Origin of the sequence: Denitromonas iodatirespirans (genome assembly GCF_018524365.1) — a bacterium.
GTDB classification, from domain to species: domain Bacteria; phylum Pseudomonadota; class Gammaproteobacteria; order Burkholderiales; family Rhodocyclaceae; genus Nitrogeniibacter; species Nitrogeniibacter iodatirespirans.
Window position 1 is genome coordinate 1 of sequence record NZ_JAEKFT010000003.1, and the last position, 113,380, is coordinate 113,380.

Sequence of the window (113,380 nt, forward strand, 5' to 3'; positions counted from 1 at the left end):
CTACTTCGACCGGCTCGGCGTACCTCGGCTCTCATGACCTCAACTGCTCGAACCGCCCGGTGCGGACCCGCATGCCGGGTGGTGTGGGAGGGGATCGGTCAGAATACCTGACCGCCCCTATCCCGATTCGCCCCTCCGACATCCTCCCGCATCCGGTTGCGAACGCCCCCCATGGCACCGATGCTGCGCCCGGTGGCTTCGTCCTGCGGCGCGTTCGACGTTCACCACGCCCTGCGACCTTCTTCACGGTCGTGTTGCACGCACAGCGGAAAATCCCCGTCGAAACTTGAGGCCTGCCGGACGATGGTCTATTCGTTCAATAACGCTTCGTTCGATCGACAAAAAAGGGGGCTCACAATGCTGTTGCCGAATAGTTCAGCCACAAGTAGAGTTCGCGCCTCAAGCAGGATCGTATCGTTTGCACTTGAAGGTGAGCCTATGTTGCGCAGCGCAGATACCGCGCCTCTATTCTCGTTGCCGGATGCCGACATGGAAAACTTCGACATGGCGTCCGTCCGCGGAAACCGCCATGTCGTTCTGTTTTTCTATCCCCGGGACAACACCCCCAGTTGTACGCTTCAGGCCGCGGATTTCAGCGACCATGAAGATGCCTTCAACCGCCTGGACTGCATCGTCATCGGGGTCAGCCCCGACGATTGCCTGACCCATGCCGAGTTTCGTGACGAGCATGGCTTGTCGATTCGCCTGTTGGCCGATACCGAGGCCGAAGTCTGCAAACTGTACGGTGTGTGGCGCGAAAAGATCGTCGATGGCGTGAAACGGATGGGTGTGTTACGTTCGACTTTCATTATCGACAAGGATGGCCAGATTCGGCACGCCTTGTATGACGTCACGCCGCGTGGACACGTGGCCGAAGTGCTCTCCCTTGTCAGGGAACTTGAACCGGAAAAAGCCAATGCAAATCGCAAAAAACACCGTCGTAACGCTTAAATACACCGTCCACGATCCGGACGGTAATGTGGTCGATGACGGGCAGCATCCGCTGGTGTACCTGCACGGGGGTTACGACGGCATCTTCTCGCCGATCGAAGAAGCCCTGCAGGGCAAGGGCATTGGCGACAATCTGAAAATGAAGCTGCAGCCCGACGATGCTTTCGGTGAGTACGATGAAAGCATGGTGATGGTCGAAGACCGCACTCTGTTTCCCGACAACATCGAAGTGGGCATGAGCTTCGAGCGGGTCACCGAAGACGGCGAGGACGAGGTGCTGTACCGCATCACCGATATTGCCGAAGGCAAGGTGGTGGTCGATGGCAACCACCCGCTGGCCGGCGTTGCGCTGTTGTTCGACATTACGATTGCCGACGTGCGCGCTGCCACCCAGGAAGAAGTCTCGCACGGGCATGTCCATGGCGACGGTGGTCACCACCACTGATCTGCGCCAGGATCCCATCGAACGGGCCGCCAGTTTGCGGCCCGTTTTGATTTCCGCGCCATTCGCAGTAGATTCCGAATTCCCGGCCGCTCGGCCGCATGCGATTCCTGATGACTTTTCTGGCCATCTATGACCTCTGCCGAACGTACTGAACTGCTGACCGTCGACACGCTGACGGTGGAGATCGACGCGGAGCGGGCGGTGCGCCCCGTGGACGCCGTGAACCTGTCGATCTCGCCGGGAAAGACGCTCGCGCTCCTGGGGGAATCCGGCTGCGGGAAATCGATGACCGCGCTGGCGCTGATGCGTTTGCTGCCGACGGCCGGTCGCATCGCCGACGGTCGCGTCCGCTATCACGGCGCCGATCTGCTGGCGCTGCCCGAAGCGGATATGCGCCGGGTGCGCGGTGGTGGCATGGCGATGATCTTCCAGGAACCGGCGACCAGCCTGAACCCGGTGATGACGGTCTTCCACCAGATCGAAGAGGTGCTGGTGCGTCATCGCGGGCTGACGGGCGCCAAGGCGCGGACGGAGGCGACGCGACTGCTCGCGGCGGTGGGGATTCCGGATGCCGAGCGCCGTCTCGACGAATATCCGTTCCAGTTTTCCGGGGGCATGAAGCAGCGGGCGATGATCGCCATGGCACTGGCCGGCGATCCGGATCTGCTGATCGCCGACGAGCCGACCACGGCGCTCGACGTCACCTTGCAGGCGCAGGTGCTGGATCTGCTCGCATCGCTTCAGGCCTCGCGGCAGATGGGCATGTTGCTGATCACGCACGATCTGGGCGTGGTCGCGCGCATGGCCCATTCGGTGGCTGTGATGTATGCCGGGGAGTTGATCGAAACCGGTGCGCGCGAAGCGTTCTTTGCCGCACCACTGCATCCGTATTCGCGCAAATTGTTTGCCGCCTTGCCCACCCCGGCCGGCCGTCGGCAGCCGCTGGAGACGCTGGCCGGCATGGTGCCCCGGCTTGATCAACGCTTTGCCGGTTGCCGCTTTGCGCCGCGCTGTCCGTCCGAGATGCCGCACTGCGCGACGCGGATTCCGCCGTGGTTCGAGGTCGAGGGGCGCCAGGTGCGCTGCCATTTGTACGATCCAGCTCTGGCAAAGGCAACGGCTGCGCCGCCGGTGGCGACGCCGAAGGCCGCCGACGAGGCTCGCCCGGAAGCGGCCGAGCCCTTGCTCGAAGTGGCCGATCTGCGGGTGTATTTTCCGGTGCGAAAAGGTGTGCTGAAGCGTGTCAGCGGATACGTCAAGGCGGTCGACGGCATCCGGCTGTCGCTCACGCCGGGGCGCACGCTGGCGCTGGTCGGTGAGTCCGGCTGTGGCAAGACCACTGCCGGCAAGGCGCTGATGCAGCTGGTCCGGCCGACCGGCGGGTCGGTACGCCTGGCGGGGGTGGAGCAGGTGGGCCGGCACGGACGGGCTTTGCGCGAGTTGCGACGCCAGGTGCAGATGGTGTTTCAGGATCCGTTCGCTTCGCTCAATCCTAGGATGCGCGTTGGCGAGATCCTCGACGAAGGCATGGCGGCGCTCAAAATTGGCGGAGACCTGCGCGCGCGGTCCGAGCGCATCGACGCTTTGCTGAATCGTGTCGGCCTCGATCCGGCGATGCGCGATCGCTACCCGCATGCCTTCTCCGGCGGGCAGCGCCAGCGGGTGGCTTTGGCGCGGGCGTTGGCGGTGTCGCCGAAGGTGATCGTCTGTGACGAGCCGACCAGCGCGCTTGATGTGTCGGTCCAGGCGCAAATCCTGAACCTGATGCGCGATGTCCAACGCAGCGAGGGGATCGCCTACCTGTTCATCACCCACAACATTGCGGTGGTCGACTATCTGGCCGACGAGGTGGCAGTGATGTATCTCGGGCGGATCGTCGAGCAGGGCGCTCGCGAACAGGTCTTGAGCCGGCCGCGCCATCCCTATACCGCGGCCTTGCTCGAGGCCGTGCTGACGATCGATCCGGAGGCGTCGAAGGCGACGCCGCCGTCCGTGCGGGCAGCTGGTGCCGATCATGAGCCGCAGGCGGAGATTCCGCTGCCGTCGCCGCTCAATCCCCCCTCGGGCTGTCACTTTCACCCGCGTTGCCCCCGCGCCGATGCGCGGTGCCGGGAACAGTATCCGGATGAGACGACCCACGCCGATGGAAGCTTCGTGCGCTGCTTCCACCCGTTGAGCCACGGCGTTCGGTGAGGCCGGTCAGCGCCGCCGCTTCTTCTTGCTGCGCGTGGTCTTTTTGCGCGGCGGCTGCATGCGGATTTCCTTGGCCGAGGGCAGGTCGGGGATCAGGTTGGTCAGCGGCATCACCGATTGCACGTCGGCACCGGCCGGCACCAGCAGCACGGTGCCGGGCTTGAGGTTGTAGGGCGAGGTCAGCCCGTTGACCTGGAGCAGCTCGGTGACGGTCAGGCCGAATTTGCCGGCAATGCTTTCCAGTTTCTCCGAGGCGGCCGGGCGGTAGGTTTGCCAGCGCGGGCTGGCGCCGGCCAGCTTGGCTTCGAAGGCGGCGACGCGGTCGGCGGGCAGGTTCAGGCGCTGCCGGCCTTCCGGAATGACCGGTCGGCGAAAGGCCGGGTTGAGGGCGATCAGCTCGGCCAGCGGCATCTGGGCGAAGGAGGCGGCCATCGCTAGATCGATCCCCGGCGGGCTTTCCACGCTCTCGAAGTAGAGCCGGTTGGGCACGTGCGGCAATTCGATGTTGAACAGCTCCGGCCGCGCGATGATGTTCTTCAGTGCCTGCAGCTTCGGCACGTAGCGCCGGGTTTCGTCGGGCAACTTGAGGTAGGCAAACTCGGTCGGCAGCCCAGCCGCTTCGTTCTTTTTGCGGGCCCTCGCCACCGCGCCTTCGCCCCAGTTGTAGGAGGCCAGCGCCAGATGCCAGTCGCCATGCATGTCGTAGATGCGTTCGAGGTAGTCCAGCGCGGCTTCGGTGGAGGCGACAATGTCGCGCCGCTCGTCGACCCATTCGTTCTGCTGCAGGTTGAAGTAGCGCCCGGTGGAGGGGATGAACTGCCACAGGCCGGCGGCCTGCGAGCGCGACAGGGCCATCGGATCGAAGCCGCTTTCGACCATCGGCAGCAAGGCCAGCTCGGTGGGCAGCCCGCGCCGTTCCAAGGCGTCGACGATGTGATAGAGGTAGCGATAGCTGCGTTCGAACAGGTTGCGCAGGGCGGCCGGGTGGCTGAGATAGCGGATCTGCTGGGCGGCGACTTCATCGGTGTCCAGGTCGGGCATGGCGAAGCCGCGCCGGATGCGATCCCACAGGTCGGCCGCTTTGTGGGTCAGGTCGACAGTGATGATCGGCTCATCGTCGGCGGTCAGGTCGATGGCCTGCGGGCGGGTGACGGTCAGCCCCTGCCCGGAGGACGTCGCTGGCGCCAGCGACTGGGCCCATAGCGGCGGGCACAGCAGAGCCATGACAAGGGCAAGACGGGGGAGGCCGGTCATCGGGTTCCGGGGGGCGAAGAGGCCCCGCATTCTAGTGATCGTGGTGCAAGTGCGTCAAACGACGAGAAACCGGCGTTTTTTGCGTGATATTGCCACTTTGGTTGTAGGAATCGATGCAATAATACCCGCATCTCCGGCCCGGTCTTTTCCATGAAAGTTCTTCTCATCGAAGACACTGTCACCAGTGCCACCATCGTGTCCGCGCAGCTTGCCAAGCTCGGACTGCAGACGGTCCATGCGCGCAGCGGTGAGGCGGGGCTTGAGATGTTCAAGCAGTCCCGTCCGGATCTGATCTTGCTCGATGTCATCATGCCCGGCCTTGACGGATTCGAGGTTGCGCGACGGATTCGCCAACTGGAAAAGGATGGTGACTGGACACCCATCATCTTTCTGACGGCGCGCACCAGCGACAAGGATCTGGAATACGGGATCGAAGTCGGCGGCGACGACTACCTGGTCAAGCCGGTGTCGGAAATCGTCCTGGCCGCCAAGGTGCGGGCCATGCAGCGTCTGGCGCAGATGCGGCTTTCGCTGCTGGTGCTGACGCGGCGCCTGGATGATGCCAACCGCGAACTGCGGCGCCTGACCTCGGTCGATGGCCTGACCGGCATTGCCAATCGCCGCTGCTTCGACGAGTCGATCGCCCGCGAGTGGCAGCGCGCCCGCCGCAACCGGCTGCCGTTGTCGGTGCTGATGCTCGATGTCGACTTCTTCAAGCAGTACAACGATCGTTATGGTCACCAGGCCGGCGACGAATGCCTCAAGGCCGTGGCCAAGTGCCTGGAAAGCGAGCTGAAACGCCCGGCCGACCTGGTCGCCCGCTTTGGCGGCGAAGAGTTCGTGGTGATGCTGCCGGAGACCAACTCGGTGGGCGCGCGGCGCGTTGCCGAGGCGATGCGTCATGCGCTCGCCTCGCTCGAACTGCCGCACGAATCGTCGCAGGTCGCCGACTACGTCACCTTGAGTGCCGGTGTGGCGACGGTCTATCCGGCGCCCGAAGACACCGGCTCGGTGGCCAGCATGATGGAAGCGGCCGACCGCGCGCTCTACCAGGCCAAGAAGTCGGGGCGCAATCGGGTGGCGCTGGCGGACCAGCCCGAAGGTGCCGCCATCGAGTGAGTCGAGTCGCGGCCGCGGCGCGTGTCAGAAGTTGTTTTTCCAGGCGCGCAACGCGGTGAACGCGGCCAGTGCGTCGGCCGGTGGCTGGTCGAGGCGCTCGGCGAGCGTGGCGCTGACCGATGCGCTTTGGGGGCGCAGGAACGGATTGACCGCCTTTTCTCGGCCGATGGTGCTCGGCAAGGTCGGCTGACCGCGCCGGCGACGCTCCGCGCATTCGTCGCGCCACCGATCGCGCGCCGGGTTGTCCGGCTCCGCCGCCTGCGCAAAGGCGAGATTGGCCAAGGTGTACTCATGGGTGCAGTACACTTGCGTGTCGTCGGGCAGGGCGGCCAGGGTGTTGAGCGAGCGGAAGAGCTCTTCGGGCGTGCCGTCGAAAATGCGGCCACAGCCGGCGCTGAACAAGGTGTCGCCGCAGAACAGGATGCCCGGCGCCAGGTAGGCGATGTGTTCGCGGGTATGCCCCGGCACATCCAGCACCCGGAATGTGATGCCGAGTTCGTCGATGCGGATCTGGTCGGGTTCGCGCACCGGGTGGGTGACGCCGGCGACCGTGTCGCGGGCGGGCCCATAGACCGGGCAACTCGGCGCCAGTGCGCGCAGGCCGCCGATATGGTCGGCATGATGATGGGTGATCAGCACGGCGGCCAGCGTCAGACCGTGTTGCGCGATAAAATCTGTCACCGGCGCCGCGTCGCCGGGGTCGACCACCAGCGCGTGGCGACCATCGTGCATGACCCAGATGTAGTTATCCTTGAACGCCGGTAGCGGAACAATCTGTCTCATGATGTCTCCTGATATGTCGTCGCCGGATCACTCCGATCTTGCCCATTGGCTGTCCACGCCGATGGGACGCTACGTGATGGACTGGGAGGCCAGCCGGTTCGATGCCATGGTAGCGGATCTGTTCGGCTACCACGCGGTGCAGGTCGGGCTGACGCAGTTCGATTTTTTGCGTAACAACCGGATTCCGGCCCGGATCCTGTGCGACTTCACCGGCGAGGGCCGTGACGCCGATGTGCTGGCCGAACCCGAAGCCCTGCCGTTCGAGACCGGCAGCGTCGATCTGGTGCTGCTGCCCCATGCGCTGGAGTTCGCTGAACACCCCCACCAGGTGCTGCGTGAAGTCGAGCGCATTCTGGTGCCCGAAGGGCAGCTGATCATTGCCGGCTTCAACCCGTTCAGCCTGTGGGGCGCGCGGCGATTGCTGCAGCGCCGGGCGGGCGATTTTCCGTGGCAGGGCCAGTATCTGTCGGTACGGCGGATCAAGGACTGGCTGCAGCTCTTGAGCTTCGAGACCCGCGCCGGCGGCTTCGGTTGCTACGCGCCGCCCATGCGGCAGCAACGCTGGCTCGAGCGCTTTCATTTTTTGGACGCGGCGGGCGAGCGCTGGTGGCCGGTGTGTGGCGGGGTGTATCTGCTGCAGGCGGTCAAACGGGTGCACGGCATGCGTCTGATCCAACCCAACTGGCGCACCCGCGCTGCCCGCCGCAAGACGCTCGCCCCCGTGGCGTCGCCGGGCCAGCGCGTGGCGCGCCATCACAGGAAGCAGCATGACAACTGATGTCGAGATCTTTACCGACGGTGCCTGCAGCGGCAACCCCGGCCCCGGCGGCTGGGGCGCGATCCTGCGCTGGGGCGACCAGGAAAAGACCTTGTTCGGCGGCGAGCCGAACACCACCAACAACCGCATGGAGTTGTTGGCCGTGATCCGTGCACTCGAAGCGCTCAAGCGGCCGGTGAAGGCGCGGGTGCATACCGACAGCCAGTATGTGCAGAAGGGCATCTCGGAGTGGATCCACGGCTGGAAGGCGCGCGGCTGGAAGACCGCTGCCAAGGCGCCGGTCAAGAACGAAGACCTGTGGCGCGCGCTCGATGCGGTGCAGGACCGCCATCAGGTCGAGTGGGTATGGGTCAAGGGCCATGCCGGCCATGTCGAGAATGAACGCGCGGACGCGCTGGCGCGCCAAGGCGTCGAGTCGATCCGCCGCGCGCGATAAGGAAAAACACGATGCGACAGATTGTGCTGGATACGGAAACCACCGGCCTGGAGTGGCGCAATGGCGACCGGGTGATCGAAATCGGTTGCGTGGAGATGGTCAACCGCAAGCTGACCGGCCGTCACTACCATGTGTATCTCAACCCCGGCCGGGAGATCGATCCGGGGGCGATCGAGGTGCACGGCATCACCAACGAATTCCTGGCCGACAAGCCGAAGTTCAAGGATGTCGTGGCCGAGTTCGAGGACTTCGTGCGCGGTGGCGAGTTGGTCATCCACAACGCCACCTTCGACGTGGGCTTTCTCGACAACGAGCTGTCATTGCTCGATCGCCCGCGCCTGGCCGGGATCTGCGCCGGGGTGATCGATACCCTGAAGATGGCCAAGGAGCTCAACCCCGGCAAGCGCGCCACGCTCGATGCGCTATGCGAGCGCTTCGACATCGACAACGCCCGCCGCACCCTGCACGGCGCCTTGCTCGATGCGGAGCTGCTGGCCGACGTCTACCTGGCCATGACGCGCGGGCAGGAGAGCCTGATCATCGGGCTCGACGAGACGCCGACCGCGATCACGACCGAAGAGCATGCCGCCTCGCTGGCCGACCGGCCGCCGCTCAAGGTGCTGCGCGCCAGCGACGAGGAACTGGCGGCGCATGCAAGCGTGCTGTCGGACATCGCCAAGGCCACCAAGGGGGCCTGCCTGTGGTTGCCGCCCGAGCCGGCGGCCGCGGAATAGGGCGGCGGCCTACAGTCTGAGCCGGTCGCCCGCGTCAGCCTTGGCACCGAGCAGCCGGTTGACGGTGGGGCGCAGGTCCAGCCCCGTGGCCGCTTGCACGGCGGCCGCGCGCTCGCGCAACTCGGCGCCATCGTGATCGATGGCATCGCCGACCGCGCCGAAGGCGATCATGTTGCCGTGGTCGGCCGAGGCGAAGGCCAGCAAACGCTGGTCGAAGGCGTATTCCAGCCGCGCCACCGTACCCTCGTAGCGCCGCCCGCGGTTGAACAGGTTGGCCGACAGCAGTCCGTCGTCGGTCAGGTGCTCGCGCAGGCAGCGGTAGAACTCGATCGAGTTCAGCGGGCCGGGGCGCACGTCATGGTCATAGGCGTCGAGCAGGATCAGATCCCAGCGCTCATCGGTTTGCGCCATGAAATCCAGCCCGTCGGCCAGATGCACCTGCAGGCGCGCGTCGTCGGCCGGAAAGCGGAAGTACTGCCGGGCGATGGCCAGCACGCGCGGTTCGATCTCCACGACGGTATGTACCGCCTCGGGTAACTGGCGGTGGATGAACTTGGCCAGCGAGCCGGCGCCCAGCCCGATCGACAGCACTCGGCGCGGCCAGGGCGCATCGCGCATCAGCAGGCCGGCCATCATCTCGCGGGTGTAGGGCAACTCCAGGGCGTGTGGCGTGCGCAGGCGCATCGCGCCTTGCACCCAGTCGGTGCCGAAGTGCAGAAAGCGCACGCCCGCTTCTTCGCGGATGTCGATGGGGTTTTCCATGGGGTCAGAATCCGGTCCGGAGAATGCGCGGCGCGTCGATGGCGTCACGCGGGGATGGCAGGTGTTGATGGCGCGCCCGACTCATGGCGCTGGCGACGAAGGGGCCCAGGGATGGGCGCTGATCTGAGCCGCGCCGGTGTCGTCGGCAAGGCGCACCTCGACCCAGCCCATGAAGGGCGCGCCATAGGTTTCGATGCGGGTGAAGCGGTCGATGACGCGGCCCTGCGCGTCCTTGAGCGGGTGGTCGATCTTGTGATTGTGGCTGTCGCCGTGGATCAGGATCACCGGCCGGTCGGTGGCCAGGACATGCGCGCGCAGGCGGTCGAGAAAGTCGGCGAAACCGGGCGTCGGCTTGCCGGCGGCGTAAACCTTGAAGTGCGGGTCGCCCTGCATGGCGAGCACGATCAGGCGGGCGCCGCTGGCCTTGGTGCGGGCAAACGCATCCGCCATCCAGGCCAGATTGGCGGCATGGCGCTGCCGGTACTCGTGGCTCGGCGCGTCGGCCTTGCCAAAATTGTTGTTGCTGCCGGTCACGTTGAGCGTGGCGAACACCACACCGTCGCGTGCCCAGCGCAGGTTCTCGGGGTAGGGCGCGGCGGGGGTGGCATCGCTCTGCCGTTCGACCGCCATGCTCGGCGTGCCGAGCGAGCGCGGCTGCGCGAAGAACACATGGCGCAGGAAGTCGAGGCGCTCGACCGGCGCGTAGCCGCCGTTGCTGGTGCGGTGGCAGTCGGTCCACTCGTTGTCGCCGGGGGTGTAGATCAGCGGTGCCGCGACGGCGTCGAAGAGCGCGCGGCGGTCGTGGTACATCGCATCGTCGCAGCGCTGGCCGCCGCTCTTGATGTCGCCGGCGTGAATGATGAAGGCCGGCTGACGCTGGGCGATTTGCGCCAGCATGGCGGGCAGCAGCTTGCGCTCGGCGTCGGTGTAGGGCGTGTCGCCGATGATCGAAAAATGCCAGTCGGCCGCCGTGGCGACCGACATGCTGGCGGCAAGCAGCAAGGCAAACAAGCCGCGACGCATGCTCAACTCACCAGGCGTTTGAGCGCGTAGAGCTGTTCGAGGGCTTCGCGCGGGCTGAGCGCATCCGGGTCGAGGCTGGCCAGCGCGCCGATGGCCGGATGCGATGGCGCCTCGGGCTCGTCGGCGGGCAGGGCGGCGAACAGGTCGGGCTGCTCGCTGCTGCCGACCGACTGGTTCTCCAGCACGCGCAGTCGGCGCCGGGCATCGCGCACCACGGCGGGCGGAATGCCGGCCAGCGCGGCCACTTCGATCCCGTAGCTCTGGCTCGCGGGGCCGTCTTCGACCGCATGCATGAAGACGATGCGGTGGCCATGCTCGACCGCGTCCAGATGCACGTTGGCACATTCGGGGTAATCGCCGTTGAGGCGGGTGAGTTCGAAGTAGTGCGTGGCGAAGAGCGTCAGGCTGCGGTTCTTTTCGAGCAGCTGGCGAGCGATGGCAAAGGCCAGCGCGAGGCCGTCGAAGGTCGAGGTGCCGCGGCCGATCTCGTCCATCAGCACCAGGCTGTGCTCGGTGGCGCCATGCAGGATGGCGGCCGCTTCGGTCATCTCGACCATGAAGGTCGAACGGCCCGAGGCGAGGTCGTCGGAGGCGCCGATGCGGGTGAAGATGGCGTCGATCGGGCCAATGCGGGCGTGCTGCGCCGGTACGAAGCTGCCGATATGCGCCATCAGCGTGATCAGCGCCACTTGGCGCATGAAGGTCGATTTGCCGCCCATGTTGGGGCCGGTGATCAGCAGCATGCGACGTGTCGGCGACAGCGTGCAGCGGTTGGCGATGAAGGCTTCCACCTGGCGCTCGACCACCGGATGGCGGCTGTCGGTCAGCTCCAGGCCGGGCTGGTCGGAGAGCACCGGGCAGCAGTAGTCGTAACGGCGCGCCGATTCGGCCAGCGCGGCCAACGCGTCGAGCGTGGCGATGGCGCGGGCAACCTGCTGCAGGGCCGGGATGTGCGCGGCCAGCGCGTCGAGCACGGCCTCGTACAGCGCCTTCTCGCGCGACAGGGCGCGGTCCTGCGCGGACAAGGCTTTGTCTTCGAAGGCCTTGAGTTCGGGGGTGATGTAGCGTTCGGCGTTCTTCAGCGTCTGGCGGCGGCGGTAGTCGTCCGGCACCTTGTCGCCGTGCACCCGGCCGACTTCGATGTAGAAGCCATGCACCCGGTTGTATTCGACCTTGAGCGTGGCGATGCCGGTGCGCTCGCGCTCGCGCACTTCCAGGTCCATCAGGAACTGCCCGCAGTTGGTCTGGATGCCGCGCAGCTCGTCGAGATCGGCATCGTAGCCGTCGGCGATCACGCCGCCGTCGCGCAGCGCGGTGGACGGCTCGGGCGCGATGGCGCGGAGCAGCAGCTCGGTGGCCTCGGCCGGTGGCGTCAGTTGCCCGGCCAGCGCGGCCAGCATCGGCGCTTCGATGTCGGTGAGCGCGGTGCATAGCGCCGGCAGGCGGGCGAGGGTGTCGCGCAACGAGGACAGGTCGCGCGGGCGGGCCGAGCGCAGGGCGATGCGCGCGGTGATGCGCTCGACGTCGGCCATACCCTTGAGCGCACTGCGTACGTCGGCGCCGGGGCCGCTGCCGGCATCGCCGAGCAGTTCGGCCACCGCGGCATGGCGCGCGGTGACGGCGGCGCGGTCGCGCAGCGGATGATGGATGGCGTGGCGCAGCCAGCGCGAGCCCATGCTGGTGACGCAGGTGTCGAGGCAGGACAGCAGCGTGGGCGAAGCCTCGCCGCGCAGGGTCTCGGTCAGCTCGAGGTTGCGCCGGGTGGCGGCGTCGAGGCGGATGTATTCGGACTCATGCTCGACGCGGATGCCGGTGACATGGCGCAGGCTTTGCTGCTGGGTGCCGCTGGCGTATTCATACAGCGCCGCTGCCGCGGCCAGCGCGACCGACAGGTCGTCGGCGCCATAGCCGGAGAGGTCGCGGGTGCCCAGATGGGCGGTGAGCAGGCGCACGCCGTTGGCGCCGTCGAACTGCCAGTCCGGCATTTTCTGCAGCGCCGGGGCGAGCGATTCGATCAGCGGCAGGCGCAGGGCGTCGGAGACCAGCACTTCGGCCGGGCGCAGGCGCTCGAACTGGGTTTGCAGTTGTTCGGGGGCGCATTCGAGCAGGCGCAGATCACCGTTGGCGAGATTCAGCCAGGCCAGGCCGAGCGTGCCGCGATGCACATGCGCGCACAGCAACAGGGCGTCGCGCCGGTCGTCCATCAAGGCCGCGTCGGTGACCGTGCCGGGGGTGACGATGCGCGCCACCGCACGCTCGACCGGCCCCTTGCTGGTGGCCGGGTCGCCCACCTGCTCGGCAATGACGACCGATTCGCCCATCTTCACCAGCCGCGCCAGGTACTGCTCGACGGCATGGAAGGGCACGCCGGCCATCTTGATCGGCTCGCCGGCCGACTTGCCGCGCGTGGTGAGCGTGATGTCGAGCAGGCGGGCGGCTTTTTCGGCGTCTTCGAAGAACAGCTCGTAGAAGTCGCCCATGCGGTAGAACAGCAGCAGTGCCGGGTACTGCGCTTTTAGCGCAAGGTACTGCTGCATCATGGGGGTGTGCCCCTCCGCCGAGCGGAGCGCGGTCTGACTCATGGGCGCTAACACCCTCAGGCGGGCATGCCGGCGGGGCGATGGGCCTGGATGATGGGCAGCAGCTGGACGAAGACCTTGGGCGTGGCCGCCACCACGTTGCCGGTGCTGAGGTAGTCCGATTCGCCCGACAGGTCGCTGATCAGGCCGCCGGCCTCTTGCACCATCAGGGCGCCCGCGGCGATGTCCCAGATCGACAAGCCCATTTCCCAGAAGCCGTCGGCGCGGCCGGCAGCGACATAGGCCAGATCGAGCGAAGCGGCGCCAGGGCGGCGGATGCCGGCGGTTTTCTGGCACAGCTCGCGGAACATGGCGAGATAAGCGTCAACATTGTCGAACTGGCGGAAGGGGAAGCCGGTGGCGATCAGCGAGTCGGCCAGCTTGGTGCGGCGCGAGACGCGGATGCGGCGCTCGTTGAGGTAGGCACCGCGGCCCTTGGAGGCGGTGAATAGTTCGTTGCGCACCGGGTCGTAGATCACGCCTTGCTCGACGACGCCCTCGCGCGCCAGCGCGATGGAGATGGCGTACTGTGGAAAGCCGTGGATGAAGTTGGTGGTGCCATCGAGCGGGTCGATGATCCACTGGTATTCGCTGTCCGGATTGCCGGCGGTCTGGCCGGATTCTTCTGCTAAGATCCCATGCCCCGGGTAGGCGTCGAGCAGCACTTCGATGATGGCCGCTTCGGCCGCGCGATCGACCTCGGTCACGAAATCGTTGGCGGCTTTGGTCTCGATACGAATGCGATCGATGTCGCTGGCAGCGCGGTTGATGGTCGTGCCTGCGCGGCGAGCGGCCTTGACGGCGATGGTGAGGGTGGGATGCATTGCGGTCCGTTGAACAGGCAGTTGCCCGTTCGCAAAAATTGAAAAACCACAAATTCTAATATGAATGAAGCCAGTCTGCTTGACCGTGTGCGCGTGGTGCTCACCCGCACCAGCCATCCCGGCAATATCGGTGGTGCGGCACGAGCCATGAAGACCATGGGCCTGTCGCGGCTGGTGTTGGTCAATCCTCAGGTGTTTCCCAGCGACGTTGCTACGGCACGCGCCTCGGGGGCGACCGATGTGCTCGATCATGCCCAGGTGGTCGGGTCGCTCGAAGCGGCGCTTTCCGGCACGGTGTTCAGTGCAGCGATGACCGCACGGCGCCGCGAGCTGTCCTTGCCCATGCAATGGTCGCGCGAAGCGGCGGTTACGGTGTCCGGCTATGCGGCGCAGGGCGATGTGGCGCTGGTGTTCGGCAATGAAACCAGCGGCATGACCAACGAAGAGTTGGCGCTGTGCCATCTGCCGGTGATGATCCCGACCAACGCCGAGTACAGCTCGCTCAACCTGGCGGCGGCGGTGCAGATTCTCAGCTACGAAATGCGCATGGCCTGCAGTGAATTGCCCGTGGCGCCGGATGGTGCCGGGGCGCCTGCCGGCTTCGACGAGATCGAAGGTTTCTACGGCCACCTTGAGCAGGCCATGATCGACAGCGGCTTTCACGACCCGGCCAATCCGCGCAAGTTGATGCCGAGGTTGCGCCGCCTGTTCGGGCGGGTGCGCCTGGAGAAGGAGGAGGTCGGCATTCTGCGCGGTATCCTCAGTGCGTTGCAGCGTAAAGTCGATTAAAATAGTCGGGCTTTCATTTCCAATGAAAGCATCCACATCACCCAGCCTTGGAGGAGCGCATGTTCAGTCGCTTGCGGGAAGATATCAATAGTGTCAGGAGTCGGGACCCTGCGTCGCGCTCGGCGCTGGAGGTGTTGACCTGTTATCCCGGCGTCCATGCGCTGATGTTTCATCGCTTGGCGCATGCGGCCTGGCGGCGGCAGTTCTACTGGCTGGGGCGGTTCATCAGCCATGTCAGCCGCTGGCTGACCGGTATCGAGATCCATCCGGGCGCGGTGATCGGCCGGCGTGTGTTCATCGATCACGGCATGGGGGTGGTCATCGGCGAGACCGCCGAGTTGGGCGATGACTGCACCATCTACCAGGGCGTCACGCTGGGCGGCACCTCCTTGTATCGGGGCACCAAGCGTCACCCGACCCTGGGCAAAGGCGTGGTGGTCGGTGCTGGCGCCAAGGTGCTGGGCGGTTTTACCGTCGGCGATGGGGCCAAGGTCGGGTCGAACGCGGTGGTGGTCAAGCCGGTGCCCGAGGGGGCGACCGCGGTCGGCAACCCGGCACGGATCCTCGATCGCGAGCGCGACGACGCGCGCGAACAGAAAGCCGAGGCGATGGGCTTTTCGGCCTATGGCGTGACGCGCGACATGGACGACCCGCTGACCAAGGCCATCCACGGTCTGCTCGACCATGCCGTCGAGACCGACCGCCGTCTGGCGATCATGGTCAAGCGTCTTGAAGCGGCCGGGTTGCCGGTCAATGGCGACAGCGAGCCGAGCGATGATTTCGATGCCGAACGCCTGAGCAAAATGGTCGATTGAGCGGCGGATCAATAGTTGATCGAAGTAGTCGGGTAATGTATTGTCGACCGAATACATCGGGTATTCGCGCAGCGAGGACAGACAATGAGACTGACGACCAAAGGCCGGTTCGCCGTGACCGCAATGATCGACCTGGCGCTACGCCAGGACGGCGGGCCGGTGACCCTGGCGGGGATCGCCGAGCGGCAGAGCATCTCCTTGTCGTATCTTGAGCAACTGTTCGGCAAGCTGCGTCGCCACAAGCTGGTGTCGAGCGTGCGCGGGCCCGGCGGGGGCTACTGTCTGGCCAAGCCGATGAAGGATGTCACGGTGGCCAATATCATCGTGGCGGTCGATGAGCCGCTCGACGCGACCCAGTGCGGCGGCAAGCAGAATTGCCATGACGAACACCGCTGCATGACCCACGATCTGTGGACGAATCTGAATCGCCGCATGTTCGAGTATCTCGATTCGGTCACGCTGCACTGTCTGGTCACTGCGCAGCAGGCACGTGAAGCGGCGGCGCAGGAAGACGGCAAGGTGGTGGTGGTGAACAAGCGGGCGCGGGTCGCCGATGGCGAGTCGGTTCCGATTTGAGCGTGACACCCATGTTTGCCCCGGTCTATTTCGATCACAACGCGACGACACCGCTCGATCCGCAGGTGCGCGAGGCGATGCTGCCGTATCTCGGCGCGCGCTTCGGCAATGCGTCGAGCCGGCACGAATACGGGCGCCAGGCCCGCGCCGCGATCGATGCGGCCCGGGCACAGGTGGCGGCGGCTGTCGGCGCGCATCCGACCGAGGTGATCTTCACCAGCGGCGGCTCCGAAGCCAACAACCTGTTTCTCAAGGGCGCGGCAGCGACGATGAAGCCGGGCCGCGTGGCTGTCAGCGCCATCGAGCATCCTTGCGTGCGCGAGGCGGCCAAACGGCTGGTGAAGCAGGGCTGGCAGTTCGACGAGATCGGCGTCGATGCGCAGGGCGTGGTCGACGAGGCGGCGTTTGCCAAGGTCATGGATGGGCGGCCGCGGCTGGTGTCGGTCATGTTGGCCAACAACGAGAGCGGCGTGCTGCAGTCGATTGCACCATTGGCCACGGCGGCACGGGCACAGGGGGCGTTCTTTCACACCGATGCGGTGCAGGCGCTCGGCAAGGTGCCGGTGGATTTTCGCGCGCTGGGGGTCAATGCGCTGACGGTGTCGGGCCACAAGATCTACGGCCCGATCGGTGTCGGGGCGCTGGTGATCGACAAGCGGGTCGAAGTGGCGCCGCTGATCGATGGCGGCGGCCAGGAACGCGGTTTGCGCTCCGGGACGGAAAACCTTGCTGCAATCGTGGGTTTTGGTCTGGCGTGCGAACTGGCAGAATCACGCCGCGCGAGTGATGCCGCATGTCTGACTCAGCTCAAGGCGAAGCTGGAGTCCGGGCTCGGCGGCTTGGGTGCGAGGGTGTTTTCGGCGGGCGCAGCGCGTCTGGCCGGGACCAGTTTCTTTGCCTTTGACGGCATCGACGGCGAAACCCTGGTCGGCAAGCTCGATCGGGCCGGATTTGCCTGCGCCAGCGGCTCGGCGTGTTCCAGTGCCAATCCGGAACCGTCGAAAACCCTGCTGGCGATGGGCGTGGCGCCTGAGATGGCGCGCGGGGCGATCCGCATCAGCCTCGGCCGGGCGACGACCGATGACGAGGTCGGGCGCTTCATCGGCGTATTGACGGAAGAATTGAAGCGCTTGCGTGGCCTGAGCGCCATGGCAAGCTGAAGCGACAAGAACTGAGTGGGCGGCAGACGCCCTGACGGAGAGAGTGCATGTTGAAGTTCCCGATCTACCTCGACTATTCGGCAACGACGCCGATCGATCCGCGCGTGGTCGACGCCATGATTCCCTACCTGAGCGAGCACTTCGGCAACCCGGCGAGCCGCTCGCACGCCTATGGCTGGGAAGCCGAAAAGGCGGTGGAACTGGCGCGCGCCGACGTGGCGGCGCTGGTCAATGCCGACCCGAAGGAGATCGTGTGGACCTCCGGCGCGACCGAGTCGGACAACCTGGCGATCAAGGGCGCGGCCCAGTTCTACCAGAGCAAGGGCAAGCACATCATCACGCTCAAGACCGAGCACAAGGCCGTGCTCGATACCTGTCGCGAACTCGAGCGCCAGGGCTTCGAGGTGACCTATCTCGACGTGCAGGAAGACGGCTTGCTGAACCTGGATGCTTTCCGCGCCGCGCTGCGCGACGACACCACCGTGGTGTCGGTGATGATGGTGAACAACGAAGTCGGCGTGATCCAGCCGATCGAAGAGATCGGTGAGATCTGCCGCGAGCGCGGCATCATCTTCCATGTCGACGCCGCCCAGGCGACCGGCAAGGTCGACATCGATCTGCAGAAGCTGAAGGTCGACCTGATGTCCTTCTCGGCACACAAAACTTACGGCCCGAAGGGCATCGGTGCGTTGTATGTGCGTCGCAAGCCGCGGGTGCGCCTGATCGCGCAGATGCACGGTGGCGGCCATGAGCGCGGCATGCGCTCCGGCACGCTGGCGACGCATCAGATCGTCGGCATGGGCGTGGCCTTCCGCCTGGCGCGCGAAGAAATGGCGACCGAGAACGTGCGCATCGGGCTGCTGCGCGACCGGCTGATGAACGGGTTGACCGACATCGAGGCCACCTATGTGAATGGCGACATCGCCAAGCGGGTGCCGCACAACCTCAACATCTCGTTCGCCTACGTGGAAGGCGAGTCCTTGATCATGGCGATCAAGGATGTGGCGGTGTCGAGCGGCTCGGCCTGTACCTCGGCCAGTCTGGAGCCCTCGTACGTGCTGCGCGCCCTGGGGCGCAATGACGAGCTGGCGCACAGCTCGATCCGGTTTTCGATCGGACGTTTCACCACCGAAGAAGAAGTGGATTACACCATTGACCTGTTGCATCGGAAGATCAACAAGCTGCGCGAACTGTCGCCCCTGTGGGAGATGGTGCAGGAAGGGGTGGATCTGAATACCGTGCAGTGGGCGGCCCACTGAGCTGACAGGAGAAATTGAAATGGCTTATAGCGACAAGGTGTTGGACCACTACGAGAACCCGCGCAACGTGGGCGCCTTCGGCAAGGACGAGTCCGGCGTGGGTACCGGCATGGTCGGCGCGCCGGCCTGTGGCGACGTGATGAAGCTGCAGATCAAGGTCAATGGACAAGGCGTGATCGAAGACGCCAAGTTCAAGACCTACGGCTGCGGGTCGGCGATCGCTTCCAGCTCGCTGGTGACCGAATGGGTCAAGGGCAAGTCCCTCGACGAGGCGCTGGAAATCAAGAACACGGCGATTGCCGAAGAGCTGGCCCTGCCGCCGGTGAAGATCCACTGCTCGATCCTGGCCGAAGATGCGATCAAGGCCGCCGTGGCGGACTATCGCAAGCACCAGGAAACGAAAGGCGAATAAGGAGTCGATCGATGGCAATCACTCTGTCACAACGTGCGGCGGACCATGTCGCCCGTTTCATCGAAAAGCGCGGCAAGGGCGTGGGCATTCGCCTTGGCGTCAAGACCTCCGGCTGCTCCGGCATGGCCTACAAGCTGGAGTTCGCCGATGAGGCGGCGCCCGAAGACATCATTTTCGAGAGCCACGGGGTGAAGGTGCTGATCGACCCGAAGAGCCTGCCCTACATGGACGGCACGGAGCTGGACTTCGTGCGCGAAGGCCTGAACGAGGGGTTCAAATTCAACAACCCCAATGTCAAAGACGAGTGCGGGTGCGGCGAAAGCTTTAACGTCTGAACCTGGCTGAGGACACAGTGATGGATCTTCAGCAGGACTACTTTGCCCTGTTCGGTCTGCCGCAGACCTTCGATATCGATCGGGAGCAGCTCGAACAGGCGTATCGCGACTGCCAGGCCCAGGTGCATCCCGACCGTCACGCCCACCGCAACGACGCGGAAAAACGCGTGTCGATGCAGTGGGCGACGCATGTCAACGAAGCCTACCGCACGCTGCGCAAGCCGCTCCTGCGCGCCCGCTACCTGTTGTCGCTGCGCGGCGTCGATGCCGGCATCGAGACCAACACCGCGATGGCCCCGGCATTCCTGATGGAACAGATGGAGTGGCGCGAGGGCGTGGAGGAGGCGCGCGAGGGCGGCGACGTGAGCGATCTGGAACACATGCGCCAGCGCCTCGATCTGCATGAGCGCGAGCTTCGCCAGGCCCTGTCCGGCCAATTGGGAGACACCGCTGCCGACGGCGAAGCCGCGGCCGACACGGTGCGCCGGCTGATGTTCATCGAAAAACTGCAGATTGAAATCGACGACGCGCTCGAAGCGCTGGAAGACTGATGGCTTTGCTACAACTCCAAGAACCCGGCATGTCGACCGCGCCGCACGAGCACCGGCTCGCGGTCGGCATCGATCTGGGCACCACCAACTCGCTGGTCGCCTCGGTGCGCAACGGCATTGCCGTGTGCCTGAACGATGCCGAGGGGCGCGCGATGCTGCCCTCCGTCGTGCACTATCCGCGTGGTGGCGCAGCGCTGGTGGGGCGTGCCGCGCAGGCGCATCAGGTGGACGACCCGCGCAACACGCTGGTGTCGGTCAAGCGCTTCATGGGGCGCGGCATTCACGACGTGACGCACATCGAATCGATGCCCTATGACTTCCTCGACACCGAGGGCATGTTGCGTTTTCGCACGGTCAATGGGGTGAAGAGCCCGGTCGAGGTGTCGGCCGAGATCCTCAAGGCGCTGCGCGAGCGCGCCGAGGCGAGCCTGGGCGGTCCGCTGGTCGGTGCCGTGATTACCGTGCCCGCCTATTTCGACGACGCCCAGCGCCAGGCCACCAAGGATGCCGCCCGGCTGGCCGGCCTCAACGTGTTGCGCCTGCTCAACGAGCCGACCGCGGCGGCCGTGGCCTACGGATTGGAGAATGCGTCGGAAGGCGTGTACGCCATCTACGATCTGGGCGGCGGCACCTTCGATATTTCCATCCTCAAGCTGTCGCGCGGCGTGTTCGAGGTGATGTCCACCAATGGCGACGCCTCGCTGGGCGGTGACGATTTCGATCACCGGGTGTTCTGCTGGATCCTCGACCAGTCCGGCGTGGCTCCGGTGTCGGACAGCGATGCCAGACGCCTGGAGGGGCTGGCGCGGCGTGCCAAGGAGTTGTTGAGCATCGAGGAAGAAGCGCCGATTCGCGGCACGCTCAGCACCGGCGACGAAATCGACCTGACGCTGACCCGCGAGACTTTCGTGGACATCACCCGCACGCTGGTCAACAAGACGCTGGCACCGGTACGCAAGGCCTTGCGCGATGCCGATCTGTCGGTCGACGAGGTCAAGGGCGTGGTGATGGTGGGCGGTGCGACCCGCATGTTGCATCTGCAGCAGGCCGTGGGCGAGTTCTTCGGCCAGTCACCGCTGACCAATCTCGACCCCGACAAGGTGGTGGCGCTGGGCGCCGCCATGCAGGCCAATGTGCTGGCTGGCAACCGCACGGCAGACGAAGACTGGCTGCTGCTCGATGTGATCCCGCTGTCGCTCGGGCTGGAGACCATGGGCGGCCTGGTCGAGAAGATCGTGCCGCGCAATTCGACCATCCCGATCGCCAAGGCGCAGGAATTCACCACCTTCAAGGACGGGCAAACCGCGATGGCCATCCATGTGGTGCAAGGCGAACGCGAGCTGGTGTCGGCTTGCCGCTCGCTGGCGCGTTTCGAACTGCGCGGGATTCCGCCGATGACGGCCGGCGCGGCGCGCATCCGCGTCAGCTTCCAGGTCGATGCCGACGGCCTGCTGGCGGTGACGGCGCGCGAGATGTCGGCCGGTGTCGAGGCGCAGGTGGTGGTCAAGCCCTCGTATGGTCTGGCCGACGACGAAATCGCCGAGATGCTCAAATCGGGTTTCGAACATGCCAGCGACGATGCCAAGGCACGTGCCGTGCGCGAACTGCAGGTCGAAGGCGAGCGCATGCTCGAAGCCGTGCAGCAGGCACTCAAGGCCGACGGGGCCTTGCTCGACGACGAAGAGCGGGCCCGTATCGACGCGGCCATGGCCGCTTTGCGCACCGCGGTCGCCGGCGACGATGCCAAGGCCTTGCGCCAGGCGCTGGATGGGCTGGGGCGGGAAACCGATGGATTTGCCGCGCGGCGGATGGACAAGAGCATCCGGTCGGCCCTGGCCGGCCACAAGATCAATGAACTGAAGGTTTGAAATGACGCAGATCGTAGTGTTGCCGCATGTCGAGTTATGTCCGGACGGGGCGGTGCTGGAGGCCGCGCCGGGGATGACGATTTGCGACAGCTTGCTGGCCAACGGCATCGAGATCGAGCACGCCTGCGAGAAGAGCTGTGCGTGCACCACCTGCCATGTCATCGTGCGCGAGGGCTACAACTCGCTCGAGGCCGCGGAGGAGCTCGAAGACGATCTGCTCGATCGGGCCTGGGGGCTTGAGCCGACATCGCGCCTGTCCTGTCAGGCGGTGGTGCGCGAAACGCCGCTGACGGTCGAGATCCCGAAATATACGATCAACATGGTCAGCGAGGGCAAGCACGGATGAAATGGACTGACGTCGAAGAGATCGCCATCCAGCTGTCGGAGGCGCATCCGGATACCGATCCGACCCAACTGAATTTTGTCGACCTGATGAACTGGGTGCTGGCCTTGCCGGAGTTCGACGACGATCCGCAGCGCTGCGGCGAGCGGATTCTCGAAGGGATCCAGCAGGCCTGGATCGACGAAGTGGCCTGAACCCTGCGCTAAGGATCAGGCGCCGGGCGTTGGCTCCGAGGATTCGTTGAGCGACAGCCAATACACGCCAAGCTGCCCGACGGCCTGGATGAAGCGCTCGAAATCCACCGGCTTGCGGATATAGCTGTTGGCACCGAGCCGGTAGGCCTCGGTGATGTCCTGTTGTTCCTTCGAGGTGGTGAGCACCACCACCGGCAACAGCGCGGTTTGCTCATGCGCCCGGATCCGGCGCAGGACTTCCAGTCCGTCGATGCGCGGAAGTTTCAAGTCGAGCAGGATGACCGCCGGCATCGGATTGCTCTTCCGGTTTTCCTGGCTGCCGCTGCCGAACAGGTAGTCGAGCGCTTCGACTCCGTCGCGGGCGACCACGACCGGATTGGCGATCTTGTTCTTGCTGAAGGCGCGCAAGGTCAACGCCTCGTCATCGGGGTTGTCCTCGACTAGCAGAATGGGGCGCTCTGTGGCCATGCGTGCTCCTGGGGGCGGCGGGGAAATTATCCGAGGGTAAAGAAAAAGCTTGCGCCTCGATCGACCTGCGCGTCGGCCCAAACGCGGCCGCCGTGACGGTGAACGATCCGACTCACGGTGGCCAGCCCGATGCCGGTGCCGGGGTAGTCGGTGTCGCGATGCAGACGCTGGAAGGCGCAGAAGAGCTTGCCGGCATAACGCATGTCGAACCCGGCGCCGTTGTCCTGCACAAAATACACCGTCTCGCCGTCTTGCTGCAAGCAACCGATTGTCACGGCGGGCGAGGGATTGCGGGTGCTGAACTTCCATGCGTTACGCATGAGATTGCTCATCATGATGCGCAGCAGGTTCCGATCACCCCGGACCGGCAACGTGTCGGGCACGGTAAGCGAAACCGGGTGCTCGAGGTACTCGTCACGCAGTTCGGTTTCGATGTCCCGGACGAGGTCAGTCAGATTGAAACTGGCACGCCGCATCTGGTCGCGCGTGACTTTGGACAGCTTGAGCAGATCGTCGATGAGCTGCTGCATGCGCTGTGTTGCGCTGCGAATGCGCTGCAGATAGTCGAGCGCGTTCTGGTCGAGTTGGGGCCGGTAATCTTCCTCGAGCATGCGCGAGAAGCCGTCGATGCCGCGTAGCGGGGCGCTGAGGTCGTGCGATACCGAATAGCTGAACGATTCGAGCTCGTCGTTGGCCGCGCTCAGCTCGGCCGTGCGTTCGCGCACACGGGTTTCGAGCGCGGTGTTGAGGGCGCGGATTTCGCGTTCCGCTGCCTGGCGTTCGCTGATGTCGACACCGACGCCGACCAGGTGGCTGACGCCATGCAGGTCGACCTTGATGATCGTGAACACATGGGGGGCCGCCTTGCCTTCGGCGGTGCTCAGGCGGGCTTCGACGGTGGCCTGGGTGTTGCGCAACGCCTGGGTCAGCGCGCCCTGGAAGTTCAGCCGGTCGTCCGGATGACACAGACTGCGGATGATCAGGTCTTCCATCCGCTCGGGCGGCGTGGCGGTGACGGTTTCGAGGTTGCGGTTCCAGCGCACGATGCGCCCGCTGGCCTCGAGCAGGAAGAACACGCCGGGCAGGCTCTTGATGACGGCATCCGACAGATCATGGGCGTCGCGCAGCGCCGCGCTGGTGGTTTTGAGCGCCGTGGTGTCGGCGAAGATCCACAAGGCGCCGGCGTCGGGTGCCTCGGGTTTGATGGGGCGGCTGGTGACATAGAACCAGCGTTGCTCACCGTCCTGGCGCTTCAATTGCAGTTCGCGTGCGCGTTGGGGGGGCGCCTCTTCATGCACACCGAAAGACGCCAGCGACGCGCCTACGATCGGTCGCTCGGGCGTCGCGAACCACTCGCTGAAACGCTGGTTGGCGTTGGCGATGCGTTGGTGGTCGACGAACACGATGCCGACCGGCACGTTGTCGAGAATCGCCTGCTTTTCGGCCAACAGCGCCCGAATGCTCTCCTGCGCCTGGCGCTGTTCGGTGATGTCGCTGCTGGCGCCGGCAAAGCGCACCACCTCGCCGGCCTCGTTCCATACCGCTTCGCCGCGGCTGCGGAACCACCGGTATTCGCCGTCCTTGTGGCGCAGTCGGCAGGTCACGTCGTAGGTTTGACGTGTGGCGAAATGCTCGGCGACCGCCGTTTCGACACGCTCGAGATCCTGCGGGTGGATCAAGGCCAGGAACTGGCTGCGATGGTTGGACAACTCGTCGTCGCGGTAGCCGAGCAGCTGCTTGTAGCGCGGCGACATGTAGTAGCGGTCCAGGCGCAGGTTCCAGTCCCAGATGCCGTCGGAGGAGCCGCGAATGGCGTAATAGAGCCGCTCTTCGCTTTCGCGCCGGGCCGCTTCCGACTGCTTCTGCGCTTCGATGTCGGTAATCGAGCCGGCATAGCGGTCGGCCTTGCCGTCCTTGTTCCAGCGCGCCTGGCCGCGCCCGCGGAACCAGCGATAGTTGCCGTCGCGGCAGCGCAGGCGGTAGGCCTCGTCGAAGGGGGTGCGGTGCTCCAGGTGGGCATACTGGGCGGACAGCACGCGGTCGCGGTCGTCGGGGTGCAGCGCGGTGGAGAAGAAGAAGCCGCGGCGGAATTCCGCCTCGTCGGCATAGCCGAGCAGCTTGCGGAAGCGCGGCGAAAAATACACTTCGTTGGCCAGCAGATCCCAGTCCCAGATGCCGTCGGAGGTGCCTTCGATGACCAGCGACAGGCGGGCGTCCTTGGCGCGCAGGCGCTTGAACTGCTGGGCGAGCTGCTCGGCCATGCGGTCGAAACTGCGCCCCAACTCACCCAGCTCGTCCTGGCGTTCGTCCTGGATGCGGGTGCTCAGATGCCCCTTGGCGAAACGCTGGCCGGCGTCGCGCAGACGTTGCAGGCGACGTGACAGGCCGCGGGTCAGTACGGCGATGAGCAGGGCGGAGAGCAGCAGTGCGAGCCCGGCGATCATGGCGAGTCGCTGGATGTGATGCTCGCGGTCGACGGTCGGCAGATCGCGCGCCAGCCAGTAGCTGGCGGTGCCGGCGGGACGCCCGCCGAGGTCCAGCGCAACGCGGCCGTCCGGCGCCGACGCGATCGCCGCGGGTGTGCTGCGCTCGGCGCGGGCCAGCACCCGCCCGGCGGTGTCCGTGATCTCGAGGCGTTGAAGATGAAACTCGGCAACGCAGCGCTCGGCACCGGCGCTCAGGGCCGGCGACGGCTGCGTCGGCCCGAGCGCGCTCAGCAGGCGCGCCAGCGATGTGGGCAATTCCGGCGGAGCACTCTGTGGCGTGACTGGGCCGAGGAGCTGCCAGGCGGCGAACAGCATGCCGAGCATCGCCAGTGCCTGCACGGCAACGACCAGTGCGATCAAGCTGGCCCGCAGGCCGACCGGTGTTTGCCAGGGGCGGGTCATGTGCTCACGCTGCCGTCGAGTGCGCGCCGCGACAACTGGCCGGGGGCACAGCCATCTCAGCGCTGTCCGAACGGGGCGGGGCCGCCGGCCACGGTCACGGCAACTCCTCCTCGCGCAGCAGGAAGACCATGTCTTCGGCCTGCGCGTCGGCCAGCCAGGTGAAGGGCAGGTCGGGGAAGGCCTCTTCGACCAGATGCCGGTTGTGGCCGACTTCGACCATCAGCAGGCCGCCCGGGTTGAGGTGGGCGCGGGCGTGGGCGATCAGCGAGCGCACCACGTCGAGGCCGTCCTCGCCGGCGGCCAGGGCCATCTCAGGCTCGTGGCGGTATTCGGCGGGCAGAGTGGCCATGGCCTCGGCGGTGACATAGGGCGGGTTGCTGAGGATCAGGTCGTAGCGCTGGCCGGCCAGCGGGGCGAGGGCGTCGCCGTGGTGCAGATGCACCTGGTCTTCGAGGCCGTAGTCGGCGACGTTGTCGGCCGCGACCGCCAGGGCATCGGCCGACAGGTCGACCGCGTCGACCTCGGCGTTGGGGAAGGTGTGCGCCATCATGATGGCCAGGCAGCCCGAGCCGGTGCAGACATCGGCCACGCGGGTGACCGATTCGGGGTCATCGATCCACGGGGCCAGCCCCTCGGCGAGCAGCGCGGCAAAGTAGGAGCGCGGCACGATGACACGCGGATCGACCTTGAACCGGTAGCCGGCCAGCCAGGCTTCGCCGGTCAGGTAGGCAGCCGGCTGGCGGGACTCGACTCGGCGCTCGATGATGTCGAGCAGGGTTTCGCGCTCGTCGAGCGGAATGCAGGCGTCGAGGAAGGGGTCGAGCCGGTCGAGCGGCAGGGCCAGCGTGTGCAGCAGCAGGTAGACCGCTTCGTCCCAGGCGTTGTCGGTGCCGTGGCCGAAGAAAAGCTGGGCGCGGTTGAAGCGGGTGACGGCGTAACGCAGCCAGTCGCGCAGGGTCACCAACTCGACCAGCGGGCCGCTGTGGTCGTGGTCGTCGTGCTCGTGTTCGTCGGGGGAGTGGCTCATGGTTTCGGGGGCAGCAACAGGTTTTCGAGGCAGCGGGCATAGACCGCCGACAGCGGATCGATGGCATCGAGGGCGATGCATTCGTCGATCTTGTGGATGGTGGCATTGACCGGGCCGAATTCGACGACCTGATCGCAGATGCGCGCGATGAAGCGCCCGTCCGAGGTGCCGCCGGTGGTCGAGATCTCGGCCGCGACGCCGCATTCGGTCTGGATGGCGCGGGTGACGGCATCGACCAGTGTGCCGCGCGGCGTGAGATAGGTCTGGCCGGAGAGGCTCCAGTCCAGCGTGTACTCGAGGCCGTGGCGGTCGAGGATTTCGTGCACACGCTGCTTCAGGCCGGCGTCGGTCGAGGCCGACGAGAAGCGGAAATTGAAACGCACCTCGACGCTGCCAGGGATCACGTTGCTGGCTCCGGTGCCACCGGCGATGTTCGATATCTGCCAGCTGGTGGGCGGGAAGTATTCGTTGCCGGCATCCCATTCGGTGGCGGCCAGTTCGGTCAGCGCCGGCACCGCCTGGTGGATCGGGTTGCGGGCCAGGTGCGGGTAGGCGATGTGGCCCTGGATGCCCTTGACCACCAGCTTGCCCGACAGGCTGCCGCGCCGGCCGTTCTTGACCATGTCGCCGAGGCGCTCGACCGAGGTCGGCTCGCCGACGATGCAGTAGTCGAGCCGCTCGCCGCGTGCCTGCAGGGCTTCGACCACGGCGATGGTGCCGTCGGTGGCATCGCCTTCTTCATCGGAGGTGAGCAGCAGCGCGATGCGGCCGGGGTGGTCGGGATGGGCGCCGACGAAGCGCTCGATGGCGGTGACGAAGGCGGCCAGCGAGGTCTTCATGTCGGCAGCGCCGCGGCCGTACAGGGTGCCGTCGCGTTCGGTCGGCACGAAGGGCTCGGAGGCCCAGCGCTCGACCGGCCCGGTGGGCACCACATCGGTGTGGCCGGCGAAACACAGCGTGGGGCCGGCGCTGCCGCGGTGTGCCCACAGGTTGCACACGCCGTTGCGGTCGATGCGCTCGAGCGTGAAGCCCAGCGGTGCCAGGCGGTCGGCGATGAGTTCGAGGCAGCCGGCATCCTCGGGCGTGACGGAACGGCGTGCGATCAGCTCGCGGGTGAGCGCGAGCGTCGGAGAATCGGGTCGGGTCATGGAGAGTCGGTGGGTATCGGTCAGCGGTCTTCCAGGTTCAGGGTGAATTCGCTGAACGAGGCGCCGTCCGGTTGGGTGGTTTCGAAATCGATGACGCTGCTGGCAGGGCGTTTCGGCTTGTTGTCACTGGCGTTGGGGCTGACTTGCGAATTGTTGATGAGCCAGGACAGGTTGGTCGGCGAATCGGCATGCGCCAGGGCTTCGTCGAGGGTGATGGTCTTCTCGCGGTAGAGGCGGAACAGGTCCTGCTCGAAGGTCTGCGACCCCGGCGCCAGGGTTTGCTCCATGGCTTCCTTGATGCCGGAGATCTCGCCGCGCTCGATCAGCTCCGACACATGACGGGTGTTGAGCAACAGCTCGACCGAGGGCAGGCGGGTGCCGTCGGGGGTGCGCACCAGGCGCTGCGAGATGATGCACTTGAGCGCCACGGCCAGATCGAGATAGAGCAGCGGCCGGTTCTCGAGCGGGAAGAAGTTAACGATGCGGTTGAGCGCGTGATAGGCGTTGTTGGCATGCAGCGTGGCCAGGCACAGGTGGCCGGTCTGGGCATAGGCCAGTGCCGCCTGCATGGTTTCCTTGTCGCGGATCTCGCCGATCAGGATGCAGTCGGGCGCCTGGCGCATGGCGTTCTTCAGCGCTTCGTGCCAGTCGCGCGTGTCGATGCCGATCTCGCGCTGGTTGATGATCGATTTGCGATGCTTGAACAGGTATTCGATCGGATCCTCGATGGTGAGGATATGACCGGTTCGGTTGCGGTTGCGATGGTCGATCATCGACGCCATGGTGGTCGACTTGCCCGAACCGGTGGCGCCGACCACCAGCACCAGACCGCGCTTTTCCATGATCACGTCGCCCAGCGTCTCGGGCAGCTTGAGCGAGGCCAGCGTCGGGATGTCGCCGCGGATGAAGCGCACCACGATGGCCACGCTGTTGCGCTGCCAGAACAGATTGATCCGGAAGTTGCCCACGTCGCGCCGGCCGAAAGAGAGGTTCATCTCCCGGTCCTGCTCGAAACGGGCGGTCTGTTCGGCCGACATCATCTCTTCGGCCATGCGCCGGATCATGCCCGGCTCCATCAACTGCTGGTTGATCGGGAGGGTTTCCCCTTCGATCTTGATATGGATGGGAGTGCCGGCGGTGATGAAGATGTCCGAGGCATTTTTCTCGGCCATCAGGGTGAACAGCTTGTCGAGGATCATCGCAGCGCTTCCTGGCGGTTGGGGCGATCGAGCGGAGCGGGTGTCAGCCCGCTCCGATGGGCGTATCAGGCGCCGCGCAGCAACTCGTTGATGCCGGTCTTGGCACGCGTTTGCGCATCGACCCGCTTGACGATCACGGCGCAGTACAGGCTGTACTTCCCGTCGGCGGAGGGCAGGCTGCCCGGCACCACCACGGCGCCGGACGGCACGCGGCCGTACGTGACCGTGCCGGTTTCCCGGTCATAGATCTTGGTGCTCTGGCCCAGGTACACGCCCATCGAGAGAACAGCATTCTCTTCGATAACGACACCTTCGACGACTTCTGAACGGGCGCCGACGAAGACATTGTCCTCGATGATCACCGGGCCGGCCTGCACCGGTTCGAGCACGCCGCCGATGCCGACGCCGCCCGACAGGTGCACGTTCTTGCCGATCTGCGCGCAGGAGCCGACGGTGGCCCAGGTGTCGACCATGGTGCCTTCATCGACATAGGCGCCGATGTTCACGTAGGAGGGCATCAGCACCACGTTCTTGCCGATGAAGCTGCCCTTGCGCGCCGTGGCCGGCGGCACCACGCGGAAGCCACCCTGCTGGAACTGCTCGGGCGTGTAGTCGCCGAATTTGGTGGCGACTTTGTCGAAGTAGTTGGTCGAGCCGCCCGACATGATCGCGTTGTCGCGCAGGCGGAAGGAGATCAGCACGGCCTTCTTGATCCACTGGTTGACCACCCACTGGCCGTCCACCTTCTGGGCCACGCGCAGGCTGCCGTTGTCGAGGCCGGCGATGACTTCTTCGACCGCCTCGCGGATCTCGGCCGGTGCGCTGGTGGGCGACAGACTGGCGCGGTTGTCGAAGGCGGTATCGATGATCTGTTGGAGTTGTTGCATGGGGGGTATCCCTTTGTCGATGATTTGAAAGTGTTAGAGCTTATTGGCGGCCACGGCAGAAGGCGACGATGCGTTCGGCCGCTTCGAGGCACTCTTCGGGCGAGGCCACCAGCGCGATGCGCACGTAGCCGGCGCCGGGGTTGATGCCGCCGGCCTCGCGCGCCAGATAGCTGCCCGGCAGAACCGTCACATTATATTCAGCCTGCAGGGCGCGGGCGAAGTCGGTGTCCGAGCCCGGCGTGCGTGCCCACAGGTAGAACCCGGCATCGGGCCGCTCGACGCCCAGCCAGGGCGACAGCATCGGCACGATCTGGTCGAACTTCTCGCGGTACAGGCGACGGTTTTCGATGACATGGAACTCGTCGTTCCAGGCGGCGATCGAGGCCTCCTGCACCGAGGGGCTCATGGCGCAGCCGTGATAGGTGCGGTAGCGCAGGAACTGCTTGAGCACGGCCGCGTCGCCGGCGACGAAACCCGATCGCAGGCCCGGCACGTTGGAGCGCTTGGACAGGCTGGAGAACACCACCAGCTTGCGGTAGTCGGTGCGGCCCAGGCGCCAGGCCGCTTCCATGGCGCCCAGCGGCGGCGCGGCCTCGTCGAAATAGATTTCGGAGTAGCACTCGTCGGCGGCGATGACGAAGCCGTGTTCGTCCGCCAGCGCGAACAGCGTGCGCCATTCGTCCAGCGACATCACATGGCCGGTCGGGTTACCCGGCGAGCACACATAGACCAGTTGCACGCTGCGCCAGGTGTCGGCATCGACGGCGCCGATGTCGAAGCTGAAGTCCGACGCCGCCACGGTGTTGACGAACAAGGGCTCGGCGCCGGCCAGCAAGGCGGCGCCTTCGTAGATCTGGTAGAACGGGTTGGGGCACATGACCTTGGCGCCGGGGTGGCTGCGGTCGACCACGCACTGGGCAAAGGCGAACAAGGCCTCGCGCGAGCCATTGACCGGCAACACCTGGGTCTCGGCCGAGATGGTGCCCAGGCCGTAGCGGCGCATCAGCCAGTTGGCGATGGTCTGGCGCAGGGCGGCCGTGCCGGTGGTCAGCGGATAGGTGGCCAGCCCGCTCAGATGGGTGACCAGCGCGTCGGTGATGAGCGTCGGCGTGGCATGGCGCGGCTCGCCGATCGACAGGCGGATGGCGCTGTGCGGCGAGTCGGTGGGCAGGTCTTCGAACAGCTGGCGCAGCTTTTCGAACGGGTAGGGCTGAAGTCGGTCGAGGTCGGGGTTCACAGCAGACTCGGTCAGGTCGCGGGGCGCGCAAATGGCATCGATGGCGTGCGTGCCGGGCGGTTGAAGGCGGCGAAGATGCTATCATAGCGCGCTTATCTTTCGCGCCGCGCACTCGCGCTCAACCGGCCGCGCACTGACTGCCAGATCGATACTTCGTGAGACTGTCCCGCCTCAAACTCGCCGGCTTCAAGACCTTCGTCGACCCCACCACGGTGCTGTCCCCGGGGCAGCTCGTCGGCGTGGTCGGCCCCAACGGCTGCGGCAAGTCCAACATCATCGACGCCGTGCGCTGGGTGCTCGGCGAGCAACGCGCTTCGGCCCTGCGCGGCGCCTCGATGCAGGACGTGATCTTCAACGGCTCGACGACCCGCAAACCGGTCTCGCGCGCCAGCGTCGAGCTGGTTTTCGACAACGCCGACGGCAAGGCCGCCGGCCAGTGGTCGCAGTATGCCGAGATCGCGGTCAAGCGCGTGCTCGACCGCAGCGGCGATTCGTCCTACTACATCAACAACCTGCTGGTGCGCCGCAAGGACGTGGTCGACCTCTTCCTCGGCACCGGCCTGGGCCCGCGCGCCTACGCCATCATCGAGCAGGGCATGATCTCGCGCATCATCGAGGCGCGCCCGGAAGAGGTGCGCGGCTTTCTCGAAGAGGCCGCCGGCGTCACCAAGTACCGCGAGCGCCGACGCGAGACCGAAGGCCGGCTGTCCGACGCCGGCGAAAATCTGCTGCGCCTCGACGACATCTGCCTGGAGCTGGGCGAGCGCATTACCCGGCTCGAAGCCCAGGCCGAGGTGGCCGAGCGCTATCGCCGCCTGCATCACGAGCATGCGCAGAAACAGCAGCTGCTGTGGCTGCTCAAGCGCAACGAGGCGCGTGCCGAATGCGATCGGGTGGCGCAGGCGCTGGGCGAAGCCAGCCGGCAGATGGAAGCCGACAGCACGCGGCTGGGCGAACTGACCGCCGCCATCGACACCGCCCGTGACGCGCATCAATCCGCCAACGAAGCGGTGCAGGGCGCGCAGAACGATTTCTTCAATGCCTCGGCTGAAGTCAGCCGCCTCGAGGCCGAGCGCCAGCACTTGGCCGACAACCGCCGCCGCCTGGCCGCCCGGCTCGAACAGCTCGCCGCCGAGCACACTCATTGGTCGACCCGCCAGGCTGAGTTGCACGAAGAGCAGTCGCGCTGGCAGGCACTGCTCGAAGCGGCCGAGCTGCGCCTGGCGCAGGCCGAAGCCCGCCATGAGGCGGCCGGCGAGCAGGTGCCCGAGGCAGAGGCGCATTTCCGCACAGCCGACGCCACCGCTGCCGCCGCGCGGCGCGAGCTGGCCCAGACCGAGCAACAGGCGCGGGTCGAAGAGACGCGCAGCGCCAGCGCCCGCCGCGCGCTCGAGGCCTTGCAGGGCCGGCAGGCGCGCCTGACCGCCGAAGAGGGCCAGATCGCCTTGCCGCCGGACGCCGAGGTGGAGCGCTGTGAGATGCAACTGGCCGCCTGCGAGTCGGCGCTCGAGGCGCTGGTTGAAGAAGGCGAAGCGCTGCAGGCCGTGTTGCCCGAGCAGCAAGCGGCGCTCAAGCAGGCGGTCGAGCAGGAGCGCGATCTGCAGCGTCGCCTCACCGCGGCGCAGGCCCGCCGTGATGCGCTGGTGCAGTTGCAACGCAAGGTGCAGCAGCAGGGCGCGCTAGGCGACTGGCTGCGCCGCCACGGTCTGGAGACAGTCTCGGCGCTGTGGCAACAACTGGATGTGACGGCCGGCTGGGAAGGCGCCGTCGAGGCGGTGCTGCGCGAACGCCTCGCCGCCTTGCCGGAATCGGCGCTGGCCGACCTGGCCGCCTGGCGCAGCGAGCCGCCACCGACCACGCTGGCGGTGATGCGGCCGACATCGGCCGACCCGACGCCGGCGCCGGCATTGCCCGGTGCCACGGCGCTGATCGACCTGATCCGCTGCGACGCACCGCTGCGGGCGACGCTGGGCCACTGGCTGGCCGGCGTGTATGCGGTGGACGACCTGTCGGTCTGGATCGATCGGCGCGACGCATTGGCGCCGGGGCAATGGCTGGTGTCGCCCGAGGGGCAGTGCCTGTCGCAGGACTGCTTCATCCACTATGTGGCCGACTCGCGTACCCACGGCGTCATCGAGCGCGAGCGCGAAATCCATGAACTCGAGGGCCAACTCGACACCCTCAACACCGCTCATGCCGATACGCAGTCCGCATTGGCCGCCGCCGAGGCGGCATTGACCCAGACACAAGCGCGGGCGACCGAACTGCGTCGCCAGCAGCAGGACCGGCAGGGCGCGGTGCACCAGGCCCAGGTGGCGCTGCTCAAGCAGACCCAGGCGCGCCAGCGGGCCGAAGAGCATCAGGCGCGGATCGCCGGCGATCTGGCCGAGATCCAGCGCGCGCTGAGCGTCGAGCAGGAGCATCTTGCGGTCTCCGGCAGCGAGCTGGCGCGTTGCGAGGCGTTGATGGAAGTGCTGCGCGAGCGCGTCGAGCATGCCAATTCGGTGCGCGCGGACCGCGAGGCCGCCTATCGCGAAGCACAGTCGCAACTGCAGGCGCTGGCGCGCGATGTGCAGGAGGCGGGCTTCTCGCAGCGCGAATGCCGCGGCAAGCTCGACGACATCGCCCGCAACCATGCGCTCGCCGCCGAGCAGCTGGCGCGCATCGAACAGGAACGGGTGGCGCGCGCGGCCGAGCATGACGCCACCGACCCGGCGGCCGGCGATGCCGCCTTGCAGGGCGCGCTGGCGCAGCGGGCATCGCGCGAGCAGGCGCTGGCCGAGCGGCGCGATCAACTGGCCGATGCCAGTGCCGCGCTCAAGACGCTCGAAGAAGACCGCCTGCGGGTCGAGCAGGCCGCCGCGCCGCTACGTGACCGGGTCGCCGAACTGCGTCTGGCACGGCAGGCGGCCGAGATGGCGCAGGCCCAGCACCAGAGCCGGCTGGACGAGGTCGAGGCCGACGAAGCGGAACTCACACCACTGCTGGCCGAGGTGCGCGAAACCGCCTTGCAGCGCGACGTGGCCAGCCTGGCGCGGCAGATCGAGGCGCTCGGCGCGGTCAACCTGGCGGCACTCGACGAGCTCAATGCGGCCAGCGAACGTAAGGGCTATCTCGACGCCCAGCATGCGGATCTGACCCAGGCCATCGCCACGCTCGAAGACGCGATCCGCCGCATCGACCGCGAGACCCGCGAGCAGTTGCAGGCCACTTATGACACTGTCAGCGCCCAGTTCTCGACCCTGTTCCCGCAGTTGTTCGGCGGCGGGCAGGCGCGGCTGGTGCTGACGGGCGAAGAGATTCTCGATGCCGGCATCCAGATCGTGGCCCAGCCGCCCGGCAAGAAGAATGCGTCGATCCACCTGCTGTCGGGCGGCGAGAAGGCGCTGACGGCGATTGCGCTGGTGTTTTCGCTGTTCCAGCTCAATCCCGCGCCGTTCTGCATGCTTGACGAGGTGGACGCGCCATTGGACGATACGAACACCGGACGATTCTGCGAGATGGTCAAGCGAATGGCATCGCAGACGCAGTTCCTGTTCATCAGCCACAACAAGATCACCATGGAGATTGCCCACCAGCTGGTGGGGGTGACGATGCAGGAACAAGGGGTCTCGCGTATCGTCGAGGTCGACATGGAAGAAGCACTGCGGATGGCGGACGCCCCCGCGTGAGCATAGAGCAAGGACAACATGGCAATCAGTGAGTTGCAACTGGGTTTGATCGGCGCCGGCGTGGTCGCGGTGGTCGGCGTTCTGGCCTACAACAAGTGGCAGGAGCGCAAGGCGCAAAAACATGCCGAGAAGGCCTTCCGCTCGGAGCATCGGGACGTGCTGTTCGAGCCCAGCCTGTCGGCCGAGACGCCGGTGTCGGAACCTGACGACGGCATGCTGATCGAGCCGGTCGCGCCCGCCGAGCCCAACGCCCGCAGCGTGCCGCCGGCCGAGGTCGGTCGCAAGGCGCCCGAGGTGCCGCCGGAGGTCAACGAACAGGTCGACTGCGTGGTGCGCATCGAATCGATCGAGCCGATCGAGGCCGGGCGCGTATGGCAGGCCCAGCAGGAAGCACTGGACGGCGTCTCCAAGCCGGTCGGCTGGTTTGCCTTCGACGAGGGCAGCAACCGCTGGATCAGCCTGGCGCGCAACAGTGCCGTGGCGCATCACTGGTTCTGTGCCGCCATGCAGATGGTCGACCGCCGCGGTCCGATCAACGATGCCGATTTCACCCGCTTCACCGAAGGCGTGCAGCGCCTGGCCGACCAGTTCATGGCCATCCCCGCCGCGCCGCTGGCCCGCGCCGAAGCGCTGGGCCGCGCCGCTGAGCTCGATCGCTTCTGCGCCAGCGTCGATGTGCAGATCGGTGTGAACCTGGTCAGCCGCGGCGCGCCGTTCGCCGGCACCAAACTGCGCGGGCTGGTCGAGGCTCAGGGCATGACCCTGCGTGGCGACGGACTGTTCCATGCCGAAGACGACAACGGCAACAGCCTGTTCGTGCTCGGCAATCTCGAACCGACACTGCTCAGCGCCGAAGGCATGCGCGACTTGCAGACCCATGGTCTGACCCTGATCGTGGACGTGCCGCGTGTCGCCGAAGGCGCCCAGGTGTTCGACCGCATGATGCTGGTGGCACGGCAGCTGGCCGATGCGCTGGGCGCCGATCTGGTCGACGACAACCGCAGCCCCTTCGGGCCGGAGGCGGCCAAGCTCATCCGTGGCCAGATCCAGCAGTTCCAGGCGCAGATGCGCGAGTACGGCCTGCCTGCCGGCAGTGCGCTGGCCATGCGCCTGTTCGCGGCCTGAGTGTCATGACGGTTCCGGAGTCGACGGCGCAGCGCGCCGAAACGCTGCGTGAGGCATTGTCTCGCCATAGCCATGCCTACTACGTGCTCGACGCACCGACGGTGCCCGACGCGGAGTACGACCGCCTGTTCGAAGAGCTGCAGGCGATCGAGGCCGAATACCCCGAATTACGCACCCCGGATTCGCCGACCCAGCGTGTCGGCGGAGCGCCGTTGCCCGAGCTGGTGCCGGTGGCCCATGCGGTGCCGATGCTGTCGATCTACACCGAGACCGACAAGAGCGCCCAGGGCGCGTTGGCCTTCGATGCCCGCGTGCGGCGCGGCCTCGGGCTGGACGACAGCGATCCGCCGGTGCGCTATGCGGCCGAGCTGAAGTTCGACGGTCTGGCCTGCAACCTGCGCTACGAGGCGGGCCTGCTGGTACGCGCCGCGACCCGCGGCGATGGGCAGACCGGCGAGGATGTCACCCATACCGTGCGCACCATCGGCCAGATCCCGCTGCGCCTGAGCGGCGACGCGCCGGAGGTGCTCGAGGTGCGTGGCGAGATCTACATGCGGCGCGATGACTTCGAACGCCTCAACGCCGGCCAGCGCGAGCGGGGCGAGAAGACCTTCGTCAATCCGCGCAACACCGCCGCCGGCGCGGTGCGCCAGCTCGACCCGGCGGTCACCCGGCGCCGCCCGCTGTCCTTCTTCGCCTACGGGCTGGGCGAGACGCGCGGCTGGCGCGAGCCGGCCACGCACAGCGGGGTGCTCGACGCGCTGGATCGCTTCGGCTTTCCGGTTTGCCGGCACCGTTGCACCTGCGACGGCCCGGAAGGCCTGATCGCCTTCCATGCGCGGATCGAAGGCATGCGCGACGACTTGCCGTACGACATCGACGGGGTGGTCTACAAGGTGGACGATCGCAGCCTGCAGCGCGAGCTGGGCTTCGTCAGCCGCGAGCCGCGCTGGGCGGTGGCGCACAAGTATCCGGCGCAGGAAGAGATGACCCGTTTGCTGGATATCGAGATCCAGGTGGGCCGCACAGGGGCACTCACGCCGGTGGCGCGGCTGGCGCCGGTCTTCGTCGGCGGCGTGACGGTCACCAACGCGACCTTGCACAACGAAGACGAGATCCGCCGCAAGGATGTGCGCATCGGCGACCAGGTCATCGTGCGCCGTGCCGGCGACGTGATTCCCGAGATCGTCGGCCCGGTGGTGGCGATGCGCGATGGTTCTGAGCGCGAGTTCGTCATGCCCACCGTCTGCCCGGTCTGCGGATCGCATGCCGTGCGCGGTGAGGACGAAGCCGTGGCGCGTTGTTCCGGTGGCCTGTTCTGCGCCGCGCAGCGCACCCAGGCGATCATCCATTTCGCCAGCCGCAAGGCGCTGGATATCGAAGGGCTGGGCGACAAGCTGATCGAACAGCTGGTCGAGCAGGGGCTGGTGAAAACACCGGCCGACCTCTTTTCGCTGTCGGTTGATACACTGGCGGCCCTCGAGCGGATGGCGCAGAAGTCGGCCGCCAACGTGGCCGCAGCCATCGACGCCAGCCGGCAGACGACATTGCAGCGCTTCATCTACGCGCTGGGCATCCGCAATGTCGGCGAGTCGACCGCGCGCGATCTGGCGCGCCATTTCGGTGGGCTCGATGCGCTGCTGGCGGCCGATGCCGCTGCGCTCGAGGCGGTGCCGGACGTGGGGCCGATCGTCGCGCAGTGCATTCTCGATTTCATCGCCGAACCGCACAACCGCGAGGTCATCGCCCAGCTGCGCGCGGCGGGCATCCACTGGGAAGAGCATGAACCCGCCCAGGCCGCCAGCGGGCCGCTGGCCGGTAAAACGCTGGTCATCACCGGCACCTTACCCTCGCTGTCGCGTGATGAGGCGAGGGCGCTGATCGAGGCCGCCGGTGGCAAGGTGGCCGGTTCGGTGTCGAAGAAAACCGATTATCTCGTCGCCGGCGAAGCGGCCGGCAGCAAGCTCGCCAAGGCCGAGTCGCTCGGTGTGACCGTGCTCGACGAAGCCGCGTTGCATGCCCTGCTCGGCGGCGATCCGACGAATCAGACTAAGGAGTCATCAACATGAAGATTGTTACCAAGGCCGTGTTCCCGGTCGCAGGCATGGGCACGCGCTTTTTGCCGGCGACCAAGGCCAGCCCCAAGGAAATGCTGCCGATCGTCGACAAGCCCCTGATTCAGTACGCGGTCGAGGAGGCGGTGGCGGCCGGCGTGACCGACCTGATCTTCATCACCGGTCGTACCAAGCGTGCCATCGAGGATCACTTCGACAAGGCCTACGAGCTGGAGACCGAACTCGAGGCCCGCGGCAAGAAGGACATGCTGGAGCTGGTGCGCAATACCGTGCCGTCGCATGTCAACTGCATCTACATCCGCCAGCCCGAAGCACTCGGCCTTGGCCATGCGGTGCTGTGCGCCGCACCGGTGATCGGCGACGAGCCGTTCGCCGTGATCCTCGCCGACGACCTGCTCGACAACCCGAGTGGCGAGCCGGTGCTCAAGCAGATGGCGTCGGTCTATAACTACCATCGCTGCTCGGTGCTCGGCACCATGAACGTGCCGCGCGAGGCGACGCGCCAGTACGGCATCGTCAGCACCGAGCGCCAGGACGGTCCGGTGCAGCGCATGACCGGCATCATCGAGAAGCCGAATCCGGCCGACGCGCCGACCACGCAGGCCGTGGTGGGGCGCTACATTCTCACGCCGCGCATCTTCGACCATCTGCGCAACGTCACCCCCGGTGCCGGTGGCGAGTTGCAGCTGACCGATGCGATCGCCTCGCTCCTCAAGGAAGAGGCTGTGCTGGCGCACCAGTACGACGGCGTGCGCTATGACTGCGGCTCGAAGCTCGGCTACCTCAAGGCGACGGTCGAGTTCGGCCTGCGTCATGCCGAGGTCGGTGCGGGGTTTGCCGAGTTCCTCACCTCGCGCGCCGAACCGGTCGACGTGAAGTAAGCGCAAACTGCAAAAAACAAACGGCGCCCGCGGGCGCCGTTTGTTTTTTTGGGGAGGCTTACTCGCCCGACTTGCCGGCGCGCTTGCGCTCGTGTTCCTTGAGGTAGCGCTTGCGCAGGCGGATCGACTTGGGCGTGATCTCGACCAGTTCGTCGTCGGTGATGAATTCGATCGCCGACTCCAGGGTCAGCTTGATCGGCGGCACCAGGCGCACGGCTTCGTCGGTGCCCGAGGCGCGCACGTTGGTTAGCTGCTTGCCCTTGATCGGGTTGACCACCAGATCGTTGTCGCGGGTGTGGATGCCGATGACCATGCCTTCGTACAGCGCATCGCCCGGATTCACGAACATGCGGCCGCGATCCTGCAGGTTCCACAGGGCGTAGGCAACGGCGGCGCCGTCGTTCTGCGAGATCAGCACGCCGTTGCGACGGTCGGCCATCGTGCCGGCCATGGGGCCGTAGTCGTCGAACACATGGCTGGCCAGGCCGGTGCCGCGGGTCATGGTGAGGAACTCGCCCTGGAAGCCGATCAGGCCGCGCGCGGGGATGCGGTACTCGAGGCGCACGCGCCCCTTGCCGTCGGGCTGCATGTCCTGCAACTCGCCGCGACGGCGGCCGAGTTCTTCCATGACGCTGCCCTGGTGGTCTTCTTCCACATCCACCGTCAGCATTTCGTAGGGTTCGCTCTTGACGCCGTCGATGTCCTTGAACACCACGCGCGGCCGGCCGACGGCCATTTCGTAGCCTTCGCGGCGCATGTTTTCGAGCAGGATGGTCAGGTGCAGTTCGCCGCGACCGGAGACTTCGAAGACTTCGGAGTCTTCGGTGAAGTTGACCCGCAGGGCGACGTTCTTGAGCAGTTCCTTTTCCAGGCGCTCGCGAATCTGGCGGCTGGTGACGAACTTGCCTTCGCGGCCGGCGAGCGGCGAGGTGTTGACCAGGAAGTTCATGGTCAGCGTCGGCTCGTCGACCGCGATGGGCGGCAGCGGGGCAGGGGCGTCGGGAGCGCACAGAGTGACGCCGATGTTCACCTGCTCGATGCCCGACACCAGGATGATGTCGCCGGCCTCGGCCGATTCGGCCGAGCTGCGATCGAGGCCCTTGAAGGTCAGCACTTGGCCGACCTTGGCCTTGCCGCGGTTCTCGTCGCCGTACATGACCACCACTTCCTGGTTGGGCTGGATGCGGCCGCGGCGCACGCGGCCGATGCCGAGCTGGCCGATGTAGGTGGAGTAGTCGAGCGAGCAGATCTGGATCTGCAGCGGCGCGTCGGCGTCGACGTCGGGCTGTTGCACATGCTCGAGGATGGCTTCGAACAGCGGCTTCATGTCGGTGCCCGGCTTGTCGGCGTCGAGCATGGCGTAGCCGTTGAGCGCGGAGGCGTACACCACCGGGAAGTCGAGTTGCTCTTCGGTGGCGCCGAGCTTGTCGAACAGGTCGAAGGTGTGGTCGATCACCCAGTTGGGGCGCGAACCCGGACGGTCGATCTTGTTGATCACGACGATCGGCTTGAGGCCCATGGCCAGCGCCTTGCGGGTCACGAAGCGGGTCTGCGGCATCGGGCCTTCGACCGCATCGACCAGCAGCAGCACGCCGTCGACCATCGACAGCACGCGCTCGACCTCGCCGCCGAAGTCGGCATGCCCCGGGGTGTCGACGATGTTGATGTGGGTGTCGCCGTACTGGATGGCGCAGTTCTTCGACAGGATGGTGATGCCACGCTCTTTTTCGAGATCGTTGCTGTCCATCACGCGTTCGGACACGGCCTGGTGGGCCGCGAAGGTGCCCGACTGGCGCAGGAGTTGGTCGACCAGGGTGGTTTTGCCGTGGTCAACGTGAGCGATGATGGCAATGTTGCGAATGGAGCGGGACATGAAAGCGCCGGAAGTGTTTGAAAAGGGGCGGATTCTATCATGCTCCGTCGCATTGCAGCAGGCTTCCGCCGGAAGGTGAACGCGAGATGTCGGGTGCCTGCGTGCTAAAATCCACGCCTTTTTTCGAAGCAGCAGGAGTGCTCTGGATGCTGGCCATCATCGGCGGAAGCGGTCTGACGCAATTGGCGTCTCTTGAAATCACCCGTCGCGAAGTGGTGCGCACGCCCTATGGCGAGCCGTCCGGCGCGTTGACCTTCGGCGAAGTGTGCGGCCAGCCGGTCGTCTTTCTGGCACGGCACGGCTATGGGCACACCATCCCGCCGCACATGGTCAACTACCGCGCCAATCTGTGGGCGCTCAAGCATGTGGGCGCGCTGGGCGTGATTTCGGTGGCCTCGGTGGGCGGTATCCGTGCCGATTTCGGGCCGGGGGTACTGATCGTGCCCGACCAGATCCTCGACTACACCTGGGGCCGCAAGAGCACCTACTTCGATGCGCTCGACCAGCCGGTGCACCATGTCGACTTCACCCATCCCTACGATGCATCGCTGCGCCAGCGCCTGCTGGCAGCGGCGGCCAAGGCGGGCCAGCCGATCTACGACGGCGGCGTGTATGCGACATCTCAAGGGCCACGCCTGGAGACGGCGGCCGAGATCAACCGCTTCGAGCGCGACGGCGCCGATGTGGTGGGCATGACCGGCATGCCCGAAGCGGTGCTGGCGCGCGAGCTGGAGCTGCCTTACGCGGCGATCAACGTGGTGGCCAACTTTGCTGCCGGTCGGGCGTCGAGCGAGCAGGGCATCAGCTTCGACAGTATCGAGGTGGTGCTGCACGAGGCAATGCTGCGGGTGCGCTGCATCCTCGACAGCCTGTGCGGCGAAGCGGCCTGAGAGCCGCGTTTCGTGCGTCTCAGATCGTCAGTTTCTCGGCCAGATCCCGCTCGACCTTGAGGGCGTGGGCGTCACTCGATAGCCCGCGCCCGGTCACCAGGAAGGTGTCTTCGACCCGCTCGCCGAGGGTCGAAATCTTGGCGGCCAGCACCGACACCTCGTGATAGGCCAGGGTGTCGGCGATATCGAAGAGCAGGCCGGGCCGGTCGGCCGCGGTCAGTGTCAGGATGTAGTGCTTGCCGCTGTCGTCGGCCCGTAGCCGCACCGCCGGCGTCACCGGGAAGTGGCGCACCTTGCGCGACAGCCGGGTGTCGGTGGGGCGGTCGATCGGCGCATCGGTGCTCAGCCGGGTGATCAGTTCATGCTCGATCAGCGCGATGTGTTCGCGGTAGTGGGCATCGCCGCCCGGATCCTGCAGCACGAAGCTGTCGAGCGCGAAGTTGTGGCGGGTGGTGTGCACCTTGGCGTCGAGAATGGTGTAGCCGAGCTTGCCGAAGAAACCGCACAGGCGCTTGAACAGATCGCGCTGATCATGGGTGAACACCATCACCTGCAGCCCCTCGCCACCTTCGCTCAGGCGCGCCTTGACCACCGGTTCCGGGCTGTCGGGGCGGTGGTAGAGGTGGCGGGTGTGCCAGGCGATTTCGTCCGCCGAGTGGCGCATGAAATACACCGAATCGAGCTTGGCCCATAGCGCGTTCTCGGTACCCGGGCGCAAGCCGAAATAGCGCAGGATGCGCGCGGCGTCCTGTTGGCGATCATCGAGGCCGAGGGCCTCGGCGGCCGAGGCACCGCGCAGCAGGCGCTGAGTGGCATGGAAGAGGTCTTCGAGCAGGCGCGCCTTCCAGCCGTTCCAGACTTTCGGGCTGGTGCCGCGGATGTCGGCATGGGTGAGCAGGTAGAGCGCGATCAGCCGCTCCTCGTTGCCCACCCGCTCGGCGAAGCGCTCGACCACGGCCGGATCGGTGATGTCTTCCTTTTGCGCCACATGCGACATGACGAGGTGGTTCTCGACCAGCCATTCGACCAGCGCCGTGTCGGCCGGATCCATGTCGTGCTGTTCGCAGAAATTGCGTGCGTCGACCATGCCCAGCTTGGAGTGGTCGCCGCCGCGCCCCTTGGCGATGTCATGGAACAGCGAGGCGACATAGAGCAGCCAGTGATCCTGGTAGGCCAGCATCAGGCGCGTCATCAGCGGGTATTCGTGGGCATGCTCGCCCATGGTGAAGCGGCGCAGATTGCGCAACACCATCATGGTGTGCTGGTCGACGGTGTAGACGTGGAACAGGTCGTGCTGCATCTGGCACGAAATCTTGCGCCAGGGCGGCAGGTAGTTGCTGAGAATGCCGTACTGGTTCATGCGCCGGAAGTTGTGCACGATGCCGCGCTTGGCCTGGAGCAACGACAGGAAACGTGCGCGGTTGGCCGGATCGGCGCGGAAGCGGGCATTGATGCGGCGTCGGTTGATCCACAGCGCGCGCAGAGTACGGGCCGTCATGCCGGTCAGTTCGGAGCGCTGCTGCAGCAATTCGAAGGCTTCGAGCATGGCGCCGGGCGTCTGCTCGAACAGATCGTCGCGGCGGATGTCGAGCAGGTCACGCACGCTTTGGAAGCGTTCGTTGATGAACAGCGGCGCAGCACGTTCCTTTTCGAAGAACACGTCGCGGTAGTTCAGCAGCAGCAAGGTGTTGAGCTGCATCACCTTCTTGGCGGTGAGGTAGTAGCGCTGCATCAGGACCTCGGCCGCGCGCTTGCCGGCGGTGGGCTTGATGCCGAAGGCCTTGGCGAGGTTTTCCTGGTGGTCGAACAGCAGCCGGTCTTCGGCGCGCCCCGCCAGCAGGTGCAGCCGGATGCGCACATGCTGCAGGAAGCGCTCGGCCGAGCGCAGCTCGTTGGCTTCCTCGGCGGTGATCAGCCGTCGGCGGGCCAGATCGCGCCAGTTGTCGCCCAGCCCGGCCGCGCGGCTGACCCAGCCGAGAATCTGCAGATCGCGCAGCCCGCCCGGGCTCTCCTTGCAGTTGGGCTCCAGGGCATAGGGGCTGTCCTGGTAGCGGGCATAGCGCTGTTCCTGCTCGCGCTCCTTGGCGGCGAAGAAGGTGCCCACGTCGAGATCGGCATGAAGCCGGGTGTCGAGCGTATCGAACAAGGCGTGGGGGCCGCTCAGCAGGCGCTTTTCCAGCAGGTTGGTCTGGATGGTGACGTCCTGGTGCGCAGTGTCGATGCATTCGTCGACCGTGCGCACGCTGTGCCCGATGTGCAGGCCGATGTCCCACAGCGCGCCGACGAACCCGGTCAGCCGTGCTTCGTCCGCCTCGGCAATGGGGCCCGGGAGCAGGATGAGCAGATCCACATCGGAGTGCGGATGCAATTCGCCGCGGCCGTAGCCGCCGGTGGCGATCAGTGCGATGTCGGCCGGCAGGCCGTAGCTCTGCCACAGTCGCTTGATCACGCCATCGACCAGGGCGGTGCGCCCTTTCAGATAGGTTCGTGTGAGCGGGCGTTCGCGGTAGCTGGCCGCGAGCGCCTTTTCGCCGTCGCGGACGGTGTCGCGGGCAGCGCGGACGGCCGCCCGCAGCGGGTCGACGGCGGCCTGGACGGTCATGGCAGCAGCGAGTCGACGAGCGATGGCCGGCCCGGTGTGCCATCGGAAACCGTGAGCACCTCGACACCGGTTTCGGTGACCAGGATGGTGTGCTCCCACTGGGCCGACAGGCTGCGGTCCTTGGTGACGATGGTCCAGCCATCGGGCAGCTCGGAGATGGCCGCCTTGCCGGCGTTGATCATCGGCTCGATGGTGAAGGTCATGCCGGTCTTGAGCTCGGGCCCGGTGCCAGCGCGGCCATAGTGCAGCACCTGCGGGTCTTCATGGAAGTTCTTGCCGATGCCATGGCCGCAGAACTCGCGCACCACCGAAAAACCGTTCTCTTCGGCATGCTTCTGGATCACGGCGCCGATGTCGCCCAGGCGTGCGCCCGGCTTGACGGTGGCGATGCCCAGCCACATGCATTCATAGGTGACCTGGCACAGGCGCTTGGCCAGGATGGAGACATTCGAGCCGACCTGGAACATGCGGCTGGTGTCGCCGTGATAGCCATCCTTGATGACCGTAATGTCGAGGTTGACGATGTCGCCCTTCTTGAGCACCTTGTCGCTCGGCACGCCGTGGCAGACCTGATGGTTGATCGAGGTGCAGATCGACTTGGGGTAGGGCGTGTAGCCGGCCGGGGCATAGTTGAGCGGCGCCGGGATGGCTTGCTGCACATTCACGATGTAGTCGTGGCACAGGCGGTCGAGTTCCTCGGTGGTGACGCCCGGCTTGACATGGGGCGTGATGAAGTCGAGCACTTCAGAGGCCAGTCGGCCAGCCACGCGCATGCGCTGGATGTCTTCTGCATTCTTGATATCGATGGTCATGCTTTCTTCTGATGGGGCGGGGGGCTAAAGGTGGAAGGCTAGCGCATGGCGGCTCTGCCAGCAATCGCGCAGGCAAAACACGGCGCTGTCGCGCTTGAGCGTCGTAACGTAGCGCTGCTATACTTGCGAGCTTGCCTGATCGTGGTGGTCGGGCAAGATAAATCCACACGCCCGGTTTGAAACCGGAAAGGGTCTGTCCGCCATGCGGGCAGTAGCGGCCTCAGGGCTGCGTCCGGGCGGAGGCTTAACCCTTTAGGAGCACTTATATGTCGAATGTCACGATGCGCCAGATGCTTGAAGCCGGCGTTCACTTTGGTCACCAGACCCGTTTCTGGAACCCCCGCATGGCCCCGTACATCTTTGGCCAGCGCAACAAGATTCACATCGTCAACCTCGAGAAGACGATGGTCAAGTACCGCGAAGCGATGGATTTCATCCGCAAGCTGGCGGCCAACAAAGGCACCATCCTGTTTGTCAGCACCAAGCGCCAGGCGCGTGAAATCATCGCCGAAGAGGCGCAGCGTGCCGGCATGCCGTATGTCGATGAGCGCTGGCTCGGTGGCATGCTGACCAACTTCAAGACGGTCAAGCAGTCGATCAAGCGCCTGAAGGACATGGAAGCCATGGTGGAAGACGGTTCCATCGAGCGTCTGTCCAAGAAAGAAGCGCTGATGATGACCCGCGAGATCGAGAAGCTGCGCAAGAGTATCGGCGGCATCAAGGAGATGGGTGGCCTGCCGGACGCCATTTTCGTGGTCGATGTCGGCTACCACAAGATCGCCATCACCGAGACGCGCAAGCTGGGGATCCCCATCGTGGCCGTGGTCGATACCAATCACTCGCCCGAAGGCGTGGATTTCGTGATCCCCGGTAACGACGATTCCAGCCGCGCGATCCGTCTGTATGCCCGCGGCGCTGCCGACGCAGTGATCGAGGGGCGCAATCAGGCGGTCCACGAGATCGTGGCAGCCGGTGGCGACGAGTTTGTCGAAGTGGAAGAGGGTGCTGCTGACGAAGGTCAGGGCTAAGCCTGTCGGCTCCGTTCCACTGCGTATCAATCAAAGAATTCAGGAGTAAGCATGACGGCAATTACCGCAGGCATGGTCAAAGAGCTGCGTGAGAAGACCGACGCGCCGATGATGGAGTGCAAGAAGGCACTGACCGAAGCCGATGGCGATCTGGTCAAGGCGGAAGAGATCCTGCGCATCAAATTGGGCAACAAGGCCAGCAAGGCGGCCAGCCGCGTGACCGCGGAAGGCATCGTGGCGACATGGATCGCCGACGACGGCAAACTGGCGGCGATGGTCGAGCTCAACTGCGAGACCGATTTTGTGGCCAAGAACGACGACTTCCTGGCGCTCGGCAACAAGCTGGCCGAGCTGGTGGCCAAGCGCAACCCGGCCGATGTGGCCGAGCTGTCGGCGCTCGAAATCGACGGTCAGACCGTCGAGGCCGTGCGCGCCGCCCTGGTCGGCAAGATCGGCGAAAACATGTCGATCCGTCGTTTCGCACGTATCGAAACCGACGGCGCCGTGGCCAGCTACATCCACGGTGGTGCCAAGATCGGCGTGCTGGTCGATGTGATCGGTGGTGATGACGAGCTGGGTCGCGATTTGGCAATGCATATCGCCGCGAGCAAGCCGAAAGCGCTGTCGGCCGACCAGGTGTCTGTCGATCTGATCGAGACCGAGCGTCGTATCGCCACCGAGAAAGCCGCCGAGTCGGGCAAGCCTGCCGATATCGTGGCCAAGATGGTCGAAGGCACGGTGCAGAAGTTCCTCAAGGAAGTGACGCTGCTGGGTCAGCCGTTCGTCAAGAACGACAAGCAGACCATCGAGGCGCTGCTCAAGTCGAAGAACGCGTCGGTGGGCAGCTTCGTGCTGTTCATCGTCGGTGAAGGCATCGAGAAGAAGGTCGACGACTTCGCCGCCGAAGTGGCTGCCCAGGCGGCGGCTGCGGCCAAGAAGTAATTGCTGGAGACCGCTGCATGACAACCCCCGCGTACCGGCGCATCCTGCTCAAGTTGTCCGGCGAGGCCTTGATGGGTGACGATGCCTACGGCATCAATCCCGATGTGGTCTCGCGGATCGTGGGTGAAGTGGCTGAAGTGGCCCGCATGGGTGTGCAGGTGGGGGTGGTCATCGGCGGTGGCAACATTTTCCGCGGGATGGCCGGGGCTGCGTCCGGTATGGATCGCGCCACGGCCGACTACATGGGCATGCTGGCAACCGTCATGAATGCCATGGCGCTGGCCGATGCCATGCGCGCGGCAGGCGTGGTGGCACGCGTGCAGTCGGCGCTGAATATCGAGCAGGTTGTCGAGCCCTATATTCGCGGCAAGGCGATCCGCTACCTTGAGAACGGCCGCGTGGTCATTTTCGGTGCCGGGACGGGCAATCCGTTCTTTACGACGGATACCGCCGCCGCGCTGCGCGGAGCCGAAATCGGCGCGCAGATCGTGCTCAAGGCGACGAAAGTGGATGGCATCTATACGGCCGACCCGAAACGCGATCCCCATGCTGAGCGCTTCAGCCGGATCAGCTTCGACGAAGCCATCAGCCGCAATCTGCAGGTGATGGATGCCACGGCGTTCGCGCTGTGTCGCGATCAGAAACTGCCGCTCAATGTGTTCAGCATCTTCAAGCCCGGTGCGCTCAAACGCGTCGTGATGGGTGAAGATGAAGGCACTCTGGTCTACTGCTGAGGAAATCCGACATGATCTCTGAACTGAAAGCGGCCACCGAAAAGAAGATGAAGAAGTCGGTGGAGGCGCTGAACAACGACCTTGGAAAGATCCGCACGGGTCGCGCCCATACCGGCTTGCTCGACCATGTCATGGTCGACTACTACGGCAGCATGGTGCCCATCAACCAAGTGGCCAACGTCACGCTGGTCGACGCGCGGACCATCGGTGTCCAGCCGTGGGAAAAGAACATGGTGGGCAAGGTCGAGAAGGCCATTCGCGACTCCGATCTCGGGCTCAATCCGGCGTCGGTCGGTGAGCTGATCCGGGTGCCGATGCCGGCCCTGACCGAAGAGCGTCGGCGCGATCTGATCAAGGTTGTCAAGCAGGAAGGCGAGGGCGCCAAGGTGGCCATCCGCAACCTGCGTCGTGACGCCAACAGCTCGATGAAGGATGCGGTCAAGGACAAGCTCGTCTCGGAAGACGAAGAGCGGCGCGGTCAGGACGAGATCCAGAAGCTGACCGACAAGTACATTGCCGAGGTCGATGCGCTCCTGGCGCAGAAAGAACAGGACATGATGCAGGTTTGAGGCCGGCGTTTGCGCCACTCAAGCCTGAGTCACACGTTCCGGATGGCGACATCCAAGTTCACCAGCTCAACGCGCTCGATTCCCGAGCGCGATGACGGTCCGCGCCATGTGGCCATCATCATGGATGGCAATGGTCGCTGGGCACGTAAGCGCTTTCTGCCTCGGGTCGCAGGCCATGTGCGCGGCGTCGAGACGGTCCGCACCATCATCCGCTGCAGCATCGAACGCAAGGTGTCGCATCTGACGCTGTTCGCCTTCAGTTCAGAGAACTGGCGCCGGCCGGCCGAAGAAGTGAGCTTTCTGATGCAGCTGTTCATGCGCTCGCTCAAGAAGGAAATCGAGCGCATCCACGAGAACGACATTCGGTTTCGTGTGATCGGCGACCTGAGCCGATTCGATGCCTCGCTGGTGAGCATGATCCGCGATGCCGAGCGGCTCACCGAAAACAACACCCGTCTCAATCTGACCATTGCCGCCAACTACGGCGGGCGCTGGGACATTCTCCAGGCGGTCAACAAGCTGGTTGCCACCTCCGGGTCCGTAGAAGACATCACCGAAGAGGCGCTCGAGCCGCATCTGTCGATGGCCTTTGCGCCCGAGCCGGATCTATTCATCCGGACCGGCGGGGAGAAGCGCATCAGCAACTTCCTGCTGTGGCAGTTGGCCTACACCGAGCTGTATTTCACCGACACCCTGTGGCCGGACTTCGGCGATACGGCCTTCGATACGGCGCTGGCCTCCTACGGCAAGCGTGAACGCCGTTTCGGACGGACCAGCGAACAGCTCGAAGGCTCCGCCGGAGACGAAGGGGAGGCGCTTGCTTAAGGCGCGCGTCCTCACCGCCATCGTCATGCTGGCGGTGCTTTCCGTGGCATTGACTGCCTTCAATACCCAGGCGTGGATTGCCTTCATCGTGCTGATTGCTGCCCTCGCCGGCTGGGAATGGGGTGGTCTGGCCGGCTGGTCGATGCCGGCACGGATCGGCTACGGGGCCGGTCTGGGGGCCGTGCTTGGCGCCGTGGCGGTGCTGTCGGGGCTTGCCGAAGGGCGTGCCGATACACCGATTCTGCTGGCGGTTTTGCTGGTCTCGATCGTGTTCTGGCTAGCGCTGGCCTTTCCCTGGCTGGCGCGGCGATGGACCCTCGGCAGCGCAGCGCGCGCCGCGTTGGTTGGCGCGGTGGTGGTGGTGCCGACCGCCGTGGCCATGGTCTTCCTGCGCGAAGTGAGTGTCGGCTTGTTGCTCGCCGCCATGGCGGTGGTCTGGGTGGCGGACATCGCGGCCTATTTTTCAGGCCGCGCCTTCGGCCGGCGGAAGCTGGCGCCGGCGATCAGCCCCGGCAAGAGCTGGGAGGGCGTCTATGGCGCCATCGTGGCCGTCGAAGTGTATGGGCTGGTGCTGGCGATCGTGTCGGGCATTGAACTCTCGGCCGGTGTGCTGATCACAGGAGCCGTGGGATTGGCGGTGCTGACGGCCGTCAGCGTGATCGGTGATCTGTTCGAATCGCTGCTCAAACGGCAGGCCGGTATCAAGGACAGTAGCGGGTTGTTGCCGGGTCACGGCGGGATCCTCGATCGTATCGACAGCCTGACGTCGACGCTGCCGATGGTGGCGTGCGCGGTTCTGGTGTTGTCGCCCTGATCCTGAGCGCTACTCGCCGCTTGGCTGTCTCGAACCGATCGCAATGGCCGCTACACATGGCCGGAAATCTCAGTAGGCAGAGTATGCAAAGTTTGACCATCCTTGGCGCCACGGGCTCGATCGGTGTCAGCACACTCGATGTGGTGGCGCGACACCCGGAGCGCTACCGCATCTTCGCGCTGACCGGCCAGACCCAGCTGCCTCGTCTTGCGGCGCAGTGCAGTCGCTTTCAAGCTCGGTATGCCGTAGTCGGCGACGCGGCATCGGCCGCGCAGCTGGCGAGCTTGCTGCGCGACCTCGGTGCGAGCACCGAAGTACTGCATGGTCCCGCGCAACTCGCAGCGGTGGCCGAAGCATCCGAGGTGGACGTTGTCATGGCCGCCATCGTCGGGGCGGCCGGGTTGCGCCCGACGCTGGCCGCGGCCCGTGCCGGCAAGCGCGTTTTGCTGGCCAACAAGGAAGCGCTGGTGATGTCCGGCGCGCTCTTCATGGCGGCCGTCGAAGCCGGCGGGGCGACGTTGCTGCCGATCGACAGCGAGCACAATGCTGTCTTCCAGGCGCTGCCGCCGACCTATCGTCGCGATCCTGACGCGGTCGGTGTCCGGCGGATCTTGCTGACCGCCTCCGGCGGTCCGTTCCGCGACCGGGCGATCGAGTCGCTGGTGTCGGTCAGCCCGGAGGAGGCCTGCGCCCATCCCAACTGGGCGATGGGGCGAAAGATCTCGGTCGACTCCGCCACCATGATGAACAAGGGGCTGGAGGTCATCGAGGCGCACTGGCTGTTCGGTGTGCCGGCCGACCGCATCGAGGTGGTCGTGCATCGCCAGAGCGTGATTCATTCGATGGTCGATTATGTCGATGGCTCGGTGCTCGCACAGCTGGGCAACCCCGACATGCGCACACCGATCGCCCACGCGCTGGCCTTCCCCGAGCGGATCGATGCCGGGGTCAGCCCGCTCGATCTGTTCGCGACCGGTCGGCTCGATTTCGAGCAGCCGGATCCGCGCCGCTTCCCCTGTCTGCCGCTCGCCTATGCGGCCTTGCGGGCCGGGCGGGGCGTGCCGGCGGCCATGAACGCCGCCAATGAGGTCGCGGTCGACGCCTTCCTTGCCGGCCGGCTGGCCTACCTGTCGATCGCTCGCGTGGTCGAATCGGTCATGAACGCGATGGCCGGCGCCGGCGACGCGAGTCTCGAGGAGCTGGAGTCGGTCGATGCCGAGGCCCGGGCCTTGGCACAGTCTTGGGTGCACGCCGAAAAGGTGGCCTGATGGCGATCCTCAACTACCTCATCCCGTTCATCGTCGGCCTCGGGCTGCTCATCCTGATCCATGAGCTGGGCCACTACTCGGTGGCGCGCTGGTGTGATGTCAAGGTGTTGCGGTTCTCGGTCGGCTTCGGGCGCCCCTTGCTCAAGTGGCGCGCCGGCAAGGACCGCACCGAGTGGGTGCTGGCGGCGTTCCCGCTGGGTGGCTACGTCAAGATGCTCGACGAGCGGGAGGGTGAGGTATCCGATGCCGAGCGCCCGCGGGCTTTCACGCAGCAAAGCGTGTGGCGTCGTTTCGCGATCGTGGCCGCCGGCCCGCTGGCCAACCTGTTGCTGGCCGTCCTGCTCTACTGGGTGGTGTTCGTCGGTGGCGTCGATGAGTTGCGGGCGCGGATCGAGGTGACGGCGCCGGAGAGTGTGGCCGCGCAAGCCGGCTTCGTCTCGGGCGACGAGATCGTCCAGGTCGGCGATGCCGGCGTGCGCACCTGGCAGGAGTGGCGCTGGCAGTTGCTCAAGGCGGTGCTGGATGAGCCGGCCGTCGATGTGCTCGTGCTCACCGAGGACGGTCGGCGTGTGACGCGTCGGTTGCCGCTCGACGGCATCACCATCGACGAGGCCAAGAGCGATCCGGTCGCTCAATTGGGGCTTCGCCCGTATCGCCCCGTGATCCCGCCCGTGGTGGGTGAAGTGGTGCCCGATGGCTCGGCCGACAAGGCGGGGCTGCGTGTGGGTGATCGCGTGATCCGCATCGACCGGAAGGACGTGAGCGACTGGGCCGACCTGGTTCGGCGGGTGAGCGCCGCGCCTGGACAGGAAATGCAGTTCGAGTGGCTGCGCGACGGCGTTCACATGGAAAATGTGCTGACGCCGCAAGCGGTCGATCAGGACGGGCAGCAGATCGGGCGCATCGGAATCATGGTGGCGCCGCTGCCCGAGGGGCGCGACGCCTTGTTCGTGACCATCACGCACGGTCCGCTCGAGGGCCTGGTGAAAGCTGTCGGTCAAACCTGGGAGATGAGCACCTTCAGCCTGGCGATGATCGGCCGCATGATCACCGGTGATCTGTCATGGAAAAACCTCAGCGGCCCGGTGACCATTGCCGACTATGCCGGCCAGAGCGCACAGATGGGATTGGACCACTACCTGCGCTTTCTGGCGCTGATCAGCATCAGCCTGGGGGTCTTGAACCTGCTCCCGATACCGGTGCTGGATGGCGGGCATTTGCTGTATTATGTGATCGAAATGCTGCGAGGCGGCCCCGTCCCGGAACGCGTGATGGAGATCGGTCAGCAAGTCGGTCTTGCCCTGCTCGTCATGCTCATGGCTTTCGCTTTTTACAATGACATCAACCGCCTGATTTCTGGCTGATTCCTCAATGAAACTGAAGCTTCTTTCCGGGCTGCTCGCCGCCCTGTCCGTGGCCGCACCCGCGTTTGCGTTTGACACATTCGTCGTCAAGGATATCCGGGTCGAAGGCATTCAGAGAACCGAGGCCGGCACGGTGTTCAACTACCTGCCGGTCAAGGTCGGAGACCGGTTCTCCGAGGCGCAGGCGGCCGACTCGATCCGCGCGCTCTTCGCCACCGGTTTTTTCGATGACGTGCGCATCGAAGTCGAGAACGACGTGCTGGTGGTGGTGGTCGATGAGCGGCCCGCCGTCGCGCAGATCGACTTCTCCGGCGTCAAGGAATTCGACAAGGAAGCGCTCAAGAAGGGCCTGAAGGACGTCGGCCTCGGCGAGTCGCGCATCTTCGACCGCTCCGTGCTGGAGCGGGCCGAGCAGGAGCTCAAGCGTCAGTACCTCACGCGCGGCAAATATGCCGCCACGGTGCAGACCACCGTGACCCCGCTCGAGCGTAATCGCGTCGCCATCCGCTTCGACGTGGATGAGGGCGACGTGGCCAAGATTCGCCAGATCAAGATCGTCGGCGCCAAGCTGTTCGACGAGGAAGACCTGCTCGATCTGTTTGAGCAGACCACGCCGGGATGGCTGACCTGGTACACCAAGTCCGACCAGTACTCGAAGCAGAAGCTGTCGGGAGACCTGGAGACGCTGCGCTCCTTCTATCTGAACCAGGGCTATCTCGATTTCAGCATCGACTCGACCCAGGTGTCGATTACGCCCGACAAGAAAGACATCTACATCACCATTGCGGTGACCGAGGGCGAGAAGTACACCGTCTCCGGCGTATCCCTGACTGGCGACCTGATCCTGCCCGACGATGAGTATCGCGAGCTGGTCAAGGTGAAGGCCGGCGACGTCTTCTCGCGCGAAGCGCTGACCGCTACCAACAAGGCGATCACCGAGCGCCTGGGCAATGAGGGCTATGCCTTCGCCAACGTCAACGCGGCACCCGAAGTCGATCGCGAGAAGCACGAGGTGGCCTTCACCATCTTCGTTGATCCGGGCAAGCGGGTGTATGTCCGCCGCATCAATGTCGAAGGCAACGACCGCACCCGCGACGAAGTCGCGCGGCGCGAGATGCGCCAGATGGAAGGCGCCTGGTATGACGGCGAACGCATCAACAAGTCCAAGGTGCGCCTGGATCGTCTCGGCTTCTTCGAAGAAGTGGCGGTGCAAACCCCTGCCGTCCCGGGCACGACCGACCAGGTCGATGTGAACTTCAAGGTCAAGGAGCGCCAGACCGGCAACCTCTCGCTGGGCGTGGGCTTCTCCAGTGCGGACAGTGTCGTGTTGTCCGCCGCGGTGGCCCAGCAGAATCTGTTCGGTTCGGGCAACGCGCTGAACCTTCAGCTCAACACCAGCGCAAGTACCAAAACCTATTCGCTGTCCTACACCAATCCGTACTACACGGTGGATGGTGTCAGCCGCGGCTTCGATATCTACCAGCGAACCTATGACGCGGATTCGCTCGATCTGGCCCGCTACAAGACAAAATCCGCAGGTCTGGGCCTGCGCTATGGCTTCCCGATCGCCGAAGATGACCGGATCAACGTCGGTTTGTCCGTCGACCGCACCGAGGTGACGACCTTCGACGACAGCCCGGTCCAGTACAAGGACTTCGTCAGAGACTTCGGCAATACGGCGACGAGTCTGCTCGGTTCTGTCAGCTGGTCCCGCGATGGCCGCGACAGTCTGGTCTACCCGCGCAAGGGCGCCTACCAGCGTGTCTACCTTGAGGTGTCGATCCCGCCGGCCGAGCTGCGTTATGCCAAGACGTCCTATCAGCATCAGTATTGGTTCCCGATCGGCCAGGATTCGGCGTTCATGGTCAACGGCGAAATCGGCTGGGCGGTAGGGTACGGCGGCAAGTCCTTGCCGTTCTTCAAGAACTTCTACGCGGGCGGTATCGGTTCGGTGCGCGGTTTCAAGCAAAGCTCACTCGGGCCGCGCATTCCCAATACCGATGGCGATATCGATTCCGTGGGCGGCAATCGGCGGATTATCGCCAATGCCGAATACTACTTCCCGCTGCCGGGCACCGGCCGCGACCGCAGTTTCCGTCTGTCGGCCTTCTTCGATGCGGGTAATGTGTGGGGCCAGGACGAGAAGCTGTCGCTCAGCAAGTTGCGCTATAGTGCCGGCCTTGGATTCTCGTGGAGTTCACCGATCGGCCCGCTGAAGCTCAGTGTGGGCTTCCCGATCAAGAAGGAAGAGGACGACAAGATCCAGCGCTTCCAATTCCAGTTGGGCTCGGTGTTCTAACCCGGGTTATCCGGTGATATTTCGGAGGTTTGCGTGAAGGTTTCCCGATTTTCAGTCTATGTATTCGCGGCCCTGATGTTGGGCGCGGGCTCTGCCATGGCGCAGGCGCGAATTGGTTTCGTCAACTCCGAGCGCGTCATGCGCGAAGCGGCGCCGGCCGTTCAGGCGCAGCAGCGTCTCGAGAAGGAATTCGCCAAGCGTGACGCGGAGTTGCAGGGGATCGCCAAGGAATTGCAGGCGATGCAGAGCAATCTTGAAAAGAACAGCCTGACCATGCCCGAAGCGGAGCGTCGCAAGAGCGAACGCGACTTCGGCGATCTGAGCCGCGATTTTCAGCGTCGTCAGCGCGAGTTCCGCGAAGACCTCAACCAGCGGCGCAACGAAGAGCTGGCGACGGTGCTCGACCGGGCCAACAAGGTGGTCAAGAAGATCGCCGAGAGCGAGAAGTACGACATCATTTTCCAGGAAGCGGTTTACGCCAGCCCGAGCATCGATATCACCGACAAAGTGATCAAGGCGCTGGCCGAAAACCCGTAAGGGCAGTTCCGGCGCAGATGCGTATCGATGAGATCGTCGCCCAACTGGGCGGACAGCTGCTGGGTACCCCCGATACGCAGATCCGGGCGCTGGCGCCGCTGGAAACGGCCGGCCCCAGCGACATCAGCTTTCTGGCCAATCCCAAGTACCGCAAGCAACTCGACACGACGGCGGCCGGTGCGGTCATCGTCGGCAAAGGGCTGACACCACCGGCGGGCAAGAGCTATGTGGTGTGCGACGCGCCCTATCTGTACTTCGCGCGTGTTGCCCAATTGCTGCATCCCGAGCCCCAGGTGAAGGGCGGCGTGGACGCCGCCGCCACCGTGCGCAGCCCCATTCCGGCATCGGTGCGTGTCGAGGCCGGTGCGCATGTGGCCGAGTCTGTCGTGCTGGGCGAGCATGTGGTCGTTGGCGCCGGGAGCGTCATCGGCGCCGGCTCGACCATCGGCGCCGGGACACGGCTTTCGGCCAATGTCACGATCTACCCGGACTGCGTCATCGGCTCGGATTGCCGGATCCATGCCGGCGCCGTGATCGGTGCCGACGGGTTCGGCTATGCGCGCGAGCAGGATGGCCGCTGGGTCAAGATTCCGCAGACCGGGCGGGTGGTGATCGGCAATGATGTCGAGGTCGGCGCCAATACCACCATCGACCGTGGCGCCATGGACGATACGGTGATCGGCGACGGCGTCAAGCTGGACAACCAGATCCAGATCGCCCACAACGTCAAGATCGGTGCCATGACGGCGATCGCCGGCTGCGTCGGCATCGCCGGCAGCACACGCATCGGCGCGCGCTGCATGATCGGCGGCCAGGCGGGCATCATCGGGCATCTCGAGATCGCCGACGATGTGGTGGTGTCGGCCGGCACGCTGGTGACAAAATCGATTCGCAAGGCGGGGGTCTATACGGCCAACCTGCCCTTGCAGGCACATGGCGACTGGGTCCGGGAGTTTTCGCACCTGCGTCATCTGGACGCCATGGCCGCGCGCATTCGCGAACTTGAAAAACGACTGGACAAGGGAGAGGCCTCGTCGTGAGCACGCTAGATATCAATGAAATCGTCAAGTACCTGCCGCACCGGTATCCGTTCCTGCTGGTCGACCGGGTGCTCGAGCTTGAAGAAAACAAGCGCGTGGTGGCGATCAAGAACGTCACCGTGAACGAACCCTTCTTCCCCGGCCATTTTCCGAACCATCCGGTCATGCCCGGCGTGCTGATCGTCGAGGCGATGGCGCAGGCAGCCGCGGTGCTGTCCTTCAAGAGCATGGGCATCATGCCGGACGAGAACTCCCTGGTGCTGTTCGCCGGGATCGACAATGTCCGCTTCAAACGGCCCGTCACGCCGGGGGACCAGCTGGTGATGGAAGTCGAGATCGTCAACAGTAAGCGCAACATTTACAAATACCATGGCGTGGCCCGGGTCGATGGCCAAGTGGCCGCCGAGGCCGACCTGATGTGTGCGCTCAAGACCAAGCCATGATCCACCCCACCGCCATCATCCATCCCGACGCCCGGTTGGCCGACGGCGTCAGCGTAGGGGCCTACAGTCTCGTCGGTCCGCATGTCGAGATCGGTGCGAACACGCGTATCGGCCCGCATGTGGTGATCGAGGGGCACACGCGCATCGGTTGCGACAACGAGATCTTCCAGTTCTGTTCGATCGGCGCCTCACCGCAGGACAAGAAGTACGATGACGAGCCCACGCGGCTCGAGATCGGTGACCGCAACACCATCCGCGAGTTCTGTTCCTTCAATGTCGGCACCTCGCAGGACGCCGGGGTGACGCGTCTTGGCAACGACAACTGGATCATGGCCTATGTTCACGTGGCCCATGACTGCCAGGTCGGCGACCATACGATCTTCGCCAACAACGCGACGCTGGCCGGCCATGTGCACGTCGGCGACTGGGCCATTCTCGGCGGCTTCACCGGCGTGCACCAGTTCGTGCGCGTCGGCGCGCATTCCTTCTGCGGCGTGGGTACCGTGCTGCTCCAGGATCTGCCGCCCTATGTCACGGTCTCCGGCAATCCGGCCCAGCCGCATGGCATCAACAGCGAAGGGCTCAAGCGTCGCGGCTATACCTCGGAATCGATCATGGCGATCAAGCGCGCCTACCGCAGCCTCTATCGCGCCGGCCTGAGCCTCGACGAGGCCCGCAAGGCCATCGCCGAGGCGGCGCTCGAGCACGAGGCCGTCAAGCCGTTTGCCGACTTCATCGCGGTGTCGAACCGCGGCATTGTCCGCTGAGATCATGGGCGTACGCATCGCCCTTGTCGCGGGCGAAGCCTCCGGCGACCTGCTCGCCGCCCATCTGATCGCCGCACTCCGGGCCCGGCTGCCCGACCTGCACTGTGCAGGCATCGGCGGGCCGAAGATGGAGGCGGTCGGCTTCGAGGCGTGGTGGCCCTACGACCGCCTGGCGGTGCACGGCTATGTGGATGCGCTCAAGCGCTACCGCGAACTATCGGGGGTGCGGCGCGCGCTGCTCAAACGCCTGCTCGACGATCCGCCGGACGTGTTCATCGGCGTCGATGCGCCCGACTTCAACCTCTGGCTCGAGCAGCAGCTGCGCCGCCGCGGCGTGTGTACGGTGCATTTCGTCAGCCCCTCGATCTGGGCCTGGCGCGGCGGGCGCATCAAGCGCATCCGCACAGCCGTCGATCACATGCTCTGCCTGTTTCCGTTCGAGCCGGCCATCTATGATGCGGCGGGCGTCCCGGCCACTTATGTCGGCCATCCGCTGGCCGATACGTTTCCGCTTGAACCCGATCAGGACGAGGCGCGCGAGCGCCTGCAACTGCCGCCACAGGCACCGGTGTTCGCCTTGCTGCCGGGCAGTCGTGAGTCCGAGGTCGCCAACCTGGCGCCGCTGTTCATCGAAACGGCCAAGTACCTGCTCGATCGCTACCCGGCGGCGCGCTTTCTCGTGCCGCTGGCCACGCGCGAAACCCGGGTGTTGTTCGAAAAGGCGCAGTACGCGGCCGAGGCGCACGATCTGCCCTTGAGCCTGCTCTTCGGCCATGCGGTCGATGCCATGACGGCCGCCGACGTCGTGCTGGTGGCGAGCGGCACCGCCTCGCTCGAAGCCGCGCTGCTCAAGCGGCCGATGGTGATCGCCTACCGCATGGGCGCTTTGCAGTACCGGCTCATGAAGCGTATGGCCTATCTGCCCTGGGTCGGCTTGCCCAACATCCTGTGCCGGGAAAGCGTCGTCCCCGAAATGCTGCAGGACAACGCCACGCCGGCGGCGCTGGGCGAGGCGCTCGCCCGCTGGTTCGACGACGCCGACGCGCGCCGGGCACTGGCCGAACGCTTCACCGAGTTGCATCACACCCTGCGCCAGGACACGGCCCAGCGCGCGGCCGACGTCATCCTGCCGCTGATCGGAGCCTCGCGTGACAGCTAACGCACGACTGATCTGCGGCGTCGACGAAGCAGGGCGGGGGCCGCTGTGCGGTTCGGTGGTGGCCGCAGCGGTGATTCTCGATCCGGCCCGTCCGATAGCCGGCCTGGCCGATTCCAAGAAGCTCACCGAAAAGCGGCGCGACCAACTGGCCCCGATCATCCGCGAGCAGGCGCTGGCCTGGGCGGTGGCGGAAGCCAGCGTGGAGGAGATCGACCGGCTCAACATCCTGCATGCCACGATGCTGGCCATGAAACGGGCCGTCGAGGCGCTCAGTGTTGCGCCGGACGAAGTGCTGGTCGATGGCAATCGCTGCCCGCAGATCGCCTATCCGGTGCAGGCGGTGGTCAAGGGCGACGCGCTGGTGGCTGCCATCTCGGCCGCCTCGATCCTCGCCAAGACGGTGCGCGATGCGCAGATGCTTGCGCTCGATGCCGCGTACCCGCAGTATGGTCTGGCCGCCCACAAGGGCTATCCGACCGCCGCGCACCTGGCGGCGATCCGCCGTCATGGCGTGGCAGACTTCTACCGCAAGAGCTTCGGTCCGGTCCGCGCGTTGTGGCTCAATCCGCCCCTGTTCGAGGCCTGAGACCATGATCTCTTCCCATCTGCTGCTGTTCATCCATCTGCTCGCCGTCATCATCTGGGTCGGCGGAATGGCCTTCGCCTATCTGTGCCTGCGCCCCGCGGCGGGCGTACTCGCGCCGCCCGACCGCCTGCGCCTGTGGCACGGCGTGTTCGCGCGCTTTTTCCCGATGGTGTGGGTGGCGGTGATCGCCATCCTGGCCAGCGGATTTGCCGGCATCACCCAGGTGGGATTCGCCGCGGCGCCGCGCGCCTGGCATGTGATGATGAGCGTCGGCTTGCTGATGGTCGTCGTCTACCTGTATGTGTGGATCGGCCCCTGGCAACGTCTCCGAGCGGCCGTGGCGACCCAGCGCTGGCCCGACGGCGCCGCGGCGCTGGGTCGGATCCGCCAGGCGGTGGCCATCAATCTCGGCCTCGGCCTGCTCAACGTGGCTGTGGCGACGCTCGGCCTGGCGGCATGATCGTCATCCAGTCGCGTGACAATCCGCTGGTCAAGCGGGTCCATGCGCTGTCCACCTCCGGCCGGGAACGGCGCAAGCAAGGCCTCACCGTGCTCGACGGCGCGCATCTGGTCGCCGCGGCGCTGGACGCCGGTGTCGGCGTGTGCCAACTGGTCGTCAGCGAGAGCGGCTTGGCCAGCGAAGAGCACCAGGCGTTGATCGCCCGGCTCGACCGCCTTTGCCCGCAAGCGACCTTGCCGGACAAGCTCTTTGCTCATGTCAGCGGGCTCGACACACCGTCCGGCCTGCTGGCGCTGATGGCGACGCCGGCGCTCGGCGCGCCGGTGGCCACTGTCGCGCAATCCGTGGTGGTGCTCGACGGCGTCCAGGACGCGGGCAACCTCGGTACCTTGCTGCGCACCGCCGCGGCCGCCGGCATCCAGCACGCCTGGCTCACCGAGGGCTGCGCGCAGGCGTGGTCGCCGCGCGTGTTGCGCGCCGGCATGGGAGCGCACTTTCTCATGAAAGTGTACGAGCGGGTGGATGCCGTCTCGCTCCTGGCGGATTTTCCCGGCCCGGTCATGGCAACCGTGCTCGGCGCGCGCAGCCAGTCCCTCTACGCCGTGGATCTGGCCGCGCCGACCGCCTGGCTGTTCGGCGCAGAGGGGCGGGGCCTGTCTCCGGCCCTGCTGGCGCGGGCGACTTGCCATGTGCACATTCCCATGCCGGGCGCCATCGAGTCGCTCAATGTCGCCGCTGCCGCGGCCATCTGCCTCTTCGAACAGGTCCGTCAGCAGGGCTGAGCGGCGCCGGACGTGACGGCTATCACGTTTGGGGCGAGTGCGTTCGAAACTTCTATCATGTTTTATTACGCTTTGCCGTAAACATGCGCGGAGGGATGGGAATCCTTCCGTAGCCATAACAATGCGTTAGCCCCTGCATGCCGATAGACGGGAAAATCCGCGGCGCTTGCAGCGAGTCCACAACTGGAGACATTCATGATGCTTGCCTATGCCAAAACGGCTAAGGGCGTGGCGGAGGTCGAGACGCGTGCCGACCGCCTCAAGCCTGCGCTTCGACGCCTGCTGATTCTCGTCGATGGCAAAAAAACCCTGGACATTCTCAAGTCGATGGTTGGTATCGACACCATCGACGAGCCGCTGACACAGTTGCTCGAAGGCGGTTACATCGAGCCGGTCGGTGCAGCGACCGAGTCCGCCGCCGAAGCGGCTCCGGCCTCGAGTGCGAAGGTATTCGATCTGGCCAGCCTGCCGGCCGAGCGCGATCCGAAGGATCTCGACAAGGCCCGCAACTTCATGATCAACACCCTCAAGCATTTCCACGGGCCCTACACCAAGCTCGATCTGATGCGTCAGGTTCAGGCCTGCGAAACGCATGACGCCTTGCGGGCGCTGTACGCCGACTGGCTGCGCTGCATGCATGAGTCGATCATGGCCGAGCGGCGGCTCGACGAACTCAACCAGCAGCTGTTCGACGTCCTGTAGGCGTCAGCCGAGGCGGTTATCGGCCAGATGGTAGTGGGGGTCTTCCATCAGGTTGACCTCGACCATGTCGCGCGCGCGGCCCAGTAGGTCGCGGCAGTCGGGGCTCAGGTGACGCAGATGCAGGCGTTTGCCCTGCGCCCGGTAGCGTTCGGCCAGGCTGTCGATGGCCTCCAGGCCCGAATGGTCGACCACGCGTGCGTGGCGGAAATCGACCACCACATCCTGCGGGTCGGTGCGCGGCGAGAACAGGCCGTGGAAGTTCTGGGTCGAGGCGAAGAACAGCGAGCCGTGCAGATCGTAGATCTTCCAGCCGTGTTCCTCGGTGCCCACGTCGGCGCGGATCTGCTTGGCGTGTTGCCAGGCGAAGACCAGCGCCGAGATCACCACGCCGAACAGCACCGCGATGGCCAGATCGGTGAACACCGTCACCACCGTGACCGCCACGATCACGAAGGCATCGTGACGCGGCACCTTGCGCAGCACCCGCAGGCTGGCCCATTCGAAGGTCTTCTCGGCCACCACGAACATCAGCGCGATCAGTGCAGCGAGCGGGATCTGTTCGATCAGCGGTGAGGCGAAGAGGATGAAGCTGAGCAGGAACAGCGCCGCGGCGATGCCGGACAGCCGGCTGCGCGCGCCGTTGTCGATGTTGATCATGCTCTGGCCGATCATCGCGCAACCGCCCATGCCGCCGAAGAAACCGGTGATCACGTTGGCCACGCCCTGGCCGACGCATTCGCGGTTCGGGCGGCCGCGGGTGTCGGTGATCTCGTCGATCAGGTTCAGCGTCAGCAGCGATTCGATCAGGCCGATGGCCGCCAGGATGGCGCTGTAGGGCAGGATGACGCTCAGCGTCTCCCAGTTGAGCGGCACCATCGGAAGATGGAAGCTCGGCAGCCCGCCTTCGATCGAGGCCAGGTCGCCGACGGTGCGGGTGTCGATCCCGCCGAAGATGACCACCAGCGACACCACCGCGATGCCGGCCAGCGACGCCGGCACGGCGCGGGTCAGCCGCGGCATGAGATAGATGATGACCATGGTCAGCACGATCAGCGCCCCCATGGTGTAGAGCGCCTCGCCCTGCATCCAGCGCAGCGCGCCTTCGGCATCGGCCACCTTGAAGTGCCCGAACTGCGCCAGGAAGATGACGATCGCCAGGCCATTGACGAAGCCCAGCATCACCGGATGCGGCACCATGCGGATGAACTTGCCGAACTTCATCAGCCCGAAGGCGATCTGCAGCACGCCCATCAGCACCACGGTGGCGAACAGGTACTCGACACCGTGGGTCGCCACCAGCGCCACCATCACCACCGCCAGCGCGCCGGTGGCACCCGAGATCATGCCCGGGCGGCCGCCGATGAGGGCGGTGACCAGACCCATCATGAAGGCCGCGTAGAGGCCGACGAGCGGATGCACGCCGGCGACGAAGGCGAAAGCGATGGCTTCGGGCACCAGGGCGAGCGCGACGGTCAGGCCGCTCAGCAGGTTGGTCTTGATTTGTTCGGGCGTCAGTGTTGCGGACACGGCAACTCCAGGGGCTGGCGTCAGCGATCCCGGCCCGCGGGCGGCGGGCAGAGTCAACGGCGGCAGGCGGGCGGTGTCCGGCGATGGCCGGGCGAGGGGCACTGCGGCGCGCGTCAGCGCGTGGGATCGATCAGTCGGGGAAAAATATCGTTATTTTGCGCCGCAGCATTCTAGCATCGAACAGCCGCGTTGGGCGGCCTTGCGTCAGCCGCCGGGCGGCAGGCGAAGCGCGGATACTGCCGCCGGGTCCTTGTCGGGCATGAAGGGCACATGGCCCAGACAGGCCACGTCGAGATGCCGTTGCAAGGCGTCGAGATTGTCGGCCACGCATGCCATGTCGGGGTCGATCTGGTTGGCCACCCAACCCGCCAGCGTCAGACCGCGCGCCGCAATGGCTTCGGCGGTGAGCAAGGCATGGTTGATGCAACCCAGGCGCATGCCGACCACCAGGATGACCGGCAGGCCCAGCGCCACGGCCAGATCGGCGGTATCGAAACCGTCGGTGAGCGGCACGCGAAAACCGCCCACGCCTTCGACCAGCACCAGGTCGGCCTGCGGCTGCAGTCGGGTGAACGCGGCCAGGATGCGTGCCGGATCGATCGTCACGCCCTCGGCCGCCGCGGCGATATGCGGCGCCACGGCCGTGCGCAGGCAGATCGGGTTGAGGTTGGCCAGGCCCGGATCGACGCTGCCGGCGGCGCGCAGGCGGGCCGCGTCTTCATTGATCCACACCCCGTCGACGCACTCGGCGCCGGCGGCCACCGGCTTCATGCCGATGGCGCTCAAGCCGGCACGGCGCGCCGTGTGGAGCAGGGCGCAGGTGGTGAAGGTCTTGCCGATCTCGGTGTCGGTGCCGGCGATGAAGTAGGCAGAAGGCATCAGGCGCTCCGGGTCAGGGCGAGCAGGATCACGTCGTAGGTGGCGGGCAGCAGGCCGTCGGCCCGGCGGTGGCGCTCATAGGTCTGTTCAAGCGTCCGCCAGGCGGCCTTTCCCAGCGGGGTGCGGCGGCGCCCGCTGCCCACCTGATGGGCGCCGATGGCCTTGATGTCCCGCAGCAGGCGCCGCAGGCTGTCGGCCGTGGCGGCGGTGACGGGCTGCTCGACGGCGCCGATTTGGAAGCCGGCCTGCAGCGCGCACTGGCGCCAAGTGTCGGCGCTGTGGAAGCCGATCACATGCTCGGCGTCGTCGATGCCGCGAAAGGCCTCGCGCAGCTCCCACAAGGTGGCCGGGCCGAGCGTGGCCACCCAGGCGACGCCGCCGGGGCGCAGCACGCGGGCCATCTCGTGCAGCGCGCGCGCCGGGTTGCACCATTGCACGGCCAGGCTCGACCACACGGCGTCGATGCTGCCGTCGGCCAGCGGCAGGGCTTCCAGATCGCCGCACACCGTCAGGGCGTGGCCGGGCGCGGCATGGCGGGTCAGCATGCCGGGGGCGAAATCCAGCGCCAGGGTGAGGCCCGGCGCCAGCCACTCGGTGACGGCCAGGGCGCCGGTGCCGGTGCCGCAGCCGGCGTCGAGCAGCCGCGCCACCTTGGCGGGCGGCGGGTGCCGGCGGGCCAGCGCCAGCAGGTGATCGCAGATTTCGCGTTGCACCACGGCGGCGGCATCGTAGGTGGTCGCTGCGCGGTCGAAGGCCTGTCGAATGCCGCGCTTGTGCGCGTGCGGATCAGTCATCGGCAAAGCCTTGCAGCAAGGTGGCGCAGTCGGCGGCGCGGGTGATGAAGGGGGCGTGGCCGGCGTCGGTGAATTCGGAGTACCGGGCCTGCGGCAAGGCGTCGGCCAGCCAGCGCGCGGCGTCGGCCGGCATCAGCGCATCATGGGCGCCATGCAGCAGGCGCACCGGGCAGTCGATGGCGGTTGCGGCGGCGCGCAGATCGGTGTGTGCCAGGATCGTCAGGCCGTCGGCCAGCCCGGCTGCGGTGTCGAGCGGGGCGAGGGATGCGCCGAGGTGACGCGTGACCTCGCGCCGGCCGGCGTCTCCCAGGGCTTGCAGGGCGATGAAGCGGCGCAGGGTTTTGTCCGGCTCGGCGGCAAAGTCGCGGCGAAAGCTGTCGACCGTGTCGGTGGCGAGCGCGCACGGCCAGTCGGGCTGCTGCACGAAACAGGGGCTGGCGCCGATCAGCGCCAGGCGTGCCACCTTGGCCGGATGGCGCAGCGCCAAGTCCATGGCGACCAGGGTGCCGAGTGACCAGCCGCAAACCAGGGCGCCGTCGGGCAGTGCGGGAGCGAGTGCATCGGTCCAGGCTGCCAGCGTGGGGGCTGCCGGCGCGGGCGCCGTGGCGTCATGGCCGGGCAGGGCAGGTGTGTGGCAAGGCCAGTCGGCATCGAGCTGCGCGCGCAGGGGCTGCCACACCGAGGGGGCGAGGCCCCATCCGTGGAGCAGGACTAGCGGCGGTCGACTCATGGCTGGGCTTCGATCCGGTGAAGAGACTCGGTGAGGCGGGCGATGTCGTCCGCCGTGTGCGCGGCGCTGAGCGAGATGCGCAGCCGCGCGGTGCCGGGCGGGACGGTGGGCGGGCGGATCGCCGGCACCCACAGCCCCGCGTCCCACAGCGCGTTGGCGGCGGCGAGGGCGGCGGCATTATCGCCGATTTTGACTGGCTGGATGGGGGTGGGTGAGGGCATCAACTGCCATCGGTGCAGCGTCAGCGTGTCGTGCAGCTGCTGACGGTGGGCGGTGAGCCGGGCGCGCAGGGCATCGCCGTGTTCGATGAGGTCGATGGCGGTGAGCAGGGCATGCGCCAGCGCCGGCGGCGCGCCGGTGGTGAAGAGGTAGGTGCGCATGGTCTGCATCAGCCATTCGATGACTTCGCCCTGCCCGGCGACGAAGGCACCTGACAGGCCGGCCGCCTTGCCCAGCGTGCCGACCATCAGCAGGCGCCAGTGCGCCAGCCCGGCGGCGGCCAGTGCGCCGCGGCCCTGCGGGCCGAGCACGCCGAAGCCGTGGGCGTCGTCCACCAGCAGCCAGGCGTCGTGCGCTTCGGCCAGCGCGAGCAACTCGGCCAGCGGGGCGATGTCGCCGTCCATGCTGAACACGCCGTCGGTGACGATCAGCTTGCGACGGGCGGTGCTGGCGGCCAGCAGGCGGGCCAGCGCGGCGGTGTCGGCATGCGGGTAGCGGTGATGCTCGGCGCGGCTGAGCAGGGCGCCGTCGACCAGCGAGGCATGGTTGAGGCGGTCGGCGAAGATGGCGTCGCCACGGCCGACCAGCGCCGCGGCCACGCCCATGTTGACCATGTAGCCGGTCGAGAAGAACAGCGTGCGCTCGCAGCCGGTGAACTCGGCCAGCCGCGCTTCGAGGCGTTCGTGCACCGCGTAGTGCCCGCTGACCAGATGCGCGGCGCCTGCGCCGCCGCCCCAGCGCGCGACGCCTTCCTTGAGTGCGGCGGCCAGCGCCGGATGGGCGGCCAGGCCGAGGTAGTCATTGCTGCAGAAGGTGAGCATCTCGCGTCCGTCGACGACGGCATGCGGGCCGCAGGGGGTGTCGAGCGTGCGGCGGCGGCGGATCAGGGCCTTCGCGGCGCGCTCGGCCATTTCGCCGCGCAGGTGATCGAGTAGCGTCATGGTTCAGCTCAGGGCGTGCTGCAGTGCGGCGCTCGCACCATTCACGAGATGGGCGATGTCGGCCGCGTCGACGATGTAGGGCGGCATGAAATAGACGGTCTTGCCCAGCGGGCGCAGCAGCACGCCGTGGTCGAGCCCGGCGGCGAAGAAGCGCTGGGCGAAGTCGGGGCGCGGGGTGTCGACATCGAAGGCCACGATCATGCCGCGTTGGCGTAGGTGGCGCACTGCCGGGTGGCCGCCGAAGGCGGCGCGGACGGCGTCGCCGAGGGCCTGGGCGCGGGCGATGTTGGCACGGAGCACGTCGTCGGCCTCGAAGATGTCGAGCGTCGCCAGCGCCGCGCGGCAGGCCAGCGGGTTGCCAGTGTAGGAGTGCGAGTGCAGGAAGCCGCGGGTGACGTCGGCATCGTAGAAGCAGTCGTAGATGGCGTTGGTGGACAGCACCAGCGACAGCGGCAGGTAGCCGCCGGAAATGCCCTTGGACAGGCACATCAGGTCCGGCCAGATGCCGGCCTGCTCGCAGGCGAAGAAGGTGCCGGTGCGGCCGCAGCCGACGGCGATTTCGTCGGCGATGAGGTGCACCCGGTACTGGTCACACAGCTCGCGCGCCCGGCGCAGGTAGTGCGGGTGGTACATCACCATGCCGCTGGCGCCCTGCACCAGCGGTTCGACGATGAGGGCGGCGATCTCTTCATGATGCTCGGCCAGGTAATGCGCCAGCGCATGGGCGGCGCGCTCGGCGGCGTCTTCTTCGGTCTCGCCGGGTTCGATCTGGCGGGCGTCCGGGCTGGGCACCGTGGTGCCGGCGCGCACCAGCGGGGCGTAGGCATCGCGGAACAGCGCCACGTCGGTGACCGCCAGTGCGCCGACGGTTTCGCCATGGTAGCTGCCGGCCAGGCTGATGAAGCGGTCCTTGCCTGTTTCGCCGAGGTTGCGCCAGGCGTGCATGCTCATCTTGAGGGCGATTTCGGTGGCCGAAGCGCCATCCGAGGCATAGAAGGCGTGGCCGAGCTGGTGGCCGGTGAGCGCCGAGAGACGCTCCGACAGCTCGACTACCGGGGCGTGCGTGAAGCCGGCGAGCATCACATGCTCGAGCGTCTCGAGCTGTTCGCTGATGGCGGCGTTGATGCGCGGGTTGCAGTGGCCGAAGAGATTCACCCACCAGGCGCTGACGCCATCGAGAAAGCGCCGCCCGGTGTCGTCGTACAGCCACACGCCTTCGCCGCGGGTGATCGGCACCAGCGGCAGGGTTTCGTGGCTTTTCATCTGGGTGCACGGATGCCAGACGGCGCGGCGGGATCGATCGAGCAGGCGGGGTGAGGTCATGGCGGCGGGCCGGAAGCTGCGGAATCGTCCAATACTCTGCAATCACCGGGATGCTGTCAAACGCTGCCTGGCGGGGCGCTGCGCCGGGCAAGCCGGGCGGGGCTTTTGCTACCATGAGCGCTTCCCAGGTACGACAGGCCAAACATGCATTTCGTCATCTCCCCCGCCAAATCGCTGGATTACGACACCCCGGCGCCCGCGTGCAAACCCACCCAGCCCGCCTTTCTCGATGCCGCCGAATCGCTGGTCGGCGTGATGCGTGATTTCACGCCCGCTGCGCTGGGCGAGTTGATGCACATCTCGGACAAGCTGGCGGTGCTCAACGTGGCCCGTTTCGCGGAGTGGCATCGCCCCTTCAACGCAAAGAACGCCAAGCCCTGCCTGTTCGCCTTCAATGGCGATGTGTACGACGGGCTCGATGCCGCCACGCTGGACGCCGACGGCGTCGCCTATGCCCAGCAACATCTGCGCATCCTGTCGGGCCTGTACGGCGTGCTGCGGCCGCTGGACCTGATGCAGGCCTACCGCCTGGAGATGGGCACCCGGTTGGCGACCCCGGCCGGGCGCAATCTGTATGACTTCTGGGGCGAGCGGCCGACCGAGGCAATCAATGCGCTGCTGAAGACGTCCGCCGAACCGGTGCTGGTGAACCTGGCCTCGGAGGAGTATTTCAAGGTGATCCGGCCGTCGGCGCTCAAGGGGCGGATCGTCACCCCGGTGTTCGAGGACTGGAAGGGCGGGCGCTACAAGATCATCAGCTTCCATGCCAAGCGGGCGCGCGGGCTGATGGTGCGCTACGCGATCGACCACCGTCTGGACACGGTCGATGGCCTGAAGGCCTTCGACACCGACGGCTATGCCTACGATGCCGAGGCATCGGACGGCGACCGCTGGGTGTTCCGGCGGCGCCAGGACGGCGTGGCCTGAGAACTTGTGAAGAAATCGTAGCGAGCAGGGCCGAGTGCAAGGCCGCATTTGGCAACTACGCGAGCGAACGACGAGACATATCAAATAGATAGGCGAGGAGTGAGCGAGTGAGCAACGCAGCAATCGGCACGCGCAGTAGATTTATTCACAAGTTCTGAGACCCCGGAGGAGAGAGCGCATGGGCGTGCACATCAGCCACGGATTCGACAGCGGCAGCATCGAGGTGCTGAATGCGGACACACCCGGCGCGATCCGCCTGCGCCTGCGGCCGGACAACGCGGCCAGCTTCTGCCAGTGGTTCCACTTCCGGGTGCATGACGCGGCCGGCGTGCCGCTGCGCATGGTGTTCGAGAACGCCGCCGAGGCGGCCTACCCGGACGGCTGGCCCGACTATCGGGCAATGGCCTCCTACGACCGCCGTTTCTGGTTCCGCGTGCCGGGCACGCGCTACGAAGACGGGCAGCTGATCATCGAGCACACGCCCGAGCGCAACAACATCTACTACGCCTACTTCGAGCCGTATTCGCATGAACGGCATCTCGATCTGCTGGGGCGTGCCGAGCTCTCCCCCTTTGCCCAGGTGCGCACACTGGGGGCGACGGTCGAGGGGCGCAGCGTTGATTGCATCGTGGTCGGCCGGCCGTCACCGGAGCGCAAGCCGGTGTGGATCATCGCGCGCCAGCATCCGGGCGAGACCATGGCCGAATGGTTCGTCGAAGGCCTGCTCGAACGTCTGCTCGACGGCGCCGATCCGCTGGCCCGCCGCGTGCGCGAGCATGCCTGCTTCTACATCGTGCCGAGCATGAACCCCGACGGCGCGGTGCGCGGCAACCTGCGCACGAATGCCGCGGGGGCCAATCTCAACCGCGAATGGATGGCGCCGACACAGGCGCGCAGCCCCGAAGTGGCTTGCGTGCGCGAGGCCATGGAACGCACCGGCTGCGAGGTCTTCCTCGACATCCATGGCGACGAGTCGCTGCCCTATGTCTTCGTCGATGGCTCGGAGATGGTGCCGGGGGTGCCGGCGGATACGGCGGACCGGCAAGCGGCCTTCCTGTCGGCCCTGGCCGATGCCAGCCCGGATTTCCAGACCGAGGTCGGCTACACGCCTGACCGCTTCGGCGAGGAGATGCTGACGCTGGCCAGCAAGTGGGTGGCGCACCGGTTCGGCTGCCTGTCGCTGACGCTCGAAATGCCGTTCAAGGACAACCGCCTGCTACCCGATGGCCAGACCGGCTGGAACGGCGCGCGCAGCAAGCACCTCGGTGCGGCCATGCTGCAGCCGCTGCACCAGCATCTGCGGTCGGCCTGAGCCGGCGTGCTCAGGTCCAGGCCGGGTGGCGGTTCATCCAGTTCACCACGCGGGCCATGGCGCGATCGATGCGGCGGTTGATGGCGCCGACGAAGGCCTCGATCACGCGGGCAAGGGCGGCGCTGCGCAATTCGTGGGCCATGGCGATGGTGCGAAGGGCGTCGCGTCTGGGGGCGATCGCGGTCGTGCGTTTGGGGCTGCGTTTCATGCTGTGATTCTCCATTGCGCGTTCTCCGGTCTGCGCCGGATCGGAACGATGGAGACGACTCTACGCCGCGTTGTGCGGCGCAACAAACGATGATTCGTGATGTGACGGATTAGTTTGTCTAAACTGCACGGATGTCTCGTTCCATGCCTCCCCTCCAGTCGCTGCGTGTCTTCGAAGCAGCCGCCCGGCACCTGAGCTTCAAGCAGGCGGCCGAGGAGCTGCATGTCACGCCGGCGGCCGTCAGCCAGCAGATCAAGGCGCTGGAAACCCACTTGGGCATGGTGTTGTTTCATCGGCTGACGCGTGCGCTCGAACTGACCGAAGCCGGCGCGCGCATGTTGCCGCGGGTCAGCGAAGGGCTGGCGCACCTGGCGGCGGCGGTCGAAGCGGTCGGCCCCGCGTCGCCCTCACGGCAACTGACGATCACCGTGCCACCGGCCTTTGCCGGCCGCTGGCTGGTGCACCGCCTGCAAAGCTTCACCGAAGCACATCCCGACGTGGATCTGACCCTCGGCACCGAGGCGAGCACCGTCGACGCGCCCGACGCCGAAGACATCGAGGCCGATCTGTTGCCCTTGCGCAACGGTGGCGCCGATGTGGAGGTCCGTTTCGGCCGCGGCGCCTATCCGGGCATGCGCACCGATCTGGTGATGGAGGTGGCCTATGTGCCGGTGTGCCATCCGGCCCTGCTGAAGGGCGAGCACCCGCTCAGTCAGCCCGCGGATCTGCGCTTTCATACCCTGCTGCATGACGATACCGCCATGGGGCGCTCCGAGCGGGTCAGCTGGCAGGACTGGTTGCGGGCCGCGCGGGTGCGGGGTGTGGACCCCGGCCGTGGGCCGCATTTCTCCAATTCGAGCCTCGCGCTCGAAGCGGCCATGGACGGCCTGGGCGTGGTGCTCGGCCTCGACCCGATGGTGCGCCGGGACATCGACGCAGGCCGGCTGGTGCGCCCCTTCGACGTGGCCATTCCCTCCCGCTACGCCTACTACCTGGTCTCGCCCGAAACCACCGCAGAGCGGCCGGTGATCGCCCAGTTCCGCGAGTGGTTGCTCAATGAGCGCTAACCGGCCCGGCGGCGCTGCCCGACGAAGTGCTGGCTCATCCGTTCGAGCGAGGGGTTGTTGGGCAGCATCACGCCGTTGACCTCGAGGGTCGGCGTGCCCACGCCGCCGCCGTTCCAGCCGCTGGCGCGCAGCTTGGCCCACATGGCGTCGCCGGCGGCGGTGTCGGTGTCGATGAAGACCTCGCGATAGCGCACGCCGAGCGCATCGAACTCGGCGCGTTTGAGATCGCAATAGCCGCAAGTGGTGAGCGAGTACATGACGATGCGGTCGCGTGCCGGGTCGTAGGCGCTCAAGGCCGCCAGCTGAGCCGCGCTGCCGGCCGGCCCGTCGCTGCCGAAGGCGGCCGGGGAACCGTAGCGCATGGCCGCACCGGCCAGATCCTCGGCAAAGAATTTGAACGCCAGACCGGTCGACAGCACCAGCACCATCAGCGCACCGACGGTGGCGCCCCAGCCCGTGGGGTCAGGACGAGGGCCGAAGGTGTTGTCGTCCCGGCTGCCGGGGAAGAAGGTCAGCAGCAGGCTGAACAGCATGCCCACATAAGGGATGGCCGAAATCAACACCCACCAGCCGCGCCAGTCGAAGTCGTGGCAGCGCAACACGCTCAGGCGGATGCCGAAGAAGATGCCAGCCAGCACGCACAGGCCGAGCAGCCACAGGCTTTGCAGCCGAAAACCGGCGATCGCGCCCCATAGCAGCAGCGCCAGCAGCAAGGCGCCGCCGGCCAGGTAGGAGCGGCGACCGATGCGCCCGCCGAAATCGGCGCCGAAGAGGCGGACCGGCTCGGCGTCGAGACGCACGGCATGCTCGCCCGGCTGAATGCGCAAGGACGCATGCTGGGCGGTGGAGATGCCGGCCTTCGCCTCCAGCGCTTCCTGCTCGCGCGCGGCCAGCACGCGCGGCATGTCGCAGCCGCAGGCGAGGCATAACGTGCGGCGCGGCTGGCGGTGGCCGCACTCCGGGCATTCCATGTCGCCGGCCGGTGCATCGTCGGCCGCCACCAGATCGAGCGCGGGCGACGGGGCCGGGCTAGCGGCGACCGGCGGCTCTGCCGGTGTGGCCACGGCTACCGCCACGACCGGCGCCGGGCGCGGGGCCGGAGCCGGGCGGTCGATTTCGACGCGGATACCGACGCCAAGCGCGGCCAGTTTGCGCCGGTAGGCCTGTGCGGCATCGGCATCGAGCCCTTTCTTGATCGTTACCGCTTGGCCGGAAAACAGACGCGGCGCCTGGGCCGGTGACACTTTCAGCAGTGCGACCAGCTTTGCCTTGACGAGCTCTGGATCGTGGCCGGGGAGGATGTCGCCCGAGAAGACAAGCTTGTGGTCGGTCATGATGTGTGCGTTGTGCGTGCCGTGGATGGCGGCCATTCTAAGCCAGAAAGAATGCCCCTCGGCGGACGGCTTGCGTGCCGGCGAACGGGCCGCCGATACGCGGGGCAAATGCGTACAATGCCGGCTGCCCGCCGGGTGAGGAACGATGCCTCGCCCCGACGCATCGCGCGCGGCCGCTCATCGAGTACCGCTCAAGGAGAGCACGGATGGAATCACGCCTGGAGGCGCTGGAATGCAAGCTGATGGCGGCAGAGGATCTGCTCGACGGCCTCAACATGACGCTGTTTCGCCAGCAGGAGGCGATCGAGTTGTTGCAGGCGCAGGTGCTGGACCTCAAACGGCAGCTGCAGACGGTCCAGCCGCGCGGCCCCGGCCGTCCCGAGGACGAGATCCCGCCGCACTATTGAGCGACGCCTTGGCGCAGCGGGGTGCGCAGGCGCTCGAAATCCTTGGGGGCGACATACTGCAGCACCTCCTTGCCCTCGCTGTCGAGAATGAGATCGAGCCCCTTGTCCGGATAAAGCAGATGGGTCTGATGGGTATCGGTGGTGATCTGCTCGGCGGGCTCGCCGAACCGGGCCCGCACCGCGGCTTCGTCGAGATTGACCGACGGAATGAAGACCATGCTGTCGATCGGGCGGCTCATGGCCGCAGCCAGATCGGCCTCGCTGAGGGTCGACTTGCGAGTGGTCGAGGCCATGTACTCGGTCTTCGCGGCCCGTGCGCGCATGCCGTCGAGCTCTTCGGCAGTGGTGGCGACGGTGAGCACCAGCTTGCCGGTCACGAAGCCGAGCTGGGCGCTGCCGAGGTAGGCCTCCAGCGCCCCGGCCTCGCCCGGCGCGGTGACGATGGCGATTGTCAGGTCGGGACCGAAGCGTTCGCGGGCCTGTGCCAGCGTGCTTTGCCCGAGGGTGAGGCCGAAGACGCGGCTGTGGCCGGCGGCATCGACCTCGATCTGCCAGGGCAGGTTGGCCTGGCGCTCGGCGATATCGTCGGTCGACGGCATGAAGGCCAGGGGCGCCAGAATGGCCAGCAGAACGAGAGACAGGATGGCGACGATCAGCTTCATGCGCGGTTTCCGGCGGAGGTTCACGGCGGAGGATTGTCTCCCGTGCGGCGGGCCGGTGCAATGCGCGGTGGGCCCGGCAAGGAGGGGAGACGCGGATTGTTCGTACCCGGGGGCTATGCCAGAATCGCCGTTTCCGATCATCCCGTGCGGCGCATGGAATCGCAGCTGGTGAGCCAATGACGCAGACCAAGAAAAGCAGCGCCAGACAGGATGCGCCACGGAAAGCGCGCAGCGCCTGGGCTTTGTGGCTGGTGGCGCTGGTCCTCGTAGGCGCGGCCGTGGTGTGGTTCCAGGGATGGCGTTCGGACAACGGCGACGTCATGACCCTGGCGCCGCTGGCGGCATTGATGTTTTCGCTGGTGGTCGGCGGGGCGGTGCTGACCCAGCGCATGCGGGATCGTGAGCGCGCGACGACGACGCGCACCGGCAAGCCACGTCACCGGCGTGCCGACAGCGAGGCGCCGACGATTCACTCCGCACCGACCGAGTTCGACCCGAGCGCATTGACGGACGCGGAGTTGTCGGACTTCGATCTGGAGGCGGTCCCGGCGGCCTCCCGCATCTGGAGCCTGAGCCTGCTCGAAAGCCTGGAGTGGCAGCGTTTCGAGGCACTCTGCGTGGCCTACTACACGCAAAAATCGATCTCGCATCGCGCGCTCCCCGTGCCCAATGGCGGCGGGCGCGACATCACGCTGTACCAGGACGCAACCGATATCGAACAGGCGACCGGCCTGGTGCATGTCCGCAGCCGTGGCGTGGCGGAGCTCGGCGTGGCGCCGATTCGCGAGTTGATCGGCGCCATGACTCACGAGCGGATCGCGCGCGGCTTCTTCATGACCAACGGCCGCCTGAGTGCGTCGGCCCGTCAGCTGGGGCGCGAGCATGAGCTGGTGCTGGTCGACGGCCGGCTGCTGCTGGCCATGATCGAGCGCCTGCCCGAAGCGGCGCGCGACAAGCTGCACGCGATCGCCACCGAAGGCCGATACACCACGCCGACTTGCCCCGTCTGCGCCGAGAAGATGGTGCCGGCGACCGGCTCGCACGGCGACTACTGGGGCTGCCGCAACTATCCGACCTGCACCGCCATGCTGCCCAGGCTGCCGGCGCTCGGCTGACACGGCCCGGCGCCGGCAGGCGCGTTTGAGTGCAGATTTGCCATACTGAGGATCCGGAACCTGAACGGAGCGCAAGCATGGCCGATATCCGACGCATGATGAACCCCTGGTTGTTGCTGCTGTGCGGCGTGTTGACGGCGCCGCTCGGTCGCGCCGAAACGGTGCGGGTCGATGCCTCGGTGGGCCCCCTGGCGGTGAGCACGGTGGCCTCCGGACTCCAGACCCCGTGGGCGCTGGCCTTTCTCCCCGATGGCCGCATGCTGGTCAGCGAACGCCCGGGCCGCCTGCGGATCGTGCAAGCCGACGGCTCGTTGTCCGAGCCGGTGGCCGGCGTGCCGCGGGTGCATGCCGAAGGGCAGGCCGGATTGCTGGATGTGGCGCTCGGCCCGAGCTTTGCGGCCGACCGCATGATCTATTTCGCCTTTGCCCAGCCGACCTCGCGCGGCGCGCGCACGGCGGTGGCGCGGGCGCGTCTCGATCTTGCGGCCACGCCGCCGCGGCTCGACGCGGTGCAGGTGATCTTCGCGCAGCGCGACGATCCGCGCGGCGGGCATCATTTCGGCGCGCGGCTGGCCTTCGATGCGGCGCAGAACCTGTTTGTCACGCTGGGCGAGCGCTACCACTACCGGGACTATGCGCAGCAACTCGACAGCCACCTGGGCAAGATCGTGCGCATTCGCCCCGACGGCAGCGTGCCGGCCGACAATCCCTTCGTCGGTCGTGCCGACGCCCTGCCGGAGATCTGGTCCTACGGCCACCGCAACGTGCAGGGCGCGGCGATCCATCCGGAGACCGGGGCCTTGTGGACCCATGAGCACGGCCCGCAGGGCGGGGACGAGATCAACATCCCGAAAGCCGGCGCCAACCATGGCTGGCCGGAGATCACCTACGGGCGCGAATACGTCACCGGCCTGCGCATCGGCGAAGGCACCGAGCGGGCCGATGTGGCGCCGCCGGTGCTGCAATGGACGCCGTCGATCGCGCCTTCCGGCATGGCCTTCTACACCGGCGACCGCTTCCCGGCCTGGCGCGGCAACCTGTTCGTCGGCTCCTTGAAATTCGGCATGCTGGTACGGGTGGCGCTCGACGGCGACAAGGTGGTGGGGCAGGAGCGCCTGCTCACCGAGATCGGCCACCGCATTCGCGATGTGCGCCAGGGGCCGGACGGCGCGCTGTATGTGCTGGACGAGACCGCGGGGCGCATCCTGCGCATCGTCCCGGCGAACTGACGGCGCCGCATCGCGCCAGCGAACCTGCCGTGAACGCGCCTTAGTGCGCCTCGCCGCTGGCCGGCGGGGTGGAGCGGGCGATTTCCTCGATGGTCGTGGTGCCGGCGGCGACCTGACGGGCGCCGGCCAGGCGCAGCGGCGTCATGTGTTCGCGCACCGCCTGGGCGCGCAGGCGCGCCAAGTCCATCTCGGGGGTGATGTGCTGGCGCAGCGTGGGCGACAGCGTCATCAGCTCGTACAGGCCGACCCGGCCGTGATAGCCGGTCATGCGGCATTCCAGGCAGCCGACCGGGCCGTTGGCGGTGGTCGGTAGCGTGGACTTCCAGGGCGCCACCAGCTCGTTCCAGTCGGCCTCGTCGATCGCCTGCGGCTTGCGACAGTGCGGACACAGGGTGCGCACCAGGCGCTGGGCGAGCACGCCGAGCAGGGTCGAGCGGATGAGGTAGGGCGGCACGCCGAGGTCGAGCAGGCGGGTGATCGCCGAGGGGGCGTCGTTGGTGTGCAGGGTGGACAGCACGAGGTGGCCGGTGAGCGCTGCCTGGATGGCCATCTCGGCGGTTTCGAGGTCGCGGATCTCGCCGACCATGATCACGTCCGGATCCTGGCGCAGCAGGGTGCGCACGCCGCTGGCGAAATCGAGCCCGATGTTGTGCTGCACCTGCATCTGGTTGAGGTGCGGATAGACCATCTCGATCGGATCTTCGATGGTGCACACGTTCACCTCGGGCGTGGCCAGCTCCTTGAGCGTGGAATACAGCGTGGTGGTCTTGCCCGAGCCGGTCGGGCCGGTCACTAGGATGATGCCGTTCGGCTGGGAGAACATGTCGCGCCAGCGCAGTGTTTCACTTTGGCTGAAGCCCAGGTCGTTGAAGGACTTGAGCAGCACGTCGGGGTTGAAGATGCGTAGCACCAGCTTTTCGCCAAAGGCGGTCGGCATGGTGGACAGGCGCAGCTCGATCTCCTCGCCGTTGCCCGATTGCGTCTTGATCCGCCCATCCTGCGGGCGGCGCTTCTCGACCACGTCCATGCGGCCCATCAGCTTGATGCGGTTGGTGATCGCCGCGGCCACTGGCACCGGCGTCTGGTACACCAGGTGCATCACGCCGTCGATGCGGAAGCGCACGTTGCACACCTCGCGCCGCGGCTCGATGTGGATGTCGCTGGCGCGTTGCTCGAAGGCGTATTGCAGCAGCCAATCGACGATATGGATGACCGCCTGGTCGTTGGCATCGAGCGACTTGTTGGAGCCCAGCTTCACCAGCTGCTCGAAGTTGCCGATGCCGCTCTGCGCGCCCTCGTGCTGCGCCACCGCATGCTTGAGCGAGCGTGCCAGGCTGTAGAACTCGGCCAGGTAGCGCACGATGTCGGTGGGGTTGGCGAGCACCCGGTGGATGCGGATCTTGAGCGCCTGTTCGAGCACCGACAGCCACTCGCTCTCGTAGGGTTCAGCGGTGGCGATGGTCACGTCGTTGTCGCGGATCGCTACCGGCAGGATGCGAAAGCGCGTGGCGTAGGCATGCGAGACCAGGTTGCACACCGAGGAGACATCGATCTTCAGCGGATCAATGTGGAAGTAGGGCAGGCCGGCATCGCCCGCCAGCCATTCGGTCAGCGTCTCGACGCTCAGGGTGTCATGCGGTGCGCAGGCGCGGGTCAGCCGCCGTTCGCCCACCAGCGCCAGCGGATGCTGCTCGTTGCGCCCGCGCATGCGCAGCGCGGTGAGGGTTTCGTCATGGTCATGGCGGCTGATTTGGCCGGCTTCGAGCAGGCGGGCGAGCAGGGCGTCGGTGGTCAGGCGGCTGGCGGTTCGTGTCATGTCATCAGGCTATCCGAAGCGCCAGTTGGCGGCAATCGGCATGTGCGGCTTGAGACGGTGCCGAGCGCCCCCATCTGCTTCGTGTTTGAATAACGCTTTTGGCAAAGGACGCCCGATGAAAGCCGCACTGCTCCTGCTCGCATCCGTGTTGTGGATGGCGCCCGCGCTGGCCGAGGACATCGGCAGCGTGAACACCGAGTGGAAGCTCACCGGATCGCACAAGCTGGTGGTCGAAGCCTTCGACGACCCCAAGGTCGAGGGCGTGGCCTGCTATGTGGCCAAGCCCGAGCGCGGCGGCATTGCCGGCGCCTTCGGCGTGGCCGAGGAGCTGTCGGATGTGTCGATCGCTTGCCGGCAGGTCGGGCCGATCCGCTTCCGCGAGCCGCTGCCCAAGCAGGAAGACGCCTTCAGCGAGCGCCGTTCGATCATCTTCAAGGTGTTGCATGTGGTGCGCATCGTCGACGTGCGCCGCAACACGCTGGTGTATCTGACCTATACCGACAAGGTGATCACCGGCAGCCCGCAGAACTCGGTGACGGCCGTGACGGTCGATCGCAGCACCCCGATTCCGCTTGAAAAATGAGTCCGGCCACCCGGCCTGGACACCCGTATGGAAAACACCCGCCGATGAGCACCCATCACCCCCTCTACGACACCCGCTACGGCGGTGCCACGCAGCCCGTGCCCGAACTCACCACCGCGCTGATCGACCAGCTGCTGACCCATCGCTCGGTGCGCGCGTTCCGCCCCGATCCGGTCAGCGATGCCCAGTTGAGCGCCATGATCGCTGCCGCGCAGTCGGCCGCCAGTTCGTCCAACCTGCAGGTGTGGAGCGTGGTGGCGGTGCGCGACCAGGGCCTGCGCGACCAACTGGCCGAGTTCGCCGGCAACCAGGCGCATGTGCGCCAGGCGCCGCTGCAGCTGGTGTGGCTGGCCGATCTGTCGCGCCTGGAGCGCATCGCCGAGGCCGAGGGCCGGCCGAGTGCAGCGCTGGACTATCTCGAGATGTTCCTGGTCGGCGTGGTCGACGCGGCGCTGGCCGCGCAGAACGCAGTGGCGGCGGCCGAGTCGATGGGCTTGTCGACGGTCTATATCGGCGGCATGCGCAACCGGCCCGAGGACGTGGCGCGGGTGCTGAAACTGCCGCCCAAGACCTTTGCCGTGTTCGGCATGTGCGTGGGCCATGAAGACGCGGCCCGCCCGGCCAGCGTGAAGCCGCGCCTGCCGCAGTCGGCGGTGCTGCATCACGAGCACTATTCCACCGATCAGAGCGTCGCGGTGGCCGAGTACAACGCCGCCATGGCGCGCTTTTACGAAGCGCAGCAGATGGATGTGAAGGGCACCTGGGCGATCCATTCGGCCAAGCGTGTGGCCGGGCCGGAAACGCTGTCCGGCCGCGACCGTCTGGTCGAGGCGCTGAAGGCACGCGGTTTCGCGCTCAAATAGCGGCCAGCGGCTGGCCGGCGTGGGCGCTGGCCCACTGCACGAACTGCTCGGCCGGCATCGGGTGGGCGTAGAGATAGCCTTGCACCTCGTCGCAGCCGAGTGCTTTGAGCGCCTCGTGTTGATGGGGATGTTCGACGCCTTCGGCGGTGGTGCCCAGACCCAGCCCGACGGCCATCTGGATGATGGCACGCACGATGCTTGCGTCGTCGGCGCCCGCGCCGATGTCGGCCATGAAGGCGCGGTCGATTTTCAGCCGGTCGACCGGCAGGCGGCGCAGGTAGGCAAGGCAGGAGTAGCCGGTGCCGAAATCGTCCACCGCCAGCCGGATACCCATCGCCTTGAGCCGGTTGAGCTGGTCGATGAGCGCATCGGTGTCGCCCATCAGCGTCGACTCGGTGATTTCCAGCTCCAGCCAGCGGCCGTCGAGCCCGGAGTTCGATAGCGCCGCGGCGACGCTGGCTTCGAGCGAGCCATGGCGCAGCTGCAGCGGCGAGAGGTTGACCGACACCATCAAGGGCCCCAGCCCGCGCTCAGCCCAGCCGGCCGCTTCCTGGCAAGCTTTGCCCAGCACCCAGTCGCCGATGGCGACGATATGCCCGCTCAGTTCGGCCACCGGGATGAAGCGATTGGGCGGCACATTGCCCAGCGTGGGATGCTGCCAGCGCAACAGGGCTTCGGCGCCGATCAGCTTGCCGCTGGCCAGCGCGATGATCGGCTGGTAATGCAGCGAGAACTCGCCGCGCGTCAGTGCCGGGCGCAGACCGTTGCGAAGCGTCAGGTCGTTCAGCGCCTCGTCGCCGGTGTCGAGGAGATGGCTGCGGAAGGTGTTGCGCCCGGCCTCCTTGGCCTGGTACATGGCGGCGTCGGCCTTGCGCAGCAGGGCATTGAAATCGTCGCCGTCGTCCGGATAGACGGCGATGCCGATCGACACCGAGGTGACCAGTTCGCCGCTGTCGGTCTGGTAGGGCGCGCTGATCCGCTCGATGATGCGCTCGGCGACCTGGCTGGCGACCTCCGTCTCGGACAGCTCGTCGAGCAGGACGATGAATTCGTCGCCGCCGAGCCGGCTCACCAGATCCTTTTCGCCTACGCAGTGGCGCAGGCGCTGGGCCAGCGACCGGAGCAACTCGTCGCCGACGGTGTGGCCGAGCGAATCGTTGACCAGTTTGAGGTTGTCGACATCGACGAACAGCAGGGCCACCCGGTGCGATGCCTGGCGCGCCCAGGCAATGACCTGGCTGCAACGCTCTTCGAGCAGCATCCGGTTCGGCAGTTCGGTGAGTGCGTCATGGGTGGCCAGGAAGCGGATGCGGTCCTGCGTGTCGTGGCGTTCCGACAGATCCGAGAAAATGCCCACATGCTGGATGACCTCGCCAGCACTGTCGCGAATGGCCGAGATCACCAGCCACTCGGGGTAGATGTCGCCGTTCTTGCGGCGGTTCCAGATCTCGCCCTGCCAGTGGCCCTTGTTCAGCACATCGGCCCACAGGCGCTGGTAGAAGGCCTTGTCGTGGCGCCCGGAGGACAACAGCGAGGGCCGCTTGCCGATGCACTCGTCCGGCCGATAGCCGGTGGTCCGCGTAAAGGCCGGGTTGACGGTCTGGATGCGGTTGTCCGCATCGGTGATGAGGATGCCTTCCTGGCTGGTTTGAAACAGCCTTGCCGCCAGGCGCAGCTCGGTGTCCCGAGCCTGTCGCTCGAGGACGATGCCGATCAGGTGGGCACCGATCTCCAGCAGCTTGCGGTGGAAGGCGCTCGGCGCCCGATGCTCGAAGCTGGACAGCGCCAGGGAGCCGACTACCTTGCCGGCAGCGCCGAAGATCGGCATCGACCAGCAGGCGCGGACATCGAAATCGTCGGCCAGGCTGCGCAGATCGGCCCAGCGCGGGTCCGTCCGGGTGTTGCTGACATACACCGGTTCGGCGCGAAACACCGCGTTGCCGCAGGAGCCCGCGCCCGGGCCCGGACGCAGGTTGTGCAAGCGGTCACACGCTTCGCGGGGAATGCTCGGCGCGGCGAGAACCTGCAGCGCGTCGGCATCGGCATTCAGGACCAGGACGCTGGCGACGGCATTGGGCACCAACTGCTCTTTGAGCCGACACAGTTGCTCGATGGTTTCCTGGGTGGCATCACCGCGGGCGATGGCGCCCAATAGTGCCTGCTGGAAATCAAGGATCTCGCCTTGTTCCTCGCGTGACAAAGCGGCGTCGTCGTCAGCAAGTTGGGGCGGTCTGCGGTCCATGCGCCTCCTGAGGCGAATCCGCTATCTCACAGGCGGCACGTGGCCTGCGATCGACAAGAACGGAAATTGCAGCATTGTCCCGGCTCAGGACGGACTATGCTTTGATCTGGGGCAGATTCAGGGGCTTTTCCGGTGCAACCAGGCGCTGCGCGTGCGGTGTTACTTCGCGCGGGGTGTTATCCGGCGACCGTCTGCCCCGTCCACATGGCCTGCAAGCCGTCGCGATGGTGTGCCAGGTGGGCGACGTCCACCGCCAGCACCGGGCCGCTGAGCGTGTGGCCGGAGAGTTTGGCGGGCAGCACGACTTCCGGATCCGACAGCAGAATCTCGACAGCCGCTTGATCGGCCTTGAGCCGTGTCTTGCGGTGCGTTTCATTGACCAGAACACCACCGTTGGTGAGGTTCAGTTGCGCGCCCAGCGAGGCGATGGCGCCGTTGCTGATCTGGCCGCGCACGGTGCATGGGACCAGCCGGTAGTCGTTGACCAGCTTGAGCGCCTGGCGCCGCAGATAGCTGCGCAGGGCGACCGGATCGGTCGGCGCCTTGGCCGCCGCCAGCCGGCACAACTGCTGAACCTCATGGTCGGTCAGATGCGGGGCGACAGAGGCGAGCAGCGCGCCGTCGATGACTTGAACGCCGCAGAGCTCCGCCTCCAGCTGGTGACGGTGCGCCTGCAGGTGAATCCCCGCCTTGGCCAGCTGTTTCGCACTGACCGTCGGCATGCCTTTGAACACGGTGTCGCCGAGAATGCCTGCCAATTGCTGGCGTAGGGCGTCGCAGTCCAGCCCGGCGAGTGCGTCCGGAACAACCAGTTCGAACTCGAAATGCACTGTCAGGCGGGCGTTGGATCGCGTCATGATGGCAGTCGGGACCAGTGGGTGTCCGAGAGTCAACGGAAGCCGCGCGACGAACTTTATGCCCGGCATGACACCCAGTGGACTTTCCGTTCCCGCCGGCGCACATGGCCCTGAAAGCCGGTGGTCGTCGTGACATGCCAAAGAAATAAGCTGAAAAACGCTGGAATCCTTACCCCGCGGGAATTGTGACGCACAGTCACTGACCACGGATTGCAGTTGACCTTTCCGAACGCTTGTTACAAATTCCCATCTTTCATTTTTTCTGCGGTCGCGTCGGCAGCCGATTCGAGCCCGACGATTGATCGGGACGGCGGCGCGTCGCACTCCCGCGCCAACCCCGACGACCGGACAGGTGGGGCACCTTGAGACACCATCTCGCCAGAGATACCGCGCGACTGCATCCCTACTGGTGCGAGTTGAGCCATGGCCGCATCGTCGATGCCAGCGATGAGTTCGTCCGCATCCACGGGGCGCACGACGATGTCGAGTCGTTGTGGCAACAGGCGCCGGCGCTGGCCCGGGTCGTGGAAGCGGTCTGCCAGAGCGGTGTGCCGGGCCGGATCGATCAGCTGGCGGTCGGCCCGGCGCTGGTGGCGCTCAATGGTGTGCTGGTGTTGCCGGGCGCGGAGCGTCAGCTTTTCATTGCCGGCACGCCGACTGTCGAACACGCCAGTCTGGCCCAGCGGCTCGAGCTGTCCCGCTGGCGCAGCGACTTTGCCGATCTGGTATCGGCGCCGCTGCCGCAACGCCAGCGCATCGAAGATTGTCTGGCACTGCTGGTCGAATACAGCGGCGGCGCCCGGGCCGCGGTGGTGGAGCGGGGCGCTGGCGGCGTGCGCGTCGTACACAGCGCCAGTGCCGACACCTGCGCCGTCGACGCGCCGCTCGACAGCGAGCCCCTCTGGTCGCTGATCGATGCGCCGGCAGCGGCGTCTGCCACCCGCGTGGTGCAGCTCGACGAGGCCGTCTCGGCGATGGTCCATCCGCTGGGGCTGGAGGCCGACGCGCAGATTCAACGGATGCTGCTGCTCAGCCCCTTCGACGCACGTCGTCAGGCCGCCATCCAGGTGATGGTGAGCACGGTCGGCAACTGGATCGGCAACATCCTGCGTGCCGCCGACGCCGTACGTGCCGCACAGCAGCGCGATCGCCTGTATGCCGAAGTGGTGCGGGCGATGTCTGACGCCGTGCTGGTGGTGGACGACAACTACACGGTGCTGCAGAGCAATGCGGCCGCCGCCGATCTGGTGGGCGCCCCGGCCGACACGATCGTCGGTAGCGATGTGCGCCACCTGATCCAGGTCGCCGGCAACAACGGCGAGATGGACTGGGTCACGCTGGCGGCGCCGGGCGATACGGTGCGCATCGATCCGGTCGCCTGTGCGCTGCCGCACAGCGGCGGCGTGGCCATGATCAAGGGCTCCTGCGCGCGCGTAGGCACCGCGGCGGACACCGGAGCGGCGAGCGGCACGGTGGTGATGGTGCTGCGGGATGTGAGCTACGAAATCGAAACCATGCGGCGTGCCGAATGGGAGGCCGCCCATGACGCGCTCACCGGCTTGCACAACCGCCAGGGATTCGAGCGGCGGATGGCGCAGGTCGACGGTGCCGGCCAGCTCATCTGCGTCGATCTCGACCGCTTCAAGCTGATCAACGACACCTGCGGCCATGCGGCCGGCGACCAGGTGCTGCGTGCCGTGGCCACCATCATCCGCCGGCATATCCGGCGCATGGATGTGCCGGCGCGGATCGGCGGGGACGAGTTCTTCATCGCCTTGCCGCAGTGCCCCGAGGCGATCGCGATGCGCATTGCCGAGTCGATCCGTGTCGACGTCGAGCGCTATGCCTATCGCGACGAGCGCGGCGAGACCTACCATGTGAGTTGCTCGATCGGCGTGTGCGCCTATCTCGATCACGACTCCTTGCAGCGCGCACGGGCCGATGCCGATGCGGCCATGTACAGCGCCAAGCGCAGCGGCAAGAACCGCGTGGTGGCCTTCGAGCGCAGCCCGCACGCCATGGCCCGATCGAGCGATGTGCATTGGGCGCACCGGATCGAGCGGGCCATCGACGAGGACCGCATCGAGCTGTGGCGCCAGCCGATCATCGATCTGCAGAACGGCCGGGCCAAGGGATTCGAGGTGCTGGTGCGCATGCGCGACCACGATGGCGCCTTGGTGTCGCCGGGCGAGTTCATCCCACCGGCGGAGCGCTTCGACCTCATCGCTGCGCTCGATCGCCACATCATCGCGCGCATCGCCCGGCATTTTTCCAAGGTGATCGACGGCGGGCGCTATGTGTCGATCAATCTTTCCGGCCGCTCGGCCTCCGACCCCGGGCTGGCCGAGTGGATCACCGAGTGCTTCGAGCGCGCCGACGTGCATCCGCACCAGGTGTGCATCGAGCTGACCGAAACCGCCGCCGCGGTGGATCGCACCGATGTGCTGAATCTGATGCAGGCCTTGCGCAGTGCCGGGTTCTGCATCGCGTTGGACGATCTGGGCAGCGGCGTGGCGAGCTTTGCCACCTTGCGCGATCTGCCGGTCGATATCGTCAAGCTCGACGGTGGCTATGTGCGCGGCGTGGCGCAGGATGCGCGCGCGCAGAAGATCGTCCAGGCGGTGATTCAGGTGGCGCGCAGCCATGGCATCGAAACCGTGGCCGAGTGGATCGAGGACGAGGCGACGCTGTCATGGGTCAGCCAGGCAGGGATCACGCGGGGCCAGGGCTTCTATCTGGGGGCGCCGGAGCGGGTCGCGATGGACGCTGCGGCGAGAACCCCGGTCCGCGTGGCCGCCCCCTCGGGCTGAGCCGGCCGGCGGACGATCAGTCGGTGGAGTTGCCGCGCGCGGCCTGGGCGCGTGCCTTGGCGGCGATGTAGTCGCCGTGCGAGACATGCAGCAGATCGGCGAGCTTGCGCATCAGGTGGTTTTCATGGGCGCAGATTTGGCCGTCGGCCAGCGCGATTGACCACAGGCATTCGACCACCCGGACCTTCTGTGCCGCGTCCAGATCCTGATTGAGCCGTGATGTGAAGGGGTGGTAGCCCGGTGCCTCGCGCGCTTCGGTCTGGGCCTCGTCCAGCAGGCGGTCCACCGCCTCGGTGTCGAGATGAAAATCGTTGGCCAGCAGGCGGCGGATGCTGTCGGTTTCGGCCGGCGAGACGTCGCTGTCGGCGCGCATCATTTCGACCAGCAGCGCGGCGGTCGCCAGTTGCAGGGAGACGGCTTCGTCCTGCGCATCGGTGTCGGGCGCAGTGAGTGTGTTCAGAAACGATCGCAGGGACGGGATCATCGCGGAATCAAGCTCCGTTGAGGCGGGCGGGCGCGCCTTGCGGTACGCCTTGCCCGGGGTGATGCCGGATCAGCGCGAAATCGGCTTGTAGCGGATCCGCTTCGGCTTGGCGCCTTCTTCGCCCAGGCGCTTCTTCTTGTCGGCTTCGTATTCCTGGTAGTTGCCTTCGAAGAAGGCCCACTGGGAATTGCCTTCGGCCGCCAGGATGTGGGTGCAGATGCGGTCCAGGAACCAGCGATCATGGCTGATGATGAGCGCGCAGCCGGAGAACTCGAGCAAGGCGTCTTCCAACGCGCGCAAGGTTTCGACGTCCAGATCGTTGGACGGTTCATCGAGCAGCAGCACGTTGCCGCCGGCGATCAGCGTCTTGGCCAGGTGCAGGCGCCCGCGTTCGCCGCCTGACAGGTTGCCGACGATCTTCTGCTGATCGCCGCCCTTGAAGTTGAATCGGCCGATATAGGCGCGGCTCGGGCATTCGAACTTGCCCACGGTCAGCACGTCGGCGCCGTCGGCGATCACGTCGAACACGGTCTTGTCGTTCTCCAGCCCTTCGCGCGACTGGTCCACGGCCGCGATCTTGACCGTGCTGCCGATGTCGATGGTGCCCGAATCCGGCTGCTCCTTGCCCATGATCATTTTGAACAAGGTCGACTTGCCGGCGCCGTTCGGGCCGATGATGCCGACGATGGCGCCCGGCGGGATGCTGAAGCTCACGTTGTCCATCAGCAGCTTGTCGCCGAAGGACTTGGAGACGCCGTCGAAATCGATCACCTTGTCGCCCAGGCGCTCGCCGGGCGGGATGAAGATTTCCTGCGTCTCGTTGCGGCGCTGGTATTCGACGCTCGACATTTCCTCGTAGCGGGCCAGACGCGACTTGCTCTTGGCCTGGCGCGCTTTCGGGTTGGAGCGCACCCACTCCAGCTCCTTCTTCATCGCCTTCATGCGCGCCGCTTCCTGCTTGGCTTCCTGCTCCAGGCGCTCTTCCTTCTGCTCCAGCCAGCTGGAGTAGTTGCCCTTCCAGGGGATGCCGTGGCCGCGGTCGAGTTCGAGGATCCATTCGGCCGCGTTGTCGAGGAAGTAGCGGTCATGGGTGACGGCCACCACGGTGCCGGGGAAGCGCACCAGGAACTGCTCCAGCCACTCGACCGATTCGGCGTCGAGGTGGTTGGTCGGCTCGTCGAGCAGCAGCATGTCGGGCTTGGCCAGCAACAGCTTGCACAACGCCACGCGGCGCTTCTCGCCACCGGAGAGCTTGCCGATGACCGCATCCCAGGGCGGCAGACGCAGCGCGTCGGCGGCGATTTCCATCTGGGTCTCGACATCGGTGCCGGCCGTGGAAATGATGTTCTCGTAGCGCGCCTGCTCTTCGGCCAGCTTGTCGAAGTCGGCATCCGGCTCGGCATAGGCGGCATAGACGGCCTCCAGCTTCTGCTTGGCCTCCATCAGCTCGCCGAGCGCCGACTCGACCTCTTCCTTCACCGTCTTGGCGGGGTCGAGCTCGGGCTCCTGGGGCAGGTAGCCGATGGAGATGTTCGGCAGGTGCTGCACCTCGCCTTCGAATTCGGTATCCACCCCGGCCATGATCTTGAGCACGGTGGATTTGCCCGAGCCGTTCAGACCGAGCAGGCCGATCTTGGCGCCGGGGAAGAAGGACAGCGAAATGTCCTTGATGATCTGGCGCTTGGGCGGGACGACTTTGCTCACGCGGAGCATCGACATTACATATTGGGCCATTGGATTTGCTATCGGGTTACGATCTGGGAAAACCGAAACTTTACCCGAAGCGGCGATTGCCGGTGTGGCGGGGCAGGTGAAACCTCATGCAGATTTGTGTACTCGGCGCTGGCCTGGCCGGCGTGACCGCCGCTCAAGCGCTTGTTCGCGACGGCCATCAGGTGAGCGTCATCGATCGGGCCGCTGCGCCGGCGCAGGAAACCAGTTTTGCCAATGCGGGCCTGATTTCGCCCGGGCATGCGTTCAGCTGGGCGTCGCCCGGTGCACCGGTCACGCTGCTCAAGTCGCTGTTCGACCGGCAACAGGCGCTGCGCATCCGTCCGCGGCCGGACGCGGCCTTGCTGCGCTGGGGTTGGCGCTTCATGCGCAACTGCCAGGCCGACGCCTGGGCGCGCAATTCGCTGAAGCTGATGCGCCTGGCGACCTATGCCCAGCAGGCGCTCGACGCGGTGGTGGACGACACCGGTATCGAATTCGTGCATACGCGTGGCGGGCTGATCTACCTGTACGCCACCGATAGCGCGCTGGCCGATGCGCTATCCACCCTCAACCTGCTGCGCGAAGCGCAAATCGAGGCGCATGTGCTGACGCCCGACGCCGTCGTGAGGCTCGAACCCGCGCTGGCCACGCGAGCCGCACGCGTGGCCGGTGCCATCCACTGCCCGACCGACGCCAGCGGCGATGCCCATCAATTCACTGTCGAACTGGCCGCCTGGTGCGAGCGGCAAGGTGTGGCCTTCCATTTCAACGAAACGGTGCGCGACTGGCGGCTGGCCGGCGAGCGGATCGAGGCGGTGAGGACGGATCGGGGCGAGCACCGGGCCGATGCCTTCGTACTGGCGCTGGGCAGTTATTCGCCCTTGATCGCCCGGCCGCTCGGGCTGAAGCTGCCGATCTACCCGGTGCGGGGCAACTCGGTGTCCTTCCCGATCGGGCCCGAGCACGCGCCGCCGATGCTCGCCGGCATCGACGACGCATCGCTGACCGCCTGGTCGCGTCTCGGCCCGGTGCTGCGCCTGACCACCACCGCCGAGTTTTCGGGCTATGCCAATCAACAGTCGCCACGGGATGTCGCATTGCTCGTCGCGCGGGCGCAGGCGCTGTTCCCCGACGGCGCGGACTTCAGCCGACCGACGCCATGGACGGGCCTGCGCCCGATGACGCCCGAAGGCCCGCCCCTGGTGGGGCAGGCCGGGCCAGCCAACCTGTGGCTCAATACCGGCCACGGCGCGATGGGCTGGACCACCGCCACCGGCACCGCCCGCATCTTGGCCGATCTCATCGCCGGCCGTCGTCCCGAGCATCCCTTGCCGCTACCGCGGCTGTAGTAGCGGGGAGGGTGCCCGCGCCATGCTGCACGAGCGCACTGCGGAACAAAAAAAGGGTGCCAGCGGCACCCGATCATCGATGGCGAGGCGTTCAGTTCGCCGATGCCATCAGTGATTTGACCTTGTCGTCCTTGCCGGTCTTGCTGTCGTAGTCCTGGCGCTCGGCCTTGGCCGATGTCAGCGATTGAACGTCGCCGGAGACTTCGCCCCCTTCTTCGATCAGGATCTTGCCGTAGCGGATCTTGCCGCTGACCCGGCCGGTGGCATGGATGATCAGCTGCTTGCGCGCGGTCAGCTCGCCGTCGAAGTGGCCATGGATCTCCGCCACGTCGATGCCGACCTTGCCCGAGAAGGCGCCGTGTTCGGTGATGCGGATGACGCGGCTGTCCATGGTGGCCTCGACACGGCCTTCGACCACCAGGGTGTCGCAATCGAGAATCTCGGCGCCCTTGAGTTTGACGTCGGGGCCGACGATCAGGCGGCTACCGCTTTCTTCAGCGGATTCGCTCTGCGGCGTCTGGGTGGCGCGGGGGGTGTCGGTCGGGGTCTCGGTCTGGCTGCGCATATGGGCTCCAAAGGTTCCAGGTCGCGGGGTGGGGCGGGTGAGGTTGGACGTCGGTTGGCTCGGCGTGGGGGCGGTGGCCGGGGCAGGTGTTGGTTCTACGGTGTCACGCTTCGGGAACAGGCCGGGTTTGTTGAACATCTCATCTCCTTGACGATTGCAGCTGCGGGCGGGCCGTCCGCTTGGCCCGGCTCTTGCAAGGGGTATGCCACGCGCAGGAAGTCATTGAATCCGCGCGGCTTCCTGCCTGGGAATGACGTCGGCGTGGCGGTCGGCGGGCAGGCGGTGTGTCGCCGATGCCCGACACGGTGGCTGGGCCTTTTGCGTAGATCCTTGGTTTTACGAGAGATTTCCGTGTCGCTGATCGGCGACATCCGAGGCCGGAGACCCCTCGTCAAGCGCGCCCGTGGGCGCCCGCGAATGCCTTAGTGTTTGCATTTGCTTACCGCATCGACAAGGCGTGTCGCCTACAGTCGACGCCGTCACCCCGACTCCTGGGCGGATCCATGTTTTCCCGTATGTCATTCCGGCAGATGCTGCTTGCCGGCTTCGTGCTCATCGCGCTGGTGCTGAGCGCTGCCGCCCTGCAGGGGCTGCGAGTGCTCGAGTCCTTTGCCCAACAAAGCCGGGCAGGTGCCGACACGGCCCTGGGCTTGACCACCGCGGCGCAGCAACTGGCTCAGCGCACGGTGGACATGGAGCGCAGCGCCCGCCAGTTCATGGTGCTCAACGATCCGGTGCTTCGCCAGCGCTACCGTGACGCACGGCGCGACGCCGAATCCGCCCTGGGCCATTTCTCCCGCGCGGCGCCGGCCACGCTCGGCGGGGTGGCCGATGCCTGGCGGGCAGCGGCGGATCAAGCCGAGGCGGCCATCGAGGCGCCGGCCGACGAAGCGGCGCTGCGCGAGGCGCTCGATCGCTTGCACCGGATCAACGGGCGTCTCACCGTCGAAGGCCGTCAGTGGATCGCGCTGCAGAACGCCCGCCTGCTCGACACCCTCGAAGCCAACCGCCTGCGCCTGGCCTGGCAGGTCTTGCTCGCGCTCCTCGTGGCGGCGGCCGTGGCGGCCTTTTTCGGCTGGCAGCTGGCCCGGCCGGTCAAGCAGATCGAGGAGGGCATCGCCCGTCTGGGCGACAACCTGCTCGAGTCCAGGGTGGATGTCGAAGGCCCCTCCGACCTGCGCCAGGTCGGCCTGCGCCTCGACTGGCTGCGCCAGCGGCTGGCTGAGCTCGAGACCGACCGGGCGCGCATGCTGCGGCATGTCTCCCACGAGCTGAAAACGCCGCTGGCAGCGGTACGCGAGGGCATTGCCCTGCTCGATGACGAAGTCACCGAACCGCTCGCCGATGGCCAGCGAGAGGTGGTCGACATCCTGCGTGACAACGCCCATCTGCTGCAGGGGCGGATCGAAGATCTGCTCGACTTCAACGCGGCGGTGTTCGACGCCCGCCGCCTGAAGCCGGGCCCGATCCGAGTCGATGAGTTCCTCAACGAGGTGGCCGACGGCCATCGGCTGCAGGCCAAGGCACGAGAGGTCGACATTGCGCTGGCGAGCGAGCCGATCGCCGTCGAAGCCGATGCCGGCAAACTCGGCGTGGCGGTCGGCAACCTGCTGGCCAATGCGATTTCCTTCAGCGCGGCGGGCAGCGTGGTCACCTTGCGCGCGCGCCGGGCCAGCGGACAGATTCATATCGACTGTATCGACACCGGCCCGGGCATCGACGAAAACGATGTGCCGCGCATCTTCGACCCCTTTTTCCAGGGGCGTCGCCAGGGAGCGACACCCCGCCAGGGCAGCGGCGTCGGGCTGTCCATCGTCCGCGAGTATGTCCAGGCCCATGGCGGCCGCGTGCTGCTGCTGTCCGGCGACGGCGGTGCCCATTTCCGAATCGAGCTTCCGCTCACACATTGAGACACCATGTTTGATCCGTTCCGATCCCTCCGCGACACGGCATGCGCCTTTGTTTTCGGCCTGCTCACCGGGTGCGCACAAATGCCCATGGCCAACACCGGCGCCGCCTCCAGCGACGACCCGGTCAAGACGGCGGTACGTCATGACGATGTCACCCCCCGCGCCTTGTTGGCTTACGGCCGACATGTCGCCGAACTGGACGCGGCCGGTTTTGCGCGCGAACTCAAGGCGCTCGACGGGCAGGGCAGCGATCCGATGAGCCAGATGCGCCTGGCGCTGCTGCATGCCCAGCCGCGTGCCGATGCCGACCTGGCCCGGGCCATCGGCTTGCTCGACAAGCTGATGGCCAATCGCACTCCCGAGGCGGCCGCGCTCAAACCGCTGGCGCGGATCCTGCATGTGCAGTTATCGAGCCGCGCCCGTCTGATGGCCCAGAACGAAGCCCTGCTGGCCGACGCCCAGTCCGGACGCGAGGCCGTGGCCGACCTGCAAAAGAAGCTGGACGCGCTGACCGCCATCGAACGCACCCTGAAGGCACCCGCGCCCGGCCCGACGGAGAATCCGCAATGAATCTCGCCGTGCGCGCCAACCCGACGCATGCCAACGACCCGATGCTGCCGAGACTGCTGCTGGTCGACGACGACGCCGACCTGCTGCGCCTCTTGTCGCTGCGCCTGCGCGCCAGCGGCTACTGTGTCGACGCCGTCGATTCGGCGGAGTCGGCCCTGGCGCATCTGGCCGTGCACACGCCGGCGCTGGTCATCAGCGATGTGCGCTTGCCCGGGCGCGACGGCCTGTCGCTGTTCGACGAGATCCGCAACAGCCACCCCGGCCTGCCGGTGATCCTGCTGACCGCCCACGGCAGTATCCCCGATGCCGTGGACGCCACGGCACGCGGCGTGTTCGGCTATCTCACCAAGCCCTTCGACAGCCGCGTGCTGCTCGACAAGGTGCGCCGGGCGCTCGATGTCTCGGCGCCCCGCATGCGCTATGCGGGCGCGCACGACCACGCCTGGCGGGCCGAGATCGTCAGTCGCAGCGCACGCATGAACGAGGTGCTGGAGGAGGCCCGCATGGTCGCCACGGGCGATGCCAGCGTGCTCATCCGCGGCGCCAGCGGCAGCGGCAAGGAGCTGCTGGCACGGGCCATCCATCGTGCCAGCCGGCGTGCGGATCAGCCCTTCGTGGCGATCAACTGCGGTGCCATTCCCGAGGCCTTGCTCGAATCCGAACTGTTCGGCCATGTCAAAGGCGCCTTCACCGGCGCCAGCATGTCCAGCGATGGCCTGTTTCTCAGCGCCGACGGCGGCACCCTGTTTCTCGACGAGATCGGCGACATGCCGCTGCCGCTGCAGGTCAAGCTGCTGCGCGTCCTGCAGGAGCGGGCGGTGCGGCCCGTCGGCGCGACACGGGCGCGGCCGGTCAATGTGCGGATCATCTCTGCCACCCATCGCGATCTGGACGCCGCCATGCATGAAGGCAGCTTCCGCGAAGACTTGTACTACCGGCTCAATGTCGTGCGCCTGTCGCTGCCGTCGCTCGACGAGCGCCGGGAGGACATCCCCTTGCTGGCCGGGCATTTCATCCAGGGCCTGTCCGAAAAATACGGCAAGACCATTCATGGCTTCGCGCCCGAAGCGCTGGAAATGCTGGTGGCGGCGGCCTGGCCGGGCAATGTGCGCCAGTTGTACAACGTGGTTGAGCAGGTGTGTGCGCTCACCACCACCCCGCTGATCCCGTCCACGCTGGTACAGCGGGCGCTGCGGGCGCCCTCGGTCGAAGTGCTGACCTATGCCGAAGCCCGCCTGCGCTTCGAGCGCGAGTACCTCACCCAGGTGCTGAAAATCACCGGTGGCAACGTCACCGACGCCGCACGTCTGGCCGACCGCAACCGCACCGAGTTCTACCGGCTGCTGCAGCGCCATGCACTGACGCCGGCGATGTTCCGCCTGGCCGACGAGGACGCGCTTGTCGCCATGACGGGACAGCCGAAATCCTTGCAGGGCAAGGGTTCCTGACGATATTGAAAAATTGACGTTGTCATTTGGCGACAGAATCCGGGCGCTTCGCCGGGCCTTGTGCGGCGCGCCAACGCAAGTGCATGGCAAGTCATTGAAGTTTCGCGAAAATATTATTCTGGCATGATCGCTGCTGAGGAGCTGCGTGACGACCCAACGGCGTCACTCGTATCTTTCACAGGAGTTACATCATGAAATACGGATTTTCTGCAGCCAGCCTCATCGCCATGACCGCCCTGTCTTTCGGCCTCGCCCAGCCCGTTATCGCCGGCGAAGCGGCCGCGCCGACCCAGGCACCGGCGCTCAGCACCTCGGCGGCCGATGCCGCCATCAAGGGCAAGGTCGAGGCGACGCTCGCTGAAACCAAGACGCTGCAGGACGCCAACATCCGCGTCGATGTCAGCGAAGGCGTGATTCTGCTCAGTGGCAAGGTGAATTCGCCGGCACAGCGCGATGCCGCCGCACAGCGGGCGGCCGCGGTGGAGGGGGTCAAGCGCGTCATCAACGAGTTGGCGATGCAGAAAGCGGGTTGATCCGCTCATCGAGCGGCTGAGGCGCCCGCATGGCGGTGCCGCCTCCGACAACGGCACGTCCACGGGCGTGCCGTTGTTTTGCGTATCCTCCGAAACCCGCATGGCTAGGGGATTGCGACGATGTGTCGCAGCCGATTTTCGGCCGATGTTGCCATAGGTCAAGCGCTGAATATCATCACATTCTTATGCTCCACCCCGGTTCGAATTCAGTCAGTCCAAAACCGGGAGAAGAAGATGCTGCGAATGAAACTGCTGCCCGCCGCGATCGGCGTGCTGGTGGCCCAAGGGGCCCTGGCGCAGTCCACCGAGACCGTGATGGCGCCCACCGTGGTGACCGCACCGGCGATGGCCGAAGCCCTGGTGGTGACCACCGACCCGAAGGCGCCGCGCCAGCCGGTGCCGGCGCACGATGGGGCCGATCTGCTCAAGAACATCCCCGGCTTCTCGGTGGTGCGCAAGGGGGGTACCGACGGCGACCCGGTCTTCCGTGGCATGGCCGCCTCGCGCCTGGGTATCCTGCTCGACGGCGAGATGATCCTCGGCGGCTGCGGCATGCGCATGGATCCGCCGACGGCGTATGTGTTCCCCGAAGCCTACGACAAGGTGACGGTGCTCAAGGGGCCGCAGAGCGTCAAATACGGCCCCGGCAACAGCGCCGGTGTGGTGCTGTTCGAGCGCAAGGCGCCCGACTTTTCGACTGCAGGCGCCCATGGCGACGCCAGCCTGCTGATGGGCAGTGCCGACCGCAACGACCAGGTGCTCACCGGCCAGGCCGGTAACCCCAGCTTTTATGCCGACGCCGCGCTTACCCGCTCGGACGCCAACAACTATGAAGACGGCGACGGCAACGAAGTGCATTCGTCCTACACCCGCTGGAGCACCAACCTCGCCCTGGGCTGGACGCCGGATCGCAACACCCGGCTCGAACTGTCCCTGGCCAAGAGCGACGGAGAGGCCCGCTACGGCGACCGCAGCATGGACGGCGTCAAATTCGACCGCGAGAACGTCGGGCTGAAATTCGAGAAGACACAGATCTCGCCGCTGCTCGCCAAGGTCGAGGCGCAGATCTATCGCAACTATGTCGATCATGTGATGGACAACTATTCGCTGCGCACCAACACCGGCATGAAGTCGGTCAGCAACCCGGATCGCGATACCCAGGGCGCACGCTTTGCCGCCACCCTGAACCTGTCGGATGCTACGGTGCTGGACATCGGCGCCGACCTGCAGCGCAACGAACACACCCTGCGCAAAGCCAGCAGCATGATGGGCGAACCGGATTATGAATCGCTGCGCCGGACGGCCGACATGCGTTTCTTCAGCTACGGCATCTTCGGCGAGATGCAGCACATGCTCGACGACGGACACCGTGTGATCGGCGGCCTGCGCCTCGACCGCAACCGCGCCGAGGACCAGCGCACCGGCCGCACCACCTCCGGCGTCGAGGACACCGATACGCTCAAGGCCGGCTTCATCCGCTATGAGCACGACCTGGGCGGCGGCAAGACGCTGTATGCCGGTCTGGGCCACAGCGAGCGGGCGGCCGACTACTGGGAGCGCAGCAAGAATCCGACCGCCATGTCGATGATGATGACCGGCAGCGCCAGCACCTTCGAGGTCAAGCCCGAGAAGACCACCCAGCTCGACATCGGTGCGCTGCATCAGGCCGGCCCGGTGCAGGCTTCGGTATCGGCCTTCTTCGCCAAGCACCGGGACTACATCCTGATCGAAACCTTGCCGGCCGTCAGTGCCTGGGCCAGCAATGCCCGCAATATCGACGCCACCACATGGGGCGCGGAAGCCGACCTGCGTTATGACTTCAGCGCGACCTGGAGCGGTACGGCCACGCTCGCCTGGGTGCATGGCGAAAACGACACCGACGACACCGCCCTGGGGCAGATTCCGCCGCTCGAGGGGCGTCTCGGCCTCAACTACAAGACTGGAAGCTGGTCGGCCGGCGCCCTGTGGCGCTTGGTATCCGGCCAGGACCGGGTGAATGTCGGCACCGGCAACATCGTCGGCCAGGACACCGGCGAGACCGGCGGTTTCGGCGTGTTCTCGCTGCATGCCAGTTACGCGCCGACCAAACGCGCGCTGCTCTCCGCGGGTATCGACAACCTGTTCGACAAGACCTACGCCGAACATATCTCGCGCAGCGGCGCCACCATCGCCGGCTATGAAACCACCGACCGCATCAACGAGCCGGGCCGCACGCTTTGGCTGAAACTTCAACTCGCGCTCGAGTGAGCGATGCGCAGGGCAGGGCGGGCTCACCTTCGATGCTCGCCCGCGCCCAGCGCCCTTGCGTGGCAGGTTCAAAGGCCGCATCAGTACTGAGACAAGGCGATTGTCATACGACAAAGTCGTTCTTTCACTGGCGCCATGCATGTTGTATAAACACGGCTTTGCCTATCGAGAGAGCCGGATGGATATCGATGCTTTGATGCGTCCCGTGCCCGGGGACGACGCGCCCTGCGGCCAGGACATGATGTTTTCCGCTGAGTTCGACGCGATCCAGGACGCGCGGCGCTTCGACGATCCGTCGCTGGCACAGGGCGAGTGGGTGACGCAGGTCAAGGAGGCGGACTGGCCGCAGGTCATCCGTTTGTGCCAGACGCTGCTGGCCGAGCGCACCAAGGATCTGCGCGTGGCCGTGTGGCTGACCGAGGCGATGGCAAGCACGCGCGGCCTCGATGGCCTGGCCGACGGGTACGACTTGCTGGCCCGCCTGTGCGACACCTGGTGGGACTCGGTGCATCCCCTGCCGGACGACGATGATCCGAGCCAGCGGATCGGCAGCGTCGACTGGCTGGTGACCCGCAGCACCCGCCTGATCCAGGAAACGCCGATCACGCGCTCCGCAAAAGGCCGCTACGCCCTGCAGGATCTGGCCTCCGCACGGGCGACCGCGTCGAGCATGGAGCGCAACCCCGGCGCGGCCGACGAAGTCGCACGCAAGGCGCATCTGACCATGGCGCAGTTCGAGGCCGCACGCAAGGACACGCCGGGCGCCTACTTCGTCAGTTGCGTGGCGGCGGTGGAGCGGGCCAGCGCGGCCGTGTCGGCGTTCAAACGCATCATCGACGTCGCTTTGGGGGAAGATGCGCCGGCCTTCGGCGGGGTCTTCGACGCCCTCCAAGAGTTCGAGGCCATATGCCGGCGCTACGCGCAGGAAGCGGGGCACCACACCGGGCCAGCGCCCGACGCGCCGACACCGGCCGCCGATGCCCCGGCGGCTGCGAATGCGTCGTCTGCGGTGGGCGCTGCGGCGCCCGCTCACGGACCGATCCGGACGCGCGACGATGCACTACGCCAACTCAATGACATCGCCGCCTTTTTCAAAGCCACCGAGCCCCACAGCCCGGTCGCCTACCTGGCCGAAAAGGCCGCTCGGTGGGGGCAGATGTCGCTGCACGAATGGTTGCGGGCGGTGGTCAAGGACGATGCCGCCTTGTTGCAGATGGAAGATCTGCTGGGCGTGCCGCCGCGCGATGCCGAGGCGCAGGGCACCGATCGGTGAATGGGGTGGGCCGCACCGCTGGCCCGCCGCCGTGTTTGTGACGAATCGTTGGCTGGGCCAGCCAGCCTTGTGATGCGCCGCGCGTGGCGGAAGCCCTGCGCGACGATGGCAGCGTCGGCGCTCAGTTGGCCAGGCGGAACTCGATGCGGCGGTTCTTGGCGCGCCCCTCGAGGGTGTCATTGCTGGCGATCGGGCGGTCCGGGCCGGCGCCCAGGGCGCTCAGCGAGGTTTCCGGCAGGCCTTTGCGGATCAGGTAATCACGCACTGCGTTGGCCCGCGACAGGCTCAGCACAACATTCGACATCCGCTCGCCGCTGCTGTCGGTGTGGCCGATGATCTGGACGCTCGGGCGCTCCAGGCGGCGGATGGCCGCTTCCATCTCTTCGACGATGGCGATGCCGGCCGGCGTCAGGGTGGCCGAGCCGACCTCGAATTCGATGACCCGGCCCGACAGCGCCTGATCGAGCTGCGACTGCGCGTTGGCACCGACCACCAGCGCGTTGTCGATGGTGTAGGTCGGATTGAGCGCCGTGGCCATGGCACTGACGATCTGCTGGCGCTGGGCCTCGTTGGCCACCGTGCCCTTGAGCGCCACTTGCGTGCCATTGACCTGTAGTTGACCGCCATGCACCTGTTTGAGCGGCGCGGCCAGCAGTTTGCCCATGTACTCGGTCCAGTTGGGCGGCGGCACGACCCCGCCGACTTCAAGCCGGTCAACGACGGCCGCAGCGCCATACAGATCGCGCAAACGGGTGAGGATCGCGCTGCGCGAGGCCTCGTCGGGGACGATGCCGGTGGCGACGACTTCGCGCGGTGCCGCGGTGGCCGCCGAGGCCGGTGTGCCGGCGCTGGCCGACAGGCTCAGGAGCGAGAGGGTCAGGGCGGCAATGAAACGGATGGGCATGGTCATTCCCCAAGAAAAACTTCGCGAAAGGTGCTCACCGCGGCTTCCAGCGTCAGCGTTGGCTGGTGCAGGTAGCTCGACAGCTTGGCGACGCCGTAGTCGCCGCTGAGCGCGTCGTGCTGTTCGATCCATTCCGGGTCGTCGAGCACGATCAGATGCTCGGGAGCGGTGTCGGGCGACATCACGGCCAGCAGGGTGCGCGCCGATGCCCCGTTGAAACCCACCACCAGGCGTGCGCCGTTGGCGTCGCGGGCGATCAGCACCTGCAGTTCGGCGCCGCTTTGGCGCAGGAAGGCGGTGATCAGGTAGAGCCACAGGCTGGCGGCGATATTGCGGTCGCGTTCGTCGTCCGGCAGCGGGAGCACCAGCGCCTTGTCGATCGGCGAGGCGCCGTTGCCGAGCAGCGGGCGCATGAGCAGGCCGATGGCGAGGATGATCCGGCGCACCGCGTCGGCGCTCAGCGGCGGGGAGATCCGCTCGGCAAATGCGGCAAGCGTGGTGCGTCGCACGTAGTTGCCCAGCGGATCCGAGCCCAGCGCCAGCGAAAACTCGGCGGAACAGTCGAGTTCGCTCAGCGCCGACAGCACCTGCGCCACTTCGCTACCCGCCAGGGCCGAGCGCGCGATGCCGCGCAGGTTGCCGAACGGCCGCGACAGACCGGCCGGTGCGCAGCGGAACATCAAGGTGTCGTCACGTTCGATGGTGGCGACCGTCAGGAAGGGAAAGCGGCGCCCCGAGGCGTCCTGGCTGGGCCGCAGATGGCCGATCACGGAGACGCGACTGCGCGCGCCGACGAAGGCGAAATCGACCGCTGGTGCCGCATCGTAGGCCTGCTTCCAGCGCGGATCGTCGGACAGCAACTCCATGGCCGACGACACCCAGCGGTCGAGCATGCTGATGAGGCCATGCTGGTTGGGCCCTTTGACGAAATCGCCGCGGCTGGGCAATTTGCCGAAGCAGGTGGCCGGGGGGGCGAAGGACGCGCCGGTCATTGGCGTTCTCCGGCGGATGCCACGGCCACCGGTGCGGCAGCGGCGGCCGTGGCGCCGCCCACCGGGCCGCCGGCAATCCGGGCGGGCAGGGCGACGCCGCCGAGCCCGCGCTGGGCGGCTTCACCCGCCTGTGTGGCGGCCTGCGCCTGGGCGCTGCTGATGATGCGCAGATCGACGCTGACCTCGATGCCGTCGCGCGACCAGCTCAGGCGGAAGGTGTTGTCGGGCTGCCGGGTGCGCTGGGCCGAATTGATCATCTTCTCGAGGCCGAAGCGACCCGGGAAGTTGACCAGCTCGACGCTGCTGCCGTCGAAGGCGGTCGCCACGATGCGCGCGCCCGGCACGCCGCCGGCATTGGGCCAGACGAAGTTCGCCCAGGGGGTCGGGCCGTTGCGGTAGTCGAGCTTCTGACCGTCGATTTCGATCACATAGCTGGTGGCGCCTGGCACCGGTCGCGGGCGCAGCATGAACACCGTCTGCGGTTGTGCGGCGCCGCCGTCGGCAGCCGCTCCGTCGAGCGAGGCGACCCAGTGCGAGAAGCCGGCCATGAAATCAGGCGTGAGCTGGATGCCCAGATCGCCCCAGGTGCGCGGCGTGACGGTGTTGCCCCGGCGCACCACCAGCGAGCCCATGGTGCCGTCCACATAGTTGGCGATGGCGCCTTCGGGGCCGAAGATCTGGGCGATTTCCTGCGGCGAGGCTTCGATGTTGGCCTTGGCCGAGAACGGGTACTTGATGGCCAGTTTGCGATTGAAGGGCTCGAAGACCTGGATGCCCCAGGACTTGTTGAGCTCCTGCTCGGCGGGGCCGAGCACGGCCGAGAAGGTCTGCAGCAGAGGGCGCAGCAGCAGCGGGCGCAGCACGGCCCGTTGGTTGTCGGGCATGCCGGTCAGCATCTGCTCGTCCACGAAGCGCAGCGTGTCGGCCAGTTCGGAGTCGCCGCCGTCGATGGTCTCGCGCAGCAGCTTGATGGCGCCGGGGCCCTGGTCACCGAGATTCTTGAGCTGATTCAGCCGGCTACGGACTTTGGAGAGCTGTTTGAGATAGGTGGCCGACAGCGGGTCGGCCGTGTCGCGCGGGATCATCAGACGGCCGAAGCCGGCGAATTCCTGACCGATCGGCCCCATCGGCACGGCGGCCGCCTTGGCCGTCATGTTGACGTCCACCTGCACCCGGCTGGGGGTCATGCGCAGCACCGAGCGCTTGAACCACTCGACGAAGCCTTTTTCAGCGCGCTCCAGGCCGACATTGGCGATCGTCGGGTTGTCCCAGGAGGTTTGGTCGAAGATGGCCTGGAGCAGGGTGCCGATGGGTGAGTTGACCGGATCGCCCAGTCGGTTCATGCCGGTGACGGCAGCCGCGAAGGAGTCGAAATTGCTGATGTTGATGCCCTGCACAAAGCGCTTCCACTCGTCGGCGTAGTCTTGCTTGTACATGGCGATCAAGGACTTCTGGATCTGCTCGGGGCTGCCTTCCAGCGTCAGATCGTCCTTGACCGAGGTCTTGAGCACCCAGTCGGCGCTGTTCTGTTCGCTGGTCGCCGCTTCCTTGATGGCCTCCTGCACATACTCGCGCCAGGCCTCGACGGTAAAGGCGCCGGACACCACATGGCTGCCCGAGACGATGTTGGCGTTGTCGGGGCCGACCAGCGCGGCGACCGTGACCGGCGGGAAGCGGGTCGACGCGCGCGCCTTGAGTTCGGCATAGACCCGCTCGGCGGCGGGCATGCCGCGCACCACCCGGCGCAGGTTGTCGCGGGTCTGGTCGACGATGGCCAGATTGGGGTCGAGGACCGGCCAGTCGGGATGGTGGGCATGTTCGAGATGGAAGGTGAGAACGCGCTCCGCGGCCCGGATCAATTGCTCCCGCGGCATGGTGCCGCGATTGGCTTCCAGCCAGTTGCGCCAGAAGCGGGTGATCTGGTCGGACAGGTGCCCGACCTCGATATGATCCCGGCTGGACAGCATCAGGTAGGTCTTGAGCGCGTTGTAGGCGTCCTCGACATCGGTCGGCGTGCCGCGCTGATAGGTGCCGCTCGCGCGCAGCGCGGGCGTGTCGGTCGCATCCCGGGCGACGAGCTGCCCGGCATGGCGATTGACCTCGATCAGGAAGGCTTCGAGATTCTCCGCGACCGGTCTGAGCATGAGGTTCTTGACGCCGGCGAAGTACTCGCTGCGCAGCTTGTCGGCCAGGCGGTCGCCCTGGTAGAGGCCCAGACCGATGGACAGCGGGTGATCCTCGTTGAAGCGTTCGAGCTGGCTGAGGCGGTCCTGCAGGATGCCCAGCGCGTCGAGCCGGGACTGCAGATCCAGCCGACCGTCCTGGATACGCTCGGCCTGCTGCAGGTCTTGCTCGACGTTCTGGAGCAGCGCGCGGTTGTTGAGGAAGGACCAGCTCCAGCCGCCCAGCGCCACGCCGAGCAGGCACAGGCAGCCGATCACGGCGGCCTGCCGCCAGCGCAGCCGCGACCGGCTGGCGTACTGACGGACGAGGTGACGGTCGGCGAAGATCACCTTCGAGAACAGGTCTTTGAGGAAGAAGCCGTGGTTCGAACTCATCCGCAGCGGCATCGGGCCGTCGCCGCTGAGGCCGAACTTGCGGGTGATGCGCTCGTTGGCCAGAGGCTTGGTTTCGCCGTCCTGCACCGCCGAGGTGATATAGAAGCCGCGGAAGATCGGTTTGAACTGGAAGGGGTTCTCTTCGAACAAGGTGGCGAGAAAGGCCTTCAGCGCCGGTTTGATGCCAATGAACTCGGACGGAAAGGTCAGCAGCCCCGGGGGCGAACGCTCTCCCTGGCTGCGGGACATCTGTGCCACGCTCAGCGCGCGCAGGCCCTCGTGCAACTCGTCGAAGCGCTGGTCGAACAGCGCGATGGCGTCGTCGGCGCCAGCGGGTTCGTAGGGCAGGGTGGCGCCCCAGGCGCGATCGCGCTCGTTCCAGTCGAGGTCGTGGAAGAAATCATGAAAACCGGGGATCAGGTCCGCCTTGGTGAACAGCACGTAAACCGGGGCGAAGACGGCAAGCTCCTCGGTCAGCTCCTGGACGCGCTGACGCAGGTTCTTGGCCAGGCCGATGGCGAAGCTGGGGCTGTTTTCGATCAGCTCGGCGATGCTGACCGTGACGATGATGCCGTTGATCGGCGCACGGGCACGGTACTTCTTGAGCAGCCCGAGAAAACCGAGCCACTCGTCGCGGTCCTCTTCGTGGGCCGAATACCGCCCGGCGGTGTCGAGCAGAATGCCTTCGGTGGTGAAGAACCAGTCGCAGTTGCGGGTGCCGCCGATGCCCTTGATGATGCTACCGGCACCGTCGTCGAACGGAAACTTGAGGCCGGAATTGACGATCGCCGTGCTCTTGCCGGCCGCCGGATTGCCGATCGTGATGTACCAGGGCAGCTCGTACAGCGCCGCCGCGCCCGACATCTGCCCGAGGCGCGAGCCCTTGATGGTCTTGACTGCCGCCTGCATGCGCTCCTGGAGCACGGCGACCTCGGAGCCTACCGAGGCGTTGCGGGAGGCGCTGCTCGTCTCGCCTTGCTGTTCGAGCATCGAGCCGAGGGCGTCGGCCGATTTGCGTGCCCGGTGCCGGCGGACCAGCCACACCACCAACCAGATGACGAGCAGCACGCCGCTGGCGACGGCCGCCCACATCAAGGCGAGTTTCAGGGTTTTCGCGCCCAGGAAAAAGAAGGCGATGGCCGCACTGATGCCGACGAACGCCAGGAAACGGGAGTCACACAGAAGAGATCGAATTCGGGACATGGAGGAGTAACCGACTCAAGTGGCGACGCTGGAGGCGTCGGGCGGAACAGGGGCGGGAAGCAGCAGGGCGGCTGCGCGGGCGGTGGGGTGCTGCTGGCTGATGGCCAGCACCGGCTGCATCGAGGCGACGCTTTTCTCCCAGGCGCAGGCGAGGGCGAGGAGCGCACCGAAGGGCGGTGCGTAGCCGCAGGCGGTTGCGACCTGATGGGCGCTTTCGCCCGGCACGATGGCCTCGAACGCCTCGCCCAGCGCATCGAACAGTTCGGTGCCGCGGCGCTGGCAGTGATCGGCGTCGCTGACCACCGCCTGAATCGACGAGGCCTCCAGGTCATGGATCGTCAGCAGCCCGGCGATCAACTGCTCGGTCAGCGCGCCGCTGACGCGGCCCGCGGCAACGATGGATTTGTCGCGCTCGCCCTGGCTGATGCGCGAGAGACGCACCTGCGGGTCGCTCGCGGGCGCATCGCCAAACACCAGGCAGACGGCGCATTCGCCGGGGATGGCGGCATTTTGCTGCGTGGCGGAAAACAGCGCCTGGCGGGCGGCCCAGGCCTGGACGGTGGCCGACCCGATGGCCGAGGCGGCGGCCAGGACCAAGGATACATCCGGCGGGGACGGATCGCCCCGGGTGGCGAGCACCAGGGCGTCGAGTTCCTGGAGGGCCGCGGCCTCGGTCGGCGTGTGGCGCAGGCGGAGCGTGAGGCGTGCGGGATCGATGTCGGCCAGATACTGCGCGCCGAGCCACGCCTGCAAGCGCCCGATCAGGGACGCGTCGATCCCGGCCGGCAGCAGCCACAACAGATGCAGATGCGCGTCCGGACCGCCTTGCACCATCTGCTCGCGTGCCTGCGCCAGCGCGGGCGGCAGCGCCGCATCGATGAGGGCGAGCATGCGCAGCGGCTCATCGGCATTGCCCAGGGCGTCGGCGAGCACGGCATCGTGTTCGCGCAGGCGCTCGCCGATGTCGTCGACATCCAAGGCCTCGGCACGGGCGGCAAAAACCGGAAACCCGTCATCGTCGAGCAGCTGGGCGTCCGGCGTCGGCCGTTTGTCTGCCGCCAGCGCCTCGAGGAGTTCGAGCGAGCCCCCGGCGCCGCACAAGACCGAGGCGCCGATCATGCCGACGGTGTAGCCACGCTCCCGCGAAGCAGTGCGCGCCGCCTCGCTGGCCAGCGGATCCGAGGTATCCAGGGGGGCGGCCACAGGGGCGGGTGGCGGCGCTTTCACATGTTCGATGAACCCACGCAGCAGCCAATAGCCGCCAATGACCGCCACGGGGAGGGCGCCCAGATAGAGCAGCAACTCGGAGGTGCTGGGGGTGTGATCGTTGGCTTGCCACCAACCGAGCACGAGTGCCCAGATGACGGCGAACGCCAGAATCGATGCCCCGATGATCTTGAATGCCGAAGCGAGCATGGCGGAGGCGGGCGGCTCAGTCGGTGGTGAGGGATTGGCTGGCGATCAACACGGCGCCGCAGGCGGTGACGTCGCCATGGCGGGCGGCCGGACGACCGTCGATGAGGGCGGTAGGATCGCCGCTGGCGATGGTGGTGACACGCCCGTGCCCTTTTTTCGGGCAGGTCACCTTGTCACCGACGCGGGCGATGCCGCGGCCGTCGCAATCGCTGGTTTCGGAGGCGCCGATGACGGTGCCGCCATGGCTGGTTTTGTCACCCAACAAAATAAATGGACGCGTCATGTCGTTCTCCAGTCATCCAAACTGCCGATGTCGATGTGCCCGTCTCAGGACGTCTCGCGGCCCAGCACGTCTTTGCGCCGTAGCTCGACATGGCCGAAATCGCGCATCTTCCAGCGCCCGCCCCAGGTCAATCCGACCGATTCGGCCACTTCACCGTAGTGCTCGTACGCCTGCATGACCCATGGGTCTCGCTCCGAAATCACCAACTTTCCATCGCGGATGAAGGCGCAGTCCGCCGCCAAGCCGTACTGGTGATAGCTCATGTAGGCACCGGCCAGCGTCACCTGCGGCCCCAGCGCAGCGAGGCGCATCTGACGTTCAGGGCTGCGATAGCCTTCGATCAGGGTGAGTTCGTAGCCGTAGCGCTCGCGCAATGTCTTCATCACGTGCAGAAGGCGCTGGGTGAACTCGGGGTCGAGTTGCTCCCAGTTCCGGCTGGCGTCAAAGACGTCGGGCCTGACCTGTTCGACTTCTCGGGTCGAAAAGAACTCGGGCGGCAGCGGCAGGGGGGGTACCAGTTGTTCCCCCTGCAGCAAGGCCGATATCTGCCGGCCTGGCGCCTGAACCTCGTCCGAAAAATCGAACACGGCAGGGCCCTGCAAGGCAAAGGCGAGAAGCGGCGGAAGGGCAACCACCAGGCCGCCACACAGGCAGGCCAGGCGCTGTGTGGCCACAAAGCGGCCGATCGCGCCCAGGCGAGTCAGCAGACGCGCCCGAAGGCCACCGAACACTCGCCCCCCGGTCCGCCAAACCCGATCCCCGCGCTGGCGCAGGCGATCAAAAGACGCGCGGCAACCTGAGGCCAGCATCGCCCGATGCCCGGGAAAGACGAGCAGCAAGGCCGCAGCGCAGACAATCAGGAAGTAGGAGAGCAGGGCGAGGACGATCACGACGCAGGATGGCGAGGAAGAAAACGCGGACAAGAAATGCCAGACGACTCAATAAATGATTCTCGGCGCCTGAAAAAAGCGCTATCTTACGACATCCGGGTAGTAGCAAAGTCCTTTTTTACGACATTGTAATGTTAAACAATCCAGAACGCATTTCGAGCGCCGCCCCCAGCCTTGTCGCCGCGGGCCATCCAGCGGGCAACGCGAACCATGTCAGCATTCTGCAAGACCTCGATCCCAGGCGCGCCGCCGGACCCGTGGTGCGGCGCCGCGCGCTGATTCCGTGGCTACTGCTCGCTGCCATTGCCGGCGGGGCGATCACGTGGGCGTTTGCCGGGCGCTCAACGCCACAGGCGGCTGCGCCAGCCGTCGTCGCCGCCAACCCGCAGGCCGCCCCCGTGCCGGTGAGCGATCCGCGGCCTTCTTTGCCGCCGACTGTCGGGCCGGTCGAAGGTGTGGGGCCTGCAACGATCCTGGCGCATCAATCCACGCTTGCGTCGTCTCTGGACGACCCGCTCGCCAAGCAACTCGGTGTGCCAGACGAACGCAACATGGCATCGGCCGACCAGACCATCACGCCGGCGGCTTCGGCGGTGCCGCCAGGCAAGGCCGAGGTTTCCTCGCCGCCGCCCCAAAAAACCGCCAAAACCAAACCAGTGTCGCAACACAAGGTTCGAAAATCGCGCGCTACCGCGCGAGCCACCGAAAGTACCGACGACAAAGCGCAGCCCCGCGCGATTCAAAAGGCGGTCGAGCGAGACGTGGACATCATCACAGCCATCGTCAAGGACGTGCCCAAGCGCTGAACGATCCTGGAAAACGTAGGGCGCCGAGAGGTCGGGACGGAGACAAGTGCCTACGCGAAAATCGTCGAAGCGTCCTGCGATAGTTCATTTCCAGTGCGCATCCCCGCATGGCGGGCGCTCGTCGGTTGAGGCCCCAACGTTCTTGCCAACGTCGGCTGGCAGGTGACGGATTTCCCGCGCACGAGAATGCCGTGGATGCACCAGCACATGGTGAACTCGTGCTACGGATGGTCGAATGCATCTTTGCCGTACGTGCATAGCAAAGCGCTGCCTCCATACGTTCCCGAGTCTGCCATCTGAACCCGCGATAATTTGTATTATGCGAAACCGGTAACGGATCGTCGCGACATGCGAAGAATATAGTCGCACAACAAGCACTTACAGGCAAGTTCGATTCTGCATTCTTAACTTGATGCAGGGTCGAAAAATGCTTTATACATACACCCGCATGTTCCCGCGCCCGTCCTCCGATAGTCTGGGGGGCGGTCGATGATCATCTTTACGGTCGTATCGACGAAGGGCGGGGTAGGGAAGACCACCACCACCGCCAATCTCGGCGCGCTCCTCGCCGATCTCGGCATGCGCGTCCTGCTGGTGGACGCGGATGTCCAGCCAAGCCTGTCCCGCTACTTCCCGCTCGCCGTGCGCGCGCCACACGGTCTAACCGAAATGGTCAAGAGCGGGGCGCTGACGCCCGAGTGCATCAGCACGCTCGAATTGCCGCGCGCCCCGAGGCGGGACAGTGAACTGAACCCGGATGGCGTCCTCGATATCGTCATCTCCGATGCGCCAGAGGGGCAGCTACAGGACTGGCTGTCGCCGCGCATCGACCGTGCCATGCGCATTCGCACCGCACTGACCACGCCCGCAGTGCGCGAGAGCTACGACGTGGTGCTCGTCGACACCCAGGGAGCGGTCGGTCACCTGCAGGACGCCGCAGTTCTCGCCGCCGACACGCTCATCAGCCCGGTGAGCCCGGACATCCTCTCCGCAAGGGAATTCACGACCGGCACCCTCGAGCTGCTCGAGCGTCTGGAGCCTGTCGGTGCCTTTGGTCTGTCGGTACCGCCGATGCGCGCGGTGATCTACAAGCTCGAACGAACGGGAGATTCGCTATCGATCTCCGACGCAATCCGCGAGCAGTTTCTGTCGATGCGTGGGCGCGTCACCGCGCTCAAGACCGTGGTGCCGCATGCGGTTGCCTACAAGCGCTCGGCCACCGAACAGGTGCCCGTCCATTGGCTGGACCCGCAGCGTGCCGGGCGCACGATGCACCACCTTGTGTGGGAGCTGATCCCGAGCCTGGAGGGGTGCTGGGCGCAGGCCTGCGAGGCCCTGGCCGAGCAGGAATCCGCCGCCGAGGAGTAACCATGCCGAACGACGACATCCTCTTCAAGCGCCTACCGCGCGACCTGGACATCGGACAGATGATGAGCAACAAGCAATCGTACGAGACCGCCCGTGCCGAGCGCGCCGCCAACGCGCAGGAAGCGTCCAAGGCGCCCAAGCCGGTTTCCCCAAAAACCCTTCGCGTGCGGGCCGCTGCCAAGACACTAGCCGGGCAGAAGCTGGCTCAACGGGTGCCAGCTGGTGCCCCGCCACGCGAGGAGTACAACGACGGGACAACATCGCTGCCGGTCACGGAAATCGATTTCTATGATCGCAACCCGCGGGTGAGCAAGAACCCGAAGTACGACGAGATCAAGGCCAGCATCAAGGAACGCGGCGGTCTCGAGGGTGCTTTGTCGGTCGTCCAGCGCCCGAACGCGCCGCGCTACATGCTCTATATGGGGGGCAACACCCGGCTGCAGATTCTCAAGGAACTGTGGGAGGAGACTCGCGACGAGCGCTTCCGGATGGTGCGCGTCGCGATCGAAAAGTGGCGCGGCGAGGCCAATGTGCTGACGGCTCACTTGATCGAGAACGAGGCCCGGGCCGATACCAAGTTCTACGAGAAGGCGCTTGGGATCGCGATGTTGCGAGAGGAGTTGCAGAAGGAGCGTGGCTGCTACGTCTCACTAAGGGATCTCGAGGCGGAAACGCAGCGTCTGGGTATGCCAGGCAACCATGCGACGCTCGCCGAATACGCTTTCGCGAGCGAGCACCTCGCGCCGATCGGCTCCTGGCTGACGCGTGAGGTGAGCACCACCCTGCGTATCGAGCACACCGCCCTGCAGCGCCTCGCCACGATAGCCAACGTCGAAGCGGGTCGCTTCGAATCGGCGATGGCGGCTGTCTATCGAAACGCCGCCGAGTTGAACCCGCCCGAGGCGGCACAGGGTGGAGTAGCGGCGCCAGCCATTTCGCTGGCGCAGCGCGGAGAGGTCATCGTACGACGCATGCGCAACGCCTTGGCCGAATTGCTGGAGTTGTCACCGACAGGTGTCGATCCGCTGGCCGCGGCGGTCGCACGCAAGGCAGACGATGATGAGATCCGAGGCCTGCTCGGAGAAGCACGCGCGAAGCCGGCCATCGGCCAGGGCGTTGGCGAGGCGCTGCCCGCCGCCCCCGTGCGCAGCGCGCGACGTTCGGGGGCGGTAGGCGCCAAGGCCGTGGGTGTGAAGGCCGCGGCCGTGGCACGCCAACGCATGGCTGGGGCGGTCGAGCCGGGCGACGCCACCGAACAGCAAGCGCCGCCGCCGGACGCCTCGGCCGAGAGCACCGAATGCCGGCCCGTGGCGTCCGCGCCACGCACGGGGGAGGCGGGTGTGGCAGCTGAGGCAGCCGATGCTGACGATGAGGACGCGGCGAAGGCGCGTTGGTACGACGCGCTACGCGCCTTCTGCGTGCGCCACGACCTGGTGGACCTGCTGCGGATCGTCGACTTCGAGATCGAGACCCCTGCGGGCTTCTGGATGGAATTCCCTGAGCGGCCGCTGGACGATCGTGCCAGCGCCGAGGCTGGCCGCTCCACGCCCGCGCTGGTGTGCGCCTACAACTACCTCGCATCGCTCAGCGGCCAGTTCCACGAGGCGACAGTCGAGCAGCTACCGGCGGACAGCCGTTGGGTGGTGCAGTACCGGCGCGAGGTGTTCGACGATGGCGGCTTCGACAACCAGCTCATGCAGCACGCCAGCACCCTGGCGGATACACAGTCGAAGATGTTCGGCCTTGCCGACGGTTGGCTCGCGTGGCTGATGAGCGATCGCGAGACCTGGGCGTCGCTCGATCGCCTGGCGCGCGCCTGGCAGGACCTGCGCGAGGCGCAGGGGGCCGGGCGCGAGCGCTGACACACCATTCATTTCAACCACACCAGGGAGGTCGGACCGTGTTTCCCATCAATGATCCCGTTCTCAGGCTGGCGATCCTCGGCTACCTGATCCGCTGCATCGACGCCGGCGAGTTCCAGACGCTGGTCGAGGCAGGCTTCGCGCCCGGCCAGCTCGAGGTACTGCGCCAACGCCCGGCCAGCGACCTGTCGCACATGATCGACATGGGCCTGCCGATCAAGGTGCACATCGATCCCGCGCAGCTGCAGGCGGTGGCCGAGCGCTTCGATGCGACGCTGCGCCATGTGACGCTGATGGACTACTTCCTGCTCAACGGCGCGTGCCCCGACCTGGTGGCGACGCTCTGGCGCCGGTCGAGCGCGGAGATCCGCGAGCGCCTGGCATTGATCCTTGACGCCCAGAGCCGCCGCTCGCGCACCAACGCCCGACCTACCGAGGCCGACTGCGAGCGCATCCGCGTCGCCTGGCCGGCCATCGCGGGCGGCTACGAGAACACCGTCGAGCGCCTCTTCGCGATCCATCATCAGGAAGTGGCGCATCTGCGCATCGACGATGTGTGCCGCGTGATCGACGAAGCCTACGGCTCGTTCCACGTGGTGCCCGATGCCGGCGGCAACGGCCATCCCAGCCCCCCAATGCAGGCACGCCAATGAACGGCCCCCTTGACGATTGCGATCGCGGTAGCGGCGCGTTCCCACCGCAGGGCATCGACCCGGCCTTGGTGCTGGAGGTCTTCGGGCAGAGCCCGATCGTGTTCCATCGCATCTACGTGGATGTGACCGGCGACATCCTCGCCGCCCTTTGGTTGTCCTACGCGGTGTACTACTTGAACGAGTACCCAGAGGCCGCCGAGGCGGGGTGGCTCGCCCGTTCACAGGACGACTGGCACGCCGACACCGGAATGTCGCGCCGCGAACAGGAGCGGGCGCGCCGACGGCTGCGCGAGCTTGGGCTGATCCAAGAGCGGCGCCGGCCTAACGCGTCGATGCAGTTCCAGGTCGACTACGAGCGGCTCTACGATCTGCTCGATGCGGCGGCCAAGCTGACGGCGGACAGGCCAGAGGGGCGAGGCTGAACGATGGCCGCTGCGGCGCCCGACCAGAACAACAATTCGCGTGCCGCAGCCCCCTTGCTGTCCCGCCTCGTGGGGCAGCGCTACCTCCAATACTTCCCGTCCCTGGCGCAGCTGACCGGTAGCATCAAAGCGACGCTCATGCTGGGCCACGCGCTGTCGTGGACGCGTCACTACGCGCGAACCGAGCCCGATCGCAACGGCTGGTTCTGGCAAACGACCGAAGAGTGGCGCAATGCGACGGGCCTGTCCCGTCACGAACAGATCAATGCGCGCTCGCGCCTGCGCTCGCTAGGCGTGCTCGAAGAGCAAGGCCGTGGAATGCCAAGGCGCACTTGGTTCCGCTTGAACTTGGATGCCATCGCCGAGGCGCTCGGCCGCCAGATCGGCCGGGTCGTGCGCCAGTGGTCATGGTCCGAGGCGGTGGTGCGCACTTTGCTTGGCCGGCCGGTGGCCTGCTACAAGCCCTTCGCCGAGGTGGCCAGTTCGGTCGCCGGCGGGCTCTATCTGAGTTGGCTATGCGCCAATCTTCGACACCAGCCGGTATACGCTGAGGCCTCGCGCCTTCGGCACGTCGTGGCGAGCTCGGATGACGATGTCGGTCCGTGCGTCATCTGGTTCGACCTGGCCATGCAGGATACCCAGCGCGCACTGCACATCCGCCGCTCGCAGATGGAGGGTGCGCGCACGGCGCTGCTTCACGCCGGGCTGATTACCGAGTGCTGGAGCACCGGTGCGCCTGCCCGGAGGCTGACGCAAGTGAACATCGATGCGGTGGCCGCCGCGCTCGATGGCGCCGTCCGGGCCCACGAAATTTGCCCTGCCGAGCCAGAAAATCGACCGCAATCCCAGCAGCGGCAAGGAATGTACGGAAACGCCAATCCAGCATGCGCAAAAGCGGACGACTGGAATGGCGGAATCGTACATTCCAGGCTGCGGGAAAGCGGACAACAAGGATGCGCGAAAGCGGACGCCATGTCGTCCGGAAAACCGCAACCCCTATATGGGTTTACTTCGTCTACACAACTACCTACCGAAACGGTGGAGGTAGACAGCACCAACGTGCCCGCGCAGGTGTCGCGTAGTGGTTCTTCAAATCGAAAGGAAACCCAGGGCCGTGCCCCCTTCGAACTGCCCGGCAGCCTCGGCGCCACCGAGCGCCATTCGGCCATCCAGGTCTTGCAGCGGCTCGGCGACACGGCGCTGGCTCAGACGGTCGCAGACGAGTGGGCCTCACAACTGGCCCTCGGCAACGTGCGCGCCCCGATCAACTATCTCGCCGGCCTGGTCGGGCGGGCCCAGTGCGGGCTGTTCGTGCCGGCACGGGCGCTGAACCGCAGCCGAAAACGGGACGCCACGGCGGCTCTAGAGGCGGCACGGCGTCAGTTGCCGGAGGGAATGAGGCTGGAGGCGTCGGATCGGCCTGCGCCGTCCGAAAACTCCTCCCAGGAACGCACGCTGCCCAGCGCGGCGGTGCGGGATCAACTCGATGAACTTCGCAGGAGGATGCGATGCGCGACAACGCGGTGATGCGACCCATTTTGGGCCAGCGTCTTACCCCTAAACGGCGGCCCAAAATGGGCCGCATCAAATGAGCAGGAGACTAACGATGTCTCAACATGAACTCTTTCCGAGGCTTTTTTGGCGCCTTGGTGGGAACCACTCGCAGACGAGTGTCTTGTACGCGTTACTGCACCGTCATGCTGGAAAGCATGAAGTGCCGCTCAGTTGGCGAGACATTAGCGCCCACTGCCCTGTGCTAACACGGATGACCGTTGCTCGCGCATTAGCAGATCTGGTGACCCTCGGCCTCGTCTCCGAACATCGAGACCCGAACGTCCCACCAAATATGCCTCGGCGCTACCGCGTCCACATGGACCGCCTTGAGGCCCTGCTGCGCCAGCCGCTGCCCGAGGCGGTGGTCATCCCCGGCATCACCCCCATCCCGGCGCTTGATGAGTTGGCCAGGCGCCTCGATCAACCCCAGGAGGACTCCGAATGAGCAACACGACATCCGCGGCATCGCGCCACAAAGGAACGCAGGCGGCCGAGCTGCCGCCGGGTACCTTCGTCCCGTACCCGGGTGCCGCAGCCGAGCAGTTCCTGCGCACCACCGACTCGCCCTTCGACGACGGCTACGACATGGCAGCCGAGCAGTCGGCGGTGCAGCATCTGATCGACGCGGACGATCCCGATCCGAGCGATCCGATGTGGTGGCGGTTCGCCGAGTTCCAGCAGCGCGAGGGGCGGCTGCGCCAGATGCGCGCGGAGTACAAGTCGATGAATGCGGCACCGACAAGCGTCACCCAGCAGGAGGCGTACAAGCTTCGTGAGCTGGGCGGCCTGGTCGATGACGACGATGACCTGATGACGCTCCACACCAAGGAGGGCTACCGGATGTTTCTGGGTCGGCGGCGCGATCCGGACGGACGACTACCAGCGATCCCCGGCGGACGCACCCTGGCCTCGAGCCTGCGCCTGCTGTGGGCTCGCTCTGCACTGGACAACCCCTACGCCGACTGGGCGCTGCTGCTGGCTGACCAGTACGTGGCGCAGCTGAAGGAGGAGTTGCGATCCGAGGCGGACGAGCTCAAAGGACGGCTGGAGGCCATGGCCGACCGGGGCCTCAAGCTGTCGGTGCTGCGCTCGCGCGAGCCGAAGGCGGTGGAGTTGGGCTTCAAGAGCCCTTATGGCTATGCGGTGGCCCAGCTGATCGTCGAATACGACTACTTCGTACGCATCGTGAAGACGCTCATCCGCAAGGATCTGCTCAGCGACGAGGAGGGCAGGGCGCGCATTCGCCA

Annotated in this window: 103 protein-coding genes (1 of these 103 cut by a window edge); 66 read left to right on the plus strand and 37 right to left on the minus strand. The window is 66.3% G+C overall.

Features of this window, described 5'->3' with window-relative positions; genetic code table 11:
- The 4 genes from I8J34_RS02935 to I8J34_RS02950 all read left to right on the plus strand — a co-directional run.
- Positions 1-290, plus strand: a 290-nt coding sequence (locus I8J34_RS02935) for a hypothetical protein (protein ID WP_214360147.1), incomplete at its 5' end; no start/stop codon positions are given.
- A gap of 148 nt (positions 291-438) precedes the next feature.
- Entirely contained in the window at positions 439-951 is a 513-nt protein-coding gene (locus tag I8J34_RS02940) for a peroxiredoxin (protein WP_214360128.1), read from the plus strand.
- Positions 917-1,396 (plus strand): FKBP-type peptidyl-prolyl cis-trans isomerase, encoded by a 480-nt coding sequence (locus tag I8J34_RS02945; RefSeq protein ID WP_214359886.1) that lies wholly within the window; start codon positions 917-919, stop codon positions 1,394-1,396. Before I8J34_RS02940 ends, I8J34_RS02945 begins: the two co-directional genes overlap by 35 nt.
- A gap of 129 nt (positions 1,397-1,525) precedes the next feature.
- Positions 1,526-3,589, plus strand: a complete 2,064-nt coding sequence (locus I8J34_RS02950; RefSeq protein ID WP_214359887.1) for an ABC transporter ATP-binding protein — start codon at positions 1,526-1,528, stop codon at positions 3,587-3,589.
- A 6-nt stretch (positions 3,590-3,595) separates the two neighbouring features.
- Here the strand turns inward: I8J34_RS02950 and I8J34_RS02955 are convergent, their stop codons facing one another.
- Positions 3,596-4,813 (minus strand): transglycosylase SLT domain-containing protein, encoded by a 1,218-nt coding sequence (locus tag I8J34_RS02955; protein WP_230411684.1) that lies wholly within the window; start codon positions 4,811-4,813, stop codon positions 3,596-3,598.
- 180 nt (positions 4,814-4,993) lie between these two features.
- Between I8J34_RS02955 and I8J34_RS02960 the strand changes: the two genes are divergently transcribed.
- Positions 4,994-5,962, plus strand: coding sequence for a GGDEF domain-containing response regulator (locus I8J34_RS02960; protein ID WP_214359889.1), 969 nt, complete (start codon positions 4,994-4,996; stop codon positions 5,960-5,962).
- A 24-nt stretch (positions 5,963-5,986) separates the two neighbouring features.
- Here I8J34_RS02960 and gloB read toward each other — a convergent pair whose 3' ends face one another.
- Positions 5,987-6,745, minus strand: a complete 759-nt coding sequence (gene gloB, locus I8J34_RS02965) for a hydroxyacylglutathione hydrolase (protein WP_214359890.1) — start codon at positions 6,743-6,745, stop codon at positions 5,987-5,989.
- Here gloB and I8J34_RS02970 point away from each other — a divergent pair.
- From I8J34_RS02970 to dnaQ, 3 genes are read left to right on the plus strand one after another with little or no spacing between them, the layout of a single operon-like run.
- A complete protein-coding gene (locus I8J34_RS02970; protein WP_230411685.1) occupies positions 6,744-7,523 on the plus strand; it encodes a class I SAM-dependent methyltransferase in 780 nt (259 codons plus the stop codon). The genes gloB and I8J34_RS02970 overlap by 2 nt on opposite strands.
- The gene (gene rnhA / locus I8J34_RS02975; RefSeq protein WP_214359891.1) at positions 7,513-7,959 is read left to right on the plus strand and encodes a ribonuclease HI; all 447 of its coding nucleotides are present in this window, start codon (positions 7,513-7,515) and stop codon (positions 7,957-7,959) included. Before I8J34_RS02970 ends, rnhA begins: the two co-directional genes overlap by 11 nt.
- 11 nt (positions 7,960-7,970) lie before the next feature.
- Positions 7,971-8,693 (plus strand): DNA polymerase III subunit epsilon, encoded by a 723-nt coding sequence (gene dnaQ / locus I8J34_RS02980; protein WP_214359892.1) that lies wholly within the window; start codon positions 7,971-7,973, stop codon positions 8,691-8,693.
- A gap of 9 nt (positions 8,694-8,702) precedes the next feature.
- Here the strand turns inward: dnaQ and I8J34_RS02985 are convergent, their stop codons facing one another.
- The 4 genes from I8J34_RS02985 to I8J34_RS03000 form a co-directional block, all read right to left on the minus strand.
- Positions 8,703-9,455, minus strand: coding sequence for a fused MFS/spermidine synthase (locus I8J34_RS02985; RefSeq protein WP_214359893.1), 753 nt, complete (start codon positions 9,453-9,455; stop codon positions 8,703-8,705).
- Positions 9,456-9,536: 81 nt separating this feature from the next.
- Entirely contained in the window at positions 9,537-10,478 is a 942-nt protein-coding gene (locus tag I8J34_RS02990) for a metallophosphoesterase family protein (protein WP_214359894.1), read from the minus strand.
- Between the two features lie 2 nt (positions 10,479-10,480).
- On the minus strand, positions 10,481-13,060 hold the full coding sequence (mutS, locus tag I8J34_RS02995; protein ID WP_230411686.1) for a DNA mismatch repair protein MutS: 2,580 nt from the start codon (positions 13,058-13,060) through the stop codon (positions 10,481-10,483).
- Positions 13,061-13,074: 14 nt separating this feature from the next.
- The gene (locus I8J34_RS03000; protein ID WP_214359895.1) at positions 13,075-13,881 is read right to left on the minus strand and encodes an inositol monophosphatase family protein; all 807 of its coding nucleotides are present in this window, start codon (positions 13,879-13,881) and stop codon (positions 13,075-13,077) included.
- A gap of 60 nt (positions 13,882-13,941) precedes the next feature.
- Here I8J34_RS03000 and I8J34_RS03005 point away from each other — a divergent pair, with 60 nt between their 5' ends.
- The 11 genes from I8J34_RS03005 (at position 13,942) to iscX (ending at position 22,183) form a co-directional block, all read left to right on the plus strand.
- Positions 13,942-14,670 (plus strand): RNA methyltransferase, encoded by a 729-nt coding sequence (locus I8J34_RS03005; protein WP_214359896.1) that lies wholly within the window; start codon positions 13,942-13,944, stop codon positions 14,668-14,670.
- 59 nt (positions 14,671-14,729) lie between these two features.
- On the plus strand, positions 14,730-15,485 hold the full coding sequence (gene cysE / locus I8J34_RS03010; protein WP_214359897.1) for a serine O-acetyltransferase: 756 nt from the start codon (positions 14,730-14,732) through the stop codon (positions 15,483-15,485).
- 84 nt (positions 15,486-15,569) lie between these two features.
- The gene (gene iscR, locus I8J34_RS03015) at positions 15,570-16,061 is read left to right on the plus strand and encodes a Fe-S cluster assembly transcriptional regulator IscR (RefSeq protein ID WP_214359898.1); all 492 of its coding nucleotides are present in this window, start codon (positions 15,570-15,572) and stop codon (positions 16,059-16,061) included.
- Between the two features lie 11 nt (positions 16,062-16,072).
- The gene (locus tag I8J34_RS03020) at positions 16,073-17,221 is read left to right on the plus strand and encodes a cysteine desulfurase family protein (RefSeq protein ID WP_214360131.1); all 1,149 of its coding nucleotides are present in this window, start codon (positions 16,073-16,075) and stop codon (positions 17,219-17,221) included.
- Positions 17,222-17,268: 47 nt separating this feature from the next.
- Complete coding sequence (locus I8J34_RS03025) at positions 17,269-18,480, plus strand: IscS subfamily cysteine desulfurase (RefSeq protein WP_304512849.1); 1,212 nt, start codon at positions 17,269-17,271, stop codon at positions 18,478-18,480.
- A 19-nt stretch (positions 18,481-18,499) separates the two neighbouring features.
- Positions 18,500-18,892, plus strand: coding sequence for a Fe-S cluster assembly scaffold IscU (iscU, locus tag I8J34_RS03030; RefSeq protein WP_214359899.1), 393 nt, complete (start codon positions 18,500-18,502; stop codon positions 18,890-18,892).
- An 11-nt stretch (positions 18,893-18,903) separates the two neighbouring features.
- A complete protein-coding gene (iscA, locus tag I8J34_RS03035) occupies positions 18,904-19,227 on the plus strand; it encodes an iron-sulfur cluster assembly protein IscA (RefSeq protein ID WP_214359900.1) in 324 nt (107 codons plus the stop codon).
- Between the two features lie 20 nt (positions 19,228-19,247).
- Entirely contained in the window at positions 19,248-19,778 is a 531-nt protein-coding gene (gene hscB, locus I8J34_RS03040; protein WP_214359901.1) for a Fe-S protein assembly co-chaperone HscB, read from the plus strand.
- The gene (gene hscA / locus I8J34_RS03045) at positions 19,778-21,646 is read left to right on the plus strand and encodes a Fe-S protein assembly chaperone HscA (protein ID WP_214359902.1); all 1,869 of its coding nucleotides are present in this window, start codon (positions 19,778-19,780) and stop codon (positions 21,644-21,646) included. Before hscB ends, hscA begins: the two co-directional genes overlap by 1 nt.
- A gap of 1 nt (position 21,647) precedes the next feature.
- A complete protein-coding gene (gene fdx, locus I8J34_RS03050; protein ID WP_214359903.1) occupies positions 21,648-21,992 on the plus strand; it encodes an ISC system 2Fe-2S type ferredoxin in 345 nt (114 codons plus the stop codon).
- On the plus strand, positions 21,989-22,183 hold the full coding sequence (iscX, locus tag I8J34_RS03055) for a Fe-S cluster assembly protein IscX (RefSeq protein ID WP_214359904.1): 195 nt from the start codon (positions 21,989-21,991) through the stop codon (positions 22,181-22,183). Before fdx ends, iscX begins: the two co-directional genes overlap by 4 nt.
- A 15-nt stretch (positions 22,184-22,198) precedes the next feature.
- Here iscX and I8J34_RS03060 read toward each other — a convergent pair whose 3' ends face one another.
- The 7 genes from I8J34_RS03060 to dapC form a co-directional block, all read right to left on the minus strand.
- Positions 22,199-22,651: a response regulator gene (locus I8J34_RS03060; RefSeq protein ID WP_214359905.1), complete on the minus strand. Its 453-nt coding sequence runs from the start codon at positions 22,649-22,651 to the stop codon at positions 22,199-22,201.
- A gap of 26 nt (positions 22,652-22,677) precedes the next feature.
- A complete protein-coding gene (locus I8J34_RS03065) occupies positions 22,678-25,539 on the minus strand; it encodes a PAS domain-containing protein (protein ID WP_214359906.1) in 2,862 nt (953 codons plus the stop codon).
- 94 nt (positions 25,540-25,633) lie between these two features.
- The gene (gene prmB, locus I8J34_RS03070; RefSeq protein ID WP_214359907.1) at positions 25,634-26,566 is read right to left on the minus strand and encodes a 50S ribosomal protein L3 N(5)-glutamine methyltransferase; all 933 of its coding nucleotides are present in this window, start codon (positions 26,564-26,566) and stop codon (positions 25,634-25,636) included.
- A complete protein-coding gene (gene dapE / locus I8J34_RS03075; protein WP_214359908.1) occupies positions 26,563-27,714 on the minus strand; it encodes a succinyl-diaminopimelate desuccinylase in 1,152 nt (383 codons plus the stop codon). The genes prmB and dapE overlap by 4 nt, the downstream gene beginning before the upstream one ends.
- A 20-nt stretch (positions 27,715-27,734) precedes the next feature.
- On the minus strand, positions 27,735-28,913 hold the full coding sequence (locus tag I8J34_RS03080) for a PilT/PilU family type 4a pilus ATPase (RefSeq protein WP_214359909.1): 1,179 nt from the start codon (positions 28,911-28,913) through the stop codon (positions 27,735-27,737).
- Positions 28,914-28,978: 65 nt separating this feature from the next.
- Entirely contained in the window at positions 28,979-29,800 is an 822-nt protein-coding gene (gene dapD / locus I8J34_RS03085; protein ID WP_214359910.1) for a 2,3,4,5-tetrahydropyridine-2,6-dicarboxylate N-succinyltransferase, read from the minus strand.
- 40 nt (positions 29,801-29,840) lie between these two features.
- Positions 29,841-31,037, minus strand: coding sequence for a succinyldiaminopimelate transaminase (gene dapC / locus I8J34_RS03090; RefSeq protein ID WP_214359911.1), 1,197 nt, complete (start codon positions 31,035-31,037; stop codon positions 29,841-29,843).
- A gap of 155 nt (positions 31,038-31,192) precedes the next feature.
- Here dapC and smc point away from each other — a divergent pair, with 155 nt between their 5' ends.
- Genes smc through galU form a run of 4 tightly spaced genes read left to right on the plus strand, consistent with a single transcriptional unit; the run spans position 31,193 to position 38,789 of the window.
- Entirely contained in the window at positions 31,193-34,708 is a 3,516-nt protein-coding gene (gene smc / locus I8J34_RS03095; RefSeq protein ID WP_214359912.1) for a chromosome segregation protein SMC, read from the plus strand.
- 18 nt (positions 34,709-34,726) lie between these two features.
- Positions 34,727-35,833, plus strand: a complete 1,107-nt coding sequence (locus tag I8J34_RS03100; RefSeq protein WP_214359913.1) for a cell division protein ZipA — start codon at positions 34,727-34,729, stop codon at positions 35,831-35,833.
- 5 nt (positions 35,834-35,838) lie between these two features.
- Entirely contained in the window at positions 35,839-37,902 is a 2,064-nt protein-coding gene (gene ligA, locus I8J34_RS03105; RefSeq protein ID WP_214359914.1) for an NAD-dependent DNA ligase LigA, read from the plus strand.
- Complete coding sequence (galU, locus tag I8J34_RS03110; RefSeq protein ID WP_214359915.1) at positions 37,899-38,789, plus strand: UTP--glucose-1-phosphate uridylyltransferase GalU; 891 nt, start codon at positions 37,899-37,901, stop codon at positions 38,787-38,789. Before ligA ends, galU begins: the two co-directional genes overlap by 4 nt.
- A gap of 58 nt (positions 38,790-38,847) precedes the next feature.
- On the opposite strand, the gene typA is transcribed toward galU, so the two are convergent.
- Positions 38,848-40,662, minus strand: a complete 1,815-nt coding sequence (gene typA / locus I8J34_RS03115; RefSeq protein ID WP_214359916.1) for a translational GTPase TypA — start codon at positions 40,660-40,662, stop codon at positions 38,848-38,850.
- 146 nt (positions 40,663-40,808) lie between these two features.
- Between typA and I8J34_RS03120 the strand changes: the two genes are divergently transcribed.
- Positions 40,809-41,552: an S-methyl-5'-thioinosine phosphorylase gene (locus I8J34_RS03120; protein ID WP_214359917.1), complete on the plus strand. Its 744-nt coding sequence runs from the start codon at positions 40,809-40,811 to the stop codon at positions 41,550-41,552.
- Positions 41,553-41,571: 19 nt separating this feature from the next.
- Here I8J34_RS03120 and I8J34_RS03125 read toward each other — a convergent pair whose 3' ends face one another.
- Together I8J34_RS03125 and map are read right to left on the minus strand one after the other, a co-directional pair.
- Positions 41,572-44,154: a [protein-PII] uridylyltransferase gene (locus I8J34_RS03125; RefSeq protein ID WP_214359918.1), complete on the minus strand. Its 2,583-nt coding sequence runs from the start codon at positions 44,152-44,154 to the stop codon at positions 41,572-41,574.
- A complete protein-coding gene (gene map / locus I8J34_RS03130; RefSeq protein WP_214359919.1) occupies positions 44,151-44,966 on the minus strand; it encodes a type I methionyl aminopeptidase in 816 nt (271 codons plus the stop codon). The genes I8J34_RS03125 and map overlap by 4 nt, the downstream gene beginning before the upstream one ends.
- Before the next feature lie 266 nt (positions 44,967-45,232).
- Here map and rpsB point away from each other — a divergent pair, with 266 nt between their 5' ends.
- From rpsB to I8J34_RS03220, 18 genes are all read left to right on the plus strand, one after another.
- Positions 45,233-45,994: a 30S ribosomal protein S2 gene (gene rpsB / locus I8J34_RS03135; RefSeq protein ID WP_214359920.1), complete on the plus strand. Its 762-nt coding sequence runs from the start codon at positions 45,233-45,235 to the stop codon at positions 45,992-45,994.
- Positions 45,995-46,045: 51 nt separating this feature from the next.
- Positions 46,046-46,936, plus strand: coding sequence for a translation elongation factor Ts (tsf, locus tag I8J34_RS03140; RefSeq protein ID WP_214359921.1), 891 nt, complete (start codon positions 46,046-46,048; stop codon positions 46,934-46,936).
- 17 nt (positions 46,937-46,953) lie between these two features.
- Positions 46,954-47,670, plus strand: a complete 717-nt coding sequence (pyrH, locus tag I8J34_RS03145; protein WP_214359922.1) for a UMP kinase — start codon at positions 46,954-46,956, stop codon at positions 47,668-47,670.
- An 11-nt stretch (positions 47,671-47,681) separates the two neighbouring features.
- Positions 47,682-48,239, plus strand: coding sequence for a ribosome recycling factor (frr, locus tag I8J34_RS03150; RefSeq protein ID WP_214359923.1), 558 nt, complete (start codon positions 47,682-47,684; stop codon positions 48,237-48,239).
- A gap of 42 nt (positions 48,240-48,281) precedes the next feature.
- Positions 48,282-49,064: a polyprenyl diphosphate synthase gene (gene uppS, locus I8J34_RS03155; RefSeq protein ID WP_214359924.1), complete on the plus strand. Its 783-nt coding sequence runs from the start codon at positions 48,282-48,284 to the stop codon at positions 49,062-49,064.
- A complete protein-coding gene (locus I8J34_RS03160) occupies positions 49,057-49,878 on the plus strand; it encodes a phosphatidate cytidylyltransferase (RefSeq protein WP_214360133.1) in 822 nt (273 codons plus the stop codon). The genes uppS and I8J34_RS03160 overlap by 8 nt, the downstream gene beginning before the upstream one ends.
- 83 nt (positions 49,879-49,961) lie before the next feature.
- Positions 49,962-51,146, plus strand: coding sequence for a 1-deoxy-D-xylulose-5-phosphate reductoisomerase (gene ispC, locus I8J34_RS03165; protein ID WP_214359925.1), 1,185 nt, complete (start codon positions 49,962-49,964; stop codon positions 51,144-51,146).
- Complete coding sequence (gene rseP, locus I8J34_RS03170; RefSeq protein ID WP_214359926.1) at positions 51,146-52,510, plus strand: RIP metalloprotease RseP; 1,365 nt, start codon at positions 51,146-51,148, stop codon at positions 52,508-52,510. The genes ispC and rseP overlap by 1 nt, the downstream gene beginning before the upstream one ends.
- A 7-nt stretch (positions 52,511-52,517) precedes the next feature.
- Positions 52,518-54,809 carry an outer membrane protein assembly factor BamA gene (gene bamA, locus I8J34_RS03175; protein ID WP_214359927.1) on the plus strand — a complete coding sequence of 764 codons (2,292 nt, stop codon included), beginning with the start codon at positions 52,518-52,520 and terminating at the stop codon, positions 54,807-54,809.
- A gap of 33 nt (positions 54,810-54,842) precedes the next feature.
- Positions 54,843-55,346 carry an OmpH/Skp family outer membrane protein gene (locus I8J34_RS03180; RefSeq protein ID WP_214359928.1) on the plus strand — a complete coding sequence of 168 codons (504 nt, stop codon included), beginning with the start codon at positions 54,843-54,845 and terminating at the stop codon, positions 55,344-55,346.
- A gap of 17 nt (positions 55,347-55,363) precedes the next feature.
- Complete coding sequence (gene lpxD, locus I8J34_RS03185) at positions 55,364-56,386, plus strand: UDP-3-O-(3-hydroxymyristoyl)glucosamine N-acyltransferase (protein ID WP_214359929.1); 1,023 nt, start codon at positions 55,364-55,366, stop codon at positions 56,384-56,386.
- A complete protein-coding gene (gene fabZ, locus I8J34_RS03190; protein ID WP_214359930.1) occupies positions 56,383-56,829 on the plus strand; it encodes a 3-hydroxyacyl-ACP dehydratase FabZ in 447 nt (148 codons plus the stop codon). The genes lpxD and fabZ overlap by 4 nt, the downstream gene beginning before the upstream one ends.
- The gene (lpxA, locus tag I8J34_RS03195; RefSeq protein ID WP_214359931.1) at positions 56,826-57,596 is read left to right on the plus strand and encodes an acyl-ACP--UDP-N-acetylglucosamine O-acyltransferase; all 771 of its coding nucleotides are present in this window, start codon (positions 56,826-56,828) and stop codon (positions 57,594-57,596) included. The genes fabZ and lpxA overlap by 4 nt, the downstream gene beginning before the upstream one ends.
- A 4-nt stretch (positions 57,597-57,600) precedes the next feature.
- Positions 57,601-58,755, plus strand: coding sequence for a lipid-A-disaccharide synthase (gene lpxB, locus I8J34_RS03200; RefSeq protein WP_214360134.1), 1,155 nt, complete (start codon positions 57,601-57,603; stop codon positions 58,753-58,755).
- Complete coding sequence (gene rnhB, locus I8J34_RS03205) at positions 58,745-59,341, plus strand: ribonuclease HII (RefSeq protein WP_214359932.1); 597 nt, start codon at positions 58,745-58,747, stop codon at positions 59,339-59,341. Before lpxB ends, rnhB begins: the two co-directional genes overlap by 11 nt.
- 4 nt (positions 59,342-59,345) lie before the next feature.
- Positions 59,346-59,801 carry a CopD family protein gene (locus I8J34_RS03210; RefSeq protein WP_214359933.1) on the plus strand — a complete coding sequence of 152 codons (456 nt, stop codon included), beginning with the start codon at positions 59,346-59,348 and terminating at the stop codon, positions 59,799-59,801.
- The gene (locus I8J34_RS03215) at positions 59,798-60,583 is read left to right on the plus strand and encodes a TrmH family RNA methyltransferase (RefSeq protein ID WP_214359934.1); all 786 of its coding nucleotides are present in this window, start codon (positions 59,798-59,800) and stop codon (positions 60,581-60,583) included. The genes I8J34_RS03210 and I8J34_RS03215 overlap by 4 nt, the downstream gene beginning before the upstream one ends.
- A 195-nt stretch (positions 60,584-60,778) precedes the next feature.
- Positions 60,779-61,285 (plus strand): hypothetical protein, encoded by a 507-nt coding sequence (locus I8J34_RS03220; RefSeq protein WP_214359935.1) that lies wholly within the window; start codon positions 60,779-60,781, stop codon positions 61,283-61,285.
- Positions 61,286-61,288: 3 nt separating this feature from the next.
- On the opposite strand, the gene I8J34_RS03225 is transcribed toward I8J34_RS03220, so the two are convergent.
- From I8J34_RS03225 to bioA, 6 genes are all read right to left on the minus strand, one after another.
- A complete protein-coding gene (locus tag I8J34_RS03225; protein ID WP_230411688.1) occupies positions 61,289-62,812 on the minus strand; it encodes a SulP family inorganic anion transporter in 1,524 nt (507 codons plus the stop codon).
- A gap of 204 nt (positions 62,813-63,016) precedes the next feature.
- The gene (bioD, locus tag I8J34_RS03230; protein ID WP_214359936.1) at positions 63,017-63,691 is read right to left on the minus strand and encodes a dethiobiotin synthase; all 675 of its coding nucleotides are present in this window, start codon (positions 63,689-63,691) and stop codon (positions 63,017-63,019) included.
- The gene (gene bioC / locus I8J34_RS03235) at positions 63,691-64,485 is read right to left on the minus strand and encodes a malonyl-ACP O-methyltransferase BioC (protein ID WP_214359937.1); all 795 of its coding nucleotides are present in this window, start codon (positions 64,483-64,485) and stop codon (positions 63,691-63,693) included. The genes bioD and bioC overlap by 1 nt, the downstream gene beginning before the upstream one ends.
- Positions 64,478-65,215 (minus strand): alpha/beta fold hydrolase, encoded by a 738-nt coding sequence (locus tag I8J34_RS03240; RefSeq protein WP_214359938.1) that lies wholly within the window; start codon positions 65,213-65,215, stop codon positions 64,478-64,480. The genes bioC and I8J34_RS03240 overlap by 8 nt, the downstream gene beginning before the upstream one ends.
- Positions 65,212-66,375 (minus strand): 8-amino-7-oxononanoate synthase, encoded by a 1,164-nt coding sequence (gene bioF, locus I8J34_RS03245; protein WP_214359939.1) that lies wholly within the window; start codon positions 66,373-66,375, stop codon positions 65,212-65,214. Before bioF ends, I8J34_RS03240 begins: the two co-directional genes overlap by 4 nt.
- Positions 66,376-66,378: 3 nt before the next feature.
- On the minus strand, positions 66,379-67,698 hold the full coding sequence (bioA, locus tag I8J34_RS03250; RefSeq protein ID WP_214359940.1) for an adenosylmethionine--8-amino-7-oxononanoate transaminase: 1,320 nt from the start codon (positions 67,696-67,698) through the stop codon (positions 66,379-66,381).
- A 144-nt stretch (positions 67,699-67,842) separates the two neighbouring features.
- Between bioA and yaaA the strand changes: the two genes are divergently transcribed.
- Both yaaA and I8J34_RS03260 read left to right on the plus strand, forming a co-directional pair.
- The gene (gene yaaA, locus I8J34_RS03255) at positions 67,843-68,625 is read left to right on the plus strand and encodes a peroxide stress protein YaaA (RefSeq protein WP_214359941.1); all 783 of its coding nucleotides are present in this window, start codon (positions 67,843-67,845) and stop codon (positions 68,623-68,625) included.
- A 184-nt stretch (positions 68,626-68,809) separates the two neighbouring features.
- Complete coding sequence (locus I8J34_RS03260) at positions 68,810-69,937, plus strand: M14 family metallopeptidase (RefSeq protein WP_214360136.1); 1,128 nt, start codon at positions 68,810-68,812, stop codon at positions 69,935-69,937.
- A gap of 10 nt (positions 69,938-69,947) precedes the next feature.
- Here the strand turns inward: I8J34_RS03260 and I8J34_RS03265 are convergent, their stop codons facing one another.
- The gene (locus I8J34_RS03265) at positions 69,948-70,145 is read right to left on the minus strand and encodes a hypothetical protein (protein WP_214359942.1); all 198 of its coding nucleotides are present in this window, start codon (positions 70,143-70,145) and stop codon (positions 69,948-69,950) included.
- Between the two features lie 143 nt (positions 70,146-70,288).
- On the opposite strand from I8J34_RS03265, the gene gcvA reads away from it, so the two are divergent.
- The gene (gcvA, locus tag I8J34_RS03270; protein WP_230411689.1) at positions 70,289-71,212 is read left to right on the plus strand and encodes a transcriptional regulator GcvA; all 924 of its coding nucleotides are present in this window, start codon (positions 70,289-70,291) and stop codon (positions 71,210-71,212) included.
- Here gcvA and I8J34_RS03275 read toward each other — a convergent pair.
- Positions 71,209-72,546 (minus strand): DUF805 domain-containing protein, encoded by a 1,338-nt coding sequence (locus I8J34_RS03275; protein ID WP_214359944.1) that lies wholly within the window; start codon positions 72,544-72,546, stop codon positions 71,209-71,211. The genes gcvA and I8J34_RS03275 overlap by 4 nt on opposite strands.
- A 206-nt stretch (positions 72,547-72,752) precedes the next feature.
- On the opposite strand from I8J34_RS03275, the gene I8J34_RS03280 reads away from it, so the two are divergent.
- Positions 72,753-72,953 (plus strand): SlyX family protein, encoded by a 201-nt coding sequence (locus I8J34_RS03280; protein ID WP_214359945.1) that lies wholly within the window; start codon positions 72,753-72,755, stop codon positions 72,951-72,953.
- On the opposite strand, the gene I8J34_RS03285 is transcribed toward I8J34_RS03280, so the two are convergent.
- Positions 72,947-73,615 (minus strand): hypothetical protein, encoded by a 669-nt coding sequence (locus tag I8J34_RS03285; protein ID WP_214359946.1) that lies wholly within the window; start codon positions 73,613-73,615, stop codon positions 72,947-72,949. The two genes, I8J34_RS03280 and I8J34_RS03285, sit on opposite strands and share 7 nt — an antisense overlap.
- A gap of 176 nt (positions 73,616-73,791) precedes the next feature.
- On the opposite strand from I8J34_RS03285, the gene I8J34_RS03290 reads away from it, so the two are divergent.
- On the plus strand, positions 73,792-74,730 hold the full coding sequence (locus tag I8J34_RS03290) for a restriction endonuclease (protein ID WP_214360137.1): 939 nt from the start codon (positions 73,792-73,794) through the stop codon (positions 74,728-74,730).
- A gap of 77 nt (positions 74,731-74,807) precedes the next feature.
- Positions 74,808-75,959: a PQQ-dependent sugar dehydrogenase gene (locus tag I8J34_RS03295; protein ID WP_230411690.1), complete on the plus strand. Its 1,152-nt coding sequence runs from the start codon at positions 74,808-74,810 to the stop codon at positions 75,957-75,959.
- A 40-nt stretch (positions 75,960-75,999) separates the two neighbouring features.
- On the opposite strand, the gene tfpB is transcribed toward I8J34_RS03295, so the two are convergent.
- Entirely contained in the window at positions 76,000-77,775 is a 1,776-nt protein-coding gene (gene tfpB, locus I8J34_RS03300; RefSeq protein WP_214359947.1) for a type IV pilus assembly ATPase TfpB, read from the minus strand.
- Positions 77,776-77,890: 115 nt separating this feature from the next.
- On the opposite strand from tfpB, the gene I8J34_RS03305 reads away from it, so the two are divergent.
- Positions 77,891-78,358 carry a CreA family protein gene (locus tag I8J34_RS03305; protein ID WP_214359948.1) on the plus strand — a complete coding sequence of 156 codons (468 nt, stop codon included), beginning with the start codon at positions 77,891-77,893 and terminating at the stop codon, positions 78,356-78,358.
- A 44-nt stretch (positions 78,359-78,402) separates the two neighbouring features.
- Positions 78,403-79,221, plus strand: coding sequence for a nitroreductase family protein (locus tag I8J34_RS03310; protein ID WP_214359949.1), 819 nt, complete (start codon positions 78,403-78,405; stop codon positions 79,219-79,221).
- On the opposite strand, the gene I8J34_RS03315 is transcribed toward I8J34_RS03310, so the two are convergent.
- Entirely contained in the window at positions 79,214-81,463 is a 2,250-nt protein-coding gene (locus I8J34_RS03315; RefSeq protein ID WP_214359950.1) for a bifunctional diguanylate cyclase/phosphodiesterase, read from the minus strand. The genes I8J34_RS03310 and I8J34_RS03315 overlap by 8 nt on opposite strands.
- A 176-nt stretch (positions 81,464-81,639) precedes the next feature.
- Complete coding sequence (locus I8J34_RS03320) at positions 81,640-82,320, minus strand: hypothetical protein (RefSeq protein ID WP_214359951.1); 681 nt, start codon at positions 82,318-82,320, stop codon at positions 81,640-81,642.
- Positions 82,321-82,682: 362 nt separating this feature from the next.
- On the opposite strand from I8J34_RS03320, the gene I8J34_RS03325 reads away from it, so the two are divergent.
- Positions 82,683-85,130: a putative bifunctional diguanylate cyclase/phosphodiesterase gene (locus I8J34_RS03325; RefSeq protein ID WP_214359952.1), complete on the plus strand. Its 2,448-nt coding sequence runs from the start codon at positions 82,683-82,685 to the stop codon at positions 85,128-85,130.
- Between the two features lie 16 nt (positions 85,131-85,146).
- Here I8J34_RS03325 and I8J34_RS03330 read toward each other — a convergent pair whose 3' ends face one another.
- Together I8J34_RS03330 and ettA are read right to left on the minus strand one after the other, a co-directional pair.
- Complete coding sequence (locus I8J34_RS03330; protein ID WP_214359953.1) at positions 85,147-85,614, minus strand: tellurite resistance TerB family protein; 468 nt, start codon at positions 85,612-85,614, stop codon at positions 85,147-85,149.
- A gap of 69 nt (positions 85,615-85,683) precedes the next feature.
- Positions 85,684-87,348 (minus strand): energy-dependent translational throttle protein EttA, encoded by a 1,665-nt coding sequence (ettA, locus tag I8J34_RS03335; protein WP_214359954.1) that lies wholly within the window; start codon positions 87,346-87,348, stop codon positions 85,684-85,686.
- Between the two features lie 86 nt (positions 87,349-87,434).
- Between ettA and I8J34_RS03340 the strand changes: the two genes are divergently transcribed.
- Complete coding sequence (locus I8J34_RS03340) at positions 87,435-88,676, plus strand: D-amino acid dehydrogenase (protein ID WP_214359955.1); 1,242 nt, start codon at positions 87,435-87,437, stop codon at positions 88,674-88,676.
- Between the two features lie 91 nt (positions 88,677-88,767).
- On the opposite strand, the gene I8J34_RS03345 is transcribed toward I8J34_RS03340, so the two are convergent.
- Positions 88,768-89,379 (minus strand): bactofilin family protein, encoded by a 612-nt coding sequence (locus I8J34_RS03345; protein ID WP_230411691.1) that lies wholly within the window; start codon positions 89,377-89,379, stop codon positions 88,768-88,770.
- A 377-nt stretch (positions 89,380-89,756) separates the two neighbouring features.
- Between I8J34_RS03345 and I8J34_RS03350 the strand changes: the two genes are divergently transcribed.
- From I8J34_RS03350 to tssA, 6 genes are all read left to right on the plus strand, one after another.
- The gene (locus I8J34_RS03350; protein WP_214359956.1) at positions 89,757-91,151 is read left to right on the plus strand and encodes a sensor histidine kinase; all 1,395 of its coding nucleotides are present in this window, start codon (positions 89,757-89,759) and stop codon (positions 91,149-91,151) included.
- Between the two features lie 81 nt (positions 91,152-91,232).
- A complete protein-coding gene (locus tag I8J34_RS03355; protein ID WP_214359957.1) occupies positions 91,233-91,721 on the plus strand; it encodes a hypothetical protein in 489 nt (162 codons plus the stop codon).
- Complete coding sequence (locus I8J34_RS03360; RefSeq protein WP_304512881.1) at positions 91,718-93,169, plus strand: sigma 54-interacting transcriptional regulator; 1,452 nt, start codon at positions 91,718-91,720, stop codon at positions 93,167-93,169. The genes I8J34_RS03355 and I8J34_RS03360 overlap by 4 nt, the downstream gene beginning before the upstream one ends.
- A 191-nt stretch (positions 93,170-93,360) precedes the next feature.
- Positions 93,361-93,702: a BON domain-containing protein gene (locus tag I8J34_RS03365; protein ID WP_214359958.1), complete on the plus strand. Its 342-nt coding sequence runs from the start codon at positions 93,361-93,363 to the stop codon at positions 93,700-93,702.
- A gap of 234 nt (positions 93,703-93,936) precedes the next feature.
- Positions 93,937-95,949, plus strand: coding sequence for a TonB-dependent copper receptor (locus tag I8J34_RS03370; protein ID WP_230411692.1), 2,013 nt, complete (start codon positions 93,937-93,939; stop codon positions 95,947-95,949).
- 178 nt (positions 95,950-96,127) lie between these two features.
- Positions 96,128-97,222, plus strand: coding sequence for a type VI secretion system protein TssA (tssA, locus tag I8J34_RS03375; RefSeq protein WP_214359959.1), 1,095 nt, complete (start codon positions 96,128-96,130; stop codon positions 97,220-97,222).
- A 121-nt stretch (positions 97,223-97,343) separates the two neighbouring features.
- On the opposite strand, the gene I8J34_RS03380 is transcribed toward tssA, so the two are convergent.
- From I8J34_RS03380 to I8J34_RS03405, 6 genes are read right to left on the minus strand one after another with little or no spacing between them, the layout of a single operon-like run.
- Positions 97,344-98,126, minus strand: a complete 783-nt coding sequence (locus I8J34_RS03380) for an OmpA family protein (protein ID WP_230411693.1) — start codon at positions 98,124-98,126, stop codon at positions 97,344-97,346.
- A gap of 2 nt (positions 98,127-98,128) precedes the next feature.
- Positions 98,129-99,118, minus strand: a complete 990-nt coding sequence (gene tagF, locus I8J34_RS03385; RefSeq protein WP_214359961.1) for a type VI secretion system-associated protein TagF — start codon at positions 99,116-99,118, stop codon at positions 98,129-98,131.
- On the minus strand, positions 99,115-102,879 hold the full coding sequence (gene tssM / locus I8J34_RS03390) for a type VI secretion system membrane subunit TssM (protein WP_214359962.1): 3,765 nt from the start codon (positions 102,877-102,879) through the stop codon (positions 99,115-99,117). Before tssM ends, tagF begins: the two co-directional genes overlap by 4 nt.
- A gap of 15 nt (positions 102,880-102,894) precedes the next feature.
- Positions 102,895-104,295 carry a hypothetical protein gene (locus tag I8J34_RS03395; RefSeq protein ID WP_214359963.1) on the minus strand — a complete coding sequence of 467 codons (1,401 nt, stop codon included), beginning with the start codon at positions 104,293-104,295 and terminating at the stop codon, positions 102,895-102,897.
- A 16-nt stretch (positions 104,296-104,311) separates the two neighbouring features.
- Entirely contained in the window at positions 104,312-104,578 is a 267-nt protein-coding gene (locus tag I8J34_RS03400) for a PAAR domain-containing protein (RefSeq protein WP_214359964.1), read from the minus strand.
- 44 nt (positions 104,579-104,622) lie between these two features.
- On the minus strand, positions 104,623-105,468 hold the full coding sequence (locus I8J34_RS03405) for a M15 family metallopeptidase (RefSeq protein ID WP_214359965.1): 846 nt from the start codon (positions 105,466-105,468) through the stop codon (positions 104,623-104,625).
- A gap of 131 nt (positions 105,469-105,599) precedes the next feature.
- Between I8J34_RS03405 and I8J34_RS03410 the strand changes: the two genes are divergently transcribed.
- From I8J34_RS03410 to I8J34_RS03440, 8 genes are all read left to right on the plus strand, one after another.
- Positions 105,600-106,274, plus strand: a complete 675-nt coding sequence (locus I8J34_RS03410) for a hypothetical protein (protein WP_214359966.1) — start codon at positions 105,600-105,602, stop codon at positions 106,272-106,274.
- Between the two features lie 489 nt (positions 106,275-106,763).
- Entirely contained in the window at positions 106,764-107,642 is an 879-nt protein-coding gene (locus I8J34_RS03415; protein WP_214359967.1) for a ParA family protein, read from the plus strand.
- 2 nt (positions 107,643-107,644) lie between these two features.
- Positions 107,645-109,504, plus strand: a complete 1,860-nt coding sequence (locus I8J34_RS03420; RefSeq protein WP_214359968.1) for a ParB family protein — start codon at positions 107,645-107,647, stop codon at positions 109,502-109,504.
- A 38-nt stretch (positions 109,505-109,542) separates the two neighbouring features.
- Positions 109,543-110,157, plus strand: a complete 615-nt coding sequence (locus tag I8J34_RS03425; protein ID WP_214359969.1) for an STY4526/YPO1902 family pathogenicity island replication protein — start codon at positions 109,543-109,545, stop codon at positions 110,155-110,157.
- A complete protein-coding gene (locus tag I8J34_RS03430) occupies positions 110,154-110,579 on the plus strand; it encodes a hypothetical protein (protein ID WP_214359970.1) in 426 nt (141 codons plus the stop codon). The genes I8J34_RS03425 and I8J34_RS03430 overlap by 4 nt, the downstream gene beginning before the upstream one ends.
- A 3-nt stretch (positions 110,580-110,582) precedes the next feature.
- Positions 110,583-112,106: a hypothetical protein gene (locus I8J34_RS03435; protein WP_214359971.1), complete on the plus strand. Its 1,524-nt coding sequence runs from the start codon at positions 110,583-110,585 to the stop codon at positions 112,104-112,106.
- Between the two features lie 343 nt (positions 112,107-112,449).
- Positions 112,450-112,578, plus strand: coding sequence for a hypothetical protein (locus I8J34_RS24800; RefSeq protein ID WP_255553106.1), 129 nt, complete (start codon positions 112,450-112,452; stop codon positions 112,576-112,578).
- Positions 112,575-113,380 carry the 5' portion of a PFL_4669 family integrating conjugative element protein gene (locus I8J34_RS03440; RefSeq protein ID WP_214359972.1) on the plus strand. The gene runs 340 nt beyond the window's last position, so only the first 806 of its 1,146 coding nucleotides appear in the window; its start codon is at positions 112,575-112,577; the stop codon falls past the right edge of the window. Before I8J34_RS24800 ends, I8J34_RS03440 begins: the two co-directional genes overlap by 4 nt.

Coding starts and splice junctions, on each gene's coding strand:
- I8J34_RS03240 (WP_214359938.1), bottom strand. CDS start 65,215: ATGAGTCGACCGCCGCTAGTCCTGCTCCACGGATGGGGCCTCGCCCCC.
- tsf (WP_214359921.1), top strand. CDS start 46,046: ATGACGGCAATTACCGCAGGCATGGTCAAAGAGCTGCGTGAGAAGACC.
- yaaA (WP_214359941.1), top strand. CDS start 67,843: ATGCATTTCGTCATCTCCCCCGCCAAATCGCTGGATTACGACACCCCG.
- rseP (WP_214359926.1), top strand. CDS start 51,146: ATGGCGATCCTCAACTACCTCATCCCGTTCATCGTCGGCCTCGGGCTG.
- I8J34_RS03100 (WP_214359913.1), top strand. CDS start 34,727: ATGGCAATCAGTGAGTTGCAACTGGGTTTGATCGGCGCCGGCGTGGTC.
- I8J34_RS03415 (WP_214359967.1), top strand. CDS start 106,764: ATGATCATCTTTACGGTCGTATCGACGAAGGGCGGGGTAGGGAAGACC.
- typA (WP_214359916.1), bottom strand. CDS start 40,662: ATGTCCCGCTCCATTCGCAACATTGCCATCATCGCTCACGTTGACCAC.
- pyrH (WP_214359922.1), top strand. CDS start 46,954: ATGACAACCCCCGCGTACCGGCGCATCCTGCTCAAGTTGTCCGGCGAG.
- I8J34_RS03215 (WP_214359934.1), top strand. CDS start 59,798: ATGATCGTCATCCAGTCGCGTGACAATCCGCTGGTCAAGCGGGTCCAT.
- I8J34_RS03025 (WP_304512849.1), top strand. CDS start 17,269: ATGTTGAAGTTCCCGATCTACCTCGACTATTCGGCAACGACGCCGATC.
- I8J34_RS03060 (WP_214359905.1), bottom strand. CDS start 22,651: ATGGCCACAGAGCGCCCCATTCTGCTAGTCGAGGACAACCCCGATGAC.
- hscA (WP_214359902.1), top strand. CDS start 19,778: ATGGCTTTGCTACAACTCCAAGAACCCGGCATGTCGACCGCGCCGCAC.
- ettA (WP_214359954.1), bottom strand. CDS start 87,348: ATGGCCCAATATGTAATGTCGATGCTCCGCGTGAGCAAAGTCGTCCCG.
- gcvA (WP_230411689.1), top strand. CDS start 70,289: ATGCCTCCCCTCCAGTCGCTGCGTGTCTTCGAAGCAGCCGCCCGGCAC.
- I8J34_RS03285 (WP_214359946.1), bottom strand. CDS start 73,615: ATGAAGCTGATCGTCGCCATCCTGTCTCTCGTTCTGCTGGCCATTCTG.
- I8J34_RS03315 (WP_214359950.1), bottom strand. CDS start 81,463: ATGGACCGCAGACCGCCCCAACTTGCTGACGACGACGCCGCTTTGTCA.
- I8J34_RS03430 (WP_214359970.1), top strand. CDS start 110,154: ATGAACGGCCCCCTTGACGATTGCGATCGCGGTAGCGGCGCGTTCCCA.
- rnhA (WP_214359891.1), top strand. CDS start 7,513: ATGACAACTGATGTCGAGATCTTTACCGACGGTGCCTGCAGCGGCAAC.
- I8J34_RS02955 (WP_230411684.1), bottom strand. CDS start 4,813: ATGGCTCTGCTGTGCCCGCCGCTATGGGCCCAGTCGCTGGCGCCAGCG.
- I8J34_RS03080 (WP_214359909.1), bottom strand. CDS start 28,913: ATGATCCTCGACAAGCTGTTCACCCTGATGGCCGAGAAAAATGCCTCG.
- prmB (WP_214359907.1), bottom strand. CDS start 26,566: ATGAGCCACTCCCCCGACGAACACGAGCACGACGACCACGACCACAGC.
- I8J34_RS03365 (WP_214359958.1), top strand. CDS start 93,361: ATGAAATACGGATTTTCTGCAGCCAGCCTCATCGCCATGACCGCCCTG.
- rpsB (WP_214359920.1), top strand. CDS start 45,233: ATGTCGAATGTCACGATGCGCCAGATGCTTGAAGCCGGCGTTCACTTT.
- dapE (WP_214359908.1), bottom strand. CDS start 27,714: ATGACCCGACCCGATTCTCCGACGCTCGCGCTCACCCGCGAGCTGATC.
- I8J34_RS03305 (WP_214359948.1), top strand. CDS start 77,891: ATGAAAGCCGCACTGCTCCTGCTCGCATCCGTGTTGTGGATGGCGCCC.
- bioA (WP_214359940.1), bottom strand. CDS start 67,698: ATGACCTCACCCCGCCTGCTCGATCGATCCCGCCGCGCCGTCTGGCAT.
- I8J34_RS03350 (WP_214359956.1), top strand. CDS start 89,757: ATGTCATTCCGGCAGATGCTGCTTGCCGGCTTCGTGCTCATCGCGCTG.
- I8J34_RS03005 (WP_214359896.1), top strand. CDS start 13,942: ATGAATGAAGCCAGTCTGCTTGACCGTGTGCGCGTGGTGCTCACCCGC.
- iscX (WP_214359904.1), top strand. CDS start 21,989: ATGAAATGGACTGACGTCGAAGAGATCGCCATCCAGCTGTCGGAGGCG.
- I8J34_RS03320 (WP_214359951.1), bottom strand. CDS start 82,320: ATGACGCGATCCAACGCCCGCCTGACAGTGCATTTCGAGTTCGAACTG.
- I8J34_RS02960 (WP_214359889.1), top strand. CDS start 4,994: ATGAAAGTTCTTCTCATCGAAGACACTGTCACCAGTGCCACCATCGTG.
- lpxB (WP_214360134.1), top strand. CDS start 57,601: ATGGGCGTACGCATCGCCCTTGTCGCGGGCGAAGCCTCCGGCGACCTG.
- I8J34_RS03395 (WP_214359963.1), bottom strand. CDS start 104,295: ATGCTCGCTTCGGCATTCAAGATCATCGGGGCATCGATTCTGGCGTTC.
- I8J34_RS02940 (WP_214360128.1), top strand. CDS start 439: ATGTTGCGCAGCGCAGATACCGCGCCTCTATTCTCGTTGCCGGATGCC.
- cysE (WP_214359897.1), top strand. CDS start 14,730: ATGTTCAGTCGCTTGCGGGAAGATATCAATAGTGTCAGGAGTCGGGAC.
- I8J34_RS03120 (WP_214359917.1), top strand. CDS start 40,809: ATGCTGGCCATCATCGGCGGAAGCGGTCTGACGCAATTGGCGTCTCTT.
- tfpB (WP_214359947.1), bottom strand. CDS start 77,775: ATGACACGAACCGCCAGCCGCCTGACCACCGACGCCCTGCTCGCCCGC.
- I8J34_RS03355 (WP_214359957.1), top strand. CDS start 91,233: ATGCCCATGGCCAACACCGGCGCCGCCTCCAGCGACGACCCGGTCAAG.
- iscR (WP_214359898.1), top strand. CDS start 15,570: ATGAGACTGACGACCAAAGGCCGGTTCGCCGTGACCGCAATGATCGAC.
- I8J34_RS03435 (WP_214359971.1), top strand. CDS start 110,583: ATGGCCGCTGCGGCGCCCGACCAGAACAACAATTCGCGTGCCGCAGCC.
- bamA (WP_214359927.1), top strand. CDS start 52,518: ATGAAACTGAAGCTTCTTTCCGGGCTGCTCGCCGCCCTGTCCGTGGCC.
- I8J34_RS03420 (WP_214359968.1), top strand. CDS start 107,645: ATGCCGAACGACGACATCCTCTTCAAGCGCCTACCGCGCGACCTGGAC.
- I8J34_RS02945 (WP_214359886.1), top strand. CDS start 917: ATGCAAATCGCAAAAAACACCGTCGTAACGCTTAAATACACCGTCCAC.
- tssM (WP_214359962.1), bottom strand. CDS start 102,879: ATGTCCCGAATTCGATCTCTTCTGTGTGACTCCCGTTTCCTGGCGTTC.
- I8J34_RS03125 (WP_214359918.1), bottom strand. CDS start 44,154: ATGACCGTCCAGGCCGCCGTCGACCCGCTGCGGGCGGCCGTCCGCGCT.
- I8J34_RS03360 (WP_304512881.1), top strand. CDS start 91,718: ATGAATCTCGCCGTGCGCGCCAACCCGACGCATGCCAACGACCCGATG.
- I8J34_RS03345 (WP_230411691.1), bottom strand. CDS start 89,379: ATGTTCAACAAACCCGGCCTGTTCCCGAAGCGTGACACCGTAGAACCA.
- I8J34_RS03220 (WP_214359935.1), top strand. CDS start 60,779: ATGATGCTTGCCTATGCCAAAACGGCTAAGGGCGTGGCGGAGGTCGAG.
- I8J34_RS03330 (WP_214359953.1), bottom strand. CDS start 85,614: ATGATCCCGTCCCTGCGATCGTTTCTGAACACACTCACTGCGCCCGAC.
- I8J34_RS03065 (WP_214359906.1), bottom strand. CDS start 25,539: ATGACCCGCCCCTGGCAAACACCGGTCGGCCTGCGGGCCAGCTTGATC.
- gloB (WP_214359890.1), bottom strand. CDS start 6,745: ATGAGACAGATTGTTCCGCTACCGGCGTTCAAGGATAACTACATCTGG.
- I8J34_RS03380 (WP_230411693.1), bottom strand. CDS start 98,126: ATGCCCATCCGTTTCATTGCCGCCCTGACCCTCTCGCTCCTGAGCCTG.
- I8J34_RS24800 (WP_255553106.1), top strand. CDS start 112,450: ATGGACCGCCTTGAGGCCCTGCTGCGCCAGCCGCTGCCCGAGGCGGTG.
- tagF (WP_214359961.1), bottom strand. CDS start 99,118: ATGACCGGCGCGTCCTTCGCCCCCCCGGCCACCTGCTTCGGCAAATTG.
- I8J34_RS03280 (WP_214359945.1), top strand. CDS start 72,753: ATGGAATCACGCCTGGAGGCGCTGGAATGCAAGCTGATGGCGGCAGAG.
- I8J34_RS03275 (WP_214359944.1), bottom strand. CDS start 72,546: ATGACCGACCACAAGCTTGTCTTCTCGGGCGACATCCTCCCCGGCCAC.
- I8J34_RS03295 (WP_230411690.1), top strand. CDS start 74,808: ATGGCCGATATCCGACGCATGATGAACCCCTGGTTGTTGCTGCTGTGC.
- ligA (WP_214359914.1), top strand. CDS start 35,839: ATGACGGTTCCGGAGTCGACGGCGCAGCGCGCCGAAACGCTGCGTGAG.
- I8J34_RS03020 (WP_214360131.1), top strand. CDS start 16,073: ATGTTTGCCCCGGTCTATTTCGATCACAACGCGACGACACCGCTCGAT.
- tssA (WP_214359959.1), top strand. CDS start 96,128: ATGGATATCGATGCTTTGATGCGTCCCGTGCCCGGGGACGACGCGCCC.
- mutS (WP_230411686.1), bottom strand. CDS start 13,060: ATGAGTCAGACCGCGCTCCGCTCGGCGGAGGGGCACACCCCCATGATG.
- hscB (WP_214359901.1), top strand. CDS start 19,248: ATGGATCTTCAGCAGGACTACTTTGCCCTGTTCGGTCTGCCGCAGACC.
- fdx (WP_214359903.1), top strand. CDS start 21,648: ATGACGCAGATCGTAGTGTTGCCGCATGTCGAGTTATGTCCGGACGGG.
- I8J34_RS03410 (WP_214359966.1), top strand. CDS start 105,600: ATGTTAAACAATCCAGAACGCATTTCGAGCGCCGCCCCCAGCCTTGTC.
- map (WP_214359919.1), bottom strand. CDS start 44,966: ATGACCATCGATATCAAGAATGCAGAAGACATCCAGCGCATGCGCGTG.
- dnaQ (WP_214359892.1), top strand. CDS start 7,971: ATGCGACAGATTGTGCTGGATACGGAAACCACCGGCCTGGAGTGGCGC.
- I8J34_RS03310 (WP_214359949.1), top strand. CDS start 78,403: ATGAGCACCCATCACCCCCTCTACGACACCCGCTACGGCGGTGCCACG.
- I8J34_RS03210 (WP_214359933.1), top strand. CDS start 59,346: ATGATCTCTTCCCATCTGCTGCTGTTCATCCATCTGCTCGCCGTCATC.
- lpxD (WP_214359929.1), top strand. CDS start 55,364: ATGCGTATCGATGAGATCGTCGCCCAACTGGGCGGACAGCTGCTGGGT.
- I8J34_RS03290 (WP_214360137.1), top strand. CDS start 73,792: ATGACGCAGACCAAGAAAAGCAGCGCCAGACAGGATGCGCCACGGAAA.
- bioD (WP_214359936.1), bottom strand. CDS start 63,691: ATGCCTTCTGCCTACTTCATCGCCGGCACCGACACCGAGATCGGCAAG.
- I8J34_RS03370 (WP_230411692.1), top strand. CDS start 93,937: ATGCTGCGAATGAAACTGCTGCCCGCCGCGATCGGCGTGCTGGTGGCC.
- bioF (WP_214359939.1), bottom strand. CDS start 66,375: ATGACGCTACTCGATCACCTGCGCGGCGAAATGGCCGAGCGCGCCGCG.
- I8J34_RS03340 (WP_214359955.1), top strand. CDS start 87,435: ATGCAGATTTGTGTACTCGGCGCTGGCCTGGCCGGCGTGACCGCCGCT.
- I8J34_RS02990 (WP_214359894.1), bottom strand. CDS start 10,478: ATGCGTCGCGGCTTGTTTGCCTTGCTGCTTGCCGCCAGCATGTCGGTC.
- uppS (WP_214359924.1), top strand. CDS start 48,282: ATGGCGACATCCAAGTTCACCAGCTCAACGCGCTCGATTCCCGAGCGC.
- ispC (WP_214359925.1), top strand. CDS start 49,962: ATGCAAAGTTTGACCATCCTTGGCGCCACGGGCTCGATCGGTGTCAGC.
- galU (WP_214359915.1), top strand. CDS start 37,899: ATGAAGATTGTTACCAAGGCCGTGTTCCCGGTCGCAGGCATGGGCACG.
- lpxA (WP_214359931.1), top strand. CDS start 56,826: ATGATCCACCCCACCGCCATCATCCATCCCGACGCCCGGTTGGCCGAC.
- iscU (WP_214359899.1), top strand. CDS start 18,500: ATGGCTTATAGCGACAAGGTGTTGGACCACTACGAGAACCCGCGCAAC.
- frr (WP_214359923.1), top strand. CDS start 47,682: ATGATCTCTGAACTGAAAGCGGCCACCGAAAAGAAGATGAAGAAGTCG.
- bioC (WP_214359937.1), bottom strand. CDS start 64,485: ATGACTGATCCGCACGCGCACAAGCGCGGCATTCGACAGGCCTTCGAC.
- I8J34_RS03400 (WP_214359964.1), bottom strand. CDS start 104,578: ATGACGCGTCCATTTATTTTGTTGGGTGACAAAACCAGCCATGGCGGC.
- I8J34_RS02985 (WP_214359893.1), bottom strand. CDS start 9,455: ATGGAAAACCCCATCGACATCCGCGAAGAAGCGGGCGTGCGCTTTCTG.
- I8J34_RS03000 (WP_214359895.1), bottom strand. CDS start 13,881: ATGCATCCCACCCTCACCATCGCCGTCAAGGCCGCTCGCCGCGCAGGC.
- I8J34_RS02970 (WP_230411685.1), top strand. CDS start 6,744: ATGATGTCTCCTGATATGTCGTCGCCGGATCACTCCGATCTTGCCCAT.
- dapD (WP_214359910.1), bottom strand. CDS start 29,800: ATGCAACAACTCCAACAGATCATCGATACCGCCTTCGACAACCGCGCC.
- I8J34_RS02950 (WP_214359887.1), top strand. CDS start 1,526: ATGACCTCTGCCGAACGTACTGAACTGCTGACCGTCGACACGCTGACG.
- I8J34_RS03265 (WP_214359942.1), bottom strand. CDS start 70,145: ATGAAACGCAGCCCCAAACGCACGACCGCGATCGCCCCCAGACGCGAC.
- iscA (WP_214359900.1), top strand. CDS start 18,904: ATGGCAATCACTCTGTCACAACGTGCGGCGGACCATGTCGCCCGTTTC.